This window comes from Bifidobacterium adolescentis ATCC 15703 (assembly GCF_000010425.1).
In the GTDB taxonomy this organism is placed as follows: Bacteria; Actinomycetota; Actinomycetes; order Actinomycetales; family Bifidobacteriaceae; genus Bifidobacterium; species Bifidobacterium adolescentis.
The window spans coordinates 57,672-173,014 of sequence record NC_008618.1 but is presented as its reverse complement, the minus strand read 5'-3'; the positions used below and the strand labels follow the sequence as shown (position 1 = coordinate 173,014).

The 115,343-nt window shown below is 60.4% G+C and carries 85 protein-coding genes, 3 tRNA genes, 2 pseudogenes and 1 riboswitch (2 of these 91 cut by a window edge); of the genes and pseudogenes, 27 read left to right on the top strand and 63 right to left on the bottom strand.

What is annotated here, in order from left to right; all coding sequences use genetic code 11:
- From BAD_RS00660 to BAD_RS00610, 12 genes are all read right to left on the bottom strand, one after another.
- A protein-coding gene (locus tag BAD_RS00660; RefSeq protein WP_407918980.1) for a glycerophosphodiester phosphodiesterase family protein crosses the window boundary here: on the bottom strand, positions 1–364 show its beginning. 701 nt of this gene lie to the left of the window's left edge; 364 of the gene's 1,065 nt are visible here — the first part of the coding sequence; it begins with the start codon at positions 362–364; its stop codon lies beyond the left edge, outside the window.
- A gap of 509 nt (positions 365–873) precedes the next feature.
- On the bottom strand, positions 874–1,758 hold the full coding sequence (locus BAD_RS00655) for a class C sortase (RefSeq protein WP_011742666.1): 885 nt from the start codon (positions 1,756–1,758) through the stop codon (positions 874–876).
- 39 nt (positions 1,759–1,797) lie between these two features.
- Positions 1,798–1,938, bottom strand: coding sequence for an LPXTG cell wall anchor domain-containing protein (locus BAD_RS08755; protein WP_167524178.1), 141 nt, complete (start codon positions 1,936–1,938; stop codon positions 1,798–1,800).
- The gene (locus BAD_RS00650; RefSeq protein ID WP_041777210.1) at positions 1,892–2,557 is read right to left on the bottom strand and encodes a hypothetical protein; all 666 of its coding nucleotides are present in this window, start codon (positions 2,555–2,557) and stop codon (positions 1,892–1,894) included. Before BAD_RS00650 ends, BAD_RS08755 begins: the two co-directional genes overlap by 47 nt.
- A 258-nt stretch (positions 2,558–2,815) precedes the next feature.
- Positions 2,816–4,696, bottom strand: coding sequence for an ABC1 kinase family protein (locus BAD_RS00645; protein WP_041777209.1), 1,881 nt, complete (start codon positions 4,694–4,696; stop codon positions 2,816–2,818).
- 139 nt (positions 4,697–4,835) lie between these two features.
- The gene (locus BAD_RS00640; protein WP_041777208.1) at positions 4,836–5,075 is read right to left on the bottom strand and encodes a phasin family protein; all 240 of its coding nucleotides are present in this window, start codon (positions 5,073–5,075) and stop codon (positions 4,836–4,838) included.
- Positions 5,076–5,223: 148 nt separating this feature from the next.
- Positions 5,224–5,982 carry a type 1 glutamine amidotransferase gene (locus BAD_RS00635; RefSeq protein WP_011742662.1) on the bottom strand — a complete coding sequence of 253 codons (759 nt, stop codon included), beginning with the start codon at positions 5,980–5,982 and terminating at the stop codon, positions 5,224–5,226.
- A gap of 65 nt (positions 5,983–6,047) precedes the next feature.
- The gene (locus tag BAD_RS00630; protein ID WP_011742661.1) at positions 6,048–7,631 is read right to left on the bottom strand and encodes a Mur ligase family protein; all 1,584 of its coding nucleotides are present in this window, start codon (positions 7,629–7,631) and stop codon (positions 6,048–6,050) included.
- A 1-nt stretch (position 7,632) separates the two neighbouring features.
- On the bottom strand, positions 7,633–9,012 hold the full coding sequence (gene dnaB / locus BAD_RS00625; protein WP_370866491.1) for a replicative DNA helicase: 1,380 nt from the start codon (positions 9,010–9,012) through the stop codon (positions 7,633–7,635).
- A gap of 463 nt (positions 9,013–9,475) precedes the next feature.
- Positions 9,476–11,302 (bottom strand): nucleotidyltransferase domain-containing protein, encoded by a 1,827-nt coding sequence (locus BAD_RS00620; RefSeq protein WP_011742659.1) that lies wholly within the window; start codon positions 11,300–11,302, stop codon positions 9,476–9,478.
- A 156-nt stretch (positions 11,303–11,458) separates the two neighbouring features.
- The gene (locus BAD_RS00615) at positions 11,459–11,797 is read right to left on the bottom strand and encodes a P-II family nitrogen regulator (RefSeq protein WP_003807443.1); all 339 of its coding nucleotides are present in this window, start codon (positions 11,795–11,797) and stop codon (positions 11,459–11,461) included.
- Between the two features lies 1 nt (position 11,798).
- Complete coding sequence (locus BAD_RS00610) at positions 11,799–13,094, bottom strand: ammonium transporter (RefSeq protein ID WP_011742658.1); 1,296 nt, start codon at positions 13,092–13,094, stop codon at positions 11,799–11,801.
- A 414-nt stretch (positions 13,095–13,508) separates the two neighbouring features.
- On the opposite strand from BAD_RS00610, the gene BAD_RS00605 reads away from it, so the two are divergent.
- Positions 13,509–14,699 (top strand): cation:proton antiporter, encoded by a 1,191-nt coding sequence (locus BAD_RS00605; RefSeq protein WP_011742657.1) that lies wholly within the window; start codon positions 13,509–13,511, stop codon positions 14,697–14,699.
- A gap of 86 nt (positions 14,700–14,785) precedes the next feature.
- Here the strand turns inward: BAD_RS00605 and ftsY are convergent, their stop codons facing one another.
- The 3 genes from ftsY to BAD_RS00595 all read right to left on the bottom strand — a co-directional run bounded on the left by ftsY (position 14,786) and on the right by BAD_RS00595 (position 16,657).
- The gene (gene ftsY, locus BAD_RS00600; RefSeq protein WP_011742656.1) at positions 14,786–16,048 is read right to left on the bottom strand and encodes a signal recognition particle-docking protein FtsY; all 1,263 of its coding nucleotides are present in this window, start codon (positions 16,046–16,048) and stop codon (positions 14,786–14,788) included.
- Positions 16,049–16,193: 145 nt separating this feature from the next.
- The gene (locus BAD_RS08980; protein ID WP_003824971.1) at positions 16,194–16,367 is read right to left on the bottom strand and encodes a hypothetical protein; all 174 of its coding nucleotides are present in this window, start codon (positions 16,365–16,367) and stop codon (positions 16,194–16,196) included.
- On the bottom strand, positions 16,364–16,657 hold the full coding sequence (locus BAD_RS00595; protein WP_003833742.1) for a DUF2089 family protein: 294 nt from the start codon (positions 16,655–16,657) through the stop codon (positions 16,364–16,366). The genes BAD_RS08980 and BAD_RS00595 overlap by 4 nt, the downstream gene beginning before the upstream one ends.
- Positions 16,658–16,814: 157 nt before the next feature.
- Here BAD_RS00595 and BAD_RS00590 point away from each other — a divergent pair, with 157 nt between their 5' ends.
- Both BAD_RS00590 and BAD_RS00585 read left to right on the top strand, forming a co-directional pair.
- Entirely contained in the window at positions 16,815–17,708 is an 894-nt protein-coding gene (locus BAD_RS00590; protein ID WP_011742655.1) for a TetR/AcrR family transcriptional regulator, read from the top strand.
- A 183-nt stretch (positions 17,709–17,891) separates the two neighbouring features.
- Positions 17,892–18,923: a glycosyltransferase family 2 protein gene (locus tag BAD_RS00585; protein WP_011742654.1), complete on the top strand. Its 1,032-nt coding sequence runs from the start codon at positions 17,892–17,894 to the stop codon at positions 18,921–18,923.
- Positions 18,924–19,066: 143 nt separating this feature from the next.
- On the opposite strand, the gene BAD_RS00580 is transcribed toward BAD_RS00585, so the two are convergent.
- The gene (locus BAD_RS00580; protein ID WP_011742653.1) at positions 19,067–20,572 is read right to left on the bottom strand and encodes a C69 family dipeptidase; all 1,506 of its coding nucleotides are present in this window, start codon (positions 20,570–20,572) and stop codon (positions 19,067–19,069) included.
- Between the two features lie 103 nt (positions 20,573–20,675).
- Between BAD_RS00580 and BAD_RS00575 the strand changes: the two genes are divergently transcribed.
- Both BAD_RS00575 and BAD_RS00570 read left to right on the top strand, forming a co-directional pair.
- Positions 20,676–20,748 (top strand) — tRNA-Lys (locus BAD_RS00575).
- 539 nt (positions 20,749–21,287) lie between these two features.
- Positions 21,288–21,524: a glutaredoxin family protein gene (locus tag BAD_RS00570; protein ID WP_003807419.1), complete on the top strand. Its 237-nt coding sequence runs from the start codon at positions 21,288–21,290 to the stop codon at positions 21,522–21,524.
- A 215-nt stretch (positions 21,525–21,739) separates the two neighbouring features.
- Here the strand turns inward: BAD_RS00570 and BAD_RS00565 are convergent, their stop codons facing one another.
- Entirely contained in the window at positions 21,740–23,044 is a 1,305-nt protein-coding gene (locus tag BAD_RS00565) for a putative ABC transporter permease (protein ID WP_011742652.1), read from the bottom strand.
- A 462-nt stretch (positions 23,045–23,506) separates the two neighbouring features.
- Here BAD_RS00565 and BAD_RS00560 point away from each other — a divergent pair, with 462 nt between their 5' ends.
- Genes BAD_RS00560 through BAD_RS00550 form a run of 3 tightly spaced genes read left to right on the top strand, consistent with a single transcriptional unit; the run spans position 23,507 to position 29,204 of the window.
- On the top strand, positions 23,507–26,335 hold the full coding sequence (locus tag BAD_RS00560) for a YhgE/Pip domain-containing protein (RefSeq protein ID WP_011742651.1): 2,829 nt from the start codon (positions 23,507–23,509) through the stop codon (positions 26,333–26,335).
- Positions 26,332–28,527 carry a YhgE/Pip domain-containing protein gene (locus BAD_RS00555; RefSeq protein WP_011742650.1) on the top strand — a complete coding sequence of 732 codons (2,196 nt, stop codon included), beginning with the start codon at positions 26,332–26,334 and terminating at the stop codon, positions 28,525–28,527. The genes BAD_RS00560 and BAD_RS00555 overlap by 4 nt, the downstream gene beginning before the upstream one ends.
- Positions 28,524–29,204 (top strand): TetR/AcrR family transcriptional regulator, encoded by a 681-nt coding sequence (locus tag BAD_RS00550; protein WP_050731438.1) that lies wholly within the window; start codon positions 28,524–28,526, stop codon positions 29,202–29,204. The genes BAD_RS00555 and BAD_RS00550 overlap by 4 nt, the downstream gene beginning before the upstream one ends.
- Positions 29,205–29,268: 64 nt before the next feature.
- Here the strand turns inward: BAD_RS00550 and BAD_RS00545 are convergent, their stop codons facing one another.
- The 7 genes from BAD_RS00545 to BAD_RS00515 form a co-directional block, all read right to left on the bottom strand.
- Positions 29,269–29,826 carry an FMN-binding protein gene (locus BAD_RS00545; RefSeq protein ID WP_011742648.1) on the bottom strand — a complete coding sequence of 186 codons (558 nt, stop codon included), beginning with the start codon at positions 29,824–29,826 and terminating at the stop codon, positions 29,269–29,271.
- Positions 29,823–30,698 (bottom strand): ABC transporter ATP-binding protein, encoded by an 876-nt coding sequence (locus tag BAD_RS00540; protein ID WP_011742647.1) that lies wholly within the window; start codon positions 30,696–30,698, stop codon positions 29,823–29,825. Before BAD_RS00540 ends, BAD_RS00545 begins: the two co-directional genes overlap by 4 nt.
- A gap of 17 nt (positions 30,699–30,715) precedes the next feature.
- Positions 30,716–32,020 carry an ABC transporter permease gene (locus BAD_RS00535; protein WP_011742646.1) on the bottom strand — a complete coding sequence of 435 codons (1,305 nt, stop codon included), beginning with the start codon at positions 32,018–32,020 and terminating at the stop codon, positions 30,716–30,718.
- Positions 32,021–32,050: 30 nt separating this feature from the next.
- Positions 32,051–33,550 (bottom strand): ABC transporter permease, encoded by a 1,500-nt coding sequence (locus tag BAD_RS00530; protein WP_011742645.1) that lies wholly within the window; start codon positions 33,548–33,550, stop codon positions 32,051–32,053.
- 25 nt (positions 33,551–33,575) lie between these two features.
- Complete coding sequence (locus BAD_RS00525) at positions 33,576–34,847, bottom strand: DUF2318 domain-containing protein (protein ID WP_011742644.1); 1,272 nt, start codon at positions 34,845–34,847, stop codon at positions 33,576–33,578.
- A gap of 266 nt (positions 34,848–35,113) precedes the next feature.
- On the bottom strand, positions 35,114–35,773 hold the full coding sequence (locus tag BAD_RS00520) for an iron transporter (protein WP_011742643.1): 660 nt from the start codon (positions 35,771–35,773) through the stop codon (positions 35,114–35,116).
- Positions 35,774–35,834: 61 nt separating this feature from the next.
- Positions 35,835–37,520: an FTR1 family iron permease gene (locus tag BAD_RS00515; RefSeq protein WP_231837110.1), complete on the bottom strand. Its 1,686-nt coding sequence runs from the start codon at positions 37,518–37,520 to the stop codon at positions 35,835–35,837.
- Between the two features lie 526 nt (positions 37,521–38,046).
- On the opposite strand from BAD_RS00515, the gene BAD_RS00510 reads away from it, so the two are divergent.
- A complete protein-coding gene (locus tag BAD_RS00510; protein WP_041777206.1) occupies positions 38,047–39,099 on the top strand; it encodes an FAD:protein FMN transferase in 1,053 nt (350 codons plus the stop codon).
- A gap of 84 nt (positions 39,100–39,183) precedes the next feature.
- On the opposite strand, the gene BAD_RS00505 is transcribed toward BAD_RS00510, so the two are convergent.
- The 5 genes from BAD_RS00505 to BAD_RS00485 all read right to left on the bottom strand — a co-directional run bounded on the left by BAD_RS00505 (position 39,184) and on the right by BAD_RS00485 (position 45,763).
- A complete protein-coding gene (locus BAD_RS00505; protein ID WP_011742640.1) occupies positions 39,184–40,164 on the bottom strand; it encodes an aldo/keto reductase in 981 nt (326 codons plus the stop codon).
- A gap of 170 nt (positions 40,165–40,334) precedes the next feature.
- On the bottom strand, positions 40,335–42,176 hold the full coding sequence (locus tag BAD_RS00500) for an ABC transporter ATP-binding protein (protein ID WP_011742639.1): 1,842 nt from the start codon (positions 42,174–42,176) through the stop codon (positions 40,335–40,337).
- An 11-nt stretch (positions 42,177–42,187) separates the two neighbouring features.
- Complete coding sequence (locus BAD_RS00495; RefSeq protein WP_011742638.1) at positions 42,188–43,939, bottom strand: ABC transporter ATP-binding protein; 1,752 nt, start codon at positions 43,937–43,939, stop codon at positions 42,188–42,190.
- Between the two features lie 126 nt (positions 43,940–44,065).
- Complete coding sequence (locus BAD_RS00490; protein ID WP_011742637.1) at positions 44,066–44,557, bottom strand: MarR family winged helix-turn-helix transcriptional regulator; 492 nt, start codon at positions 44,555–44,557, stop codon at positions 44,066–44,068.
- Positions 44,558–44,740: 183 nt separating this feature from the next.
- Positions 44,741–45,763, bottom strand: coding sequence for an aldo/keto reductase (locus BAD_RS00485; protein ID WP_172458537.1), 1,023 nt, complete (start codon positions 45,761–45,763; stop codon positions 44,741–44,743).
- Between the two features lie 104 nt (positions 45,764–45,867).
- Positions 45,868–45,971, top strand: a riboswitch (TPP riboswitch).
- A 228-nt stretch (positions 45,972–46,199) separates the two neighbouring features.
- Here BAD_RS00485 and thiS point away from each other — a divergent pair.
- From thiS to BAD_RS00470, 3 genes are all read left to right on the top strand, one after another.
- Complete coding sequence (gene thiS, locus BAD_RS00480; protein WP_003807372.1) at positions 46,200–46,394, top strand: sulfur carrier protein ThiS; 195 nt, start codon at positions 46,200–46,202, stop codon at positions 46,392–46,394.
- A gap of 52 nt (positions 46,395–46,446) precedes the next feature.
- Positions 46,447–47,160: a sulfur carrier protein ThiS adenylyltransferase ThiF gene (gene thiF, locus BAD_RS00475; protein WP_003807371.1), complete on the top strand. Its 714-nt coding sequence runs from the start codon at positions 46,447–46,449 to the stop codon at positions 47,158–47,160.
- 150 nt (positions 47,161–47,310) lie between these two features.
- The gene (locus BAD_RS00470) at positions 47,311–48,225 is read left to right on the top strand and encodes a thiazole synthase (RefSeq protein ID WP_011742635.1); all 915 of its coding nucleotides are present in this window, start codon (positions 47,311–47,313) and stop codon (positions 48,223–48,225) included.
- 180 nt (positions 48,226–48,405) lie between these two features.
- On the opposite strand, the gene BAD_RS00465 is transcribed toward BAD_RS00470, so the two are convergent.
- Together BAD_RS00465 and BAD_RS08680 are read right to left on the bottom strand one after the other, a co-directional pair.
- The gene (locus BAD_RS00465; protein ID WP_041777205.1) at positions 48,406–49,974 is read right to left on the bottom strand and encodes an amino acid permease; all 1,569 of its coding nucleotides are present in this window, start codon (positions 49,972–49,974) and stop codon (positions 48,406–48,408) included.
- Between the two features lie 223 nt (positions 49,975–50,197).
- Positions 50,198–50,716 (bottom strand): annotated as a pseudogene (locus BAD_RS08680) (class C sortase); the annotation flags it as partial.
- 927 nt (positions 50,717–51,643) lie between these two features.
- Between BAD_RS08680 and BAD_RS00455 the strand changes: the two are divergent.
- On the top strand, positions 51,644–53,110 hold the full coding sequence (locus BAD_RS00455; protein WP_041777204.1) for a cation:proton antiporter: 1,467 nt from the start codon (positions 51,644–51,646) through the stop codon (positions 53,108–53,110).
- A gap of 18 nt (positions 53,111–53,128) precedes the next feature.
- Here the strand turns inward: BAD_RS00455 and BAD_RS00450 are convergent, their stop codons facing one another.
- Entirely contained in the window at positions 53,129–56,125 is a 2,997-nt protein-coding gene (locus BAD_RS00450; protein WP_041777203.1) for an ABC transporter permease, read from the bottom strand.
- 352 nt (positions 56,126–56,477) lie between these two features.
- On the opposite strand from BAD_RS00450, the gene BAD_RS00445 reads away from it, so the two are divergent.
- Entirely contained in the window at positions 56,478–58,007 is a 1,530-nt protein-coding gene (locus BAD_RS00445) for an amino acid permease (protein WP_003807358.1), read from the top strand.
- Positions 58,008–58,144: 137 nt separating this feature from the next.
- Here BAD_RS00445 and BAD_RS00440 read toward each other — a convergent pair whose 3' ends face one another.
- Positions 58,145–59,995 carry a sialate O-acetylesterase gene (locus BAD_RS00440; protein WP_041777202.1) on the bottom strand — a complete coding sequence of 617 codons (1,851 nt, stop codon included), beginning with the start codon at positions 59,993–59,995 and terminating at the stop codon, positions 58,145–58,147.
- A gap of 426 nt (positions 59,996–60,421) precedes the next feature.
- Here BAD_RS00440 and ilvC (BAD_RS00435) point away from each other — a divergent pair, with 426 nt between their 5' ends.
- On the top strand, positions 60,422–61,462 hold the full coding sequence (ilvC, locus tag BAD_RS00435) for a ketol-acid reductoisomerase (RefSeq protein ID WP_011742629.1): 1,041 nt from the start codon (positions 60,422–60,424) through the stop codon (positions 61,460–61,462).
- A gap of 196 nt (positions 61,463–61,658) precedes the next feature.
- Here ilvC (BAD_RS00435) and ilvC (BAD_RS00430) read toward each other — a convergent pair whose 3' ends face one another.
- The 6 genes from ilvC (BAD_RS00430) to BAD_RS00405 all read right to left on the bottom strand — a co-directional run bounded on the left by ilvC (BAD_RS00430) (position 61,659) and on the right by BAD_RS00405 (position 69,842).
- The gene (gene ilvC, locus BAD_RS00430; RefSeq protein WP_003807354.1) at positions 61,659–62,711 is read right to left on the bottom strand and encodes a ketol-acid reductoisomerase; all 1,053 of its coding nucleotides are present in this window, start codon (positions 62,709–62,711) and stop codon (positions 61,659–61,661) included.
- A 285-nt stretch (positions 62,712–62,996) separates the two neighbouring features.
- Complete coding sequence (locus BAD_RS00425; protein ID WP_011742628.1) at positions 62,997–64,346, bottom strand: MFS transporter; 1,350 nt, start codon at positions 64,344–64,346, stop codon at positions 62,997–62,999.
- 478 nt (positions 64,347–64,824) lie between these two features.
- Positions 64,825–66,417, bottom strand: coding sequence for an MFS transporter (locus tag BAD_RS00420; RefSeq protein WP_011742627.1), 1,593 nt, complete (start codon positions 66,415–66,417; stop codon positions 64,825–64,827).
- Between the two features lie 291 nt (positions 66,418–66,708).
- A complete protein-coding gene (gene gtfA / locus BAD_RS00415) occupies positions 66,709–68,223 on the bottom strand; it encodes a sucrose phosphorylase (protein ID WP_011742626.1) in 1,515 nt (504 codons plus the stop codon).
- A 253-nt stretch (positions 68,224–68,476) separates the two neighbouring features.
- Positions 68,477–68,902, bottom strand: a complete 426-nt coding sequence (locus BAD_RS09440) for a LamB/YcsF family protein (RefSeq protein WP_231837098.1) — start codon at positions 68,900–68,902, stop codon at positions 68,477–68,479.
- A 127-nt stretch (positions 68,903–69,029) separates the two neighbouring features.
- The gene (locus tag BAD_RS00405; protein ID WP_167524177.1) at positions 69,030–69,842 is read right to left on the bottom strand and encodes a putative hydro-lyase; all 813 of its coding nucleotides are present in this window, start codon (positions 69,840–69,842) and stop codon (positions 69,030–69,032) included.
- Between the two features lie 304 nt (positions 69,843–70,146).
- Here BAD_RS00405 and BAD_RS00400 point away from each other — a divergent pair, with 304 nt between their 5' ends.
- Positions 70,147–71,100, top strand: a complete 954-nt coding sequence (locus BAD_RS00400) for an aminodeoxychorismate lyase (protein WP_011742624.1) — start codon at positions 70,147–70,149, stop codon at positions 71,098–71,100.
- A gap of 60 nt (positions 71,101–71,160) precedes the next feature.
- Here the strand turns inward: BAD_RS00400 and BAD_RS00395 are convergent, their stop codons facing one another.
- The 11 genes from BAD_RS00395 to fbaA all read right to left on the bottom strand — a co-directional run bounded on the left by BAD_RS00395 (position 71,161) and on the right by fbaA (position 84,669).
- A complete protein-coding gene (locus BAD_RS00395) occupies positions 71,161–72,246 on the bottom strand; it encodes a LacI family DNA-binding transcriptional regulator (RefSeq protein ID WP_011742623.1) in 1,086 nt (361 codons plus the stop codon).
- A gap of 381 nt (positions 72,247–72,627) precedes the next feature.
- Positions 72,628–73,920, bottom strand: a complete 1,293-nt coding sequence (locus BAD_RS00390) for an ABC transporter substrate-binding protein (RefSeq protein WP_041777201.1) — start codon at positions 73,918–73,920, stop codon at positions 72,628–72,630.
- Between the two features lie 367 nt (positions 73,921–74,287).
- Positions 74,288–75,043 (bottom strand): ABC transporter ATP-binding protein, encoded by a 756-nt coding sequence (locus BAD_RS00385; RefSeq protein ID WP_229027003.1) that lies wholly within the window; start codon positions 75,041–75,043, stop codon positions 74,288–74,290.
- Positions 75,044–75,098: 55 nt separating this feature from the next.
- Positions 75,099–76,130, bottom strand: a complete 1,032-nt coding sequence (locus tag BAD_RS00380; RefSeq protein WP_041777200.1) for an ABC transporter ATP-binding protein — start codon at positions 76,128–76,130, stop codon at positions 75,099–75,101.
- Positions 76,123–77,106 (bottom strand): branched-chain amino acid ABC transporter permease, encoded by a 984-nt coding sequence (locus BAD_RS00375; RefSeq protein ID WP_003807330.1) that lies wholly within the window; start codon positions 77,104–77,106, stop codon positions 76,123–76,125. The genes BAD_RS00380 and BAD_RS00375 overlap by 8 nt, the downstream gene beginning before the upstream one ends.
- 3 nt (positions 77,107–77,109) lie before the next feature.
- Positions 77,110–78,552: an ABC transporter permease subunit gene (locus BAD_RS00370; protein WP_041777199.1), complete on the bottom strand. Its 1,443-nt coding sequence runs from the start codon at positions 78,550–78,552 to the stop codon at positions 77,110–77,112.
- Positions 78,553–78,685: 133 nt separating this feature from the next.
- Entirely contained in the window at positions 78,686–79,072 is a 387-nt protein-coding gene (locus BAD_RS00365) for a fluoride efflux transporter FluC (protein WP_041777198.1), read from the bottom strand.
- Complete coding sequence (locus BAD_RS00360; RefSeq protein ID WP_041777197.1) at positions 79,072–80,139, bottom strand: fluoride efflux transporter FluC; 1,068 nt, start codon at positions 80,137–80,139, stop codon at positions 79,072–79,074. The genes BAD_RS00365 and BAD_RS00360 overlap by 1 nt, the downstream gene beginning before the upstream one ends.
- 215 nt (positions 80,140–80,354) lie before the next feature.
- A complete protein-coding gene (locus BAD_RS00355) occupies positions 80,355–81,866 on the bottom strand; it encodes a ClC family H(+)/Cl(-) exchange transporter (RefSeq protein WP_231837116.1) in 1,512 nt (503 codons plus the stop codon).
- 263 nt (positions 81,867–82,129) lie between these two features.
- Positions 82,130–83,416 (bottom strand): adenylosuccinate synthase, encoded by a 1,287-nt coding sequence (locus BAD_RS00350; protein WP_011742617.1) that lies wholly within the window; start codon positions 83,414–83,416, stop codon positions 82,130–82,132.
- Positions 83,417–83,601: 185 nt separating this feature from the next.
- Positions 83,602–84,669 (bottom strand): class II fructose-bisphosphate aldolase, encoded by a 1,068-nt coding sequence (fbaA, locus tag BAD_RS00345; protein ID WP_011742616.1) that lies wholly within the window; start codon positions 84,667–84,669, stop codon positions 83,602–83,604.
- A 308-nt stretch (positions 84,670–84,977) separates the two neighbouring features.
- On the opposite strand from fbaA, the gene BAD_RS00340 reads away from it, so the two are divergent.
- Both BAD_RS00340 and BAD_RS00335 read left to right on the top strand, forming a co-directional pair.
- Complete coding sequence (locus tag BAD_RS00340) at positions 84,978–87,689, top strand: YhgE/Pip domain-containing protein (RefSeq protein WP_011742615.1); 2,712 nt, start codon at positions 84,978–84,980, stop codon at positions 87,687–87,689.
- Positions 87,690–87,691: 2 nt separating this feature from the next.
- Entirely contained in the window at positions 87,692–90,016 is a 2,325-nt protein-coding gene (locus BAD_RS00335; protein ID WP_011742614.1) for a YhgE/Pip domain-containing protein, read from the top strand.
- A 339-nt stretch (positions 90,017–90,355) separates the two neighbouring features.
- Here BAD_RS00335 and yddG read toward each other — a convergent pair whose 3' ends face one another.
- The 6 genes and pseudogenes from yddG to BAD_RS00310 all read right to left on the bottom strand — a co-directional run bounded on the left by yddG (position 90,356) and on the right by BAD_RS00310 (position 96,745).
- Positions 90,356–91,324 (bottom strand): aromatic amino acid DMT transporter YddG, encoded by a 969-nt coding sequence (gene yddG / locus BAD_RS00330; RefSeq protein ID WP_003807310.1) that lies wholly within the window; start codon positions 91,322–91,324, stop codon positions 90,356–90,358.
- A 189-nt stretch (positions 91,325–91,513) separates the two neighbouring features.
- Positions 91,514–91,615 (bottom strand): annotated as a pseudogene (locus BAD_RS09435) (XRE family transcriptional regulator); the annotation flags it as partial.
- Between the two features lie 159 nt (positions 91,616–91,774).
- Positions 91,775–91,848: transfer RNA gene (locus BAD_RS00325), tRNA-Gly, on the bottom strand.
- A gap of 333 nt (positions 91,849–92,181) precedes the next feature.
- Positions 92,182–93,303, bottom strand: a complete 1,122-nt coding sequence (htpX, locus tag BAD_RS00320; protein ID WP_041777458.1) for a zinc metalloprotease HtpX — start codon at positions 93,301–93,303, stop codon at positions 92,182–92,184.
- 241 nt (positions 93,304–93,544) lie between these two features.
- Positions 93,545–94,996, bottom strand: coding sequence for an FAD-dependent oxidoreductase (locus BAD_RS00315; protein ID WP_041777194.1), 1,452 nt, complete (start codon positions 94,994–94,996; stop codon positions 93,545–93,547).
- Between the two features lie 81 nt (positions 94,997–95,077).
- On the bottom strand, positions 95,078–96,745 hold the full coding sequence (locus BAD_RS00310; protein ID WP_231837096.1) for an ABC transporter permease: 1,668 nt from the start codon (positions 96,743–96,745) through the stop codon (positions 95,078–95,080).
- 402 nt (positions 96,746–97,147) lie between these two features.
- On the opposite strand from BAD_RS00310, the gene BAD_RS00305 reads away from it, so the two are divergent.
- Positions 97,148–98,158: an asparaginase gene (locus BAD_RS00305; RefSeq protein ID WP_041777192.1), complete on the top strand. Its 1,011-nt coding sequence runs from the start codon at positions 97,148–97,150 to the stop codon at positions 98,156–98,158.
- Positions 98,159–98,208: 50 nt separating this feature from the next.
- Here BAD_RS00305 and BAD_RS00300 read toward each other — a convergent pair whose 3' ends face one another.
- Together BAD_RS00300 and BAD_RS00295 are read right to left on the bottom strand one after the other, a co-directional pair.
- Complete coding sequence (locus tag BAD_RS00300; protein ID WP_011742608.1) at positions 98,209–100,518, bottom strand: heavy metal translocating P-type ATPase; 2,310 nt, start codon at positions 100,516–100,518, stop codon at positions 98,209–98,211.
- 355 nt (positions 100,519–100,873) lie between these two features.
- Complete coding sequence (locus tag BAD_RS00295; protein WP_011742607.1) at positions 100,874–102,799, bottom strand: S1C family serine protease; 1,926 nt, start codon at positions 102,797–102,799, stop codon at positions 100,874–100,876.
- A 213-nt stretch (positions 102,800–103,012) separates the two neighbouring features.
- Here BAD_RS00295 and tgt point away from each other — a divergent pair, with 213 nt between their 5' ends.
- A complete protein-coding gene (gene tgt / locus BAD_RS00290; RefSeq protein WP_217268755.1) occupies positions 103,013–104,428 on the top strand; it encodes a tRNA guanosine(34) transglycosylase Tgt in 1,416 nt (471 codons plus the stop codon).
- A gap of 211 nt (positions 104,429–104,639) precedes the next feature.
- Here tgt and BAD_RS00285 read toward each other — a convergent pair whose 3' ends face one another.
- Both BAD_RS00285 and BAD_RS00280 read right to left on the bottom strand, forming a co-directional pair.
- Positions 104,640–105,356 carry a response regulator transcription factor gene (locus BAD_RS00285; RefSeq protein WP_080505074.1) on the bottom strand — a complete coding sequence of 239 codons (717 nt, stop codon included), beginning with the start codon at positions 105,354–105,356 and terminating at the stop codon, positions 104,640–104,642.
- A gap of 85 nt (positions 105,357–105,441) precedes the next feature.
- Positions 105,442–106,797, bottom strand: coding sequence for a hypothetical protein (locus BAD_RS00280; RefSeq protein ID WP_041777190.1), 1,356 nt, complete (start codon positions 106,795–106,797; stop codon positions 105,442–105,444).
- A 194-nt stretch (positions 106,798–106,991) separates the two neighbouring features.
- Here BAD_RS00280 and BAD_RS00275 point away from each other — a divergent pair, with 194 nt between their 5' ends.
- From BAD_RS00275 to BAD_RS00260, 4 genes are all read left to right on the top strand, one after another.
- Positions 106,992–107,477: a hypothetical protein gene (locus tag BAD_RS00275; RefSeq protein WP_011742603.1), complete on the top strand. Its 486-nt coding sequence runs from the start codon at positions 106,992–106,994 to the stop codon at positions 107,475–107,477.
- 368 nt (positions 107,478–107,845) lie between these two features.
- A complete protein-coding gene (locus BAD_RS00270) occupies positions 107,846–108,094 on the top strand; it encodes a hypothetical protein (RefSeq protein ID WP_041777189.1) in 249 nt (82 codons plus the stop codon).
- A gap of 159 nt (positions 108,095–108,253) precedes the next feature.
- Positions 108,254–108,336, top strand: a tRNA-Leu gene (locus tag BAD_RS00265).
- A gap of 573 nt (positions 108,337–108,909) precedes the next feature.
- Complete coding sequence (locus tag BAD_RS00260) at positions 108,910–109,371, top strand: Hsp20/alpha crystallin family protein (RefSeq protein WP_021913490.1); 462 nt, start codon at positions 108,910–108,912, stop codon at positions 109,369–109,371.
- Positions 109,372–109,514: 143 nt separating this feature from the next.
- Here BAD_RS00260 and BAD_RS00255 read toward each other — a convergent pair whose 3' ends face one another.
- Positions 109,515–110,363 carry a DMT family transporter gene (locus BAD_RS00255; protein WP_217268757.1) on the bottom strand — a complete coding sequence of 283 codons (849 nt, stop codon included), beginning with the start codon at positions 110,361–110,363 and terminating at the stop codon, positions 109,515–109,517.
- 127 nt (positions 110,364–110,490) lie between these two features.
- Complete coding sequence (locus BAD_RS00250; protein WP_011742599.1) at positions 110,491–111,555, bottom strand: alpha/beta fold hydrolase; 1,065 nt, start codon at positions 111,553–111,555, stop codon at positions 110,491–110,493.
- A 110-nt stretch (positions 111,556–111,665) separates the two neighbouring features.
- Here BAD_RS00250 and BAD_RS09240 point away from each other — a divergent pair, with 110 nt between their 5' ends.
- The 3 genes from BAD_RS09240 to BAD_RS00240 are packed head-to-tail and all read left to right on the top strand — an operon-like array spanning position 111,666 to position 113,789.
- On the top strand, positions 111,666–111,836 hold the full coding sequence (locus BAD_RS09240; RefSeq protein WP_172761224.1) for a hypothetical protein: 171 nt from the start codon (positions 111,666–111,668) through the stop codon (positions 111,834–111,836).
- Positions 111,833–112,510 (top strand): response regulator, encoded by a 678-nt coding sequence (locus tag BAD_RS00245; protein WP_231837093.1) that lies wholly within the window; start codon positions 111,833–111,835, stop codon positions 112,508–112,510. The genes BAD_RS09240 and BAD_RS00245 overlap by 4 nt, the downstream gene beginning before the upstream one ends.
- 49 nt (positions 112,511–112,559) lie before the next feature.
- Positions 112,560–113,789 (top strand): hypothetical protein, encoded by a 1,230-nt coding sequence (locus BAD_RS00240; RefSeq protein ID WP_050731437.1) that lies wholly within the window; start codon positions 112,560–112,562, stop codon positions 113,787–113,789.
- A gap of 225 nt (positions 113,790–114,014) precedes the next feature.
- Here BAD_RS00240 and BAD_RS00235 read toward each other — a convergent pair whose 3' ends face one another.
- Positions 114,015–115,343, bottom strand: partial view of a prolyl oligopeptidase family serine peptidase gene (locus BAD_RS00235; RefSeq protein ID WP_011742596.1) — the 3' portion only. Its footprint extends 1,182 nt past the window's final position; 1,329 of the gene's 2,511 nt are visible here — the last part of the coding sequence; its start codon lies beyond the right edge, outside the window; it ends in the stop codon at positions 114,015–114,017.

Below are 115,343 nucleotides of genomic sequence, written 5' to 3'. Positions count from 1 at the left end.
CGACCTCGCCATCGCGCGTCATCTGCAGGTCCAGTTCGATACCGTACCCGGCTTCACAGGCGGCTGCGAACGCGGCAAGCGAGTTTTCAGGGGCAATCACGCCGGGTGTATCAGGGCTGCCGTACCCGGCTTTCATGGCCATGCGGCGGGCGAGCGCCACGTATTCGCCGCTTTCGTTGGCGTATTGCGCGGTCAGGCCGGAACCGGCGTCATGCAGACCGCGGTGCGCGTACCACACATCCGGAACGGCCGGCACATAGTTGCGCCGCTTGTCGGAGAAGGAACGCGGGGCGATCGCCCACACCGCGGCTCCCGCCGCCACCGCACCACCGAGCAGCGCTTTCTTGAGAAACGACTTTGACATGGGCATCCTCCCTTGCGATTGACCCTGCTCACCGCATTTGCGCGCGCAATGAGCCACTTGTTACGAGCGTAGCCCAGTTTGCCGGTTTTCGCTCACGATTTCACCGATTATTCAGTTTCGTCGTTGCATATGGCGATTCCCACGCTCTAACGGCACCCACGTCGGCCTCGAAAGGCTTTCGCGGGACAAAATATGGAAGGGCGATTGCCGAGTCGGTGGTGGGGCCTGGCAGGTTGCGCCCTGTTGCTCACGACTTGCGATTTAGGCCGGTTTGGCACAGTCGTGAGCGAAAGAGGGTGCGGCAAAGCATGGTAGGGGGTATAAATCGCCTGTTTTTCCGTCTTTTTTGACGCACATCCCGCCAAAGATACGCAAAATCGTAAGTCGTGAGCAAAAGGGGGTATCGCCGATCGTTTCCCTTTCGCATTTTGTTACCAGGAACGGACTTTCGCGGGACAAAATACGGAAGGGCGATTACCGAGCCGGTAAGACTGGCTAATCGCCTTTTATTAGCGGACTGAGACGGTGAGGCTATGCGGCCAATCGGCGGCGTGATGCGAGGTGCGGGCCGCTGCGTTGCGGCGGAGCACGGCGATGCCGGCAAGCGCGATGGCGAGCGTGCCGTAGGTTGCGACGAAACCGTAGACGGTGAATGACGAGACCGCGGAATCCGCAGCCTCGTGTTTGGCTTGCGCCGCGTTGTATGGCACGCGATGGCCGCGCACCAGCAGCCGTTGCGTGTTCACGCCGTACGGCGTGCAGGTGACGAGCGTGACGAGGTTCTTGCCGGGCTGGACGCTGAGTTCCTTCGTTTGGTCGGGTTTGACCACGCTGATTCGATCGACCTCGTAGGCGAGCGTGCGGTTGAGCACGGTGATGTAGAAGTGGTCGCCTTTCCTCACCTTGTCAAGGTCGGTGAACAGGCGTGAGGTCGGCAGGCCGCGGTGTGCGGAGAGCACGGCGTGCGTGTTTTTGCCGCCGACGGGCAGGGCGGAGCCACGTAGATGGCCGACGCCTTTCTGCAGCGATTCCGGTGTGGTGTAGTGGCAGATCGGCAAGGTGGATTTGAGTCGGGGGATGTTGATGTATGCCATCACGCCGTTGGGGTCCTCGTTGAGGAAGCTGGCGTATTCGGCGTCCTCTTCGGGCGTGGTGACGGCGAACGCGTCGGGAACGCCTTTGCCGGGCACAGTGGCGTTGTACGCGTCGATCCGTTTGAATTCTGCGTAGTCCTCGCCGGACGGATTGACCTGCACACGTTGTGTGTAGCCGGATACGAGCATGTCGTAGCGGCGTTCGTTCCACCAGTTGCCGACAAGCGGATAGAACAGCAGAAGGGCCCCCGTTATGAAGATCGCGATGATGGCGATGCTTTGCACCGTCTTGCGATTCATACCGTGGACCCTTCCTTGCGATTCTCCGTTATCAGCCGTTTACTTGGCGGACTGGCGCTTGCTACGGGCGTACAGCCACACCGCTCCGGCCATCAGCGCGATGCCGAGCACGGCGAACAGCACCGTGCCAACGCTACCGGTGGTCGGCAGGGCGGAGGTGCGGGTGTCCTGGATGGTCACGTCGTATTGCCAATCCTTGGTCTCGTTCACGGTTTTGGACTGGCAGCTGGTCGTTGCTGGTGGCGGACGTCTTCATGGGGGCCACGTTCTGTTTCGGGCCGACCACCAGCGCCATGGCGTCCTTGCCCTGCCTGCCGCGGTGGTACAGGCCCCAATCGTATTTCGATTCAGGCACGGTGTTGACCACCTGGTACAGCGAGCTCGCCTGGTTGGAGTTCAGTTCGGCGTACTGGTCGTTGCCGTTCGACGTGGCCGGCTTGCCGAATTGGCTGCCTTCGGCCGCGGCCACTTTCTCGCCGGTGCGCATGTGCAGGGAGTCATTGTCTCCGTTGCCGTTTTTGAAGACACTGCCGATTTCGATGTTGCCTGAAGTCGTGGTGGATTTCCAATACGGAACATCGCTGGTTTCACGGTACTGGTACGCGTCCGGCTGTTCGAAACTGCCGTTCTGCAGGCTGTTTTCGGCGGAGACGGTGGCAACGTCGGAAGCGGCGGAAACCTCCGTCCCTTCGGCGGAATCCACTCCGACAAGGGGAATAAGGGGGATACCAAATCCAAGAATCAGGGCACAGGTGATCACGAGCGCGAGCACGCTTCGCTGGGATTTCCCGGCCTGCATGTCCTCTCCTCCATGGGAACCGGGTGGTGATGTCATCGTCGACATTGAGCATTATGCCACCAAAACAGTACCCCGTCAATGGGTCCATATTAGGGGGAGTGAAATCATTGACAACCTGTCTGATTATTCAGCAAAAAGCCGTGTCCTATCGAATAATCCGGGAACGCAAATGCAATCGCAAACGCAGATATGAACGCAATCACCAACACGAATGCGAGCGCGCCGCAACACAAGCCACCCGCAACGCAAGACGCCCGGCTACCGCTTCTTCGAATCGCGTCCCTTGAAGTAGATGTCGAACACAATCCAGACGGACAGGATGAACGCGATCACATAGCCGAGGAAACCGACAATCGGAATGCCGAAAATCACCGGCTTGATGCCCGCGTAATACACAATCGACGAGCCGATGAACAGGCCGACCACGATAAGCGCCATCGTAAGCCTGTTCACCATGTTGGCGAGCAGGTGGATCGGCTCCTGCGAACCGACCATCTCCATATTGACGCGCAGCTGGCCGCGCGTGAGCATGCGGGACGCCACTTTCAGCTCGTTGGCGGCGGCAAGCAGACTGTGCAGCGCCTGATGGCTTTCGAGAGCCAGCGATTTCGTCTCGTCCTTGGCGAAATCCTTCTTCGACGTGCTCGACGCGATGTGGTCGGAGATGATCTGGATCATGTTCACGTCGGGAATGAATTCGTCAAGCAATCCCTCCAACGTGACCAGCGCGCGGCCGACCGTGGTGACGGTGCTCGGCACTTCGATGCCGTGGCGTTGCGCCATCTGCGTCAGGGCCGTCAGCATGGCGGCGATGTCCAGTTCGGCCAGGTCCACTGTGCCGAATTCCTTGACGATCACGTCCAGATCGGCCAGCAATGCCGGATAATCCTCCGGATCGGCCTCAGCTCCGGCGAAACGCAGCAGACCGTCGGCAAGCTTGGGGGAATCCTGCTCGGCCACGGCGAAGATCATGTCCTTCAGCACGGAACGGGTTTTGGCGTTGAGCCGGCCAGTCATGCCCAGGTCGAGCAGCACGATCTGCCCACCGCGCACCATGATGTTGCCGGGGTGCGGGTCCGCGTGGAAGAAGCCTTCGTCGAGTACCTGCGTGGCGTAGTTGTCCACGAGTTTGGTGCCGATTTCCTTCAGGTCGTAGCCGGCTGCAAGCAGCTCGTCCGGATGGGAGACGGAGATGCCTTCCACGTAGTCCATGACCACCACGTGTTCGGTGCATAGTTCCGGGTACGGCTTCGGGCAGTCCATGTATTTGTAGCGTTCGCAGAATCGTTTGAATTCCGCCAGATTGCGCGTTTCGATGAGGAAGTCGGTTTCCGATTCGAAGGTGTCCCACAGTTCCTCGACCACGCCGGACAGGTCCACCACCTGCGCGCTGCGCATGGTTTTGGTGGCGATTCCCGCGATGGTGCGCATGATGGACACGTCCTGCGCCATGGTTTCGCGCACGCCCGGACGTTGCACTTTGATGGCCACGTCCTCGCCGGTGAGCAGTTTCGCACGATGCACCTGCGCAAGGCTGGCCGAGCCGAGCGGGGTGGGGTCGATATGGTCGAAGATCTCGTCCACGGGCCGGCCGTATTCGTCCTCAAGCACCTGCAGCACCGTGCTGTATGGCATGGGGTCGGCGCCGGCGCGCAGTTTGGACAGTTCGTCGCAGAACGATTGCGGCAGGATTTCGGAGCGCATGGACAGGATCTGTCCGACCTTGACGAACGTGGGGCCGAGCGCTTCGAGCATGAGACGCATTTTGACGGGCGTGAGTCCGTGAACCACGTCGAATTTGTTGGCGATCTGCGCGATTTGCGCAAGACGCCGGAGTTTGCCGCGGCGGGTCAGATGGTAGCGCGCGGAGAACGTGTCTTTGCGCGCTCCGAAGATGCCGATGGTTTCGGACGATTGCGCGTTGGCACCGGCCGCTTTGCCGGTATCGTCCGTTTCGCCGGCATCGTCCGCGGATTCGTGGGCAAGCTCATCCGTCAGTCCGTTTGCTTGGGAGGCGGCGTCCGGCGAAGGGTCGGCCGTGGGGTCGATGACCGCGTTGACCCTGTCGGACAGCGTGACGGGCTCCACGCTTTCGGGGCGTGCCGCGTCCGGCTTGTCGGATGGGTGTTTCAAAGACATGTCACTGCTCGCAAACAGTTGGGAAATCGGCTGGAAAGCCCGCGATGCCAGACGAACGTTTCGCCGGCGTCGCGCGGGCATAGCAAATCGCCGTCCGGGCGCTCACATGCGCGGCAGACGGCGATACGAAAGACTGGAGCTACTCGGCCTTGTCTTCGGTTTCGGCCGGGGCTGCATCCTTGGCCTCAGGGGCTTCCTTAGCCTCTTCGACCTTGTGCTTGAGTTCGGCGTTGAGGACCTTGCCCTGCTCGACGGTCAGCTCGCCCTTCTTGACGAGATCGTCAACGATTTCCTGGCTCTTCTCAACAGTGGTCGCCAAGGCACCGACGCCGGCGAGAAAGACCTTGCGCAGGCCGTCACCAAAATTAAAATCAGCCATGATGTCCTCCTTTAGGTGATGGTGGTACCACTCTATCGCATTTTCTTCACATCTGCGCCGAGCGAAACCGGTCAATCGCATAAAAAGTGGCGGATATCCGGCGTTCAGCGCAGGCGGTGCGATTGCCGGCGAACCGGCATGGCAGCCGTCAGCGCGGACGGGACATGGCCACGCGACGAGCACGGTCGGCGATTTCGTCGATGCGATGCAGGGCGGCCCGTTGCGCGTCCGTCTGTCCGGCGGCGGCCGGATCGAACGTGCCGTAACGGCGTTCGACGGCGGTGCGGATCAGGAAATCGGCGATCGCGGGATTCTTCGGCAGCAGCGAGCCGTGCATGTACGTGCCGATCACGTTGTGGACGCGCGCGCCTTCCGTATGGTCCTCGCCGTTGTTGCCGGTGCCGTCCTGTTCGACGGTGCCGAGCGGCTGCACGCCGTCACGCAGGAACGTCTGTCCGGAATGGTTTTCGTAGCCGATGATCTTGCCGAAATCGGCGGAGGTTTCCGTAAGATTGCCGATCATGCGTGTTTCCTGGCCGACCGTGTACGCGCCGATCACGCCGATGCCGTCGAGTCGGGAGCCGTCGACCGTTTCGAAATACTCGCCGAACAGCTGGTACAGGCCGCAGATCATCAGCATCGGCACGCCGTCCGCCGCGAGCGAACGCAGCAGGTCGGCGCGTTGGAAGAAGTCGTCGATGATCTTCTTCTGGCCGGTGTCCTGGCCGCCGCCACCCAGAATCATGTCCACGTGCTCGGGCCAGTCGCAGCCCTGGTTGTAGGCGTGTACGCGCGGCTCGTAGCCGTACAGCGCGAGCCGGCGCTGGATGGTGAGCACGTTGCCGGAATCGCCGTAGATGTTCATATCCTTCGGATACAGCGACACGATGTCGATGACCTGGCTCATATCGTCTCCTCGTCTTCCTTCCGCTGTTTTGCTTTGCGATTGCGCGGTTTCGTTTCGCGCGGCGCTCACTTGCCCACGCCGGCGTCGGCCACGTCGGCGATTTTGGCGAGCGCGGCACGCGTTTTCAGCATGGCCGTGTACGTGCAGTAGATGTGTTTGGGGGTGCCAGAATTCGCGTTCACGAAGTTCACGACCGATTCCTCCAGGTCGGTGCTGACCGATTCGACCGGCACCTGATCGTATTCGAGGCGCAGGGCCATGTCCCACGCGCGTACGCCGGACACGGCTTTGACGCCGGTGCCGCGCAGCGAGGTGAAGTCCACGTCCCACAGCCAGCTCATGTCGCGGCCGTCGGCGTATTCGTCGTTGATGCAGATCATGGTGTCGCAGCCTTCGGGCTTGAACGAGGCCAGCGACAGGCGGAAGCCCATGGGGTTTTTGACGAGCAGCAGTTCCACGGGGGTGTCGTTCACGGTGATGACCTCGCCTCGGCCGAATGCCGGTGTGACCTCGCCGGCGGTGTCGATCATGGCCTGCGTGGTGGCGTGCGCGAAGGCGATCATACGGGGTGAGACGCCTGCCGCGCGCAGAATCTCGTCCGCAGCGGCCTGGTCGATGGCGTCATGCGAGCCGTTGCCGTCCGTTTCGGTACCGGCATCGGGACCGTCCGCGTCGACACTGTCGGCGAGCGCGTCTTCGAACGGCAGGAACATCGCCTGCGCGTCCGCTGCGACGGCGCGCACCACGGCGAGCGCGGCGGCCGCGTTGTACAGGTTGTATACGCCTTCCAGTTTCACGGCCGTCTCATACGTTTCGCCGTCGATCGCGAAGGTGGCGCGGTGGTCGCCCACGGCGCGCAACGTCACGTCGGCGGGCAGCGCGTCGGGACCGTCCTGCGGTTGCGATGTGGCCGGCGCGGCAGCCGCAACGGCATCGGCAGTATCGCCGGCATTGCCCGAATCGCCAATATTTCCGCCATGTTCCGCACTGTCGTGCGCTTCCGCGTCAACAGTGGTGCTCATGTCGTCATCCGACGGGAAGAAGCCGCGCAACGATTCGTCAAGGCCGAAGTAGCGTACTTCCACGCCGTCTTCCGTATGCGCCACGTCAGCAAGACGGGCGATGCGCGGGTCCTCACGGTTGAGCACGACGGTACCGGTGGTGGCTTCCGCAGCTTTGGACAGCAGTCGCGCGGTGTTGTCGATCTCGCCGAAACGGTCAAGCTGGTCGCGCATCACGTTGAGCAGCAGGCAGTAGTCGGGCGGCACCTGCTTGACGAAATGCACGGCGTACGCCTCGTCGAGTTCCAGCACCGCGATGTCGGCGTCGAGTTTGCCGGAAAGCGAGACTTCCGCAAGCAGCGACGAAACCACGCCACGGGTGAAGTTCGAGCCGGTCGGGTTGGTGAACACCTTCAATCCGAGCGATTGCAGCATGCTGGCCACCATGCGTGTGGTGGTGGTTTTGCCGTTCGTGCCGGAGACGAGCACCACGCCGAGCGGCAGTTGCGCCAATGTGCGCGACAGGAATTGCGGGTCGATGCGTTCCACGATTTTGCCGGGGAACGCGCTGCCACCGCCGTGCGCCAAACGGGAGGCCGCGCGCACGGCCTTGCCGATCAACGGGGTCGCGAAGGAATTCCAAGCCATATCACACCGCCTCCTGCTGGGACTGGTAATCCTGGGGCATGTCCTTGAACTTCGAATACGCGCCAAGGAACGCAAGATTGAACGTGTCGGTCGGACCGTTACGATGCTTCGCCATGATGATGTCGGCCTCGCCCGGGCGGTCCTCCTTGTCGTAGGCGTCCGGACGGTGCACGAGGAACACCACGTCGGCGTCCTGTTCGATAGAGCCGGATTCACGCAGGTCGGACAGCTGCGGCTTCTTGTCCTGACGCATTTCGGGGCCACGGTTCAGCTGGCTCAGTGCCACCACCGGCACTTCCAGCTCCTTGGCGAGCAGCTTCAGCGCACGGGAGAAGTCGGACACTTCCTGCTGGCGGCTTTCCACGGCCTTGCCGGAGGTCATGAGCTGCAGGTAGTCGATGACGACGAGTTTCAAATCGTTCGTCTGCTTCAGTCGGCGGCATTTCGCGCGGATTTCCATCAGGCTCATGTTCGGGCTGTCGTCGATGAACAGGGGCGCGTTCTGCAGCTTGCCCTGCAACTCGTTCAGGATGGCCCAACGTTCCGGCGTGATGTCGTCCGCGCGGCGCATGGCGGCGAGCGGAATGTTGGATTCAGCGGAGATGATACGTTGCGCCAACTCGTTTTTGCTCATTTCCAAGCTGAAGATGATGGTCGTCAATCCGTGATGCAGTGCCGCGGAACGGGCGAAGTCCACACCGAGTGTGGACTTGCCCATGGCCGGTCGGCCTGCCACGACGATCATCTGGCCGGGCTGCAGGCCCTGCGTCACGTCGTCGATGTCGCGGAAGCCCGTCGGCACGCCTCGGGACACTTCGCCGCTTTGCAGACGGTCGAGCTGGTCAAGCGTATCGGCGATGACGGTACCGATCGGCGCGTAGTCCTGCCGCACTTTGCCGGTGGACATCTCATATACTTCGGCCTGCGCCAGGTTGACGACGTCTTCGGCCTGCGAGCCTTCTGCGGTGTAGCCGAGCTGTGCGATTTTGGTGCCGGCCGCGATCACATTACGCAGGATGGCGCGCTGATGCACGATGTCGGCGTAATACGTGGCGTTTGCGGCGGTCGGAACCGATGCGACCAGGCTGTGCAGATAGTCGGAGCCACCCACTTTTTCCAGATTGCCTTCGGCGAGCAGCTCGTTGGCCACCAGCACGGCGTCGACCGGCTGGGAGGCCGAGAACAGTTTGATGACCGCTTCGTACACGGTTTGGTTGCGTGGCTGGTAGAAGTCGGACACGTCAATCATCTGCGATACTTCGCCGATGGCGTCCTTGCTCATCAGCATGCCGCCCAACACCGCCATTTCGGCGGCGTCGTCATGCGGCGGCACGCGGTCGAACAGGGCGTCGCGCACGGCTTGGCCGGATCGGCCGTTCATGCCGTTCGCACCGTTTCCAGCGTTCGAAAATCCGCGGTTCTGCGCCGAACCGTTGTTCCAAGAGTCGTTCTCCGCCATGTCCCTCCAACCGCAGCAGTCAATCGAATGTGTTCAATACCGAGGAAAACCATAATACGTGCGTGCCGTCACGACCGGTGTTGCATTGAGATTATGGATGAATCTCCGCATCCACCGAACGACACGCGCGAATGGCTTTGGTGTGGATAAGAAAGTCGAAAAAAGCCGAGTTATCCACATATTGGGGATAACCATGTGGAAAACGTTTCGACTTATCCACAGAGTGGGGATAACTGAGTGGACAACTTGGGGACATCCTAAAGCATGTACCCCGATTCCCTTATTTCGATTTGCCGAAGTGAACGGAAGGTGATATGCACCCCGCTTTTCCGTAAACGACGAGAAATACGGGGGCATATCGGCTTGGCGCATGCGAGAAACCCGCTCACATGTGGTATCGGGTGGCGTTGTACATGGTGCGCACCAACGTTTCACGCCATTTGCTCCACCCGTACTGTTTGGAGATGGTCTCGCCGGACGTGGCCCCCAACGAGGAGCCGTCGGCGCGGGTCAGGTCGAACAGCATGTCGAGCAGCACGGGATTATGGTCGAGCCGGCCGGCCAGATCATCGCCGACGTTGGGATCATTGGGATTGCGGCCTGTGGCGAACTCCGACAATGTCAGATGCTCGCGTACCAGCAGCGTGACCCAGCGGACGATGTCGCGGTCGAATCCCATGCGTTCCACGACCACGGTCGCATGCCGAGCGCCTTCCGCCGCATGGTTGGCCACCCCCGGTCGTTTGCCGATGTCATGCAGGATGCCGGCGAGCAGCAGCGCCTCGTAATGCCGGTCGTCGTACCGCCCACCGCTGGGTGTTTCACGGCCGAGCCGCGTGACGACCTCCACCATGTGCCGGTCGATCGTATAGCGGTGCGCGGCGGACGCGCTTGGCCGGTTGCGCACGCCCAACCATTCGGGGATGAGCTTGCCGGGCACGTCGATGAAATCGATGTCTTCCCACACGTTGAGCAGCGCGGGGCCGGAAGCCAGCAATCGTATGAACAGTTCACGCGATTCGTCCGTCCAGTTCCGGTCGCCGATAGGGCACTTTTTGAGATTCCGCAACGTTCCCGGGGCGATCGGCAGGCCGAATTCCGCGGCCGCGACGGCCACGCGCAGCACGAGGTTCGGGTCGGCGGCCGGTTCCGCGCCCGGAGCGAGCACTATTTCCTCTTCATGCTTGGCCACGCCGGGGGCAATCACATCGAAGGTCGGTGCCTGACGTTTGCCGCCACCGCGCGGCTGGAACACTTGGAAGAAGGCGAATCGCGGCTTGTCGTGCGTCAGCGAATGCTCGGCGCGCGACGCGGTGGAATCAAGGGAGAACGCGATCTGCCGGCCGACGCGTGCCAGCAACGTTTGCAGATCGTCGATCGACTTCGCCTCACGTTCGCCATCGGGCAGCGTCGGATCGGCCAGACCGAGCATCGCCGCGACTTTGGCTTGGTAGGGCGATAGCAGCATGTTCGTATCTTTGCCGGCGACCAGATGGATGCAGTCGCGCACGTCCAGCAACCGTTCGACGGCGTCGTCATACGTGCCGTGCGGACGGTCGGCAAGCCAGGATGCGGCGAGCGCGGACACCAATACGGAGTCGCGCAGGCCACCACGTGCCTCCTTGATGTCCGGCTGGTTGATGTAGGCCATGCGGCCGAATTCGTCGAGGCGCGATTTGGCGGAGCCGAGCAGTTCCGGCAGACGTTTGCGCGCGGCCTTGCGCCATCGTTCCAATATGGATACGGCTGTGCTTTCGATAAGTCCAGTGTCCCCCGCGATCGGCACCACGTCCAACCATCCCATAGCTGCGGGCAGGTCGCGGTCGGTGACGGCCTCGCATTGCGCGACGGTACGTACCGACTGGTCGAGGTCGAGGCCGGAATCCCAAATCGGATACCACAGTTTGTTGGCGAGCTCGTTGAGCTGCTGGTCGGTCAGCGCGTGCGGCTCGTAGATGACCGCCAGATCAAGGTCGGAGCTGGGGCCCACCTGTCCACGTGCCAGCGAACCGACCGCGCCGAGACCGATGCCGGTTGCCGGAACATCGAAGGAAACCGCCTCGCAGGCTTCGTTCCACAACTGTGTGAGATTGCCCATGGCCAATTCCGTGCGGGCTTTGCGTTTCGCCGCGCCATTGCGGTAGACGCCGTCGGCGTCGGGCTGGCTCATGGCCATGAACCGTTGTTTGAAACCATCGACTGCTGAAGTCATAACGCACGTTCCTTATGAAACCTATGACGACTTATGACAATCCCCGCACGGCGCGAGGCACGTACGGGGATGTGTCGTAATTGATAACCCGAACTTCAAGCCCGGGGGTCTTTATTTCATCTTGTCCGAATCGGCCCGATCACAAGGCCGGACGGATCAGATGGCGGCGGAACCGGTTTCGCCGGTGCGCACGCGGGTCACCGAGTCAAGCGGAGCCACCCAGACCTTACCGTCGCCGATGGTGCCGGAGCCGGCGGACTTGACGATCACGCCAACCAGGGTTTCGGCATCGGCGTCGTCGGACAGCACCTCGATGCGGATCTTCGGAATGAGATCCACGGTGTATTCAGCGCCACGGTAGACCTCGGTGTGGCCGCGCTGACGGCCATAACCGTTTGCCTCGGACACGGTCAGGCCGTGCACGCCCGCGGCTGCGAGGGCTTCCTTGACATCGTCGAGTTTATGGGGCTGGATGATAGCGGTAATGAGCTTCATCTCACTTCACCTCCTTGAGGACGGAGCTGGCGGTACCAGCAAAATCGTAAGCACGTTCGCCCTGGTCGGCAAGATCGATGCCGCCGACTTCCTGGGCTTCGGTGACGCGCCAGCCGATCGTCTTCTCCAGAGCGAAGGCGATGATGCCGGTGATGACGGCGGACCAGACGATGGCCACGAGAGCGACGATGATCTGGACGACCAGCTGCCTCCAGTCGCCGCCTGCGAACAGGCCGGTGCCTTCGCCGAAGAAGCCGATGAGCACGGTGCCGGTGAAGCCGCCAACGCCGTGGACGCCGACGACGTCGAGGGAATCGTCATAGCCGAGCTTGAACTTCAGACCGCAGGCCAGGCAGGTGAGCACACCGGCGATGGCGCCGAGGACGATGGCCCACAGCGGGGAGACCACATCGGCGGCCGGGGTGATGGCGACGAGGCCCGCGACGATGCCGGAAGCGGCACCCATTGCGGTGTAGTGGCCGGTGCGGATCTTCTCAGTGAAGCCCCAGGAGAGCATTGCCGCAGCGGTTGCAGCGGACGTGGAAACCCACGCGTAGCCGGCGGTGCCGTTGGCTGCGAAGGCGGAACCGGCGTTGAAGCCAAACCAGCCGAACCACAGCAGGAAGGCGCCGAGCATGACGAACGGAACATTGTGCGGGCGGAACGGCTGCGTGCCGAAGCCCTTACGCTTGCCGATGATCAGCACGATGACCAGAGCGGCGACTGCGGCATTGATGTGGACGACCGTACCACCTGCGAAATCGTGGGCGGCTGCGCCGATCGCCTGGGAAATGGCGCCGTCAGCGGACAGCAGGCCGCCGTTCCACACCATGTGAGCGAGCGGAGCGTAATCGAACGTGATCCACAGCGCCACGAAAATCATCCACGTGGAGTACTTCACACGTTCGGCGATGGCGCCGCAGATCAACGCGACGGTGATCATGGCGAACGCGGACTGGAAGGCCACGTCGACGCTGACCGGGTAGTTGTTGCCGTTCAGTGCGGCCGATGTGAAGACGCCCTTATCGGAAACCATGGTGTCCTTCAGCAGGAAGCCGGTTGCCGGGTCGCCGAAGATGCCGCCGACCGAGGTGCCGGCGTAGGCGATCGACCAACCCCACAGCACCCACATGATCATCGTGACGGACAGTGCGGCCGCCTCCATGATCATCATATTCAGCACGGCCTTGGCGCGGACCATGCCACCATAGAAGAACGCCACACCAGGCGTCATGAGGAACACAAGGGACGCGGAAGTCAATATCCACGCGGCATTTCCAGAATCAAGCTGGCCCATGTCACCCTCCTCTTTCTTTCTCTATATTTGGTTCAACATTTCCGTCCCCATCGTGTGGGGCTGACAGAACGATATGGAACGCCGGCCGCGTTTTGAAAACGTTACGACGTGTTACGCCAACGTAACGCCATCCGCACGGAACGTCAACCTACGCCGAAAAATGGCGGAATTCCAACGAAACTGGCGGTACGGAAATACGGAAGGCATAATCGCCCGGCAATCGCAATATGAAATTGCGACGGTGGACGGAAGCGGCGGGCAACGCTGCGGACGGAGTAAGTTAGGTAGCTGAAACTTACGGAACACGCGTGGCACGCGACGGGAGAACGCCGCGTACGGCGAGCGCGTGGCATGTACACCGAACGCGCGGTGCGGCGAACGTATGGCGCGCGTAACGAGAGAGCGGCGAGGACCATGGCAACGTTCATCATTTCACTGTGCGCCATTTTGATGCTGACCACGGTTTCCGGGCTGATCTGCCGCAAAGCGCAGCTGCCGGAAGTGATCGGGCAGATCCTCGTCGGCATTCTCGTGGGCCCTTCGCTGCTGGGCGTGATGCACATGAGCGATTCGCTGTCATTGTTCAGCGACCTCGGCATCATCATCCTCATGTTTTTGGGCGGTGTCGGCTGCGACCTGCAGTTGCTGAAGAAATATTCGAAGGCGGCGGTCATCATCGCGTGCATGGGCGTGGTGTTCCCCGTGGCGGTGATGGGTGGAGTGAGCCTGCTGTTTGGCTTCAAGCCGATTCCGGCTGCGTTCATCGGCGTGGTGTTCTCCGCCACGTCCGTGTCGATTTCCGTGGCGGTGCTGAAGGAAGCCGGACTGCTTGATTCGAAGGAAGGCGTGTCGATTCTCGGCGCGGCCGTGGCTGACGATGTGATCGGCGTGATCCTGCTGTCCGTGATGTGCACGCTCGTCAACACCGGCAGCGTGGACGTGGCAGGGCTGGGTTTGATTCTGCTCAAGCAGGTGCTGTTCTTTGTGGCGGCCGCCGTGGTGGTGGTTTGGGTGGCGCCGGCGCTGATGACGCTGGCTGGCGTGCTGAAGGCGCCGTCCGGCATCGCGGTGATGGCCGTGATCATCTGCCTGGCGATGGCGTGGGCGTCGAATCTGGCCGGGTTGAGCTACGCGGTGGGCGCGTTTTTCGCCGGCATCGCGGTAAGCAACAGCGATTACGCGGAGGACGCGGACCGGTATATCGAGCCGGTTGGAGACACGTTGTTCGTGCCGGTGTTCTTCGTGGGCATCGGCCTGCAGACCACAGGCGTGGATGATACGAAGATGATTGTGTTCATTGCGATCATGACGGTTCTCGGCGTGATCACGAAGGTCGTCGGCTGCGGTTTGGGTGGCCGCATGGCCGGTTTTGGCGGCGCTTCGGCGCTGATGATCGGCGCGGGCATGGTACCGCGTGGCGAGATGGCGTTGATTACCGCGCAAATCGGCTTCAACGAGCATGTGCTCGGCAGCGAATACTATTCGACGATCATCTTCATCATTTCGCTGGTGACGCTGGTCGCGCCGCTGCTGCTGAAGCTGACGATCCGGAAGGTGCCGGGAGTGGGGGCTGCGGCTGCCGGTACGGCTGGCGCTGAGCAGTAATCGCAATACGAAAACCTCCCGCCACGTACGGAACGTGACGGGAGGTTTTCGCTACGGAAATCGCAAATCCGGAAAATATGGGAACGTCAGGCGAGGATGCCGTCGACGAAGCCTTCCGGATCGAACGGGGCAAGATCGTCCGGGCCTTCGCCGAGGCCGACGAGCTTGACGGGCACGCCAAGCTCCTTCTGCACGGAAATCACGATGCCGCCCTTTGCGGAACCGTCAAGCTTGGAGAGCACCACACCGGTAATGCCGATGGCTTCGGCGAACACCTTGGCCTGCGTCATGCCATTCTGGCCGGTGGTGGCGTCGAGCACGAGCAGCACCTCGTCGACCGGAAGATTCTTTTCGGTAACGCGGCGGATCTTGCCGAGCTCGTCCATGAGGTTCGCCTTGTTCTGCAGGCGGCCGGCGGTGTCGATGATGAGCACGTCGGCGTTCTCTTCCTTGGCCTTGGCACTGGCCTCGAATGCGACGGACGCAGGATCGGCGCCGTCCTTGTCGGAACGCACGACCGGAACGCCCACCTTCGCACCCCAAGTCTCCAACTGGTCGGCGGCCGCAGCGCGGAAGGTATCGGCAGCTCCCAACATGACCTGCTTGCCTTCGGAAACAAGCAGGCGGGAAAGCTTGCCCGCAGTGGTGGTCTTGCCCGTGCCGTTCACGCCGACCATGATGATGACGCTCGGTTTGTTCGCGCCTTCCTTATTGGCATTGAGGCGGCGATCCGTGTCAGTGCCTACGAGCTTCAGCAGCTTGTCTTTCAGCGCGGCACGCACTTCGGCCGGGTCGGACTGGCCTGCGATTCGGGCGTCGTTGCGTAGTTCCTCGACGAGCTGTTCGCTGGCTTCCGCGCCCACGTCGGCAAGCAGAAGGGTGTCTTCGACGTCCTCCCAGTCAGCTTCGGAGAGCTGATCCTTGGCGAGGATGTTGAACAGGGCCTTGCCGAACGGATTGCCGGATTTCGACAGGCGCGCCTTAAGACGCTGCATGCGCGTGCCGGCGGATTCGGGGGTTTCATGAACCGGTTCGGGCTTGGCTTCGGTGGCTGGTGCAGGAGCCGCCGTTTCGGAAGAGGAAGCTTGAGCTGAGGACTTCTGCTGACTTTCAGCCGGAGCTTTTTCAGCTGCATCAACATTGGAATCGACGGACGGCTTCACCGTGGAAGGATCAGCCGCAGCCGACTTTGCTTCCGCAGCAAGACGGGCATCAGCAGCCGCTTTCGCATCCTCAGTGGACTTGTTGACGGCGTTCTTGCGGGTCTTACCGAGACACCATCCGCCGATCACCAGAATTGCCGCAATAACGACAACAGCGACAATCGCAATAATCACATTCGTATCCATGGCTCCAGCCTAAAAAGCGCAACGGACACTCCGGCTCCGCCCTGCGGACGCACCACGAATGTCCGATCCGCCAGGGGAATAAGGTGCTCTGCCATGCAGGGCATCGATAATGCGATTTTTGACTTCGATATATCTGGTAACGTTTTTATAAATCATGAAGAGTGATTTTTTTGTCTTCCGCTGCCTGCTTTGAAGGACTGCCTCCTTTCTTTAGGGAATTTGCGTAGCGAATCAGGCTCCTCGCGATGAGGAAGACCAGAACGAATACGGCGATTACGCCTAGGATCTCAATCAACAATGCGATCCATGTCCAGCTCATGATTCATCCCTTCTCTTTCTGTACTCGTCTATGAGTATTCGAGCCGTGTCGACGTCGTATCTATCGTCGATGGCGAGACTCTTCACCAAGAGGATGAATGGATCCTCCGTCTCGTTGTCGTTCAACCGTATTTTTTCGATAAGCCTGTCAAGCCGGAGCCTCATGGTCGGGTAGGAGACTTGATACAGCTGGGACATTTGCTTCAGAGATCCTGACGATAGCACGAAGTTCTTGATGAAGGCCAAATCCTCCTCCGCAAGGTTGGCCAACCATTCTGGTAGACGGTCCACATCACCCCCTTTAATAAAATTTATTATTTATTAAATATATTAAAGCTGCAATGAAGCATTGTCAATATGACACACGTGTCCGATTCACCAGAATCGGACGATACGTGGGGGTCGGACGGTCAAGGAGCTATCCACGGGACGTGAAAAACTGGACAGCATGGCTAACACATCCAGAATGACGTCGTATCAGCGGCGCGAGCAGCTCATCGAAATTGGTCGTTCGCTGTTCGCGTCGAAGGGATTCGAAGCAGTGAGCGTGGAAGAGATCGCCTCGACCGCAAAAGTGTCGAAACCCATCGTCTACGAACATTTCGGAGGAAAGGAAGGCCTGTACGCCGTGGTGGTGGACCGCGAAATGCGCGCGCTCACCGACGTTCTCATCAACGCGCTGTCCGACCCGCAGGCGCATCCGCGCCAAATCGTGGAACGCACCGCGCTTGCGCTGCTCACCTACGTGGAGGAAAACGCCGAAGGCTTCCGCGTGCTCACGCGCGATTCGCCGAAAACCGACCCGTCCAACTCGTTCAATTCGCTGCTTGGAGACATTGCCGTACGCGTCGAGGACATTCTCACCGACGCGTTCAAACGCCAGCATCTGCCGGCCAAAAGCGTGCCGTATTACGCGCAGATGCTCATCGGCATGACCGTGTACACCTGCCAATACTGGGCCGACCAACGCAAGCTCAGCAAGGAGCAGCTCGCCGCGCATATCGTGAACCTGGCATGGTATGGGCTGAGCCGCATGGAAGCCAAGCCGGAACTGCGCTACGAAAGCGAAAAGGCCGCCCGCGAGGCGGAAAAGCAGGCCGCGCGGGAAGCGAAGGCGATCGCCAAGCAGGAGAAGCAGGGCAAGAAGGCCGCGAAATCGCAGGAGAAGGCGGTTGCTGCGGGAGATGACGCGACGGACGGGACAACCGTGACGGACGGATCGCAAGCAGTAGGCAAATCGCAAGCGGCAGACGAATCAAACGAATCAGACGAGACGAACGAATCGCAAAACCCGCAAAGCCCGCACGAATCGCAAAAACAATCAACAATTGACGAAAACTGACATACCGTCACCCGAAATGACCCTAGGGGAAATTTCAGGTGCAGATTGCGTATTTCAGGGTGCCGTTTGTGTGCAAAACCGTGCCCCGGAACCGCACATGGTGCTACGTTAGTTTCGTTATGCTTTTGGCCGGAGCGGTCGGCCAGCCGCACGGCCCGACACGAGCCCGATCCGAGGAAGAATATGCAGGAGAAGAAGACGCTCACCTTCGTGGTGCCCGCGTACAACATGACGGAATACCTGGAACGGTGCGTCGAATCGTTGATCGCGTCGAAGCGCAACGACGACATCGAAGTGCTGATCGTGGATGACGGCTCGTCCGACGGCACGCTGGAGATGGCGAAGACGTTCGAGGCGCGCAATCCGGGGATCGTCCGCGCGATCCATCAAGAGAACAAAGGCCACGGCGGCGCGGTCAACACCGGCATTGCGGCGGCGAGCGGCATGTACGTGAAGGTCGTGGACGCGGACGATTGGGTCGGTCCCGAATCGCTGGAACAGGTTCTGGCCGTGCTGCGCGACGAGGTCGGCAAGGACGACCCGCTCGACATGCTCGTCACCAACTACGTGTACGACAAGGTGGGCAAGCGCAACAAGCACGTGGTGAACTTCCGTCACGCTATGGAGCCCGGCAAACGGCTCACCTGGGACGATCTAGGGCATTTCGGACTGACCGAATACATCCTCATGCACGCGCTTGTCTACCGCACGGCCGTGGTACGCGAATCGAAGATGCAGCTGCCGGAGCACACGTTCTACGTGGACTTCATCTACGCGTATCAGCCGTTCCCGTGGGTCAAGTCGCTGCAGTATCTGGACACGCCGTTCTATCACTATTTCATCGGCCGCGACGGGCAGAGCGTGCAGACGGACGTGATGATCCGACGCGTGGACCAGCTGCGGCTCGTCAACCAATGCATGGTGCACGCCACCCCCGAACGTGGTACGGTGCCAGACGGACTGTACCGCTATATGATTCATTTTCTTGCGATTGAAAGCTCCGTGGCGAGCGTATTCATGATCCTGTCGCGCGAGCCGGAGAATTACGAGAAGAAGAAGGCCATGTGGGCGGATATCGAGGCATATTCGCCGACGATTTACAAGGACGTGCGTAAGAAGGCGATGTCGCGTGCGTTGAACCTGCGCGGTTCGGCCGGCCGATTCGTGATCCGCAAGGGGTATTTCCTGGCCGAGCACGTGGTCGGGTTCAACTGATCTTCGTGCGCGAGTTTCGAAGTTCTCGCAGGTTTTGATTCCCGTATAACGTTGAGGGGCCATCGGCACGAGTCGATAGCCCCTCAACGTTTACCGAACGCGTGTTGAACGCTTATCGAACGCTTCAGCGCGCGGAATCACGCTCAGTTCCAGCGGTCGGACATGGCGAAACTGTTGTGCATAAGGTTGCTGGACGTGTATAGCACGTCGCCGAGCAGCTTCGTATTGCGCTTCCGCAGGTAGTCCGCCATCTCGTCATTGGCCGCCGCAAGACGGGCGGTGACGGACGGGGCGTCCGTTGCGCCGGCAGTCGCAAGCGCATCATCCGTACGTTCCACCAGACGGTGGCCGAAGGAACGGACATCTTCCGAGAAGCCCTCGACCGCGTTGCTGGTCTCGTAGAAGTGCGCGTCGGCGAGCGTTGCAATCAGGCGGTTCGTCCAATACAGGCAGTCCGTGGAGACTTCCGGCGTGGTGTCGCGCAGGTAGGCGGGGGTGTCGTCGACGTTCGCATAGAACGGGGCGGACGTGGTGAACGCGCCGGAACCGTACGAAATCCACATGATCGAACGGCTTTCGACGGGCGCGTACGGGCGAATCTGCATGGCCACCATGTGTCCGGTGCGGTTGATGCCGATCGGACGGTAGCGATGGCGGCTTTCCTCAGTTCCCTGCGTGCCGTACGGGTCATACGGGGTGCCTTCGAAGTGCGAACCGAGCAGGAAGTCGACATCCTCGACGGTCACGGCATTCTCCGGTTCGAGACACCATGGAATATCGTCCGATTCAGGGGTAAGGTTTTCCGCGTCGGCCGGATCGAGATAGCGGTACATGTACCAGGCGCGTGGCGTGTTGTAGATGTGGTCCTTCGCGGTGGCGGTGCCGAATACGATACGCGGGTTGCAGTGGCCGCCGTTCATGCCGCCCTGCGTACCCGCCGCGCGCCCAAGATAGTGCGTTTCGATGAATTCCTGCAGATCGGCGCTACACATGAATTCACGTGCGTCGCTGAAGGCGTCATCAAAATCGAAATAGTCGATGCCAAGCTGGTTGGGGATGATCGCGCATTTGTCGTCCGGCACGCGGCGGGCGATCCAGTGGTGGCCGCCGATGGTTTCGACGTACCAGATTTCGTCCACGTCGGAAATGATGATGCCGTTCGATTCGTACGTTCCGTACGTTTCGAGCAGTTCGGCCAGACGTTTCACGCCTTCGCGCGCGGTGTTGACGTACGGCAGCACGAGGGTGATGATGTCTTCTTCGCCGATGCCGCCTGGGGTTTCCGGCTTACCATTGGCTTCGTCGGCCGGCTGCAGTGCGACCAGCGGGTCGGCGCCGAGCACGCGCTCGTTGACGGCGATGGTTTCGGTGGCGCTCATGGCCACGTTGCGTTCGTTGACGCCAGCTTCCGCAAGGATTCCACGATTTGGAAGCACGTTCGGTACGATGCTGTACCGGCATGGATTGTCGGGAAGGTCGATTTCAACGTGGCTCAGCACACTGCGGTAGTGCCGCGGCTGCTCCTGCGGTGCGACGACTACGAATTTCTTGGGATCGTAACGTCCCGAACCAGAGTCGTCATCTCGGGCGATGATGGTCGAACCGTCGTAACTTGCTTTTTTGCCTACAAGAATTGTGGTACATGACATGGTTTCGATTGTAGGCACACCAACACTCCGAAGGCCATTTCGACGCCCGTCCGACGCCCGTGGTGGCGATTGGTCCGAATATGCTGTATACTATGTTGCTGTTGCCCCTCTAGCTCAACGGTTAGAGCAGCGTCCTTTTAAGTCGTGGGTTGTGGGTTCGAATCCCACGGGGGGCACAGGTTCGAAGTCTTGGAAGCCGATGGTTCTCAGGACTTTTTCATTTGTTTCGGGATGAGGTCTCAGCACTTCAATACGGAACGCACCATATCGCGCACCCTCTTTCGCTCACGAATCGCAATTTCGGTCGATTATTTCGCGACGTGCGCCGAAAAGTATGGAAAATAAGGCGATTTATACCCCCTACCGCACTATGCGGCACCACCTTTCGCTCACAATCGTAAGAAAACGAGCGAAATCGCAATATGTGTTCCGAAATGAATAGCGAACAGCCCGCGGGCGATTCGCGGACGGACCATACGCATGCAACCGGCGTGGCGCAATCGAGGATAATGATAGACTCGAATATATCGAACATTTGTTCGCATAGATTCGGTATTACGGGAAATTCCCCACTATATACAGTGGGCGAACGCACGAAACGCCACTACGGGTAGTGTATACTGATGAACGGCCTGCTCAGCCGGGCAAAATCGAAAAACGTGGCCGACAAGATCTTCCGCACCAAAGGAAGCCGATTGCATAGGGAGGAAAAGTAATGACCGTGACCGTCTTCACCAATCCGAACAATCCTCAATGCGAGGCCACCGAACAAGAGCTTTCCAAACTGGGAGTGCGGTACGTGGCGGTCGATTTGACGCAGAATCCGTCCACATTCGAACAGATCAAGGACGCCGGCTTCAAGCAAATTCCGGTCGTCATCTCACCGAATTCCTCATGGAGCGGACATCGCCCCGACCTCATCCGCCAGCTGGCGCAAAGCATCGCGGCGTAGGCGCGGCAACAGCAGTCAAGCATCCAGACAGCCGGAAGGCACGAATCCCAAACGGCAATAATCCGGAAGAATCAAATCCCCCGCGGCAAAACCCGCAACAAAACCCCACTGCAATCGTCCGAAATCGTTCAAAATCAGCCACCCAAAGCAAAGCGGCCAGCCGGAACATCGCCCGACCAGCCGCTTAGCAAAACCCGCAAAACGCAAAAACCAGCCTACATACGACCGGCAGTGGACGGGTCGATCTTCATGGTCTGGAATCGGTGGGCCATGAAATCGTCATTGAAATACGTGGCGAAGAACTGCGAAACGGGCGAATTCTGCGCAACCCCAGCCATGCGGGAATACCAAGCGTCAAGCGCCATCAGCGTCATCACGCCATCGACGAAAATGAGTATGAAACAGACCAGCGTCAACGAATAGCGAATCTTCCACGGAATACGCTGGATCAATCGCAACAATCGCGGCAGAATCAACTTGACCCAAATCAAGCCGAGGATACCCCAGAAGAACATGTATTTGCCGGACGTACGCCCGTCAATCGAAAGCCATTGCCCCGTGTAATCCCATGCGCGAATACCGAACGCGGCCTGCATGAACCAGCTGGTGAAATATTCGAACGCGCCACCGATCACCGCGCTTGAGCAGAAAATCAGCAACCAATTCGACTGCCACAAATGGTTGAGCAACACGGTGACGATCACCACGCCGAAGCCGTAAATCGGCGAGAACGGCCCCCACAGGAAGCCTGCGCGATCCTGGTATTCGCCGAACAGCACGAAATGGTAGATGGTCTCGATCACCAAACCGAACACACAACCGATGGCGAACAACCAGAACAAATTGAAGAAATCCAGCGAAATATAGCCCTTGCCGGTCAAATCGCGGCCAGCCATACCCTGGGAAGCGGCGTCTTCGTATGCGCTACGGGCATCCATACGTCGCAACGCGAACTGGAGACGACGTTCCTCACGCAGCGACGGATCGGCAGTGACATGCAGGGCTATGAGCACGACAAGCTGGATAGCCGGGCCGATCAAATTCACACCAAGTCCCTGCAATGCCAGCGACAGCAAGCCTTCGGCAAGGGTGAGCGGAATCATCAGATACGTCCATTGCGCGATATGCCGACGCTTGTTCATAATAAGCATCACGCCGAACACCGCCAGACACGCGGTGACGACCAGCAGCACGGCCGCGTGAACCACCGACAGAATCGCGGTGAGGCTGAGCGCATCGAACGCCACTTTGCCGGAAAACACCGCGCGAATCGAGTACAGGCACGCCAACACAATGAACGGCAGCGTCACCACGCCTTCAATAAGCATGACGATGCCGTAAATGCGAACGATTAACGGCAGACGACGGTCAGCGGGATTGCCGACTTCGCCAGTGCCCTGCTTTCCGCCTTCTTCGATAGCCGCGATTTCGGTTTCGGCGGCAATCGCCTTGATTTCTCCATCCGTCTTGCCCGCGGCGGAATCCTCGGATCGTGATTCAGATTGTGCGGTTTCGCTCATATGCCGCTCCTTCCTTCAGCCCACGCTACCAAACGTAGGCAATATCCGCCGCAAGAAAAGCGGTTCAGGTGCGATTATTGGCGGACGCGAGCAAAAGAGGGGGACGTCAGCTGGCTGCAATCGCCATTCGCACACCACCTTTCGCTCACGTCCGCAAGAAATGGCGATGTATAGCGCATCGTGAGCGAATGGGGGTATAAATACGGACGGAAAATAGCGATTTATTACCACCTTTCGCTCACGGACATACAGAAATGGCGATTTGTCACGGACGTGAGCGGAAGGGGCTACGTCAGCCGGCGATGGTTTTGCCGAGGCTTTGCCGCAGTACTCGACCCGATTTCCGTCATCCATGAAACGCGATGGCGATTGTCCAAGAGCACGGTATACGATACGAACCGCGTAGCGCTACGGAACACGTATCGCCATATAAGGGAATTGATTCGCCAAACCGGAGAGACAATGCACAACGTACTGCAGATCCTGCGCCGTGACTTCAAACGATTGGTCACCGTACCCGCCGCGTGGGTGATTATGATCGGCCTGATTCTCATTCCCCCGCTATACGCATGGTTCAACATCTACGGGTTCTGGAATCCCTATGGCAACACGGACAGCATCAAAGTGGCCGTGGCCAACATGGACGAAGGCACAGACAACGCGCTGCTTGGCAAAGTCAATCTCGGCGATCAAATCGAAGGCACGCTGAAGAGCAACGACCAGCTCGGCTGGGAGTTCATGGGCAAAGCCAATGCGATGGAAGCGGTGGAGTCGGGCGACTGCTACGCCGCAATCGTCATCCCTTCCGACTTCAGCGAAGATCTGGCCAACGTCGTCACCAACAGCAAGCATCGCCCCACGCTCGAATATTACGTGAACGAGAAGGCGAGTCCGATTTCGCCGAAAATCACCGACCAAGGCGCGACCGTGGTCGACCGCACCGTCAACAACACCTTCGTCTCCACCGTCAGCGACGTGCTCGTCAAAGCCGTCAACTCGGCCAACGGCACCATCAGCGGCAACACCAACGCCATCGCCAACGAAACCATCGGCGAACTCGACAACACCAAGCGGAACGTAGGCACGATCCGCTCCGCAATCGCGGATTTCGACACCCAGTTAGCCAATGTGCCACAGCAGACAAAAGCAGCACGCAATGCCCTGAACGACGTGCAGCTGGCCGCGGCGAGCGCAGGCAGAGGACTAGCAGGCGCATCCACCGCCATCGGCACAGCGCAAACCCAGCTCAACACGCTTTCGTCCAACGCCAACAGCGCGCTGGAAACCGGATCCGGACTTGTTTCCCAAGCGACGGCGCAATCCACAGCCAGCATCAACCAGATCTCGTCGGCGGTATCCGCGGCAAGTGGATCGGCGCAGCAGGCGGTGACCGGCATGCAAAACATCACCGACAGCAATGCGAAACTGCTCGAGAAGCTCAAATCCGCCAGCGACAACGCGCAATACCAGCAAATCATCAGCAAACTGGAGAATACCAACAACACGGCAGCCGGAACACTCGCCGACCTCAAAACCCTGAGCGAGAACACACAGGACACAGCCGGCAGCGTATCCAAACTGTCCACCGATTTCAACATAGGCACGCAGAACTCGCTCAAAAGCGCAGGCACGGCGCGCAACGCCATCAATTCAGGCGCACTGCCGCGACTGAATTCCGCGCTGGGCTCGCTGGCTGGGACGGCCGGAACACTTGCCGGCACCGTGACCAGCCAGGACAGCGTGGTCAGGCAAACCAACATCGTGCTCGACCAACTCGACCAAGTGGCGTCAGACGCCCGCATCGGCCTTGAGCAAACCGACCAGCAGCTGGCGAAGATGGAGACGAAGCTCACCACCGTCAGCACCGACCTGAAGGCGCTGGGCACTACGGATCTGCTCGCATCGTTGACCGGCAGCGGTTCGCTTGACGCGGATAAGATCGCCTCGTTCATGGAGTCCCCGACCGTAATCGACACGAAGAACGTGTATCCCGTCAACTCCTACGGCTCCGGCATGGCTCCGCTGATGACCAATCTGGCACTGTGGGTGGGCGCGTTCGCCTTTGTGGTGATCTACAAAGTGGAGGTGGACGACGAGGGGCTTGAGGGTCTCGATCCGACCGCAACCGAAAAGTATCTGGCCCGATACCTGTTGCTCGGCACGATGGGCGTCATTCAAGGCGCGATCTGCACCGTTGGCGATCTGATACTCGGCGTACAGACGGCTTGCGCGCCACTGTTCATACTGACCGGCATGATCACATCGCTGGTATATCTGAGCATCACGTACGCGCTGTCCACCACGTTCATGCACATCGGCAAGGGCCTGTGCGTGGCGTTGGTGATCGTGCAGATTCCAGGCGCTTCCGGCCTGTATCCGATCGAGATGATGCCGAAGTTCTTCCGCATGGTCTATCCGTTCGTGCCATTCAGCTATTCGATAGACGCATTCCGCGAGACCATCGCCGGCTTCTACGACGGCCATTGGATCAAGGCGATCGGCACGCTGCTGCTGTTTGCCGCCATGGCGTTCGTCATCGGTCTGGTGGTCCGTCCTCTGTTGGTCAACCTCAACCGACTCTTCGCCCGCGAAATCAAGGAAAGCGACATGATTATCGGCGAGGAAGTGGAGCTTCCGGAACGCGGATACAACATGTCCCAAGCCATTCAGGTGCTGGCCGACAAAGGCGGTTACCGCGAGGTGATCGAGGAACGCGCAAGTCGGTTCGCGGAACTGTACCCGAAACTCAAGCGCGGAGCTCTGGTGATCGGATTCGTAGTTCCGGTAACTCTGGCGGCGGTGTTCTCGTTCACCAACGGAGAGAAAGTGGTGGTACTGGCCACGTGGGTCGTCTGGATTCTGCTCATCATGGGCTTCCTCATGGTCATCGAATACATGCGCGATAATCTGAACCGTCAAGTGGAGCTCGGCCATTTGAGCGATGAATCGATCCAATCCATGCTGGTGGAGCGCCAAGCGGCACGCATCCGTCGCAAAAAGCGGGCGCAACAGGAACGGCGGAACAGACTGCTGCGCAAAACGCGGAGACGCACCAGCGGCAAACGCACGACATCCGATAATCGCAATACCAGCGTCATCAAAGAAACGACGGAAAACGTGACGGGCGTCAACCACAATGAAGATGACGGAATCGCCATACTGGTGCAGAAAATGCAGACGACCGGTCCAAGCGCCGCCGCGAACGATGCCGCCACGGACACCACCGAGACTACCGAGACCGCCGAGACAACCGAGACAACCGAAAACACCGAGGAAAGGAGCAACGCATGAAAACCATCTGGAAACTGTTCGTCGGCGACATCCGGCGAATCACCAGCAACGTCGTCTCCATCATCATCGTCATCGGACTCGTTGTGATCCCCGGCATCTTCACATGGTTCAACGTGGCCGCCAGCTGGGACCCGTTCGCCAATACCGGCAATCTGAAATTCGCCGTAGCCAATGAGGACGACGGATACCGGTCCGACCTCATTCCAGTGAAGATCAACATCGGCGACCAAGTGGTTAACACGCTGCGTTCCAACGATCAGCTCGACTGGACCTTCACCACCAAAAAAGAAGCCATCAACGGCACCAAATCCGGCGAATATTACGCAGCTGTGGTGATTCCGAAGAACTTCAGCACCCGTATGATGACGTTCTTCGCATCCGATGGCGACCACGCCGAAATCGCCTACTACAACAATGAAAAGAAGAACGCCTTGGCTCCGAAGATCACAGGCCAAGGCGCCGATACGGTCAGCGCGCAGGTCAACGAGACGTTCTCCGAAACACTGACCAGCACCGCGCTGAGTGTGGCATCGCAACTCGCCAACCAACTCGACAAGCCAGCCGCGCAGGAACAACTCACGCAGTTCAACGGCAATATCAGCGACTTCGCGGAAACGCTCACCGACGCTTCCGGAACGCTCCGCACGTTCAGCACGCTGACACAAAGCGCACGGCATCTGCTTGAGTCCTCCGACGGTCTGATCGCCAATGTCAGCGGCAATGCGAAAAGCGCAGGAACAACACTCAAGCAAGCCGGCAGCGGCGTGGAGGATCTGACGGGCGCGTTGAAGACCGGCACCACCGCGCTGGGCACGGCTCTGACTGATTCCGCCAACAGCTTCACAGCCATGGAAGCAGATGTGGACAGCCTATTCGGCAATGCGGGCACGCAGGCCGGCAACACCGCCAACGCATTACGCAACCAGGCCACGAACATCAGCAAGCAGGCGCAAAGCTACCAGCAGATCTATGATTCGCTCGACGCGCTCAGCGCAAACGAAAAGCTGCCGGAAGCGGTGAGGAACGCCATCGACCATCTCAAAACCAACGTCGGCACCACCATCACACAGCTCAACGACCTAGCATCGGCGCTGAATGGCAGCGCCGACAACATCGACGCCAAAGTAAGCGATACCACGGCCGAACGTGCGGAGATCAAGAAACTGGCGCAGCAGGCGGCAACGTCCGTCAGTGGCATCAAAACCGACTATGAGAGCCAACTGAAACCGCAACTTGACGATATCGCCACGTCCATTACCAGCACCACCACCGCGCTCAATGCCACAGCGGCCGATCTGAAAGGCGCGCTGGGCAATCTGAACGGCACCACCAAGACCGCGGATAAGAATCTGACCGCCATCAGCAGCGTGTTGGATTCCACCGCCGATAGTCTGGCCGGCGCGGGCAAAAAACTGGGCGCATTCACAGGAACATTGACCGATGCGCTGAACAGCGGCGATATGAGCGCCGTCAAAGATGTGCTCAGCGATAATACCGACTCGTTGGCCGCCGCGCTTGCAGCCCCTGTAAAAGTGAAACGCAACGCGGTGTTCCCAGTCAAGAATTTCGGTTCGCAGATGGCACCGTTCTACACGATCCTGCCACTGTGGGTCGGTTCGCTGCTCATGGCAGTGACGCTCAAGACCACCGTCTCGCGTAAGGTGCGCAAGGAACTCGGCGACCCGAAACCGCATCAGCTGTTTCTCGGACATTACGGTGTGTTCGGCGTGATCGGACTATTGCAGAGCACGTTCTCCTTGGGAGGCAGTCTGCTGTTCCTCCATGTCCAGGCGGTGCATCCGCTGCTGTTCATGCTGTCCGGCTGGGTGAGCAGCCTAGTGTTCTCGTTCTTCACCTACACGCTCGTGGCCAGCTTCGGCAACGTCGGCAAAGCCATCGGCGTGCTGTTTCTCGTCATGCAGATCTCCGGAGCGAACGGCGCATATCCGCTGGCCGTGCTGCCGAAAATCATCAGCGGCATCAGCCCGTTCCTGCCTGCGACGCATTCAATCACAGCAATGCGCGCGGCGATCGGCGGAATCTACAGTAACGATTACTGGTTTGCGATTGGCGCGCTACTGCTGTTCATTCCGCCGCTGCTGCTGATAGGTCTGCTACTGCGCATTCCACTGGTCAAGTTCAACCATTGGTACGTAAGCAAGCTGGAAAGCACGAAAGTGATCGCGGCATGATGGGCGGAACCACGCAAGAGGGCACGCGGAAGACGGTGCAAAAAACCACGCAGGAAGACGTCGGCACAGTACGTGGCCGACGTGAGCGATTACGGGAGCAAACCGACCGCAAAATCATGAAAGCCACATTGGGGATAGTGATTTCCGATGGTATCGGAGCGGTGACCATCGAAGAGGTCGCACGACGTTCAGGGGTAGCAAAGACCACAATCTACCGACGCTACCGAAACGCCGACGATTTATTGCAACGCATCCAACCGGAAGTTGCCGGACTACCGAATTTCAACGATTTGAAGCCGTCGCGGAGCGGACTGGCCACCATGCTGCGACGCATCCAGAACTGCTTCGACAGCGAACTCGGATTGAAAGCCGTGGGCGTGGTGCTGTCTTCCGACAACGCCACGCTGAAGGCGATCGCAGCACAAGTTCTAGCGCCGGCCGAAGAACGGTTCGTGGGGTTCATGGAACGTGGCATCGCCGACGGAGTGTTTCAAAACCGTTTGGACTACACGTTCCTGTTCAGCACGGTGCTGGGTTCCATGCTGGCTTGCAAAGCGTTGGCGGGGCAGGAAGCCGGAGGGGAACGGCAATCCGGCAAGGAACGCAAGTCTGATTCCTGGGCCGAGAACATGGCCACGTTGCTCTGGCCGAACGTATGCGCCGAATCCGCACGGTAACCACAGGAAAACCGTCCGCACCGACGCAAGACGGGCATGCCGTGTCGGTTTCAGAAGGAATGGGCTATTGGATTGACGCTTCCTGACGCGCCACTTCCAACGCCTTGTTGAAGGCTTCGGAGGTCCAGCTGGCACCGGCGAGCTTGTCGACTTTAAGGTCCTTCAACGGCTTGCCGACCACCGCGTCCGGCACGGCTTTGGCGAAGTCGTTCTGATGCTTTTTGGAGATGGACGTGAACGGATGGCCGACGATGTTCACGGCCGTCACGTTCTGGTCTTTGACGGTCAGTTGCACGTCGATGGTGTCCTCGCCGACCGGCCCGTACTGGCCGTTGATCGAGTAGTCGCCATCCGCGTAGTTGCCGGTGTCCTGCTTGCTGGACGTCGTGGAATTCGCGTCATCGGCATGGTTTTTGGTGGTGGCGTCGCCGCCGGCCGTATTGTCAGCCGCCTTGCCGTCGGTTTTCGACTTATTTTCCTGCGATTGCACGCTTTCGCCGGAATTGCCGGCGTATTCGTCGTCCATCGGCGTGGCTTTCGGTTCGCCGCATGCCGACAACAGCGCGATGCTCGCCGCGGATAGCGCGATGACTTTGACTGCGTTCGATTGTGCGGTGCTCATGCCTGCTCCCCTTTCATGACGTCGGGCTCTACGTCCGTATCGTCGGCAACGCCAGCCGCAACGGCAACGTTGGCCGCGTCCGTATCTCCGGTTTTTGCGGCCTTCGTAGGGTCGGCGAACAAAATCGCAATACCCCCGTTCTGTGCGCCTTCCTCGGCGGAACCGGTGTGCGCAGGCTTGCCGCCGGCCGCTTCGTACGCGCGTTTCGCATCCTCGTCGTTCCACTGTTCGCCGACGAGCACGCCGTGGTTGAGCATGATTTCGCGTTGCGCGCAGGAGGCGACGAGCGCATCGTGCGTCACGACGATGATCGTAGTGCCCTGCTCGTGCAGCTGACGGAACAGGTCGAGCACGATCTTCTCATTCCTCTCATCGAGATTGCCGGTCGGCTCGTCGGCGAGAATCAGCTTCGGGCAGTTGATGAGCGCGCGGGCGATGCACACGCGCTGCTGCTCACCGCCGGACAGCTGGCCGGGCAGGTGATGCGCACGCTCCTTCAACCCCACTCGTTCCAGCGCTTCCATCGCCTGCTTCTCGTCGACCACGGAATGGTAGTATTGCGCCACCATCACGTTCTCCACCGCCGTCAGATGCGGCACGAGGTAAAACTTCTGGAACACGAGTCCGATCATGTTCTTGCGCACATCGGCGAGCTGGCGGGCGTTCAGATCCTCCAGCCGGCGGCCTTCGAGCATGACGGAACCCTTCGACGGCGTATCCATGCAGCCGATCATGTTCATCAGCGTGGTTTTGCCGGAACCGGACGAGCCGACAATCGCCAGCCATTGCCCTTGCGGAACGGTCAGACTCAGGTCGTCGACGGCGTGCAGATCGCCGTAAATCTTGGAAATGTGGTCGAGTTCCAGCAGCATATGTTCGTTGTCCATGATTATTCCTCCCTCAAAACGATGGTGGGGTCGATACGGGTGGCGCGGCGGACCGGCGGAATGGAGGCGATGACGGCGATCGCCACGCTCAGCAGCAGCGATCCGGCGCCGAGCAGCCAGTCGAAGCCGATCGCGCGACCGAAGACGGTGGCGCACAGCACACGCGCCAGCACATAGCCGATAGCAGTGCCGAGCAGACCGCCGATCAAGCCGTAGATGCCGGATTCCACGTAGAATTCGACGCCGATGGCGCGTGAATCGGCGCCGAGGGCTTTGCGCAGGCCGATTTCGTTGCGACGCTGGCTCACGATGGAGCTGATGGTGGTGCCCACTCCGACGAGCGTCAGCACGAGCACGACGAGCGAGACAATCCAGAACAGGGTCTGCAGCATGGCGATGATGCGGGTGTCGGACGAGGTGATTTTGGTGACGGTCTGCGCTTTGACGGCAGTGTTTGTATTTTTGTTGATTCTGTTGACGATGGCGTTCAGCTCATCCCCCATGGCGTTCACCGAGTATTCGACCACGTCGGCGCCGCGCTCGTGGCCCGCAAGTTTGGACACGTCCGCGGTAGTGGCGTAGATGATGGAATCCTCGTTGCCGCCGGTATCGACGATGCCAGCGATACGGAATTCGGTGCCGTTGTTATCCATGATGTCGGACGAGACGCGGCCGTTTTCCGTGGCTTGCGTGGTCTGTTCGCCTTGCGTAGTTTGCGTACTCTGCGTGCCCTGCGCGGACGATTCTGCCGTTTCAGTTGATTCGTCCGAATCGGATTTTGCGGACGCGGAAGAAGACGCTGAAGCAGACGCGTCGGCGGCGCGGTAGCCGATGGTGACGCGGCTGCCGACCTTCACGCCGAGCGCGTCGGCAACGTCGCGGCCGACCATCACGTTGCCCGAGCCGGGCCAGTCGCCCGTCACGTTCCAATGGCGATTGAGCGCGCGGACGGCTTTCACGTCCACGCCGGCGATGGTGTACGGCGCGGAATTGATGCGCACGCTCTCATACCGGTATGCGGCTGATTTCACGCTGTGTCCGGCGCCGATGAGCGCCGTCACGTTGCGTACGGTTGCGGTATCGATGCCTTGCGATTTGCCCGTTGCGGACGCGGGCGTGACGATCAGGTTCGCGCCGTACGCGCGCATTTCCTCGTTCATCTGCTGCGGCACCGCGACGCACACGGATGCAAGGCAGAACAGCGTGGCCGCGCCGACGAGCGACGCAATCACGGCCATCATCGCACGGGAGCGACGGCGGAACACCGCGCCCCACAGCATAGTGAAGAACATCTTGCGATTCGTCATCGCACACCCCCTACGAAAGCCAAGCACAACTCACCTACCATGCAGCACCTCCGCCGGACGCAAGCCCAGAATCGCCCGAATCGACGAAAGCGAGGCCACGAGCACAGTGACCGCCAGCAACACGAAAACCAACACGAACACCATCGGACGCATGGTGATGCCCGAGCCGAACACCACGTGCCCCACGATCTGTGCAACGCCCGAGCCAAGCAGCGCGCCGGCAATCGCACCAACCAGCGAAATCACCGCCGTTTCGGCGAGCATAAGGCGCGAAACCGCGCCGTCCGTGGCACCGATCGCCTTCAACAGCGCCAATTCCGAACCGCGTTCGCCAATCGACGCGGCCATCAGGTTCGCCACGGCGATCGCGGCGGCAACCAGCAACAGCACGGTCATCAGCACCATCACCGCCTGCGTCTTGTTCAGCACATCGCCCTGCAGCGCGGCCACCTGGCGCACCTGCTTGGCCACCGCGCCCGGCAGCACCTCTTCGATCTGGTACGCGATCGACGACGGATACGCGGTGCAATACCACGTCTCCCACTCGTCCTGCGTGAGCGCGTTCGGATTCTTCGACGCCTTGCGCGCGAGGTCGTTGTCGGGCGTGGTGAGCGCCTTGACTTCAATCTTGTCGATGGAATTCGGCAGATTCGCAAGCGTTTGCGTGGCGATGGACGGCATATAAATGGCGCTGTTGTCGGAATCGCCCGAATCGAAGATGCCGACGATTTTCACTTTCACGCGATTGCGTTCGGTGGAGGATTTGCCGGTTTTCCCGGTACCTCCGTTCGTATTGTCGTCCGCACCGACGGCGATCGTCTTGTCGAGCGTAACGCTGTCACCGACGTTCACGCCCAGTTTCGCGGCGAGCGCGCTGCCGACCATCGCCTGCTCGCTGTCGTCTTTCGGCCAGGTTCCGTTGATTTTCCACCATGAGCGCATGCCGTTCATGCCGGCCACGGTGGACTCGCCGGAGTCCATGTGCAGGGTTTTCGCGAACCACGTGCCCACGATCGGCACGTTGGTCGCCTTGCATTTCGCCGCGGAAGCAGCCGCACCTGACGCACCAGCCGTTCCAGCAGAGCCAGCCGAACTAGCCCCCGAACCGACACACCCCGCATCCGCGTGGATGTTCAATTCCGGCGCGAAATTGGTGATGTTGAACGCCCAGAAGATGGTCTTGATCTTCTGCGCGTCCGACTCCTTCAGAAACGCGGTCGGGTCGGCACTGTCCGCCGCAGCCGAGCCGTCGGAAGTGGAACCCCCGTCCGAACCGGACGAACTACCCGAAGCCGAGCCAGCAGAATCGCCGGTATTGTACAAATCGCTCACCACAGCGTCGGACTTCGGCTGCACGACGATATTCGAACCATACGTGCTCAGCTCCGCGTTGAGCTTGTCGCCCACGTCGAACACCACGCCGAGCATGGCCACGCTGACGGTGGCGGACAGGCACACGGTGACGGCGATGAGCAGACGGCGTTTGAACTGCCGGCTGAACGAGCGAGAGATCATTTTCAGGAAGAACATGGCACCCCCTTACCTTTCTCGGCGCTCACTGGAAATGGCTCGACAGCGCGTCGAGCGTGGACGTTTGGATGACGATTTTGCCTGGCTTGACCTGGTAGTCGAACGGTATCGGGTTGCAGCCGCCTTTGAAGCCGATGGTGGCGAGGTTGATGGCCACATCGCACTTCTTGCAGATGATTTTGCCGTCCTTCTCGTAGTAGCCGGCGTCGCCGCAGTTGTCGCACGCGTCGAGGCCGACGCCGTACGCGCCGCCGTTCTTCTTGATGATGATGAATCGCATGGAGGTGCCGTCCTTCGCGCGGTATTCGAAGCGGTGCAGATGGCCGTCGGAAATCTGGCTGAATTTGATGGTGGCCACGCCGTCGGCGAGCGAGTAGTCTTCCGGCGGCGACAGCGTGACGACTTTCTGCGTTTGCGCGACGCCGTACGTCAGGGCCACGGTGACGCAGATCATGGCGACCAGGCTGAACGCGCCGGCCGCTTTCGCGCGGCGGCGGAATGCGATATGCGTGCGTGCGATCGCCTCGTTGGCGCCGGTCGGCTTGACTTTGAAGCCCATGACGATGCTGGCGATTGCCGGAATGGCGAAGACGAGCGCCATTGCGATGGTCAGGCTGCGCTGATGGTTGATGCCCCACACGAGCGCGAGGAAGGCGGCGGTCGGGAAGCTGACGATGCGTTTGGATTGGAGGATCTGCGCAAGGTCGGTGAAATGCTGTGCGAACAACAGCGCGACCAACAGCAGCACCGCCGTCGTGAACGACCAGCGGACGGCGGTGGAACGCATCGTGCGGAAGATAAGCGCGGCGATGATTGCGACGGCCGCGCCCAAAGCGAAGCCGAGCGCGCGCAACAGCATGTCGGAAGTGAAGATGGGATCGCCCGGCTCGACGAAGATCGTCAGTCGCAGAATCACGTCGGGCAGCGCACGAAAGGTGGTGGCCGCGATCGCAAGCGCCGCAACGAGATTCGCGATGTCGAGCAGCGCGCGGTGGTTGTGCCAGTCGGCGGTGATGCGGCAGGCGAACAGGACGATGACGAACACGGCCACGTCGAGGATCACGCAGCACCACAGGGTCGGATAGTTGACGAACGTGCGTTGCGTGATGACGGCGGTGGCGCGCAGCGCGGCGAATACGACTGCGCCGGCGAATCCAACAACGAAACCGGCCAGCCGCCAGTACGCGCTCAGAGGCTTGTCACGCCCCTCACCGACGGTGAGCATGACGCTCAACGCCATGACGAGCAGCGCCGGCGCCAACACCCCCTGCAACACCGTCACAAACTGCAGCAGCATCCCAAAATCCTTTCATCCAAAAACCCAACTCAAAGAGCCCAACGATTCCCATTCCGCCCCATCCCAAAGAGTCCCACCCCTCTCATCCCTCCCCTAAAATGCGAGGATTTCCCGGACCCCCCCCCCCACAATCGCAGAGGTGAATCCATCCCCCTAAACGCGAGAGAGCGGTTTCGGTATGCATCGCCCGACCGTAAGCTTGACCGAACGGCCTTGAGTGTGTCGGGTAATGCATACCGAAACCGCGAACGGGCTACGCTAGGAGATCACCACTCCTGCGGCGTATAGTTCCAGTCCGGGAAGGTGACCTCGATCGGTTCCGTCCAGAAGCGTCCCTTCACACCCGTCTCCGGATCGACGTGCAGCATCCAGCCCTTCTTCTCCGGGGATTCGATCTTCAGCACGAGCTTGTACGCGCCGGCCTTGTCGAGCTTGACGTTGGCGCCGTAGTGCGGGCCGTCGGAGGCGTTCATCTGCATGAAGGTTCCGGAGGCGACGGACGCGTTGGAGGTCTTGTCGATGATGTCGTAGTTGACGGTCAGGTCCGGCACGAAATCGCCCTTGCCGTAGCCGAGTTCGGTGCCCTTCTGGTTGGCATGGATGTCGGCTTCGAGGTGGAAGCTCGCATCGGCGGCCTTGAGGCCCATGCCGGACGGTTCCATGTCGATCGGCTGGAAGTAGACGGCGTTGACGGTCAGCGGGCCGCATTCCTGGTCGGAGTGCTTCTCATCGACCTGGATCTCTTCGAAACCGGCGGAATCGCTGGAATCGTCCTTGCTGGAGTCGTCGGCCTTCGAAGCCGACGCGGAGGCGCTGGACTTGTCCGAAGCGGCGGAATCGCTGGAATTGCCGCATGCGGACAGGGAGAAGGCCATGGAGCCGGCCAGCAGGATGCCGAGCAGAGCGGCGATCTTCTTGTTCTTCATTTCTCTTTCCTTTGTTGTTGGATGTGGAAAAAATATCGGTAAATCTCGGAAAATTTGCGTATTACTTGCGATTGTCAGGCGTGCGCAACTTGCGTTTGCGTGCGAAGCCGACGGCGAACAGCGCGAGTACGGCAATCGCCGCGATCGCTTGTGCCGCAAGGCATTCGACGTACGGATACAGGCCGATCCAGTCGTTTGTGGGCACGCTGGACAGGTAGTGGCCGTCGATCAGGTCACCTTCGATGAGCGCGTGGATGCCACCGCCGGCGAAGATAACGACCAGCACGGCCATCAGGATCGACGTAACGAGGAAGAACGGGCCAATCGGAATCTTTACGGAGGTGAAGCGCAGCACGAGGAAGATGACGAGCAGCACCACACCCGCGGCGATGCCGCCGATCCACATGCCTTGCGCGTCGCGACTCATCGAGTAGATCGATTCGTAGAAGATGACGGTTTCGGCGCCTTCACGGAACACGGCTAGGAAGCTCAGCATGGCGAGCGAAACGACCATACCCAGGCCCACGCCTTCGCCGGCGGCGACTTTGTTTTGCGCGTCGGCCACGGCGGACTCGGTTTTGGTGCGGATGTAACGGTTCCACGCTTCCACGGAACTTTTGTTGAGCATCCAATTGCTGGTCCACAGCAGCATGAGCATGGCGATCAGCGCGCACACGCCTTCGGAGATTTCCTGAATCGGGCCGGAGCCGCCGAACAGGAACGTGAAGAGCACGGCGATCAGGCCGGAACCGGCGAGACCGGCGAGCACGCCCAGGTAGATCCACTTGGTGAAGCGCCGGTTGCCGGATTTGACGAGGTAGGCCACCACGGCGGCCACCACCAGCAGCGCTTCGAGACCCTCGCGGATCAGGATGAGGAACGCCTGTCCGGCGGAGCTGGTGATGGCTTTGGTGAAGGCGTTGACGTTGCCGGCCGCGCCACCGTCGAGGGTGGCCGCGTCTTCGACGAGCCAGCTTTTCAGGTCGTCGACGAGCTTCTTGATTTCCTTGTCTGAACTGCCGTCGCGCATGGTTTTGCGGGTCATTTTGAACTGGTATTCGACCTGCGAGACGCGGTCGCCGGAGATGGCGTTCATGACGTTCTTTTCGAAGCCGAGCTTTTCGTAGTACTGGTAGTACGCGTCGTTGACGAGGCTGGAGCCTTCCGCGCCCTTGCCGGAGATGGCGGCCTTGTATGCCTTGTCGAGGATGACGTTCATTTCGCTGGCGACTTCGCCCCACGTGCGGTCGCCTTTGCCTTTGGAGGAGTTCTTTTTGGCCGCGTCGAGCTTCTTACGTTCGGCTGCGGTCTGTTCGGCGCGCTGCTTCGCGTAGGTTTTGGGGTCGGCGAGGTTCGCGTTGCCATCGAGCGTCTGCGCGGTGGCGGTGAGGTCCGCGTTCAGCGCATCGATTTTGCCGGCGATCGCGCCGCCCTGGCCCTGCTGGTAGGCGAGGCCTTCCAAGTCGGTGAACTGTGTGAGCAACGCCTGCTGCTTGTCGGCGGAAATGGTGTCGTTGACGGCCTTCGAGAAGTTGGAGGCGTCGTAGCCGATCCAATGCGCGGTCTGGAAGCCGGTGCCGGCCTGGCCGTAATCGCCGTCGTTGTAGTCTTTTTCGGCGGTGGCGAGCTGCTTGGCGATGTTCTGCGCAGCGGCGGTCCAGGAATCGAAATTCGTTTGGCTGTCGTCGGCGGCGGACGCCTGCTGCGGCATCGCGGTGCCGGCGAACAGCGTGGCGAGCGCGATCATCAGCGCGGCGACGAGCGCGGCAAGACGGCCGGAAGCCGAGACGCGCGAATCGCACGAATCGTAGGAACCGGCTGCATGGCGCTGCGCGACGCGAGATGACATGGGTCGAACCTTCCTTCCGCAAATCTTTTCGGCGCGCTTTCCCCGACGTACCCGACGTACGAAGCGCGCATCGGAAGCCAAGATAGAACGAAACTTTTTTGAATAACAGTCTTGATTTTTAATTGGTCTTGTTGTATCGCGCATGGAAAAACGTTGGAATTCCGCCGTTTTTATTTTTCCCGTTTTCCGCGTGTCGTCTCACATTGTGACGCTCACCGCCGTTCCGCAACACCCCCGTCCGCCCGAAAACGTGAAGCGAACTCCATGCCAAAGCGTCGGTCTGTATAATCACGATTAGTATAATCGTAACTATACAAAGCTACGGGGGTATCAAAATAAGGCGATGCCTCATGCCACATATAGCGCATATCAGGTTGCCCAGGCACGAACTCCGCCAAGCCGGGCACGCGCTAGCATCGTGGGTATGGATTCCCTCGCACCGCTCGCGCATCGCATGCCGTACACCGCCGCTTTCCCCAAGGCGCTCGGCACGGGGTTGCTGATTTCGACGCCTCGCCCGATCACTGCGGAATTGCGCGGCGAGATGGAACGGTTCATCGATGAATACGAGCATGCGCTTTCGCGGTTTCGCGCTGATTCGCTGGTTGCGCACATCGGCAATGCGAAGCATGGCGGGCATTTCGATTTTCCCGATTGGGCCGGCCCGCTATTCGATTTGTACGACGCGCTGCACGCCGCCACGCGCGGTGCGATCGACCCGTGCGTGGGCGAGGACCTGATCCGTCTCGGTTACGATCCCGCGCTGAGTTTCACCGTTGAAGCCGACGCCGGCGAGCGCCTGGGCGCGCTGCACGGACGGGCCGTATGGGGTCGTGATGTGGTTCGTTCGAGTGGTACGACATTGGTTACACGCAGTCCGGTTCATGTGGATTTCGGCGCGTGCGGCAAGGGTTATCTGGTGGATTCGCTGGGCGGATTGCTCACCGATTCAGAACTTTCGCGCACATCGCATGTCAAGTCAGCCGAAACGACCAACCCGACATGCCAATCTTCCATCTCAGACAGCAAACGCGAAAGCGCTGCCCCGGAATTTGTGATTGATGCGGGCGGCGATCTGCTGGCGCGCACGAACAAGCCGATCCGTGTGGCGCTTGAGGATCCGGATGATCCGTCCTGCGCGGTCGGCGTCGCACTGATCGGCGATGGCGCGTTCTGTGCGAGCGCGCCCAGCCGTCGCCATTGGGAGGTGGCGGTGAACGAACAGACGCATCTGGCGATTCACCACCTGCTCAACGCCATCGACGGCCTGCCCGTGCAACAAACGGAAGCCGCCTGGGTTGCAGTGCAATCCGCGTCATTTGGCGACTATCCGACTGCGGTGGCGGACGGGTTGGCTACGGCGCTGTTCGTTGCGGACCCGAATGAACTGCGCAGCGTTTTTGTTTTCGATTGCGCCACGTTGGACGCCGACCGTCACGCCACCATCAGCGCCGGTTTCCCCGGCCGTTTCTTCTGATTGCCGACCGGTCACTGATTGCCAGGTTGGCCGGTTGGCGGCCCGCCAATCGCAGACCGCAAACCGGCCAATCGCAAGCAAAACTCACGGAATGAGGTTGCCGGCGGCCACGTACAGGTCCCACCAATCCTGCTTGTCGAGGTCGATGTCCGCGCCGTCGAGCATTTCGCCCAGCCGGGTGGGGTTCATCGAGCCGAGCACGATCTGGATCTTCGCCGGATGCCTGAGCACCCATGCGGTGGCGATGGCGTTGGCGCTCACACCGTACTTGGCGGCCTTTTCGTCCAGCGCCTTGTTCAACTCCGGGAAGTGCTCGTTGCCTACGAACGGGCCGTATTCCGTGCCGGACTGGAACGGGCTCCACGCCTGGATGGTCATGTGGCGCAGTCGCGAGTAGGACAGCAGGCCGTCCGAATGGTTGGCCACGACCATGCCTTCGGCGCCGGAGTTGGTCATCAGCTCGTCGCTGACCATCTGCGCGTGCATCAGGCCGAACTGCAGCTGGCTCGCCTCGAGCCTCATGGCCGGGTCGTCGCCGAGCCAGGACTGCAGCAGTTCCGCCTGCCACGGGTTCACGTTGCTCACGCCGAAGTGGCGCACTTTGCCCGCCTTGTGCAGGGTGGTGAACGCTTCGACGATTTCTTCGGCCTCCATCAGGGTGTCGGGCCTGTGCAGGAGCGCGAAGTCCACGTAGTCAGTGCCGAGCGCTTCCAGTTCCTCGTCGAGTCGCGTGATGAGGTGCTTCGCGGAGAAGTCGTAGCGGGTGGCGTGCACGTTGTTCGGGTCGCTGAAGTCGATGTTGATACCGAACTTCGTCTGCAGGAAGATGTCCTCGCGCTTGAGCCCGGCGTCCTTCCACGCGCGGCCGAGCACACGCGAGCTGGCATGGTCGCGGTTGACGTTGAATCCGTAGATGTCCGCCGTGTCGAAGAAGTTGACTCCATGCTCGGCGGCCGTACGCACGACTTCTGCCGCAGCATCCGCATCCAGCGCGTCCATGCGCATCACGCCGAGCGCCGCCTGCGATGCGACCACTGCCGATTTGCCGATTTCGATGCTTTTCATGACTGCCCACTTTCTTTGTGATTTTCAAATACGTCAATCGATTGACGTCAGTCACCTCAATGGTAAATCCGCCGTCCCGTCAGCGCAACACAATAAAAATGCCGAAGCCAAAACGCAAAAATCCGGAGGGGTGGTCCCTCCGGATTTTTTAGCGAGTCAGCACACCAACCTCACTCGGCCAGCGTGAACTGGCTGTTGTAGATGTCGGCGTAGAAGCCGCCCTTGGCGAGCAGTTCCTCGTGCGTGCCGCGTTCCACGATGTCGCCGCCGTTCATCACCAGGATCATGTCGGCGTCGCGGATGGTGGACAGGCGGTGCGCGATCACGAAGCTCGTGCGGCCCACGGTCAGCGCGTCCATCGCCTTCTGGATCAGCTCCTCGGTGCGTGTATCGACCGAGGAGGTGGCCTCGTCGAGGATCAGGATCGGCGCGTCCTCCACCATCGCGCGGGCGATCGTCAGCAGCTGGCGCTGGCCCTGGGAAAGCGACGCCTTGTCGTCGAGCACGGTGTCGTAGCCGTTCGGCAACGACATGATGTAGTGGTGCAGGCCGACGGCCTTGCATGCGGCCACGATCTGCTCGTCGGTGACGTCCTTCTTCGAATACGCGATGTTTTCACGCACTGTTCCACGGAACACCCACGTGTCCTGCAGCACCATGGAGAACTGGTCGTGCACGTTCCAACGCGGCACGGACTTGGTGTCGATGCCGTCGATCGAAATCGTGCCACCGGAAATCTCGTAGAAGCGCATCAGCAGGTTCACCATCGTGGTCTTGCCGGCGCCGGTCGGGCCGACGATGGCCACCTTCTGGCCGGCCTTCACGGACGCGGAGAAGTCGTTGATGATGGTCTTGTCCGCATCGTAGCCGAAGCGCACGTGGCTGAATTCCACGTCGCCGCGCACCGGCTGCGGCTTGCCGTCCGCACCGACGCCGAGCAGCGCCTGCTTGCCGGTTTCGTCGGACAGTTCCGGCTCCTCAAGGAAGCCGAAGACGCGTTCGGATGCGGCCGCGCAGCGCTGCAGGTTCTGGAACGCCTGCGCGAACTGGGACAGCGGCTGCGTGAACAGGCGGATATACATCATGAACGCCACGATCACGCCGAATTCGATATTGCCGTCCATGGCGAGCGCCGCGCCGACCACGCACACCACCACGTAGCCGAAGTTGCCGACGAAGTTCATAATCGGCATCATCAGGCCGGACAGGAACTGGCTTTTCCAGCCGGACACGTACAGGTCGTTGTTGTACTTCTCGAACTGCTCGATGGAGCGTTCCTCGCCGCAGAACGCCTTGACCACGGTGTGGCCGGTGTACATTTCCTCGACGTGGCCGTTGACGTCGCCGAGCGCCACCTGCTGGCGGGTGAAGTACTTCTGCGACACCTTCATGATCACGCCCATGATGATCAGGCCGAGCAGCGCGGAGCCGATGGCGCACAGCGTCATGGTCACGTTGTTGTAGAACATCATGATGAGCGCGCCGAAGAACAGCGTGATCGAAGTGATCAGCGAGCCGACCGACTGGCCGAGCGTCTGTCCGATCGCGTCGACGTCGTTGGTGATGCGGCTCAGCACGTCGCCGTAGCTGACTTTGTCGAAATATTTCAGCGGCAGGCGATTGATTTTCTGGCTGATCGCCTCACGCAGCTGCTGTGCCGTGCGTTGCGTGACGTTGGCCATCAGCCAGCTTTGCAGGTAGCTCAGCAGCGCGTACCCGACGTACAGCGCGACGAGCAGCCATGCGATGCGCGACACCGCGTCCATATCGATCGAATTCATGACGGGCTTGCCGTGCACCATGGCCGGCAGACCCTTCGTGATCTCGTTGGTCATGTCCTTGAGCTTGTCCGGGCCGATGATCTGGCACACCGTGCCGGCAGCGCCCAGAACCAGCGCGAGAATCATCACCGGAATGTACCGGCTGCAGAATTTCACGAGCTTCTTCATCACTCCGCCGAAGTCCTTCGGCTTTTCCACGGCCCCACGGCCGCGTCCCATTCCTCTTGGCATGTCTCCCCCTTTCAGCGCTTCAGTTCGTCTTCGCTCAACTGCGATTCGGCGATCTGCCGATACACTTCGCACGTGTCGAGCAGTTCCTCGTGCGTGCCCTGGCCGACCACTTTGCCGTCGTCGAGCACGATGATGCGGTCGGCATTCATGATGGTGCCGATGCGCTGCGCGACGATGAGTTTCGTGGAATCCTTCGCTTCCTTTTCGAGCGCGTCACGTACGGCACGGTCGGTTTTGAAGTCGAGCGCGGAGAAGGAATCGTCGAAGATCAGGATTTCCGGATGACGGTAGACGGCGCGTGCGATCGACAGACGCTGCTTCTGCCCGCCCGAAACGTTGGAACCGCCCTGCGAAATGCCGGAATCGTACTTCTTCTGCTTTTTGTCGATGAATTCCGTCGCCTGCGCGACGTCGCATGCGCGGCGCACGGTGTCGTCGTCGCGGTCCGTATCTCCGTACGCGACGTTGCTGGCGATCGTTCCCTTGAACAGGAACGACTGCTGCGGCACGTAGCCGATCTTGTCGCGCAACGCCTTCAGCTTGTAGTCGCGCACGTTGACGCCGTCGACGAGCACCTCGCCTTGCGTGGCGTCGTAGAAACGCGGCACGAGGTTGATGAGGGACGATTTGCCGGAGCCGGTCGAGCCGATGAACGCCACCGTCTGACCCTTCTTCGCCTTGAAATTGACGCCTTCGAGCATGGCGTGACGCGAGTCGGGGTAGGCGAAGCTCACATTGCGGAATTCGATTTCGCCTTCCTCGCCCGGCTTGCCCGCGTCCTGCGTGCCGTCGGTGACCATCGGCTCGGTGTCGATGACTTCGAGCACGCGCTGCGCGGACACGTCGGCGCGCGGCCAGAGCACGAACACCATGCTCAGCAGCAGGAAGCTCATGATGACCTGGATGGAGTAGCTGGAGAACACCACCATGTCGGAGAAGGTGGTGAGCTTGTCGACGGCTTCGGCAGCGTCGATGAGGTACGCGCCGATCCAGTAGACGGCGAGCATCAGGCCGTTCATGATGGTGTTCATCAACGGCATCATGATGGCCATGGCACGGTTGGTGAACAGCTGGGTTTCGGTGAGTTCCTTGTTGGCTTCGGTGAACTTGGCTTCCTGATAGTCCTCGGCGTTGTACGCGCGCACCACGCGCAGGCCGGTGAGGTTCTCGCGCGCCACGAGGTTGATGTTGTCGGTCAGGCGCTGCATGGCCTTGAACTTCGGCATGACGAAGTGCATGAGCACGGCGATGACCACCAGCAGGATGGCCACGGCGATGCCGGTTGCGAGCGTCCAATCGAAGCCCTTTCCTGCGATCTTGCACACGGCCCACACGGCCATGATCGGCGCTTTGACGATCATCATGAGGCCCATGGTGATGAACATCTGGATCTGCGTGATGTCGTTCGTGGAGCGGGTGATGAGCGACGCGGTGGAGAAACGGTTCATTTCCGCCGGTCCGAAGCTTTCCACCTTGTTGAATTCAAGCGAACGCAGGCGCTGGCTGAACGAGGCGCCCACGCGCGCGGCGATGAAGCCGGTGACGACGGCGCAGGCCGCCGATCCGAGCGAGACGAGCAGCATTTTGCCGCCGGCCACCCAGATGTCGTGCATTTCGCTGCCGGGGGTTTCGACGAGCTGCGTGATGTCGGCCATGTAGTCCGGCAGGGTCAGGTCAAGCCAGATCTGACCGACGATGCTGACCAGCGCGACGAGCATCTGACCGATCTCCGCTTTGGAGAGGTATCGTACGATGCGAAGCATGCTTGGTTCCTTCTCTTGTTTTGTGTTTTGCTTGTTTTCTTACGATTAGTTTTTGCGATTTTTCGCGGTTTTTGCGATTACTGGATTGCGATTACTTACACTGTGAATTATTTACAGCGTAAGATACTACGCGTCTTCCTGTGCGTTTCCTGAGAACGCGGCTTTGACCTCGTCCGCCGTGGGGCGCGGTTTGCCGGGCATGCACAGCGACATGTACGTGGTGAATTCCTCGGTGAGCTCAACGAATTCGCGCGCGCGTCGCTCCCCCATTTGCGAGAAGATCCAGCAGATCGCCTCGCGCATGCTTTCGCGCTGACGTTCGGCGCGCTCCCTGCCGGCTTCGGTAAGGTTCACGTGCACCACACGGCGATCGTCAGGGTCGGATTCGCGCGTGATCTGGCCTTTTTTCTCCAGTGCGGACAACAGTGCAGACACGCGTCCGGTGGTGGTTTTCATTGAAGAGGCGAGCTGCGATGGCGTCAGCGGGCCTTTCCTATAGAGTTCCTGCACGGCGAAGGGTTCGCCCTTCGCGCCTTTCACCATCTCCTGCTGCATGCGCGAGCGTTTGTCCCATGTGTTGGTCGCCAATTCGTGGAACAGTTCCTCTTCAAAGCCCACGCGGCACCTCCTTCCGTCGCAATCGCCGTCATAATATCTTACAGTGTAAACATTTTACAGTGTAAGTTATTCCCAGGGCGATTTTGCAGCGAGCAAGCTACAGAAGGCACGAAAAAGGCCGCGGCCCGAATCGCGATTATTGTGCGGAATCGGGCGCGGCCAATCGTACGTATTGCGCGGAATTCAGCCGCGACGGGCGTCGACGGAGGCGTTCAGCATCGCCAGCTCATCCTGCGTGAGCGTCAGTTCGGTGGCGGCGAAGGAATCGTTGATTTCCTGCGGATTGCGGGCGCTGGGGATGGTGAACAACCGCTCGTAGCGGCTCAGTTCCCAGGCGAGCACCACGCGCTGGTAGGAGCAGCCGTGGTTGCCGGCGACCGTGCGGAACGGGTCGTACGCGCGCTGGTCGAACGCGTCGAGGAAGCCGCCGAGGGGGCTCCAGCACACGAACGCGAGTCCAAGTTCCGCGCAGTGCTCCATCGTATGCTCAGGGTCGGGGTGCGAGGGCGAGAACTGGTTCTGCACGGCGATCAGCTTGTCGCCGAGAATCTCGCGGGCGATGTCGATCTGCGCGTTGTCCACGCGGGAAATGCCCGCGTACCGGATCACGCCCTCGTTAAGCAGCTGCTTCAGCGCGCCGACCTGGTCCTCATAAGCCACTTCCGGGTCCGGTCCGTGCGAATACAACAGGTCGAGCGTATCGACGCCCAAGTGCAGCGCGGATTCCTTGGCGTCACGAATCATGGTTTCGGGGCGCGAATCCGCCATCCACCCGTATTGACTGCCCGCCGCCTGCAAATGCTGGCGTTCCCCGCCAGGCCGACGACTGCAGCCCTCGGAATCCCGCCCCTGAGTGTCCGATTCTGGCGAATCGGACACAGGAGCAACAAAAGCGGGGATCTCCATGGTGCGTCGATAGCCAGTTTTCGTGGCGACCAGCACTTCATCTCGGGGGCCATTCCACGAAGCGAGCGCATCACGCACCAACTTTTCGCCGTACCCCAAATCTTTCGCAGTGCCAGTGCCAGGCTCGCTCGGCAGATAATACGACCAAGCCGTATCCAAATAGCGAACACCCGCGTCCAAACCGGCATGAATCGTACGAATCGCAGTATCGCGATCCGGACGCCCCTCAATCGCCAAAGCCATCGTTCCCATGCCGAGCCGAGGAATCGTAAATCCTGCCAACTCACCGTTCATCATCATCTTCCCCTTCCTTGCAAGCACGCAGCCGATTCGCACATGTTCACATCAAGACTAACCCAACGTGAACCGGCGCACGCTTGTCGGGCGCCTGCGCGAAGATAAAGGCACAACCGAACGGGAGCCGAAAGGCTGAGAGGGAGCTCATACAGCTTCGACCGAGGACTTGATGCGGGTAATGCCGCCGTAAGGAGACGGGTTGTTCGCGCCGCAAGGCGTATCTCATCTTCCGTTCGCGATAACCGAATATCGCGTGATTAGGGTCACGGAGGGGCGCACCACCTCATAGGGTACGGTTCCTTCGGCGACCCTTTTTTCGTACCAACCGTGAATGTCCGATTCACCGGAAGCAGACGCTCGGAAGCCCACAAAGCAGTTCTGAACGTCCGTTTCGGCGGGAACGGCACTCGTGGGGCCTGACATACAGAAGGGAACCGAAATGATCATCAACGGCAAGGAAGAGGACGTCGCCACGCCGATCACCGTGGCCGAACTAGTGGAGCAGCGCGGTCTGCGCGCCGACCGCGTGGCCGTGGAGCTCAACGGCGAGATCGTGCCGCGCGCCCAGCGTGCGCAGACGCAGCTCAAGGGCACCGACACGTTGGAAATCGTCACGTTCGTGCAGGGCGGCTGAGCACAGCAGCGAAACAAACCATACGAACGGAAACGAGAATACGAGAACAACCATGACTTTTGAACCATCCGCATCGCAGGCGCAGATCGACGCCCGCCAGCACGCTTTCGACAACCAGCCCGACCCGGCCACCTTGGTCAGCCGCGAGGAGATCCGCGCAGCCCTGCTCGACCGTCACACGGCCGCCACACAGGACAAGCTCGACGCGGCGCACGTGGCCATCTGCGGCTGCGGCGGCCTCGGCTCCACCATCGCGGTGGCGCTGACCCGCATCGGCGTCGGCCACCTGCACTTGATCGACTTCGACCGCGTGGATATGACGAACCTGAATCGCCAGCAGTATTTCCTGAAGGACCTCGGCCAGTACAAGACGGAGGCGCTGCGCAGCAATCTGCGCCAAATCAACCCGTTCACGGACATCACCATCGACACCGTCAAGGTGACCGACGAGAACGTGCCGACGCTGTTCGAAAACGAGGACATCATCTGCGAGGCGTTCGACGTGCCGGAAAACAAGACGATGCTCGTCAACGCGGTGCTGGAGAATCTGCCGGGCAAGAAGCTCGTCAGCGCGTCCGGCATGGCCGGCTTCCGCAGCTCCAACCTGGTGAGCACGCGTCGCGTTTCGAAGAACTTCTACTTCTGTGGCGATGGCGAGACGGCTCCGGTACCGGGTGCCGGCCTGATGGCGCCGCGCGTGGGCGTGGTCGCCTGCCACGAAGCGAACATGATCACGCGACTGATCCTCGGCGAGGAAGACGCCTGACGCACTGCTACGTTACTCCACTGCCGTAATCGAAATTTTTATTGCGATTACAAACGCACGTTGCACACAACACAACAGCGACGCAACGGCAACACAACAGCAGCACAGCAATCGCAACAACAACAAACACCCCAACGAAAGGAACCGACGATGAGCACCGAAAACACCATCACCACCGCAGCCGCCGACGTCGCGGCCGCACCGAACGCCACGCTCGACGAGCTGGTCGGCACCACCACGAACACGGCGATCCTGCCGGAGCCGGACGCTCATGCGTACGACGAGATCGCCACCGGCGACGCCGACCCGCTGATCCTCGGCGGGCACAAGTTCACGAGCCGTTTCATCCTCGGTTCCGGCCGTTACGACCTGAACCTCATCAAGGCGACCATCGAGAACGCGGGCACGCAGATCGTCACCATGGCGCTGCGCCGCTGCCGCACCACCGAAAACAACCTGCTCGACTACATTCCGAAGGGCATCACCATGCTGCCGAACACGTCCGGCGCACGCAATGCAGAGGAAGCGGTGCGTATTGCCCGTCTCGCGCGCGAAGTGTGCCAGACGGACTTCGTGAAGGTGGAGATCGAGCATGAGGCGAAGTATCTGCTGCCCGACAATGAGGAAACCATCAAAGCCACGAAACAGCTGGCAAAAGAAGGCTTCGTGGTCATGCCGTACATGTTCCCCGATCCGATTGCGGCGAAGCGTCTTGAAGACGCAGGTGCGGCTTGCGTGATGCCGCTTGGCGCGATGATCGGCTCGAATAAGGGTCTGCGTGCACGCGATTTCATTGAAGTGATTATCAAGAATTCCAATGTTCCGGTGATTATCGACGCTGGTATTGGCCGTCCGAGCCAGGCTGCGGAAGCCATGGAAATGGGCGCGGACGCGGTGATGGCATACACGGCCATCGCTTCCGCCGGCAATATTCCGCTGATGGCACGCGCGTTCAAGAAGGCGATCGAAGCTGGTCGTGAAGCGTATTTGTCTGGCTTGGGCAAGGTTACGGAAGATCATGCCGTGCCGTCCAGCCCAACGAACGAGGCCGACTACATCGGCTGATTCGCGTCGGTTTCGTACGATTCGTGCACTAACGTTTCGCACTGTTTTATTGCGATTACACGACGAGGGTCGGTGGAGACGCACATTTTCGCAAGGTTTCCACCGACCCTCTTTCGTCAGATGCGCGGCACGTAGCGCAACACGCGCATGCCACGCATACCGCAGCGACAGGCAATACGTCTACTTCCCTAGAGCCGCCTTCAGGTCGCGGTTCTGGAACCGCTCGTGCAGCAGGCAGTAGCCACCGAACACGACAAACCAGACCAGGCCGGCGACTGCGGAACCGAGCGTGTCGGAAGACAGGAACAACGTGACATACACGACCACGTAGAACGCGACCGCAATCCAATCGCACACCTGCCAGGCCGGCATCACGAAGCCGTCCGGCAGAAAGTCGGCGCTTTGACGGTAGCGGCGGTGAGCAAGCATCGTCAGAATGTAAATGAAGATCACGACGGCGCTGGCGGCCGAGGCGAACAGCACGAACGCGCCGGAAACGCCCGGAATCGCGTTGATCAGCGGGGAGAACAGGATCATGCAGCCGGACACGATAATCGCCTTCGCCGGAACCTTGCGGTCCGACACTTCGCCGAGACGCTGCATGGCGGGCGATTCGGAATCCTGCGCGAGCTGGTACAGATGGCGTCCAGCCGAGTAGATCAGCGAGTTAAGCGCTGACGCGGCTGCGGTGATCACCACGAAGAACACGAGCGCGGCAGCCCAGTCGAGGCCCGCGTACTTAAACACCATGATGAACGGGGAGCCGAACGAGCCGTCCGCGTTCTGGTGGAAGTTGCGCCACGGCACGATCGCCATGATGGCCACGAGCGCGCCCACGTAGAAGATGAGGATGCGCATGATCAGCTCGTTGACGGCTTTCGGCAGCACTTTGCGCGGGTTCTGGGTTTCGGACACGGTCACACCCACGAATTCGATGAGCTGGTAGGCGAAGAACACCATCTGGAAGCTCATGAAGAAGTTCATCCAGCCGTTCGGCGCGAGCTGGAAGCCGTCGGCAATGTTCGTAAGGCTCACAGTGGCACCGGAAACCGTGCCGTCCACGCCTTCGATATGCGTGGCCGGGTAGCTGAAACCGAGGAACAGCATCACCACGGCGGTGACAATCAGACCCACAATCAGCGTGATTTTGATCATGGAGAACCAGAATTCCGCCTCGCCGAACACTTTCACGGCAATGAGATTGATGCCGGTGAGCGCCACAAGGAAGCACAGTTCGATAAGCCATTTCCACGCGTTGAGGTCAATGCCGAACGTGCCGAAGAACGTGACGAAATAGGTGCTGACGGCCGTGATTTCGGTCATGCCGGTCAGGATGAGCACAATCCAGTACGTCCAGCCGGCGAATTTGCCCCACGCGCGGCCGAGGTAGCGGGTGATGAAGTTGATGAAGGTGTGCTGGCTTGGGTCGCTGTACATCATTTCGCCGATGGCGCGCATGAGCAGGAACATGATGAGGCCCACGCCGATGTACACGAAGATGATGCTTGGTCCGGTCAGCGCAATCGATTTGCCGGAGCCGAGGAACAGGCCAGTGCCGATGGTTCCGCCGATGGCGATGAATTGGACATGGCGATTTTTCAGGCCGCGTTCCATGTCGTTGTCTTTGTCGAGGCTTTCGACGGATTTGATATGCGATTGTGTGCTTTGCGCGTTCTGCGTTGCGTCAGACGCGTCGGCAGCTTGCGTGTTTGTGCCGGCCTTCCCGGTATTCGTATTCCCTAAAGTCATAATGGTCACACCCTACCGCGGGAACCGCCCAATGCGCCCGCTTTTGTCTGACAGATGACGCTTGCCGGCTCTGTTGGGAGGAACAGAAGCCGGCATGATGAAGAATGAGCGGGCTAGGCGGTCAGCTCGTCGAGTTTGGCGCGGAGGTCTTCGTTTTCGCGCTGCACCTCGTCGATGCGGCGGGCCTGCTGTCCGATGATGCTGATGGCGGTTTCGGAGTCGAGCCCACCGGCAGGCTACTGCCGTACAGGTGACCCGCGCCGGACGCAAGCGTCAGCTCGGACGTGCCGTGGTAAACCGGCAGGTTCACGGAAATCTTCGGAATACGGATGGCCCCCATCACGCCATCGCCGGAGTCGAGCAGGCTTTGATATTCCGTGTCTTTGGCGCTGGCGGAGTCGCTGGAGTTGTCTGAGCCGTCGGCGCTGGCGTTGTTGGCTGCATTCTGCGGATCGTCATACAGTTCGGCGAGCGGATCCTTCGCCTCGCCAATCACCGGCTGCCCCGACTTGGCAAGTCGCTTGTTGTACTCCCTGGCCGCGGCGAACGCCTCATCGGCCTGCGGGTATGGCCAGCCCGCCACGCGCTTTTCGGAACGCGCCGACGTGCTCGCCAGCTCGCGCGCCGAACGGTATTGCAACACTCTCGGAAACATGCCAATGCCGAGCGCGGTAAGAATCAGCACCGCCGCAAGCACGCGCATGGCAATGGACTTGTTGCGATCCGCGCGACGCTCGCGCATCGCTTCGGACGCGTCGGTCGCCTCCGCGAAAGTCGGGAGGGTGTAGGTGCAGGTGTTGCGCGTGGTGTCGTGCGGACCGCGCGAGCCGTCGTTGCCATCGTGCGAATCGCCATAAAAATCGTCGGCGCGTAAGTCCTTAATTTGCTGCGGACCGTCGCTTCTCGACCCGCCGCGCGCTCCCATGCGGAAAAACTGCCATCAGTCTTGCCCCCTTGAACTGCCAGCCATAGGGAACATTATATTGCACTCCGCCCGCGTGCCTTCTTCCCTGACGATTCCGATAATGTCGGTCGAACTTGGACGGTCTCCGGCCACAGCTCTGAGCGAACCACGTTTTACGCAAATCATGGGTTAGGACTTACGCAAATCGTGGGTTAGGTTTTATGCAAATCGCGGGTTAGCCCCAGCAAAACCCTTGCAGGAGGCCGAAATTGGCATTTTTGCCAAGAGCATCTCTAACCGAGTCTATCCATGGTCAAACTGATGGGTCTATCTGGCTTATAGATGGCGGATTTGGGGCTTTGCGGAAAGGTATTTCGCTTATAGATGGCGGGCGCTAGACGAGAATAGGCGGTTCGGGGGTATGATTTATACCCCCGAACTGGCAAATGGGGCGAACCACCCGTCATCTATAAGCTAGATAGCATTTGGCGGGCGGGCGGTGCGCGCGGCGGACGAGAACCGGGGGTTGGCCGCCTCGCAAACGCGACCGACCCCCTTAATGTCGTGAAACGTGCTATATGTGGCAGATTCGCCCTTCACAAGAAAACGATTTGCGTTATGTGTGGCAGGTCCCTTGAGCAAATCCAGACCTAGGGGGGGTAGGAATCATGCCCCCTAGGTCGGTTTCCCCGAAGAAACCTGCCACAGATAGCGGAAATCACATTCTTCAACCTCCGGTCACAATGGCTCACTAGGCTCGACGGTATGACGCAAGAGCTTGTTTCCCTGACTATCATCATGGCGGTGGCGGCCGTCAGCCCGATTGTGGCGCAGCTGATTCCGGGAAGATTCATTCCACAAACCGTACTGCTGCTCGCCGCCGGAGCCACGCTCGGCCCGTACGGACTAGGCATAATCGAAGTGAACGACGCCGTGAAACTCTTGAACGAGCTCGGCATGGCGTTCCTGTTCCTGCTCGCCGGCTACGAAATCGACCCCAAACGACTCGCCGGACATCAAGGCAAAGTCGGACTGCTTACATGGGGAATCACGCTAGGCCTCGCCTGGCTGGTCGTGACATTCCTTCCGTTCTTCACCAAGCAAGGCATCAACGGCATCGCCACGGTAATCGCACTTACCACCACCGCTCTCGGCACGCTCATGCCGATTCTCAAGGAACGCAACCTCGAAGGCACCCCCATCGGCGACGCCATCATCTCGTACGGAACGTGGGGCGAACTCGGCCCAATCCTCGCCATGGCCATCCTGCTATCCACCCGAACCGGCTGGCAGACCATGCTCGTGCTCGGCGCGTTCCTCGCCATCTGCCTACTGTGCGCGATGCTACCTACGAAAGCACTGAAAACCGGCCATCGCCTGTACCGTTTCCTTACGGAAAACGCGAACACGTCATCGCAAACGCTCATGCGACTGACCACATTCCTGCTCATCTTCCTTGTCACCATTTCCGCACTGTTCGAACTTGACGCGGTGCTCGGCGCGTTCGCCGCAGGCTTCATCCTGCGTTACATCATCCCCGACGGCAGCAAGTCGCTGGAAATGAAACTGGAAGGCGTCGGCTACGGCTTCCTTATTCCTGTGTTCTTCGTGGTGTCAGGCGCCGCGATCAACGTGCGCGCCGTGGCAGGACGGCCCGCACTGCTCGTCGCGTTCATCGTCATGCTCATGCTGATTCGCGCGGTGCCCGTATATCTTGCGCTATCGCTCGACAAACGCAAGAATCCGCTGTCATCGCATCACCGCGTCACCGTAGCCCTGTATTGCACGACCGCGCTGCCGATCATCGTCGCCGTCACGTCGCTGGCGGTGAAGGTCGGCACCATGCAAAGCGACACCGCGTCGACACTGGTCGCAGCCGGCGCGATCACGGTGTTCCTGATGCCGCTGCTCGGCTCGATCACATATCAGGTGGCCGACGTACATCCGGTCACCGCGGTTCGGGAGATCGCGCACACGCCATCCGATTGGCGGACGATCGTACGCGAACATGCGCAGGTACGCGCGCTGCTGCACCATCAGGACCGGCTCAAGCGTATGGCGGAGACGTTGGAATCGCTGGAAAAGCAGGAGGGGCTGAACGGTTTGGACAGCCGTCGCGCCGAACTTGTGGAACGTGCGCGCCTCGAAATCGACCGCCAACTCAAGGAACTCGGCCTGAACCCGCAGCTCACCACCCAACTCCCCCACAACTACCGCTACCCGAAGAACTGAGAGGGCTTCGGAGGAGCGCTACTCCACGGACTTGAGGGAGCTGATGGGGTCGATGCGGTCGAGGACGGGGTTGACGAACAGCTGCACGAGCAGCGCGAAGGCCATGGTCGCCACGGCCGCGATCACGTAGCTCAGCGGCTTGACCTCCACCTCGAAATACAACGAGGGCATGTTGAGCGCCATCGTCAGCATGCCGCCGACGAGCCGGCCGAGCGGCAGACCCAGTATCACGCCCATGACGGTGAGGATCATCATCTCACGGTTCACGTAATGGTGCACTTCGCGGTCGAAGAAGCCAAGCACCTTGAGCGTGGCCATCTCGCGCACGCGTTCTGACACGTTCGTGTTGGCGAGCGTGAACAGCACCACAAGCGCCAGACCGCCGGCGAGCGCCACGATCAGCGCCACCACCGCGCCCATGAGGTCGAATTTGAAGCTGTCGGCCATATGCGCGCAACTTACGGCCTTCATCACCGAACTGTCCTCTTCGAGCGATTCCGCATAGTCGGTTTGCGAAGTGTCGGAGCCGGAAAGCTTGGCGAGCATGGCGTTCCACGTCAGAGCCTCGGAATCCTCGGAACTCTTGGAATTCTTGGTGTTCTTCGCGTCTTTCGAGTCGAAAAGCTTGGCGTAGTAGGTTTCGCTTACATACACATCCGAGCCGATGAGGTTGCGATTCACCGCGCTCACCTTCGCCGTCGCCTGCACGCCGTCACCGTTGGTCAGTCGCACCTTGGAACCGGCCTTGACGCCCAGCGCGCTTGCCGCCGATTGCGCGACGATCACGCCATCGTCATCGAGTTTCAGCGAACCGGTTTTGCCGACGCCGGACGTGCCCAGTATGCCGGACGAGACCGGCTGCAACGTGACCATTTCGCCCAAATCGGACAGATGCTTTTCCGGCACCGCGACCAGCTGGATGCTTTCGCTGCCGCTGCTGCCGGCCTTGCCGCTGTCACCGTCGCCACTGCCCGCAACCGTCAAATCGCCCGACTCTATGCGCACGTCAAGCGATGACGTGACGCGCCCGTCTGACGCGACTTTCGTGCGCATCGCCGACGCGCCCGAATCGTCGGAAACCACCATCAGGTCGTACTGGTAGATGTCGCGGTATTGCTTGATGCCGAGGTCTGCGACGGTGTCGTTGATGGCCAGGCCGCAGACGATCAGCGCGGTGCAGCCGGCCACACCGCCGACCGTCATGATGAGGCGCGACTTGAAGCGGAAGATGTTGCGCGCGGTCACTTTGCCGAGGAAGCCCATGCGATTCCAGACCGGCCGAATCCGTTCCAGCAGAATGCGCGAGCCGGCGCGCGGCGCTTTCGGACGCAGCAGCGAGGCGGGCGTCTGCCTCATTTCCTGCACGCACGCGTAGATGGTGGCGGCGAGCACGCCGACCACGAACAGCGCGATGCCGAGCGAGCCGTACAGCCAGTCGTATTCCAATCGCAGACCGGGCATCACATACATGCCTTGCAATACGACCAGCAGGAACGCAGGAATGCCAAGGAAGCCGGCGATCAGGCCGAGGCCGCCGCCGATGAGGCAGGCGAGCAACGCGAACAGCAGGTAGCGCAACGCGACCGCCAGCCGCCCGTAGCCGAGCCCCACGTACGTGCCGATGAGCGAGCGGTCCTCTTCGACCATGCGCGCCATGGCGGTCAGGCTCATCATCACGGCCACCAGCAGGAACACAATCGGGAACGCGTTGCCGAGCGACTGGATGGAGTCGAGGTCGGATTTGAGCGCGCTGAACCCGCCGAGCGACTGCCGGTCCTGCACATACCAGCGCACTTGCGGAATGCTGGTTTTCAGCTCGTTTTCCTTGGTTTTCAGCGTATGTTCGGTACTTGCCTTCTGCTCGTTCAATTGCGATTGCGCCTGGTCGAGCTGCTGCTTGGCTTGCGTCAGTTCGGGACTAGCGGCGATGATGGTTTCACGCATTGTTTCACGCGTGGTTTCGTCAAGTTGGGGGGTAGTTGCACCTGCGGCCGCCGCCGCACCTGCGTTCGCGCCGTTTGCCGCAGCTCCCGCAGCTGCCGCGCCCGCCTGCATGCTGACAATCTGGTCGACCTGCTGGTTGAATTGCTGCCGATTCGCGTCGATTTGCGACTGCGCGTCCGCGAACTTCTTGTCGGCTTCCGCACGCGCGTCGGCGATCTTCTTGTTGCCCGCGTCGAGCAGTTCCTGCCGACGGGCCTTCTGGCGGTCGGTTTTCACGGTGCCGTCGATGCGGTCGGTCACCTGCTTGACGGTGTTTTCGTACGATTCGTCGAACGTGCTTTCGGCGGCCGCACCCTTGACGAGCAGCGTGGCGGACGTGTAGAGGGTGCCGGTCACGCCATCGGACGGCGCGAAGAACGTGTAGTCGGTGGTGGCGGTGGAACGGAACGAGGTCATGGCGGAGTAGCCGTCCGGGTTGCTCAGGTTCTGCGGATCGAGCACCACGCCCACGATGGTGAGCTTGGTCGGGAAGCTCGGCGCCTCGTCCGTGCCGTTCGTTTCATTCGTGCCGTCCGCACCGTTCGTATCGTTCGTATCGGAAGTATCGGAGGAAGCCGATTCGGGGGTTACGGTGAGGCGGCTGCCGATACGCTTGCCCGAATCGCGAATAAATTTCCTGGTTACCGCGATTTCGCCGGCTTTCTTCGGCATGCGCCCTTCCTGCAAGTATGGCTGGTCAATGCCGTTCGTGCCGATTTCCTGCATGGTCGCCGACTTGCGGCCGTCCAAATCGAACGTCACTTCCTGCGACCGTTCCGCCTGCACTTTCGCAACACCGTTCACCTTGCGCAACGCGGCGATATCGCCGTTCGACAGGCCCGCAGTGGACAGCACCTGGACGTCGTGCAGGCCCTGCGCGTCGAAAAAGCGATCGGTGCTGCGGAACGCGTCACGGCAGCCCGCGTAAATGCCGGTGAGCACGGCCACACCGAGCAACGTGATCATGGCGATGGAAATGAATCTTTTCCACGAATGCGCCCACATTCGCAGCATGTCCTTGACGAATGCCATGTCGACCTCCGTTCGTAGCCCCTCATTCCATTGAACACCATGAAGCTTGGAAAGACGCGCCAAACCGCACATCCGCAACACGTGTCCAAATCGCGCGTTCGAATCGCACAGCAATCGCGCGAATCGAACTTCTAAACCAAACAACCCGTTAAGCAAACCAGACATTCCGGAACGAACAAACCAACACTTTGCCCGCCGCTTCCCGCTACAATCGGAAACGTTCCCTCACAAAGGGCGAATCGCAAAAAAGCAAGCAAAACAAGCACATGCAAGCGTGCAACAGCACGCAACGCAAGCAGCGAGCGCAACGCACAACGCGCAATCGCAAGGAAACAGAGAAGAGGAAATCTCCATGAGCGACGTCACCGCCGCAAAGAAGCCGCGTGGAACCGACGACGTGCCGGTTCCGCCGACGCTCCGTAAATCGTTGAAAAACCGCCATATCCAGCTCATCGCGCTGGGTGGCGCCATCGGCACCGGCCTGTTCTACGGCTCCAGCGAATCCATCCAGCTGGCCGGCCCGTCCATTCTGCTCGCCTACCTCGTCGGCGGTCTCGCGATCTTCATGATCGTGCGCGCTCTGAGCGAGATGGCGGTCGAGGATCCGAAGGCTGGCGCGTTCAGCTACTACGCGACGCGCTACTGGTCACGGCGAGCGGGCTTCATTTCCGGCTGGAACTACTGGTTCAACTACGTGCTGGTGGCCATGGTGGAGCTTGCCGTGGTCGGCTCGTTCGTGAACTACTGGTTCCCGAACATTCCGAAGTGGGTGTCGGCGGCGGTGTTCCTCGTGGCCATCGCGGCGCTGAATCTCATGGGCGTGAACAAGTTCGGCGAATTCGAATTCTGGTTCGCCATCATCAAGATCGTGGCCGTGCTGGCCATGATTCTCGGCGGCCTGTATGTCGTGATCGCCAACGTGCCGACCGCTTCGGGCATTCGCGCGAGCTTCGCCAACTGGTTCACCGTGGACGGCGGATTCCTGCCGCACGGCCTGATGACCCGCAACGCCGACGGCACGTGGACCGGCCTGCTGATGGCGCTCGTCGTGGTGATGTTCAGCTTCGGCGGCACCGAACTCATCGGCATCACCGCCGGCGAAACCGAGAATCCGCGCACCACCATTCCGAAGGCCACGAACGGCATCATCTGGCGTATTCTCGTCTTCTACATCTGCGCGCTCGGCGTGATCATGGCGGTGATTCCGTGGAGCAAAATCGACGGCGATTCCAGCCCGTTCGTGCAGATCTTCGATTCCGTCGGCGTGCACGCGGCCGCCGGCATCCTCAATTTCGTGTGCCTGACCGCCGTGATGAGCGTCTACAATTCCGGCCTGTACGCCAACTCCCGCATGCTGTATTCGCTGGCAAAGCAGGGCAACGCGCCGGCTTACCTGGGTAAGCTCAGCAAGAAAGGCGTGCCGGTCGGGGGTGTTATCACTTCCGCGATAATTATTGCGATTGCCGTTGTCGTCGTGTTCGTATGGCCGGAATTCGCGTTCAATTATCTGATGTCGATCGCCACTATCGCGGCTGCGATCAACTGGATCATGATTATGATTACGGAGATTAAGTTCCGTCGCATGGTTGCGGCTGGCGATGGCCCGGCCGAACTTAAGGGGCTGAAGGGCAAGGAAGCGCTCGACAAGATCGCGTTCAAGCTGCCGTTCGCCAATGTGACGCCGTATGTGGTAATCGCGTTCATGCTGCTGGTTGTGGTGCTCATGTGCTTCTCCGCAAGCTATCGCATCGCCGTGATCGCCGGCGTCATCTGGCTGGCGGTGCTGTTCGCCGCCGCCCAGCTTGCGCTTGGCAAGTCCGGCAGCGAGCGTGGCGAGGACGCGGCGGTGATTGTCGACGCGGCTGCTGCAACCGCTGAGTAATCGCAAGAAACACAAAACGGCCTCCTCTTCCGGCTTTTGTTACCCGAATCGGCTGGTTACGGTAACAAAAGCCGGATGGGAATGCCGTTTTTGCGATTAGACGGGGCGATTAGACCGGCGCGACCAGACCGACGGCCTCAGTCAGCGGTGCCGTCGGGGGTGACGGGCTCGGCGGACTCGACGGGGGAGGTATGGTCGGTCAGGTCCAGACGGAACGGCTGCGCGGGCAGGCCGTCGTCGTTGAACAGCGGAGCCGGACCCCAACTGCGCCAGGCGTATCGCATCGCCACCGGCTCCGGCACATCCGGAGTCGCCAGCGTAATCGTGCCGATGCTGCGGCTGTTAATCGGAATGCCGAATTCCGTAGCGTTGTAATCGACCACGTTCACTCTGGAATTGACGAGATCATCGATGTCGCAATCCACGAAAATCGCGGCGGTCGCCGGGTGGAACATACCGTCGGAACCGGCCAGTTCGAAGCCGGAATGTTCCGGCACGCGCACCAAAGTCGGCAGCTGGCCATCGAAATCATCGTCGTCGCCGCCGCCGGGCGTGGTGCCTTCGAAATGCAAACCGTGCGCATAGCGGAAGAACAGGCGTACGCGGCCGTTCGGGTCGCATCGGAAGCCCAGCACCGTCGGGCCGTGCACCGGAACGCGATCCATGCCGTAGATTTGCCGCAGCGCGCAATTGGCAAGGCGTTCGCCGGGCGTGCGCTTGTCCAGCGGGTGGATGTTGTCGTATTCGCCGCAGTCGATCGTGCAGATGGCGTACACGTTGTCTATGGACTGCGCGGCGTCCCATTGGGCCTCACGCAGCACCGGCCAGCGCATCGGATCGTTGCCGTCCGCAGCCGTCTTGCCGTTGATCCATTGCGGCAACTGCACGATGAGGAACGGCAGATTTTCGCTCCACAGCGCACGCCATTCGCCGATCATCATGCCGAGCAGCTCGCGGTAGGAACCGCTGTATTGCTCGTCTTCCTCACCCTGATACCACAGGAAACCGGCCAGCGAGTAGGGCATGATACGTTCCAGCATGGCGTGGAAGGGGCCACACGGACGCCATTGCGATGTAGGGGTGAGCGGCGGCGGCCACGGGCAGGTGCCGCACTGTTCGCTCAACTCGCTGCTCGTTGCGTTCGGATTGGTCTGACGCACCGTTTCCACAGCCGCGTTCCATGCGTCCATCTGCGACTGCCATTCGCTGGTTTCCAGCTCGAACTGCTGTTGCGTCTTGCCTGCGATCGCACGCTGGTAGCGCGTCAGATAGTCGCGGCCGGCATCGCTGGAATTGAGTGCGTCCTCGCTCATCCAGCAGCTGATCGACGTGCCGCCGATATAGCAGTCGACAATGCCGACCGGCAGATCGGGGTCGAGTTCGGAGCGCAGCTTGCGTGCGAAATAGTAGGCGACGGCACTCATCACGCCACTGTTTTCCGGCGATGATTCCTGCCAACTCGACGTATTTTCCGCATTGCGATTGATGACACCGGTTTTGGGCACATTGTAGAAACGCAGCAGCGGATCGGCGCAATCCTCAAGTGCTTCGTCGGCATGCTCGCTGTTACGCAACTCAAGTTCCATATTGCTTTGGCCGCCGGCGAGCCACACTTCGCCGATAAGCACGTCGTCGAATTCGATGGCATCATTGCCCGCGACGATACGAAGCGTGTACGGACCGCCTTCCGGTTGCGCGGGCAGCATCACGCGCCACTGCGAAAAGCCGTTGACCACGTTCTGCGAAGAATAAGCATGTTCCTGCGCAATCAGGGAGCCGTCAAAGTCGTGTATTTCCGCCACAACCTCCATACCGGCGCAATCGGCAGCCAATGCGCCGAACACCGCAATGGGCTTGTTGCGTTGCAATACCATGTGCGAGGCGAAAATCGAGGCGATATGCAGCACGCCCGAGACATTACGCTCCTCCACCTGCTCCATCTGCGCCGTCATTTCGGAACCAGGCGCAATCCCCGTCGCAGTGACCATTGCTTCAGCTTCCTCATCAAACAATCCTACGTGCCTATCCTAAGCCACTTTCCTACCAAAATGCATGAAGCGTCACCTAAATAAGCACATGCTTGCCCACACAAACGTCATTTTCAGCGATTGAAACGTCGCTTCGGTAGGGGCTTAATCGCAATTCCCAACGGAAACAACATTCCAACGGCCCGAAACGTCGCTTCCTTAGGGGTTTCGCAGGAAAGGTATCACGATTGCGCCGCGACGAATTTTTTACGATTTCGCGGCTCACTTTGTGGACTGGATACGTACCAAAACGGCCGCTCCGGTAGGATGGACCCCAGTTTGCAGGACAAAATCCATGCACGAAACCACGAATTTCATCTGCGAATGGTAGAAACCCGAACGCTTTCCAAGCGTTCACCCCACTACACAAAAGGAGTGCCAAGTACAATGGCTGCACAAATTTGGTATGAGAACGATGGAGATCTCTCGGTCCTCGAAGGCAAGAAGGTTGCCATCATCGGTTACGGTTCCCAGGGCCACGCCCATGCGCTGAACCTGCGCGATTCCGGCGTCGACGTCGTCGTCGGCCTGCGCCCGACCTCCAAGTCCGTCGAGCACGCCAAGGAGCAGGGTCTGGAAGTCAAGTCCGTTCCGGAAGCCGCCGCCGAGGCCGACATCATCATGATTCTGGCTCCCGATCAGTACCAGCGCACCATCTGGGCCAACGACATCGAACCGAACATCAAGCCGGGCGCCGCCGTCGCCTTCGCTCATGGCTTCAACATCCACTACGGCTACATCAAGCCGACCGAGGACCACCCGGTCTTCATGGTCGCCCCGAAGGGCCCGGGCCACATCGTGCGTCGTGAGTACGCCAACGGCCGTGGCGTCCCGGTCGTCGTGGCCGTCGAACAGGATCCGCGCGGCGACGCTTGGGACATCACCCTGGCTTACGCCAAGGCTCTGGGCGCCCTGCGCGCAGGCGCCATCAAGACCACCTTCACCGAAGAGACCGAGACCGATCTGTTCGGCGAGCAGAACGTGCTCATGGGCGGCGTGAACAAGCTCGTTGAAATGGGCTTCGAGGTCCTCACTGACGCTGGCTACCAGCCGGAGATCGCTTACTTCGAGGTCTGCCACGAGCTGAAGATGCTCGTCGACCTCATGAACGAGGGTGGCCTGAACAAGGCTCGTTGGTCCTGCTCCGACACCGCCCAGTACGGCGACTACACCAACACCTGCATCGACGAGCACGTGCGTGAGCGCATGCAGTACCACCTGAAGCGCATCCAGGACGGCTCCTTCGCCAAGGAGTTCATCGACGATCAGGACGCTGGCGCTCCGAAGTTCAAGCAGCTGCAGGAAGAATACGGCAACGTGCGTATCGAGAGCGTTGGCCCGAAGCTGCGCGCCATGTTCTCTTGGAACAACGGCAAGGATGACGACGCTGACATGGCCACTTTCACCGGCAAGATCGCCCGTGGCTGAGTAACGTCTCGCATTCATTGCGATTAATCGCATTAACTGCGATTAAAGGCCGCCGCCCAAGTTGGGTGGCGGCCTTTCGTTATGCCGGAACGTACGCAACCGTCGCACGCACGACGATATGCAAAAAGCGCCGTCCGCACGAAGCGGGCGACGCTTTCTAATTCGCTAAATAGCTTATGCAGCTAGCGAAGCAATCTCACTGAACCTGAGTACGAGCGATCTTGCCGTTGAAGGACTCGGCCATATCGGCGTCGGCGTCCACCTGGTTGTTCCAGGAGAACATGGCGCGCAGCTTCGGGCCAACGGTCTCCAGGTGCGGGTGGCTGTACTCTTCCTGCAGCTTCTTGAACTTCGGAGCGCCAGCGGCCTGGTCATCCATGAACTCCTTGGCGAAGGAGCCGTCCTGGATGCGCTTGAGCTGGTACTGCATGCGCTTCTTGGTCTCCTCGGTGATGACCGTGGAGGTGTAGTCGCCGTACTGGGCGGTGTCGGAGCAGGACCAACGGGCCTTGTTCAGACCACCCTCGTTGGCCAGGTCGACCAGCATCTTCAGCTCGTGGAACACCTCGAAGTAGGCGATCTCCGGCTGGTAGCCAGCCTCGGTCAGCACATCGAAGCCCATATCGCACAGGTGGTTGATGCCACCCATGAGGACGTCCTGCTCGCCGAACAGATCGGTCTCGGTCTCCTCGGTGAAGGTGGTCTTGATGGCGCCTGCACGCAGCGCGCCCAGAGCCTTGGCGTAAGCCAGGCACAGCGGCCAGGTCTTGCCATCCGGATCCTGCTCGACGGCCACGACGACCGGGACGCCACGGCCAGCGGCGTACTCACGACGCACGATGTGGCCCGGGCCCTTCGGGGCGACCATGAAGACCGGATGGTCCTCGGACGGCTTGATGTAGCCGTAGTGGATGTTGAAGCCGTGAGCGAAGGCCAGAGCAGCGCCCGGCTTCAGGTTCGGCTCGACGTCCTTCTTGTACACGGCGGCCTGGTACTGGTCAGGCAGCAGGATCATCACCACGTCGGCTTCGGCAACGGCCTCGGCAACAGGCTTGACCTCAAGGCCCTGCTCCTTGGCATACTCCACGGACTTGGAGGTAGGACGCAGGCCGACGACGACGTCGACGCCGGAATCGCGCAGGTTCAGCGCATGGGCGTGGCCCTGGGAACCGTAACCGAGGATGGCCACCTTCTTGCCATCGAACACGGACAGATCGGCGTCCTTTTCGTACCAGATAGTTGCTGCCATAATTGGCGCTCCTTTATTGTTTTTTGCGATTCGGAACTTGCTTTTTCCGAACAAACTCGCTATTTTCTATTCTTTTTTCGGTTGTTATCACGGCGAGTGATTCCTAGGATGTTGCTCCCCCCGGATTGTGTCCGAGGAACCACTCCGCCTCTCCTGCGGAACTGTTCTAGTACCGCTTTCTTTATGATGTCTGTTGGCGTTCACATAGTGGCTATATTCACGTCAAACGTTTTTTCTAAGGCTCCGAGCCACCCCAAGCGAAGCAGCCCGGCAAGCCGGTCGGCGTCACTTGGTGAAGTCGACGTTCTTCGTTTCCTTGCAGCTCAACACCGCGATGAGGCAGCACAGGGCCATCACACCGAGGTACAGGCCCACGGAATGCACGCCCCAATGATGGGACAGCCAAGTGGCGATGGTCGGCACGAAGGCCGCGCCGACGATGGCAGCCAGGTTGTAGCCGATGCCGGAGCCGGAGTAACGCACGTTGGCGTCGAACAGTTCCGGCAGGAAGGCGCCGATCGGACCGAACGCGGTACCCATCAGAGCGAAGCCGATGCACAGGAACAGCAGGTTGGTGGCGAAGTTGCGCTGACCGACGACCGCCGGATCAAGCAGGAACGGGAACAGCAGGGCGAACGCGATGAGGCAGCAGGAGGAGATGATGATCACGCGCTTGCGGCCGAACTTGTCGGCGTTCACGCAGGAGATCACGATGAACGCGGCGAACACGCAGACGGCGATCATCAGCATCAGCAGATACTCCTGGTTGGTGAAGCCCAGGTTGCCGCCACCCTGCTCGACGGTCTTGGTGCCCCAAGCGAGGGACCAGGTTGCCAGCGTGTAGAACAGCGTGTAGGTGACGGCCACCAGGAACGTGGCCTGGATGACTTCCTTCCAGCTCTTCTTGAACACTTCGGTAAGCGGGGACTTGACGACCTTCTTCTGCTCCTGGGCCATACGGAAGATCGGGGTCTCCTCCATCTGGACGCGGACGACGAGGCCGACGATCACGAGGATGGAGGACAGCAGGAACGGCACGCGCCAGCCCCAGGCAAGCATCGCGTCATTGTCGTTGAAGGTCTCCAGCAGGAAGTAGGTGCCGTTCGACAGGAAGAAGCCGATCGGGGCGCCCAGCTCCGGGAAGGAGCCGTACAGCGCGCGCTTGTCTTCCGGAGCGTTCTCGGTGGCCACCAACGCGGCGCCGGACCATTCGCCGCCAAGGCCGATGCCCTGCACGAAGCGGCATAGGCACAGCACGGCGACGGCCGCGACACCCCATTGGTTGTAGGTCGGCAGGCAGCCGATCAGGAAGGTGGCAATGCCCATGGTGAGCAGGGAGACCACCAGCGTGGTCTTGCGGCCCATACGGTCGCCGAAGTGGCCGAACACCAACGAGCCCAGCGGACGGGCGATGAACGCGATGGCGAAGGTCAGCAGGCTGGCCAGCAGCGCGACGGTCGGATTGGTGGTGTCTCCGAAGAACACCTTCGGGAAATAATTCGCAGCGGCGGTGCCGTATGCGTAAAAGTCGTAGAACTCGATGGCGGTGCCGACCATGGATGCTGCGATCACGGTTTTGACCGAATCGCGGACCATCGCCTGCGCTTTGCCAGCGGCCGCTTCGACTGTACTCATTGATGTACTCCCTGTACGTCCTGTTACCGGTTCCCAACTTCCGCCGATAACGATGTTGTTTGTAGTTTTTCTGTTTTCTGTTGTGCGCTATGCCGGCCGGCTTCAAAAGGTTTTCGCTGCGTCTGCCTTGTGGGCTGCAACAAAAATGGCCCCGCATTATGCAGGGCCATCAACGTGTGTGTTACGCGCGCCTCAAACCCTGCCTTCGTTGGCGAGGGATTGAAGCCGCAATGCTCGAATCAGTCCGCCAACGAAAGCGGAATAATAATTCGTGCGGACAGCAGTACGTGTGCGACCATTCCGTTCATCGTGGCGAACCTCCTTTCGCAAAGTCATTTCCCCGGGCGGGATTTCCGCTCGAACTAAGCCGTAAACATAGGCGCGTCCATCTCCCCTATCCACTAAAGGTTCACTATGTGGACGCGCCGTTTCGCTTTATTTTCCAATCATTGGCGATCTAGCACCGTCATAGTCGCCGTCATTGTTGCGATTTCAACCGCAATGTCAGCAGACCCGCCAACAGCATCGAAACAGTGGCGACAGCGAAGATCAGCACGGTGGCACCGGTCGCCACAATCACCGCGGCGCAGGCAGCGACGCCCAGTATCGTGCCGAACGTATTGGCCAGACTATAAGCGGCAAGCGATCGGCCCACGGAACGCACATCCGGCAGCATCGCAAGATCCAAGCTTTGGCTGGCGCCATCGAACACCACGTATGCGAAGCCGGCAAGCAGGGCGTACAGCGCAACCGCCAGGAAACCGTCGTCCATCAGCAACGGCAGCAGCGCAGCGACCATGAACAACACGGCGGACGCGACGGCCGGAATACGCAGATCGCCAAACAGGCTGACGACGCGGCCAAGCAGCAACGCCGCAATCAAAGCACCGACAAACGTGCAGATGGCCATGACCACAACCACCGATCCGGCACCGGCAATGCCGAACAAACCGGCCTCATCGGTATTGCCGACGATATTCGGCGCCAGATACCACTGATATACGGCGATTCCGGCTGTGGCCGCAACGGCGAACATGCGGGCCGCGAATGCCACAGAAAACTTCGGCGCGTTCTGCGGCGGACGGTATTGCGAGAAGAAATCGCCTTTCTCAACATCCCTACGCGGCAGGTAGCTGCTGGCCCCTTCGAACGGCAATATCAACAGCGTAACGACGGCCGCGACGACAAGCCAACCCGCGAATACCAGCATCGCGAAACCCGTAGTGCCATCCCAACCTTCGCCACCGGCATGCGGCGTCAGCGCAACAGCCACGGCGACGCCGACCAGCTGGCCAAGCGCCAGCCCCTTGCCGTGCCAGGAATCGGCGCGGTCGCGGAACTTGTCAGGCACACGTTCGCCGAACGCGGCGGCGAACGGTATGGCCGCCATCGCATACGCGGCCTGCGTGGCCAGCCAGAAGAACACGGCCCACGGGAGAAAATCGCATGCGGAAAGAATCGCCATGCAGATAGCCGCCAATACGCTGCCGCTGGCGATCCATGGCGTACGGCGCCCGAACCGGCAGTAGGAATGGTCGGAACCGACGGCGATGCATGCATTCAGCAGGAACGTCATGATGGCACCTGCGATGACGAGCATCGCCAAATCCGTGACGCGGTTGATTCCCGACAAACGGCTGACGGTTTGCGGAATGAGCACCGTGTTGAACGCCGCCATCGGAGCGGACAGCAGCATTGAGCCAAGCGCAAAACCCGCAACGAGCCGGTTGGCCTGCATTGCGGTCGGCTTGGTGCCGTCCGGAGCGGTCATCGGGTCGCGCAGGTCGAGGAAGGACGATTCGAGGTTCGGCACAGCCACGTCAAGATGCGCGGCCGCGGTTAGGGGCGCTCCACCTTCCGATGCGATGCGCGCGGCCTGGGTTTCCGGACGCTCGTTGGACGCTTCCGGAATACGCGGATGCTGCTGCACCGACAGCCGGCGCATGGCCGCCTTCGCTTCGGGAGTCAGGGTCTTCTCATAATCGGGGCGATCGTCGATGCCCGGGCGGATGAACACCTGGCCGGGCAGCGGCTGCGGTTTGAATTCGTTATTCTGATTGTCTTCGGTCATATCTGCTGTTTTCTTGGCTTATCGCGTTTTCTGCTTGTCGCGTTTCATGTGCTTCGATACTCCACGCATGCGCCCGCCCGCTACGAGCGACACATACGAAAATCGCCCGGACGCATTGCTTCAGCGCATTCGGGCGATTCTTCAACGCAACTTACGATACCAACACGTGCGGCCACTGCCGTCCGCCCGACGGACCGGGTGCGACGGACCGGGTGCGCGACCGCAAGGTGGAACGCAATCGCAAGGCCGTACGTAATCGCAAGAAAATACGTAATCGCAAGAAATTTTCCGTCAGGCGACGACAGGCGGATTGGCGATCAGATCATCCGAACGGTGGTCTCCCGCGGAATCCTCCCATTCCAACATGGCGACCGGCGTAGTGTTGTCCACACCGAGACCGCGCTTCGGCTCGAACGTCAGCGTGGCCTGGCTGGTTTCGCCGCGCCAGGTGAAGCTGATGGACGTGTCGTCATCGGTGGTGTACGAGAACGTGCCGTCGAACGCGTCGAGCTCGTTGCGGAACTTGGCGAGCGCGTTCAGGGCCTTGACGACCGGACGCTTGAGGTTCTCGTCGATTTCCGCGGTGGAGTAGTAATGGCGATTGATGTCGCGGCCGTTATTCGTCTTACGCAGCAGCTCCATGTCGTTCTTGCCGGCGAGCGCGCCGACGTAGTAGACTTGCGGCACGCCCGGCAGGAAGAACTGCACCGCGCGGGCGGCGATGTAGTGCTGGTCGTTGCACCCGAGCGCCGAATAGTAGGTGCTGTTGACCTGGTAGAGGTCGAGATTGGATGCGGCGGCGCCAGTGGCTGCCTGGGATTCGCCGTGGGTGTTGGCGTGGATGGTGTTGACGAGGTTGTCCACGTCCTCATCCGGCACGAGACCCTTGAGCGAGCGGTCGAGCTGGTCGGAGCCGATGTCGATCACGCCGATGCCGTCGTGCGTATCGAGCACGGTGACGGCGTTGTTCGGGCGTATGTCGGTCCAGTGGGCGACGGGCTCGACGTGGCCGGTGCTCAGCGCGTGCAGCAGCAGCGGAGGCAGGGCGAAGTCGTAGACGCGGTCCACCTTGGATGCGATTTCGACCTGCTTCTTGTAGTAGGAGTGCACTTCGATGAGGATTTCCAGACCGCGCTTGACGCCTTCCTCACGCAGACGGGAGATCAGCTTGAAGGTCTTCGGGGTCATGAAGCAGCTGGTGCCGGCTTCCTTGGCGCCATAGCCGACGGCGTCGAGGCGGATGTAGCTGACGTGAGAGGCGGCCATCTGGTCGAAAATCGACATGAGGTATTCCCAACCCTTGTCGGAATCGGTGTCGATGTCCACCTGCTGCGGGGTGAAGCTGACCCACACGAGGCGGGTCTTGCCGGCGAACTTGTAGTGGGTGAACGGCAGGCCCGGACGCGGACGGTAGATGCCGGCCAGGTCCTCTTCGGTGGCGCCGTTCGGGAACACGGAGCTCATGGTGAGGAACATCGGATAGTATTCGGACTCCTCGCCCTTGGCCAGCACGTCCTGGAACTGCTTGGATTCCCAACTCATGTGGTTGACGATGGCGTCGACCATGATGTTGTGGGTCTTGGAGAGTTCGGCGACGTCGTCCCAGCTGCCGAGACGTTCGTCGACCTTGGTGTGGTCGATCGGGTCGAAGCCTGCGTCGGCGCCGTCGAACGGGGTGAAGAACGGCAGGATGTGAACGCCGTCGTACACGCCGTCGAAGCGGGTGCGCAGAATGTCGGTCATCGACTTGATGGTGCCGTCGCCAAGGCGGTCGGCGTAAGTGATGAGCTGCACCTTGTTTTTCATGGAGCCTCCTTCGGTTCCAAAAAGTCGTTGCGAGATTCTTTGCGGGAGTCCTTACGGCCATTCCCACGGTTGTGTCGAACCGGTTCGATATTACCGCAAAATGGGGCTCGACACCAAAACCGCAACCGGTGTTCGGGCGTGTCGAACCGGCTTTCGGCCGAATCGCGGCGCATGTCTCCGGCGCCCGATTCGAAAGCGACGGACATGCGGGGGCAGCCGCGAGCGCAGGGCTCTCAGCCTTGGGCACAGGACTTCAGCTGCGGGCGCAGTCCGTAAGCTGGCCGACCTGCTTAAAGTAACGGTCGGGTTCGAGGCCGTCGACGGTCGCCACGTTCGTCATATGCACGCCGTCGAGGCCGCCGTATTCGACGATCTGGTACATCACGTCCGCCTTGAGTTCGTCGGGGGACTCGTCCACATAGCGGCGCCCGAATCCGGCCAGGTCGCGGTACGCCACATGCGCCCCGACCATTACCCCCCGCGACGCCGCGTATGACAACGTTCTCAGCATGACGGACGGGTCGCCCGCATGGAAGCCGCACGCCACGTTCGCGCTGGAAACCACGTCGAGCAGCGCCTCGTCGTCGCTGAGCGTCCAACGACCGAAGCTTTCGCCCATATCGCTGTTCATATCGATTCGCATAGCCGTCTGCTTTCCGTCTGTTTCCTGCACAGCCATCGTTTCCATTCCTTCCGTCGCCTTTCCGTCGTTCTACCGTCGCAGCGTTCTTCAGCCGCGACGTCCCTTCTGCCGCAGTCGCCGCAGCACGCATCTCATGCCGCGCCCCGCAACCTGCCGCTCGGCCTCACACCATGTATTCCAAATCGCGTTTGCTGGTGATGAACATGTGCCCCGGCGCGTGCGTGATCGCGAATTCCGGTTTGGACGCCATCACCGCGGCCTGCGGGGTCACGCCGCACGCCCAGAACACCGGCACATCGCCCGGCTCCAACACGGGGGCATCGCCATAGTCGGGATGCATGATGTCGTCGATGCCGATCGCGGACGGGTCGCCCACACATACGGGGGCACCGTGCACGGACGGGTAATAGCCGGAAATCCGGCATGCGTCGGCCACCTGCGTAGACGGAATGCCACGCATCGACACGACCATCGTCGAATGGAACGCGCCGGCCGAACGGCACTCGATCGACGTGTCGTACATCGGCACGTTGCGGCCTGCCGTGATGTGCCGCACCGGCACGCCCGCCTCCATCAGCGGAAACTCGAATGTGAAACTGCAGCCAATCACAAACGTGACCAAATCGGATCGCCAATACTCGCGAATATCGGGCACTTCAGCTACCAGTTCGCCACGCTTCCACACGCGGTACAACGGCACGTCGGTACGGATGTCGGCGCCCGGCGCGGTGACGGGTGCGGTGACGCCCGGCTCCATCACTTCCAGCAGCGGACAAGGTTTGTGATTGCGCTGCGCGAACAGCAGAAAATCGAATGCCTGCTCCTTGGGCAGAATCATCAGATTCGCCTGCGCGTAGCCTTGCGCAATGCCGCAGGTCGGGCGGACCAGGCCGTCACGGAACGCGGCGCGCGCCTGTTCGGGCGTGCTCGCCGCGCCAAGTTCGGTTGTTCCCATATCGGACATCCCATCCACCATTGCGCTTACCTTTCCCGTCGGCCGCCGTCCGGCCTTTTCCGAACGAACTGCCGACGAACTCCGAAATCCGATTCCGCAGAAACGGACGTTCAGAGTCGCTTTCCCTCACCTTGGTCGCCGAACGTTACGGGAGCCGCGCGATTCATGACGCGTATGTTTCCGCATTGCAAATTGGCGGTGCCAAGTGGAAACAAACCATGGTTAGGTTGGACGCCGAAGACGCACGCGAACGCTGACGCAACACAACAGCGCAACAGCAATAAAGCGGCAATCAAAAGACGCGGAGCGCGGAAGAGAGGTTCCCATGAGTTCGATCGTTCTGGCAGTCGGTAACGGCAAGACGCTATTCGGAGGCTCAGGCGTGGCGCCCGACGCGGATCTGGTTCGTTTCGTCGATCCGGAAAGTCCCATCATCAACGCGTTCGATTTGTGCGCGCTGCGCGGCGACGGCATTTTCGAAGCGACCACGGTATGGAGGGGTTTCCCGGTCTCGCTGGAGAACCATCTGAAGCGTCTTGCGAATTCGGCCCGTCTGGTGGATATGCCGGAACCGAACATTCCAGCGCTCACCCGCGCGGTCCAGCTGGTCATCGACCAGTATGACGATCCGGAACCCGGTCCGATGCTGCGCATCATCGTCTCCCGTGGTCTCGATCCGGACACCGGCGTGGGCAAGGCGGCCGACCGCACGCCGACCGTCTACATCTTCCTTGACGCGAAGGGCACGCTGCATTCGCTGGAGCCGATCACCATGGCTTCGATGACGCGCGGCTACCCGTCGGACATCACCGCACGCGCCCCGTGGCTGCTCAACGGCGCGAAGACGCTGAGCTACGCGTTCAACTGCGCCGTGCACCGCGAATGCGCCCGCCGTGGCGTCGGCGACGCGATTCTGTTCACGGAGGACGGCTACACGATGGAATGCCCGAATTCGTCGATTGTGGCACGCTATGGCGATACGTTCGTCACGCCCGACCCGCGCATCGGTATTCTGAATGGCACATCACAGCGCGAAATGTTCGCCTGGGCGCTTGAAGAAGGCAAAAAGGCGGAGTACAGGAAGCTGCCGATCGCCGAACTACGCGAAGCGGACAGCCTGTACATGACGCACGGCGGATGGTCGATTCCGATCAGCGCGATCGACGGGCGCGCACTTGCCGTGGATGCAGCGGAGATCCAGGCGATCAACGATGCGATCCATTCGGGCCGCACGCACGAGGACGCGTTGAAAATCGGTCCGACCGGCGATTACGAATAAGGCGAAACGACCCGCTTAGCAGGTAAAACGGCCCGTCCAATGATGGGCGATACGGCCCGCTTAGCGGGTGGTATCGCCCAGTTTGAGCGTCACGGGAATCAGCACGTCCGGCTCGTACGGCTTGCGTCCCGTGGCGCTTGTCGTATCTGCCTTGGCATCCCCTTCCTTGGCGATCGCACGAACGATATTGCCGACCGCGACCTGCGCGATTTTGTCGAAATTCTGCGCCACCGCGGTCATTTTCATACCGGCCAGGTCGGTCAGATACGTGCCGTCGTAGGCGATGATCTGCAGGTCGCGCGGAATCGAAATATGCCTCCGCATCGCTTCGCGCACGCAAAGCGCGGCACCGATATCGGAGCTGACCACGGCATCGACGCCGTCCACCGGCATACTGTTGAGCACAGCATTCACCGCGTTCTTATACCCTTGGAAATCCTCCACATTGCCGGCTTCGACGTACTCGTACCGCACGCCGGCCGCTTTCAGCTCCTGCTCCAGCGCAAGGTAGTAGCGGACGGTCGGGAACGTTGTCTTGTGCAGGTCGAAATCGTCCGGGCTGTCTCCATTGCGCGCCGCCAAATCGAAGAACTGGTCGCGCGGGCCGCCGATCATCACCACGTGGTGCGCGCCGGTGTTGACCAGCATGTGCGCCATGAGCCGGCCGCCCTGCTCATGGTCGGAGCCGATCGACGCGATGCCGCCGCCCAGCACACGGTCGAAGGCGACGATCGGGCGGTGGATGGACGTCCAGTAATCGTTCGGATGGGTGGTGTGCGAGCAGACGATGATGCCGTCCATCATGTGACGGCGCAGCATGTCCACGTATTCAACCTCGCCGTTTTCCGCGTCGGCGGTGGAGCACAGCATGGTGCGCAGTCCTTGCGCGGCCAGCTCGCGTTGCAGATGCGCGGTAAGGGTGGCAAAGAAGGGGTGGCGGATGGTCGGCACGATCACGCCGACCAGGTTCGTGCGGTTCTTGTACAGGTTGCGTGCCAGCTCGTTGGGCACGTAATTGAGCTCTTTCATGGCGGCTTCGACGCGCGCGCGCATGTCGTCGGACACGTAGCCCGTCTTGTTGACCACTAGCGAAACCGTGCTCAGCGAAACCCCGGCCTCTTTCGCCACGTCACGCATGCCGACCATTGCCCAACACCTCTCCCCCGCATCGTCGGGATGTTTCCTTACAAATCGCGATATTATGTGTTATTTTACATGCATCTGTAACGTTTCTTTGCAATCGTTCGCACAATATGAACTATCAATTGACGAAAGACGCCCTCCCCCTCTTCAATTCCCCCGAAAAATCCACTTTTTCACCCGTGAACGACGTATGTTTCACGACGCGTTCCACGCATCTTCCACGCACGCTCCGCATGTACTCCACACGCGTTCCGCCCGCAAAAGGGGCGGTGAGACACTTGCGATCATCTCGCTTGCGTCGCACCGCCCCTTGCGTTGCGTGGCTTGGCCGTCAGCCGTCACGTCCGGCCATCACGTCAGTCCGCACCACGGACGAACCGACCGTCATGCCTTCGGTACGGAACCTTCCTGGGAGTGGTCGAAGACCGGCTTGTTGTCGGCGTCGTACTTATAGACGCCGATGGAAGCCGAGCTCGGATCATGCGCGTCGTTGAACGCGCCGATGGAGGTCTGGCCCTTGTACTGAATCTCCTTGCCGTCCTTCAGCAGGGCAACGCAGGCCTTGTAGGAATCGCACTTCTCGCCCTTGGTGGATCCGGAGACGGCCGCCATATTGGCCTGGATGGTCTTGCCATCGGCACTGCCGCCCTTCTGTGCGGCGAGCGCGGCGAGGATGATGCCATCGTAGGTTTCAGCGCCGTAGGTGGTGGTGTTTTTCAGGTCGACGCCGGTGGATTCGAGGCGCTTGACGAAGTCGTCGGACGGATTGATACCCGGGATGGTGCCCTTCGAGCCTTCCAGCAGGCCCGCGTCGAGTTCGCTGGAATAGTCGGAGGTGTTGCCGTCCACGAAGTACAGCTTCTTGGTGTTGACTCCGGCGGAAGCGAGCGCCTTCAGCAGCGGTTTGGTCTGATCGAAGGCGATGACGAGCGTCGCGTCGGGGTTGGATGCCTTGATGGCGGTGGCGATGGATGAGAAGTTCGTTTCGGTCGGGTCGAACGTGTCCTTTTCGCCATAGATGATGTCGACGCCTGCCGCGGATGCGGTTTTGACGATGGTGTCGCGCAGGCCGGTACCGTATTCGTCGTTGAAGACCGCGATGGCGAGCTTCTGCACGCCGTCCTGGGCAATCAGGTTGCCCATGACCGCGCCCTGCACGGTATCGGGGGCGACGGTGCGGAAGAAGTAGTCGGAAAGGCCGGAGAAGCTGGCCGAGGTGGCGCCCATCGACAGCATCGGAATGTTTTGCGAGGTGATGGACTTGTAGGTGTTCTTGACCACGGAGCTGGAGGCCGGGCCGATGATGAACGACGGGTTCTTGCTGAGGACGGATTGGGCGGCGGAGGTGTTCTGGTCGGCGTGGTCCGCGTCGGAGGTGTCGGCGTCGACGGTGGTGATTTTGTTGCCGAGCACGCCACCAGCGTCGTTGATGTCTTTGACGGCAAGTTTTTCGGCGGCCAGTTCCGGCGGGGCCAGGTAGGCCAGTGAGCCGGTTTCCGGCCATAGGCCACCAAGCACGAACTTACTGGTTTTGGTGCCGGAGGTGCTTGCCGAACTGCTGGATGAACTGGACGAGTTGGATGAACCGCAGCCGGCGAGCGCCATGACTGCGGCGGCCACCATGGCGGTGGCTGTGATGGACAGTTTCCTCATGCCCTTCATGTTGATCTTCTTCATTTGAATCACCGTTTCCTCTCTTGGCTCCGCTGATTGCCGAACCCTTGGTGACGATTATCGAGATGTGTTGCTCGACCATCTTGAATCGCACTATAAGTGCCGAGGAAACCGAATGTGTATGCGTGAAGTTAACCGAAGGTGAAGCCCGAAAACTGTTGGAAACACAAGGTTTTGAGCTTGTTTTCAGGCATGCCGAAGCCACTGTCGGGCAGTGCCCCAACAGCGGTAATCGGAATTGAGAATTTTGAATCATAGGGGGAAATCGCGGAACGCGTGCGGAGACCGCCGTCCGAGCCCGAAGGCGTACGAACGTACGTCGAGCGGCAAGGAAAGGCGGTATACGCTCCGTTCCGCGATTTCCTGGGTCCTACCTTCCTTCCTCTTGAACCTCTTCTTCCAGGTTGCCCAGGTAGAGGGAGACGACTTTCGGATCGTTCATCAGGTCGCGGCCCTTGCCGGAGTAGGCGTTGCGGCCTTGGTCGAGGACGTAGCCGCGGTCGCAGATCTGCAGGCAGCGGCGGGCGTTCTGTTCGACGATGACCACGGATACGCCGGCTTTGTTGACTTGGCGCACGCGGATGAAGGTTTCGTCCTGAAGCATTGGGGACAGGCCTGCGGAGGGCTCGTCGAGCAGGAGGACGGATGGTTTCATCATGAGGGCGCGGGCCATGGCCACCATCTGACGTTCGCCGCCGGAGAGTTGGCCTGCGAGCTGGTTTTTGCGCTGGCCGAGTTTGGGGAAGATGGAGCACACGTAGTCGAAGCGTTCGTTGAACAGTTTCGGTGCTTGGAACGCGCCCATGTGCAGGTTTTCCGCGATGGTCAGGCTGGGGAAGACGTTTTCGGTCTGCGGCACGAAGCCGACGCCACGGGAGACGAGTTTGTCGGCGCGCAGGTTGGTGATGTCCTCGCCTTTCAGCAGCAGCTTGCCGGAGTGGATGTGCACCAGGCCGAACAATGATTTGAGCAGGGTTGATTTGCCTGCGCCGTTCGGGCCGATGATACCAACGATCTCGCCTTCATGCAGGGTCAGGGATGCGCCGTTCAGGATGTTCACGCCGGGAATGTATCCGGCCACCAAATCGACCGCGTCGAGCAACGGTTCGCCTTCGGGCTCGCCCATGTGGATCTGCGCGCGGGTCAGCGGCTCGTCGGCCACGCTTGCGATGTCGCTCATTTCAGGCCTCCTTCAGGTCTTCCAGCACGGAATCGTCGCCCAGGTCCACGTTCGCGTGGGCGCCCAGATATGCGTCGATCACGGCCGGATCGTTCATCACGCTCTTCGGTTGGCCTTCGGCCACGATCTTGCCTTCCGCCATCACGGTGACCCAGTCGGCGATGTGTCTCACCATGTTGATGTCGTGTTCGACGAACAGCACTGTGGTGCCTTCCTCGCGCAACGCCATGATGTGGTCGAGCAGCGACTGTTTCAGCGCGGGATTCACGCCGGCCATCGGCTCGTCCAGCATGACCAGTTTCGGGTCGGACATCAGCGCTCGTGCCATTTCCAGCAGCTTGCGTTGGCCGCCGGAAAGCGCGCCGGCGTAATCGTCCTTCTTTTTGATCAGCAGGAAGCGTTCCAGCAGCGCCTCGGCTTTTTCGATGTTCGCCTGCTCCTGCTTCCTCCACATGCCGGGGAACAGCGCGCGGAACATGCCTTCGCCCGGCTGCACGGGGGCACCGAGGAGCATGTTGTCGAGCACGGTCAGACGGCTCATCACCTTGGTTAGCTGGAAGGTGCGGACCATGCCCATGCGCGCCACTTTTTCGGGCTGCACGTGGGCCATGTCCTTGCCGTCGAACTGCCAGGTGCCGGTGTTCGGCGTATCGAAGCCGGTCATCAGGTTGAAGAACGTGGTTTTGCCGGCGCCGTTCGGTCCGATCAGCGCGGTGATGCCGTGCCGTTCGATTTCGAAGTGGCTCACGTCCACGGCGGTCATGCCGCCGAATTTGCGGGTCACGTTGTCGGCCACGAGGATCGGGTCGGGCTTGTGCACGCCCGGCTTGTTTTCGACGAATTTCAGATCGTCGGTGACTTTGTCACGATAGGCGGTGGAGATGAGGGTCTCGCCTTCCGGAGCTTTGGTGGCCCATTTGGTGAGGTCCTGGAATGGTACGCCGGGCTGCACACCGGATACGGGTTGCACGCCGGTTGCGGGTTCCGTGGCCGGCTGCACGCCAGTGGTCGGAGAATTCGTTGTATCAGGCATGGAAAGCCAACTCCTTTCGGTCGCCCAACAGGCCTTGTGGTCTGAAGATCACCAGGCACATCAGCGCGACGCCGACGATCACCCAGCCGAGGGCTTCGATCTGGTTGGAAGAGATGAGGGTTTCGGGAACGGTGTTGCGCATGACCTCCTTGACGAAGGTGAGCAGCACCCACAGCACGCAGGAGCCAAGCACCGGGCCGAGAATCGTGGCCGCGCCGCCCAGCAGCAGAATCGTCCACACGTAGAAGGTGACGGTGCGGCCGAGCGAATCGGGCTGTACGGAACGCGGCAGGACGAAGATGATGCCGGCGATCGCGCCGAACAGGCCGCCCAGAATCAGCGATTCCATCTTGTATCGCGTCACCGGCTTGCCGAGCGAACGGATCGCGTTCTCGTCCTCGCGGATGCCTTTGAGCATGCGGCCCCACGGCGAGTGGAACCAGCGCCAGCACAGCAGCGCCGCGATCACCACCAAAACCCATGCCACGATGCGCAGCCACCAGGAGTTGGCGATGTTGTTGCTGTACGTCCACAGCAGGAACGTGGTCGAACCGTCCGGCAGCGGCGAAAGCGATTCGAATTTCTCGGTGAAGTCCTGCGGCGAGATGCCCGCGGAACCGCCGGTGAAGTTCGTCATGGCCGTCGATCTGCCGATGATGCGGATGATTTCCGCGGCGGCCAATGTGACCATGGCCAGATAGTCGGGTCCGAGTTTCAGCGTCGGAATGCCCAGCAGCAGCGCGTAGATGACCGCGAGCGCGAGCGCCGCGCATACGGAGGCGAACAGGTTGCAGCCCATCGACTGCGTGATGGCGAATCCGTAAGCGCCGAGGAGCATGAAACCGGCCTGGCCCATGTTCATCAGGCCCGTCATGCCGAAGTGAATGTTCAAACCGATGGCGGCGAGTACGTACGCCGCCGTGGTCGGGGCGATCAGTTCGCCCGCCGCGTTGGAGATGATTGTCATGATGTCCATGGATCAGCCCACCCTTTGCTGCTTGCCGAAGATGCCCTGCGGGCGCACCAGCAGAACGATGATGAGGATTGCCAGCGCGCTGGCGTAACGCATATCGTTGGGGATGACGAGCGAGCTCATGTCCGCCACGATGCCGATGACCAGCGAGCCGATCAACGCGCCATTGGCGGTGCCGAGGCCGCCGAGCGTCACCGCGGCGAACATCAGCAGAATCAGGGTCGCGCCGGTGTTCCAGGAGATGCCGTTCAGGTAGACGCCGAGCAGCACGCCGGACAGGGCTGCCATCGCGCACGAGAGGATCCAGACCACGCGGACCACCTGATCCACGTTGATACCGGATGCTGCGGCGAGCGCCGCGTTGTCGGACACGGCTCGTGTGGCGCGGCCGAGTCGCGTCTTGTAGAGGAACAGGGTGACGCCGACGATCACGCAGATGGCGATGAGCGCGGAGACCAGCGTCGGCATGTCGGTGGTGATCGGTCCGAGCTGGAAGCTGTCCGGCACCGATTTGACGATGCCTTTGATGTCGCCACCGAAGAAGAACTGGAACGTGTACTGCAACGCCATGGACAGGCCGATGGTGACGATCATCTGCTGCATGGTGCCGACGTGGCGTCTGCGTAGCGGCCCCCAGACGATTTCGTTTTGGATGAAGCCGGTCAGCGCGCCGATGACGATGGCGAAGATGGCGGAGGCGATGAGCGGCATGTGCAGCATCTGCGTGCCGACGTATGCCATGAGGCCGCCGAGCGTCACCTGTTCGCCGTGTGAGAACGACTGCAGGCCAGTGGTGCCGTAGACGAGGTTCATGCCGACGGACATGAGGCCCAGCATCAGGCCGAAGATAATGCCGGAATACAGTTGCTGCCAGATGCGTTTGCCGACATTGGAGCCGCCTTTTTTGACTGGCGATTGCGTGGCCGCCGTCGATCCGGATGTGCCGGTCGCGCCTTTCGTGCCGTTTGCCGAGCCGGACGATCCAGATGTGCCGGACGTGCCGCTGCCGGTGGAATCGCCAGCTTGGTCGAAACGGACGACTCCGCGCTGCTTGTCGAAGCTGGCTTTCCTGATCGTCACCGTTGCGCTGCTTGCCTTCAGACCGTGCTCTTTCGCAACGGATGCGTCGATGGTGACGGTGTAATCGCCGTCATCGGCAACGGAAAACGCCCACTTGCCGTCGGCAGCGGTTTTGGTTTCCGCCGTTGCCTTGCCGGACAGCGTGATGGTGACGTCGGCGATCGGCTTCTTGTCGGCGTCCTGCAGGATGCCATTGACGCAGCCGTTGCTGGCGGTCGGATTGCATTCATCGACGGCCTGCGCGCCGGAATCGGCTGCGGACGCGATGGCGGGAGGGAGTACGAAAAGCATCGAGAGAACGGCGACAATCGAACAGAGTATGACGATTCCCGGTCGACGATGCCGTGTGAGATACGTTACGGCTGTCATAGGTTTTTCCTCTCTTGTTGTTTTCACAACGTAGGAGAGGAAACAGCTCGCGCGGTTGCGCTCAGATTTCCTGAACGTTACCCGATGACCGCCCGTGTAACGTGAAAATTACGCGCGGCCAAGCCGGTGACAGCTATGCGTGGCCGCCCAGCATGGCGATGCCGAATCCGAGCGCCACGCAGGCGAGCGGCACCGCGACCGTGGCAGCGCCATAGCCCAGGGCCATGGCGAAACGGCGTTTGCGAATCAGCGACAGCACCTCGTTGATCGCCGACGAGAATGTTGAGAATCCGCCGAGGAACCCCACAACGAACGTCATTACCGTGCCCATATCAACCGACTGCGCATAGTACGACATCATGGCGATGCCGGCGCACAGGGAGGCGACGCCGTTGATGACGAGCGTGGCCAGGGGGAAGCTGTGGTTGCCGTTACGGTTCCAGCTGCGTTGGATCGACACGTCAAGCACATAACGGGCCATGGCGCCGATGCCGCCGAACAGGCAGATCATCCAGGTCATCAGCGCACCTCCCCTGTGGTCGGGTCGGCGACGAGCGGGATTTCCGCGGTGACCGGCTTGGGTTCGAAGCTGGGCAGAGGTGCGACGGGTTGCGATGACTGCGGCTGCGATTCGATTTTCGGCACCTGCCCGGTCTGCGCGACCTGCTGGGCGACCTGGGCCGCCTGCTGTGCCGCCTGCGCGGCCTCCAACGCGGCCTGCGCGGCCGAATGCGCCGCATCCGCCACCTTCACGTGGCGCACGCCCTGCGCGTCCGGCACGTTGTTCTGCACATTTTGCGCGGCCGGCACGTCCGATTCGCCCGAATCGGCCATGGGGACCGTCTGCGTAACACTCTGCGTAGCCGATACTGCAGTGTCGGTCATCTGGACGTCCTGCACGATGCCGTACGCGTCCGAATCGCCCGAATCGGACATTGAGGATACGGAAGCCGTGGAGGCATCGGCGATCGCGTTACGGACCCGCTTGCGTGTGCCGCGCGCCAGCAACGCCTGCATCAGCGCCACGCCAACCGCGGCCGCGATCAGACCGCCAGCGAAACTTCCCGCAAGATAGCCGAGCGCGCTGCCGAAACGCTGCTCGCGCATGCCTTCCATGGTTTCCAACATCACGCCGGACATCGTCGACAGTCCGCCAAGCAAACCAAGCCCGACGCCACGGCTGACGACCTGCCGCACCCTGCGGCGCAGCCACGACGCGGTCGCCATGTATTCGGTCAGCATCGCAAACAGGAAGCAGGCGAGCATATTCGACACGAACGTGCCCACCACGAACGGCGAACCGTTCACCGACGGCAGCAGCAGGTCCGTGGCACGACGGAACCCGACGCCGACGAAGCCGCCGACGAACACCACGAGATACATCAGACCATCGGCAAGAGGGTTGAATCGCGCCTGCATGCGTTTCATCGGCGCGAGCGGAATCTGCGGCGGATGCTTGGATGCGGCGGCACCGGACGGGCGCACATCCGCGCGCGCCACTTCGGCGACGTCGATCGACTGTGTGGCGGGATTCGGCTCATCACCCGCGTTTGGCGAGTCTGCCGCCCGTTGTTCTTGCGATTCCATCACATTCCCCTTGTACTTGGCTTTCCGCGGACAGCGTCGTTCCGCCCCAGCCATACGGCAACGAGCTGGCCGCAGGTGCCGTCTTCCTAACCTTGTACGAGTCTACACGTGCGTTGCAACCAAACATCGAACATGTCCGATTCGGTGGATAACTATGGATAACTTCGGGTGGCCCTAGACGTCTACGAATGGTTATGGAAGACGGTAAGACCGCGTCAGACGGACACGTCGCACAGCCGCCGCATCGCATGCCGTGCGTCGCTTTCGTCCTCGCCGCTGAACAGCACGACCAGATAGTCGCCGGCACGCAGCCGCGTATCGCCATGCGGCACGATCTGCCGTTCGCCGCGACGCAGGCCAATCACCAGACAGCCGTACGGCCAGCGCACGTCACGCATCAGCTTGCCGTCCGCGGTCGCGCCCATTTCCACAGGCAGTTCCATGATGCCGTTGTCGATGCGATTGGCGATTGCCGTCGTGCCGCCTTGCGCGCGCATGTACCGTTCCAGCAGCTCGCCGTAGATCGGTTTCGTACGCAGCAGGTCGGAGACGAGCAATGCGATGAACGCGACGGCGGCGACCGGCAGCATGTGCGTCAATGTGCCGGACATTTCCACGGCCAGCAGAATCGACGTGATCGGTGTTTTCACGGACGCGGCCAGCGTGCCCGTCATCACGCATACCGAGAAAATCGCCACGGAATCGGACGGCAGGTTGCCGAACTGGTGCAACGTCTCGCCGCAGATACCGCCGGCGAGTGAGCCAACCGCGAGAATCGGCATGAAAATGCCGCCGGGAGCGCCTGAACCGAAGCTGGTGGAGGTGAACAGCACTTTCGCCACGAACAGCACGCACAGCATGCCCAAGCCGACGCGCGCATGCTCGGCCATGGCGATCAGGTTCGAGCCGCCGCCGAGCACGTCAGGCAGCCAAATGCCGATTGGCAGCGCGAGTGCGATCGCGATCAAAGGGCGGCTCCATGCGGGAAGCTTGCCGTACAGCGTTTGGAAGCCGAGCAGCGAACGGTTCATCAGCGAACCAACCAAACCGGCCACCAATCCCAGCGGAATCAGCCACCCGTATTCGCCGAGCGGCAGTTGGCCGATGGTGCCGAAGTCAAGCACCGGACGCAGGCCGAAACAGTATTTCGATACGAAATCGGCGGTCAGGGACGCGGCGGTGGCGCCCATCAGAATCGCGGGCGAAAAACTGCGATGCACCCCTTCCAAAGCGAACATCATGCCGGACAGCGGTGCGCTGAACGCGGCGGACAGGCCGGCCGCGGCACCGGCGGTGACCAGATAATGCTCCTGCATGTCCTCACGTTTCTTGCCGCGCAGCCGGTGCGATAGGAACTGCGCGCCCGATGCGCCGATTTGGATGGACGGTCCTTCGCGGCCGAGCGAGAGGCCGAAGAGCGATCCGAGCAGGCCTCCGATGAAGCGAACCGGCAGAATCGTCTGCCATCGCATTTTCAGGCCGCAGATCACCACGCCGTTGGTTTGCGGAATGCCGCTGCCGCCGGCCATCGGCTCTTTTTTGACCATCCATGCGATGGCGAGCGCGGCTGTGATTGCGGCGACCGCCCACGGTGCGACCAGCCACGGGGTTTCGCGGATGCGCGCGTAGATCCAGCGCGCGGTGTCGGTGCCGTATTCGATGCCGAGACGGTAGAGGACGACGAGGAAGCCGGAAATCAGGCCGACGAGAATGCCGGCAGCGGCCATCTTCCATTTCAGGTGGTCGAATCGCGGGACCAGTTTGCTGAACCTGTCAAACCTGTCGAACCTGTCGTTAGGCGGCATTGCAGTCATCGCACTCCCCTTTTCCGTTCCTCCGCCGCGCACCCCGTCGGTGTGTATGCGGTGTGCGTCATACGCGCACGCCATCGCACGCACCATACGCAAAGTGCCGGCAGGCACAGGCCCACCGGCACTTGTCATTGACGTTCGTTACCGACGTTCATATCGACGAATCAGCCGAATCAGCTTCAGTCGATCAGCGAGTTGATCTGGATGATGTGGTCGCGCTGCGGGCCGGTGCCGATCACGGAAATGCGGCAGCCGGACAGTTCCTCAAGACGCTTGACGTAATCCTGGCAGGTCTTCGGCAGATCGTTGAAGTCATGGACCTGGGAAATGTCCTCGTCCCAACCCGGCATGGACTCGTAAATCGGCTTCGCGGCGGCGAACTCGGCCTGGTCGGTCGGCATATCGTCGCGACGCTCGCCGTTGACGTCGTACGCCACGCACAGCGGGATTTCCTTGAGGCCGGTGAGCACGTCGAGCTTGGTGAGCACGATGTCGGTCAGGCCGTTGACCTGGGCCGCGTAACGGTTGACGACCGCGTCGAACCAACCGCAGCGACGCGGGCGACCGGTGGTCACGCCGTACTCGTGGCCTTGGGCGCGCAGCCATTCGCCTTCCTCGCCGAACAGTTCGGTCGGGAACGGGCCTTCGCCCACGCGGGTCACATACGCCTTGGAGACGCCGACCACGCGGGTGATCTTGGTCGGGCCAACGCCGGTGCCGGTGCAGGCGCCGCCGGCGGTCGGGTTGGAGGAAGTCACGAACGGGTAGGTGCCGTGGTCCACGTCGAGCATGGTGGCCTGGCCGCCTTCGAACAGCACGGTCTTACCCTCGTCGAGCGCCTTGTTGAGCACCAGGGAGGTGTTGGCCACGTACGGCTTCAGGCGTTCGCCGAGCTTGAGCAGCTCGTCGGTGGTCTCGTCCACGTCGATCGGGCGACGGTTGTACAGCTTGACGAGCATCTGGTTCTTCTGATGCAGGCTGGCCTCGACCTTGTCATGCAGGTGCTCCGCGTTGAACAGGTCGTGCACGCGGATGCCCACGCGGTTGATCTTGTCGGCGTATGCCGGGCCGATGCCACGGCCGGTGGTGCCGATCTTGTGCTTGCCGAGGAAGCGTTCGGTCACCTTGTCGAGCACGCGGTGATACGGGGCGATGATGTGCGCGCTTTCGCTCACCAGCAGTCGGGAGCAGTCCACGCCACGGCTTTCAAGGCCGTCGATCTCCTGGAACAGCACTTCCGGATCGACGACGACGCCGTTGCCGATGACAGGGGTGGTGTTGGGGCTGATGATGCCGGACGGCAGCAGATGCAGCGCATACGATTCGTCGCCGACCACCACAGTATGGCCAGCGTTATTGCCGCCGTTGAAGCGGGCCACGTAGTCGACCTTCGTGCCGATCAGATCCGTTGCCTTGCCTTTGCCCTCGTCTCCCCACTGGGCACCGATCAAAACAATTCCAGGCATGTTGTTGCACCTCCGTGCGTACGCGATTCTGCCTTAAGCCTTGCGCCTAAAGCCTTACAAAGGTTACTCTTCACCCTCTACCGGGTCTGAGGGATGCTCACGGCTCCGGACCGACCGTAATCGGATTGCAACCGGTCCGAAAAACAGACCAGAAAACGCCCGAAAACAGTTCGAAAGACCGTTGGCTAGTTCAGCGCGCGCCCGGCACTGCCGAGCTGCTTGCATGCTTCGACCACACGCGCGGCCATCGCGGATTCAGCTTCACGACCCCAGGATCGCGGATCGTACAGCTTCTTGTTGCCCACCTCACCGTCGATTTTGAGCACCGAATCATAGTTGGAGAACATGTGACCGGCCACCGCACGGCTGAATGCGTACTGCGTATCGGTGTCGATGTTCATCTTCACCACGCCGTAGCTCACGGCCTGCGCGATCTCCTCCGGCGCGGAGCCGGAACCGCCGTGGAACACCAGGGCGAACGGCTTACCGGGAGCGACATCCAGCGAGTGCGCGGGGTCGGGCATTTCGCCGGCCTTGATCGCGAGCGCGACCGTGGTCTGGATTTCGTCGAGCAGTTCGGGGCGCAGTTTCACCACGCCCGGTTTGTATGCGCCGTGCACGTTGCCGAAGGTGAAGGCGGCCATGTAGCGTCCGCGCTCGCCGAGGCCGAGTCGTTGCGCGACGGTGATGCCTTGCGCGGGCGTGGAATACAGTTTGTCATTGATTTCGGCGCTGTGCCCGTCTTCTTCGCCACCGACCGCGCCGATTTCGATTTCCAGCACGGTGTGCGCGGCTTGGGATTTGTCGAGCAGTTCTTCTGCGATGTCGAGGTTTTCATCCAGCGGCACTGTGGAACCGTCCCACATGTGTGACTGGAAGGTCGGTTCCTGACCGTGCTTCACCTGTTCGACTTCATGGTCGAGCAAGAGGCGCACCCATTCGTCCAAATACTGTTTGGCGCAGTGGTCGGTGTGCAGGGCGATGGTGATGTTGGGGTATTTCGCCGCGACTTCGTGCGCGAAGGCTGCGAAGGCAAGCGAGCCGGTGACGCGGTCGTTGACGCGTTGCCCGGAGAAGTAGGCGGCGCCGCCTACGGAGACTTGGATGATGCCATCGGATTCCGCCTCGGCGAAACCCTGGAGTGCGGCGTTCAGGGTCTGCGTGCTGGTCACATTGATCGCGGGATAGGCGTAACCGCCGCGGCGTGCGGCGTCCAGCATTTGCGCATAACGTTCCGGCGTTGCAATAGTCATGCCTCCATTATCGCCCAACCCTATCCCACTTGTCATGTGACAACATTCGCCATCTTTCCTTTCCGTTTTCCCGACCGTCCGCTCCATATCCAGGTCGCCCGCCCCACTAGAGCCATATGCCGAGCGTTTTCGTCTCATATCCCGACACTTGCGGGACCGACCAATAAACATGGCGAAACCATTGCGATCGTTCCATCGGAAGTCATAGAATGTCCACCGGATCGCGCGACGAAGAGCCCAACCGGGTGTTCCCGCACGGGCATGCCGCCGCACGTAGATGTTGCGACCAATACCCGCGAGGAGGCTTGATGCACCAGGTTTTCGCCATCTTCCTTCGAGACGTGAAACGCATTCTGAAGAACCCCGTGGCGCTCGTCGTCACGCTGGGTGTGGCCATCATCCCATCACTGTACGCATGGTGCAATATCCTCGCCAACTGGGACCCGTACGCGAACACGGGCAACATCCAAGTCGCTGTGGCGAACGAGGACAAGGGCACAACCTCCACGCTGGTCGGCCATCTCGACGCTGGCCAGCAGACCGTCAACCAGCTTAAGAAGAACCATCAGCTCGGCTGGCGTTTCGTTCCCAAGCAGCAAGCCATCGAAGGCGTGGAATCCGGCAAATACTATGCGGCGATCGTACTGCCGGAAGACTTCAGCTCCAGACTAATCGGCACCGTCACCGGTAAAGGCGACCGACCGTCGATCACGTACTACATCAACGAAAAGCTGAACGCGATCGCGCCGAAAATCACCGATACGGGCGCGACCACGATCGACGAGCAGATCAACACCACTTTCGTTTCCAGCGTGGCCGACGCCGTGGCAAAGGAAGTGAAGGAGGCAGCGGGAGAAACCACCGGCAGCGTGAAAAGCGCGCAAAGCGACGTCATCAACGATCTGACCGACACCATCAACCAGCTCGAAACCGTCCAACAGCAGCTGCGCGACACCCGCTCCACGCTCGACAAGGCCCTCACCACCATCGATTCGGCCAAACAGTCCAACATCGCGCTCACCTCGGAAATCACCAACTCGCTTGACACCGTCGGCAAGGCGTCCGACTTGCTGAGCGAGACGCGCACACAAACCGAACGATTCTCGAACACGCTGGTCGGAGCGCTCGACAACGGCAGCACGCAACTGTCCGGCCTGCAGGTCAACGTGAGCAATGCCACCGGCACCGTGCTCAGCGGACTGAACACCACGCAGGACGCGCTCGACCAAGTGTCCAGCACCATGCATCACGTCAACACCACCACCGGCAATGTGCTCGACGACGTGGAGAAGGCGTTGCAGGCCAGCCAGCTGGATCCGAACAGCCAAACGTATAAGGATCTTTCCGCGCAGCTCGCCGAAGCCCGCAAACAGCTGACGTTCCAGCAGCAGCGCATCGACGCCTTCGATCAGGACACCACGGCTGCGATCAACGCGGGGAAGAACACCGCGAACGGGTTCAACGACGATGTCACCACGCTGGCGAAGAACGGCACGGCGTCGATGGCGAGCGCACGCACGACCATCACCGGCACGGTCATGCCGAATCTCAACACCGGGCTCGATACACTCAGCCTGGCCAATGGGTCGCTGTCCGGCACGCTTACCACGCTGCAAAGCACGCTGGAACAGGGCAACGGGCTGCTCGACCAGTTGTCGCGCACCGTGACCCAAACGAACACCACCATTGCTGGCACGCAGACACAGCTCGCCAATCTCGCCAAACAGCTCAACACCACGCGCACCGATGTGGCCGCGTTGAGCAGTTCGGCGATGTTCCAGCAGCTTTCCCAAGCGCTCGGACTTGACGCGAGCGAGGTCGGCTCGTTCGTGGGCGAGCCGGTGCATTTGGACGAACAGGTCCTCTACCCGGTCAAAAACTATGGTTCCGCGGTCACGCCGTTCTACACGAATCTTGCGCTGTGGGTCGGCGGATTCGTGCTCGTCGCGATCTACAAGCTTGAAGTGGACCGCGATGAGAAGATCCGCATGTACACGCCACGCCAAGGCTATATGGGCCGTTGGCTGCTGTTCGTCACGGTCGGATTCCTGCAGGCGATCATCGCCACGATCGGCGATCTCGCGCTGGGCATCCAATGCGAGCATCCGTTCCTGTTCATCCTCGCCGGCATTTTCGCCTCGTTCGTCTACGTGAACATCATTTACGCGCTCGCCGTGGCGTTCCGGCATATCGGCAAGGCCGTCGCCGTGATTCTGGTGATCATCCAGATTCCGGGCGCGGCAGGCCTCTACCCCATCGAGATGATGCCGGAATTCTTCCGCCGTCTGAAACCGTTCCTACCGTTCACCTACGGCATCAACGCGATGCGCGGGCCGATCGGCGGCATGTATGCCAACCATTATTGGATCGACATGCTCTCGCTGTTCTGGTATCTGCCTGTGGCGCTGTTCATCGGCTTGGTGGTCCGCAAGCTGGCGTTAAACCTCAACCGCCTGTTCGACAACCGTCTGGCGGACACTGATCTGATGATCACCGAACATAACGAAGGCACGGTGGAACCGTTGCGGCTCACCGAGACCGCGCAGCAGATCGCCGAGGAGTTCCCCGAACTCGTCCGCAGACGGGCGATTCATTTCTTCCGCCTGTACCCGCGCCTGGTGCGTTGGGGATTCCTCGCGCTGGCGGTACTGCCGTTCGTGTTCCTGCTATTGCTATTCATCACGCGCATGAAGCTCGCCATGCTGCTCGGTTGGATCATTTCGATCATCGCCATCGACACGTATCTCATCGTGGTGGAGTATCTGCGCGAACGGTATGCGAATTATCTGGGCGAGGAAGCGATGAGTGCGGAAGAGTTCCGCAGCGCGATCCTGCACGAGAACCTGCTGTTCCGGCCGGGCATGCATTACAAGCCGATGCATGCCGTACGTACGAGGCTGTATGAGGCTGCGCATGGTGGTTCGGCCGGACATGCGCCTGAACATGCGGCTGAGTATGCGGCTGGAAACACGGACGGAAATGCTGGCAGGAGTCTGCGTGAGGAGGGGAACGAACAGTGAAAATGATCTGGGGCATCTTCAAGCGGGACATGTGCCATGCCACCCGCAACGTGATCGCCGTGATCGTCTCGATGGGCCTGGTGGTGGTGCCGGCGCTGTACGCCTGGTTCAACATCGCGGCCAGCTGGGACCCCTACGGCAACACCAAGGCATTGAAGGTCGCCGTGGCCAATAACGACAAGGGTTACAAGTCGGATCTCATACCGGTGCGCGTCAACGTGGGCGAAACCATCATCAGCACACTGCACGCCAACGACCAGCTGGACTGGCAGTTCGTGAAAAGCGACAAGGCAATCGACGGGGTGAAATCCGGCGAATACTATGCGGCGATCGTAATTCCGAAAGGTTTCAGCGCCGACATGATGACGCTGTTCTCCCCCGACATCAAACACGCGCAGCTCAAGTACTATCTGAACGAGAAAATCAACCCGATCGCCCCGCATATCACCGATCAGGGCGCGACAACCGTGGTCAACACGATCGACAAAACCTTCGCCAAAACGATTGCGCAAGTCGGACTCGACCTGGCCTCAAGCATCCTACACTATTCGCAAAGCCCGCAAATGGCCGAATACATGCGCAACCTCAACGGCAATCTCACCACCACGGCGGATACGCTGAGCGGCGCATCGCAGCAGGTGACGTCGTATTCGCAGCTGCTCGGCTCGGCGAACGACATCGTGGATTCCACGGGCAAACTGCTCGCCTCGGCGACCAAGGCGGGCAAACAGGCCCAGAACGCGTTGAAGCAAGGCAAATCAGGTGCCACGTCACTCACTTCTGCAGGTGCGAACGTCACCTCCTCGGTGAACACCGCGCTCGACCAGGTGTCAGGCGCGTTCGACCAAGTAGCTGCCAAGGTGAACAAGGCGTTCGACGCGATCGGCAAGGACTCAGACACCGCAGCCAGCCAGTTGGCAACGTTGAGCGAACAAATCTCCAGCGGCGAATCGCTGTACGACACGTACATCACAAGCCTCAACCACATGCGCGAATCGGTGGAACAACTACCGGACAGCGATTCCGCGAAACAGGCGCTGCTGGAAGCCATCGACCGGGAGATCACGCTGCTGGAAGCCGCCAAAGGCGATTCGCAGAAGCTCGCGCAGCAGCTGAAAGACGCTTCCACGCAGGTCACGCAGGATACCGCAGCCGCGGAACGCTCCCGCAAGGAGATCCTGAACCGCATCACCTCCGCGAAGCAGTCGATCAGCAATGTGCGCGACGATTACGCCACGAACGTCAAGCCGAAAATCGACGCGCTCGCCTCCACAGTCAGCACGCTGATCTCCCAAACCGACAGCATAATCACCCAGCTGAGCGGCACCGCCGACGATCTGGACGATGTGACGGGCGATGTGGGGACGAATGTGACGTCCATCCGTTCCACGCTCGGCGCGATCGCGAAGAAACTCGACTCGTCGGCAGCGACGGTGAAGGAGCTGATCACGAAGCTGGAGACGGGCGGGAACGCCGGTGACGGCAACAGCGATGGTGGCAATGGTGGCAACGACGCCAGTTCGTCCGATTCGGGTGAATCGGACGAACTACGTGCACTGGCCACCGCCAACGCGTCCACACTGTCCACGCTGATTTCCGCGCCTGTCGCACTGCATCGCGTCTCGGTGTACCCGATCGCGAACTACGGTTCGGCCATGGCGCCGTTCTATACGATCCTGTCAATCTGGGTGGGTGCGATCATCCTGTGCGCCATGCTGAAAGTGACGATTTCGGACCGCGAGAAGGCGCATGTGCTGGGCTTGGGCGACACGCTGCCGCGCGTCGCCGGCCCGTCCGGCCCGGGGAACGCCTCACGTTGGGGACTGCGTCTCGACCACGAGTATTTCGGACGGTACGCGATCTTCGCACTGCTCGCGTTGCTGCAGGGCACACTGGTTTGCCTGGGTGACATGTATTTCCTTGGCGTGCAGGCGAATCATGCGCTGCAGTTCCTTGCCGTGGGGTGGCTTGCCGCGCTCGTGTTCTCGAATATCGTGTATACGCTGACCGTGTCGTTCGGCGATATCGGCAAGGCCGTGGCCGTGGTGCTGCTGGTGATGCAGGTCGCCGGTTCGGGCGGTACGTTCCCTATCGAGACGCTGCCGAAGTTCTTCCAAATGCTCTACCCGTTCCTACCATTCCCGCACGCCATCGATGCCATGCACGCCGCGATGGCCGGATCGTACGGCAATGAGTACCTGCTTGATATGGTGTATCTCGCCTTGTTCCTGATTCCTTCGCTGCTGCTGGGATTGGTGTTGCGCAAGCCGGTGATCCGGTTGAACAACTGGGTGAGCCGCAATCTGGAGTCCACCAAGGTGATGTGACGAGGCGGATTTGAACGGGCTGGTTTGAGCCGGTTTAGATCGGTTTCGGCTGGTACACGTGAACGCGCTGCCCGCCATCATCGACGACCTGAAAACCCAAAGCCACGAATTCGTCACCATCGACCAGCCGGCAAAAACCTAAGCTAGCGTGGAGGCGTAGGGCATTGTCCTGCCCAGTCACTTCCCTTACGTACCGCTGCGCCATCCCGGCGCTCCTCTGCGCCGCCACTACCCCACATGTCGCCTCCTCACGCACCAACAAGTGTCCGATTCCCCCGAATCAGCCACCCACGCGTCATCCGGTCACCCCAGGTTGTCCGATTCGGGAGAAACGGACACTCAGGGGCACCGTGCAAACCACACGTTGATCAGAGAACCGGCAACCACCAGCACAACACCGATCCAGAACGGCATGCCCAGCGCCACGCCCAACAGAAGCGTGCTAGAAGCCGTGGAAAACAGCGGAGTCGCGTACGAACCAATCGCAAGCGTTTCCATACTGCCGTGCAACATGCCGTATCCCCAGCACGCGTAGCCGCCCGAAATCGAAGCGGCGCACGCAATCAGCGCAGCATATCCACCGATGCCGGGCGCCGTGTCCGGCAAACCGTCTCCCGAAACGAAATGGATGGTCCACAGTACAACGGCCACACAGCAGAAGAAAATCGTCGTGCCGTCGTAACCGCCGGACAACGACGGCGTAAAAGTCGCATAAATCGCCCAAATAAAGGCGCCAACAAACGCGAGCACATACGGTAGGGGGTTACTGGCGATATTGTGGACCGCTTCCTGCATATCAAGGCTTTCTCCGCCAACCGCCATCGCCACACCGATGGTTGCGATCACCGCGCCAGGAATCGCTTTGGCGACCGCACCACGTTTGTGCGATACCGCTGCGGTCATCAGCACCAGCAGCGTCGGCCACAAGTAGTTGACAAGGCTGACTTCCACGGATTGCGCGTTCGTTGTGGCCAGGCCGATCGACAGCGAGATTGACGCCTCGTATGCGATGAACATGAGTCCGCCTGCGATGAGGTACTTGCATGGCGCTTCGCGGATTGGTTTCGGACGGCGCACAATGAACAGCATGACACCACCGACGGTGTAGATGAGCGCCGAACCGAGCGTGGCGCCGAACGATTCGGAGACCAGTCGCACGAGGCCGGCCATGAAGCCCCACAGGACGATTGCGAACAGGCCGATGAGTGTCGCCGCGTGTGATGTGGCATGGCCGAGTAGCGGATTGCAGGAGTTGCCGGTGGGGTGGTTTGCGCCGGAATCGGAGGGGGACTTCTGGTTCGTGTTCACGGGCTCCAGCCTACCCATCGCCCTCCACGAGTGTCCGATTCTGCAGAATCGGACACTCCTGCAACCTGCGATGCCGCGAACCCGATTACCCCCGGAACCGCACCAACAGCAGAGTCAACCACCCCATCCGACGCTGCCACACCAGCCGTATCGGCAGCCAAGTCCATGCGTCCCGCATCCACACAGCCCCACGCGTCCCGCACCTCCACGGCCCGCCGACGCGCACACGTCGCCCATGACCAAATCATCCAACGTCACACCGAACATGTCGCAAAGCATCAGCAGCTTGTCACAAACGTCGCGTTCCACGCCACCATCTTGCGGTTGCATTGCGATTCGCAACCAAATTTTGCGACGCAACCGACAGTTGCGCGACGCGAAGTTGGCTTCACGGGTCTTTTACGACAATAGAAAAACCCTTGAAATTCCAACGATTCCAAGGGTTTTGAGTGGAGCGGATGACGGGAGTCGAACCCGCCTTTAAAGCTTGGGAAGCTTTCGTTCTACCGATGAACTACATCCGCAAGGTGTGCCTTTTGGGCACGAGCCATTAGTCTAGCACGCCATTCCCGCTATATGTGGCAGATTGTCCGGTTCCGCAAAATCGATTTGCGCTATATGTGGCAGTTCTCCGCGGGCAAGAGCTGTTAGAGGGTACGAAATCGAAGGTATGGGGGCATCTTCGCGAAGGAAAGTGCCACATATAGCGGAAATCACTTTCTCGGCAGTCTCTTATCTGCCACATATAGCGATTTTGGGAGTCGTCAGCACAGCAAGTATGCGTCCGCAGCAACATCAGTACCGGAAAAGGCTGAAAGTCGGGGCAGGAACCAGCGGCGCGGGAGGCTGTGGGGGCGTCAGCGCGACCCTCTTCTGCGCATGGGGCGTTGCGAATAGTCGCGCGAATATCCACCGGTCGAACCCGCCGAACCCGCCGGACCCGAACCGTACGAATCGTAAGCGGAACCATACTGCGAGCCGAACTGCGGCCCGTCATAACCGCCCTGTCGAATGTCGATCGCGGCAACGCCGGTCGTTGCGTATCCGCCGGCCAGGTAGCCCGACTGCGCGCCCTGCTGCCGCATCTCCTGACCCATCTGCATGAGCCGCGCAATGCGGTCCTGAATCGGCGGATGCGTGGAAAACAGGCGCGAGAAGCCCTCCGCGGAGAACGGACTGGCGATCATCATCGCAGCCACCGACTGCGTTCCCGCGGTCTTCTCCATCGGCATCGCGGCCGCGCCGCCGGAAATCTTGTTCAACGCGGAAGCGAGCGCCTCCGGATCCTCCGTCAGCTTGGAACCATCCTCGTCGGCATCGTATTCGCGCGTGCGGGAAATCGCCATCTGAATCAGCGACGCCGCAATCGGAGCAAGAATCGTGCTCAACAGCACACCCAGCAATCCCAAGCCGCCGGATGCCGAATTGTCGCGATCATCACGGGACCGTCCACCTCCGAAATACATGAGCGAATATCCGAGGTACGAGATGACGGTGGCCATGGCGGACGCAATCGCGGATGTCAAGATGTCGCGATTGTAGACGTGCATGAGCTCGTGGCCGAGCACGGCGCGGATTTCGCGCTCGTTAAGCATCTGCAGAATACCTTGCGTGCAACAGACCGCCGCGTGACGTTCGTTACGTCCCGTTGCGAACGCGTTGGGGCTCATGGTCGGTGCGATGTAGATACGCGGCATCGGCTTGCCAGCCTTCGCCGACAGTTCGCGTACGATCTTGTACAGTACGGGCGCCTCCTGCTCGCTTACCGGCTGCGCGTGCATGCTGGCGATCGCGAGTTTGTCGGAAAACCAATAGGAGACGAACGTCGAGCCAATACCGATGCAAAGGTAGATTCCAAGCGTGCTTTGACTGGCACCGGCCGCCCACCAAATGAGCATGATGATGCCCCACATCAACGCGAATAACAGCGTTGTCTTCAAGCCATTGCAATGGCCGTGCACCTGCAGTTTGCCGTTCATGATCACCAGCGTAGAAACAGAGTCTGAGTTTTTGCTGGATATGCGCTGGAGACTGGGCCGCGGGAAGGACTAGGGGCAGTTGCGGAAGTTCGCACGCTCAGCTTCTCCCGGATGTCCGATTCACCAGAAGCGGACAAGTACAGGATAAAAAACGTCTTGGGTGTCCGATTCTCCAGAATCGGACACCCAAGACGCATGAAAGAAGCCTGAAACCTATCAGACTGGGTTTCAAACACCCACCTCACGCATGAGCCAGCGCGCGCATCTGCTCCGGGTCGATGACCTTCTTGTGCTCGCGGCCTTCCTTCGCGCCTTCGGCACGTTCGAACGCATCGACCTTCTTCCAGCCGGCGAAGTCGATCGGCTTGACACCGCGGGAGGCCAGCAGACGGTCGATGGATTCCGGATCGCGGTCAGCGGCCACGCGACCGCCTTCGGCGGCCTTGGACAGGTCCTCCAGCATGTTGGTGACGATGAGCAGCGCGTCGGACTTGGTGGAGCCGATCAGGCCGACCGGACCACGCTTGGCCCAACCGGTGGCGTACAGACGCTCACGCACCTGCGCGCCCTCACCGGAGGCCTCCGTGGTGATGCGGCCGTCGCCGTTCGCGTTGGCCAGGTGCGCGCGACGCTCGTCGTACGCGATGCCCGGCGCGGTGGCCGGCTTGTAGCCGATTGCGTGATACACGGCCTGCACCGGGTACTCTTCGAATTCGCCGGTGCGAGTCATCTTGCCGTCCGCGGAAGTCGTCGTCTTCTCCACGCGAATCGCCTTGACCTTGCCGTCCTTGCCCAGCACTTCGACCGGAGCGGAATTGAAGTGGATGTAGTACTTGCGATCCGCCGGGTTGCCTTCGAAATCGGTGTCGCCGTCGTCTTCCATGTCCTCGGCCATCTCGCGGATGGTGAACAGCTCCTCGACCATCTGACGGGTTAGCTTGTCCTTGCCAGCCTCCTCGATGGTATCGTCGTCCAAATCGAAATCGTCCTCGTTGATGATCAGCTGCACGCCCGGCAGCTTCTCCATTTCGCGCAGCTCCTGCACGGAGAACTTGGCCTGAGCCACGCCACGGCGGATGAACAGGTGCAGGGTCTTGGCCTTGTTGGCCTTGATGCCTTCGTACACGTTGTCCGGAATGTCGGTGCGTTCCTTCAGGTCGTCGGCGTTGCGCATCAGCTCGCGCGCCACGTCCATGGCCACGTTACCACCGCCGATCACGGCGACTTCCTCGGCTTCGAGCGGCCATTCGCGAGCGCCGGTCGGATAACCGTCATACCATTCCACGAACTTGGCCGCGCCATACACGCCGTCCAAATCAGCACCCGGCAGACCGAGCGGCTTGTCTTCCACAGCACCGGTGGCGAACAGCACGGCATCGTAACGTTCCAGCAGCTCGTCGAGTGTCACGTCCTTGCCGAATTCCACGTCGCAGTACAGGTGGATGTCCGGATTGTCGAGCGTCTTCTCAAGCGCGGATGCGATGAATTTGATGGACGGATGGTCGGGGGCCACGCCGTAGCGCACCAGACCGAACGGCACCGGCAGCTTTTCGAACAGGTCGATGCGGGCCTTGGTGCCCAGTCCCAGCTCTTCGCCGAGCTTGCCCAGCTGGCGCAGGAAAATATCGGAAGAGTAGACGCCTGCGGGGCCGGCGCCGATTACAGCAATACGAAGTTCGTTGGTTTCGCTCATATGTTCCAGCCTAATATATTCCCTGCATTTCCAACAGGGGGCATTACGATTCCGCCGTATTGCGGCTCTTCCATATTGAGGTCACGCGTGCGGCAGCGTGCGGTACACGTCCGACCGCACGTACACGGCGATGTCGGAAGACGTGACCCATGTTTTCCACGGCACGTGCTGGCTGGCGACGACGATTTGCCGGTAATCGCCCCTCTTCAATCCGAGCCGATGGAAGAAATATTGCGGAAAATCGGTGTCACCGATAAGGAATTCCGGTGCGCCTTTGGCGGCACAGCTTGCGATTTCGCGGTTCATCTGCGCCCGCGACGGCACCTGGTTCGGCACGAACGTGCGGCCCTCGTACGTGCAGTCCAGCAGATTGCGCGCGAAGTACGGATTTGCCGCGATCGCCGGCCAGCTGTAGCGGTACGTGTCTTCCATGCGATTCGTGTGCGTGCCGTCGGGCCAGGTCGTGTCGGGAAGATACCGCCAGAACGACACCCAACGGTTGTGTTCGAGGTTGTTGTTGCGCACGAACGTGGCCAGCGCGCGACCGGCTGAATAGTCGTAGCGAATGTCGCATGCGATCGCGGCGGCGGTCCACACCAGACTTGGCAGCAGCGCCACGACGATTGCGATACGGGCGATGTGCGCGACGCGGACGGCGTGCGTGGCACAGGCGGCGCGCAGCGAACGCGAAAGAGGCGTCGGCAGTGGAATATCGGCGATTCCGAGGGCCTTGTCTTGCACGTTGATCCACAGTTGCACGACGAACAGCGCGAAGATGATGCCGATGTGGTGCATGCTGAAGTATTTCGTCGCGCACAGGCTCAGCAGAACATACGTGACCAACAGCAGATCGAGGTTCTTGCGGCGCAACGCGACCCGTGCCAGCACGCTCCAAATCGCCAGTGACAGCGCCACGCACAACGCAATCGCAAGAACGCCCATGTGCAGACCATGCAGGGAAACATCGCCCGCAAAAGCGGTGAACATGCTTTCGGCGGGCAGCACCGTCCAGAACAGCGCGAATTGCGCGATCGGCGGATTACCGCCGGGATCCTGCACCGCGCCGAACGTGTCGGAGCGCGGCAGGACGCACGCCGTCAATACAAGACCGACGGCCAGCAATACCATCCAAGCCGCGAACCGGGCGGGATTGCCGAAAAGCCCGTCACGTACGGCAGGACGGCCTGTTGCGCCCCGAATCGCACGCACCATCCAAACCAATGCGAACGCGCATGCCAGCGCAATGCCGTAACTGCTGGTGCAGCACAGCAGCACGAACGCGGCCGTCAATCGCCATGGGTGTTCATCGCGCGATTTCCAGCAGGCCGCGATGACGAACAACGCGCAGCACATCAACGCGTAGGGCCGCGAGGTGACGCCGTATTGGTAGCACAGAAAGTAGGTGAACGGCAGCAGCGCAACGGCCAGCCGGGGCAGTGGCGCGCGGAAAACCAACAATCCGCACATTAATGCCGAACAGACCAGCTCAACCCCTTTCAACCCCCATTCATATGGCACGCCCAGCTTCGCCGGAATCGACAGCAACAGCCACCACAGCGGCGGATGGCCTTCGTAATGCGGGCGGACGAGCAGCAGGTCTCGATAAGGGCAATCCCTTGCAATAAGCCACGATTGCGCCTCGTCGAACCACGGCTCGTGGAACGCCATCGTGACGATGACCACCGCAAGATACACGGCGAACACCACCACACGGTAATGCCGTTGCAGGCAGTCAGCAACCGTATTCATAGATAACCCCATCCTCCGCGCCCCACGCGTTGAATATCCCCCATCAGTAAGCCATAAGCATAATAACGCACATGCGACCACGGTACGGCACTGTGATGCGCCTCTCAAACATCCCACGGGGAACCTTCGGCAAACCTATGATGAACCTTCGGAAACCCGCCTGTCTCACCGCCCCATCGCAGTCACGCTCTCGGCGTCCGATGCTTTCAGAATCGGACGCACGCGGCACGTACAATCGCAACTGGTTTTCGAAAAACCGCGGCGACGACAGACAAAACCGCAATCGCGGCAACGGCACACGGCGAGTACGATGACATCCGGCTTCCGCGCACAAGGACAAGCATGCAGAGACACGCACATAGAGATACGCGCCGGCAGATAACACGCAGCAGAAAGGCAACCATGCGCATTCACATCACGTATACCGGCGGCACCATCGGTATGGTCGAGTCACCGAACGGTCTGGTTCCGGGCGCCGATATGCGCGGCTGGCTGCGCCGGCTGATTGAGGACGCGCATCTGGACCCGAGCTTGTTCTCGTTCACCGAGCTGGACCCGCTGATCGATTCGTCGAACGCGACGCCCGACAATTGGCAGACGATGGCGGACGACCTGCGCGCGCACCGCGATGACGCCGACGCATTTGTGGTGTTGCACGGCACCGATACGATGAGCTATTCGAGCGCCGCGCTGTCTTACGCGCTGACCGGTTTCGGCAAGCCTGTGATTTTCACGGGGTCGCAGCATCCGCTCGGCAAAATCGAATCGGACGCCACCGCGAACGTCACGGGTGCGCTGAACGCCGCGATGAGCGGACGTTTTCATGGCGTCGGCCTGTTCTTCGGCCATCATCTGTTCGCCGGCAACCGTGTGAGCAAATCGTCAAGCTGGGCGTTCGAAGGGTTTTCGGCGCCGTCCACCGGCCCGCTGGCACGTACCGGCACGCCGTGGCATTGGTATGCGGGCGATTCGGCCGGCTCCGGTTGCGGTTGGGCGTCGCCGCTGCCCTACTCCCGTCACGATGTGGCCGTGATCGACATGGCTCCCGGCATTTCCGCCGCGCGATTGGCCGCGATGCTCGACCCTCGTCCGGAAGCGGTGCTGTTGCGCGCGTACGGCGTTGGCAATGTGCCGAGCGACGAGCCAGGACTGACCGACGTGATCGCCGACGTGCTGCATGACGGCGTGCCGGTCGTCATCGCATCGCAATGTCAGCAGGCGGAAGTGCTGCTCGGCCATTACGAGACGGGCGACGCGATCGCCCGCGCCGGTGCGATCGGATCGGGCGACATGACGCTGGAAGCCGCATACGCGAAGATCATGTTCCTGCTGTCGCAGGGCGTGGACGCGGCCGATTTCGGCACGTGGATGCGCCGGAACATCGCTGGCGAAATCTCGCCCAGCTCGATGTAGCACGGCGCAACGCGGTTCAGCCTCCGCACGGCTCGTCGCCGCAACCGGCGCTACTCGCGGTCGAGCAGGGCGGTGAGCGCCCACAGGATGCTGACCACGTCGATCGCTTCCTGCATGAACGCGCCGACGACCACCGGAATGAGGTTGAACGCGGCCGCGACCATGCCGATAATCGCCAATCCAAGGCCGACCAGCACCGCCTGCAGCATCACTTTCTTCGTGCGGCGGGCGATGGCGATGGCGCGCGGCACGGAGGCGATGTCGTCGTTCATGATGACCACCTGCGCCGATTCGGACGCGGCGGTGGACGTGCCGTCGGTCATGGCCATACCGATGTCCGCAACCGCCAGTACAGGGGCATCGTTCACGCCGTCGCCGACCATCATCGTCACCTGTCGGGTCATGGATTCGCCGACCACGCGCTGTACGACCTTGTCCCACGCCGGCTGGTTTTGGTGCGCGTCTTCCGTGGCGTTCTTGACGGCCGCGACCTTGCCTTCGGGGAAGAGTTCGGATTGCACGTCGTCGATGCCGACCTCGCCCGCGATGATGCGTGCGGAAGCCTCCTTGTCGCCGGTGAGCATGGACAGTTTCTTCACGCCGAGCCGGTGCAGTTTTTCAAGGGACGATTTCGCGTTTTCGCGCGGCACGTCACGCAGCACGATGCGCGCGGCGAGCTTGCCGTCGATCGCCACGTACGCGGCCATTTCGTCCGGCTCGAGCGGGGCGAACAGCGAATTCACCTCCGGCTTCTTGGAAGCGCCGGCAGCGGTACCGGTCGCCGAATCGCCAACCGCGCTATCGGCCACAGCACCAGCCGCAATACCGGCCGCCGCACCTGCGCCCAGCACATGCGTGAAGCCGGCCTCGTCGGCCGTCACGTACGCGAAACGACCCACGCGCACGGCATGCCCGTTCACCTCGCCGGACACACCCTTGCCCGACTGTTCCTCGATGTTCTTCACCACGGGGTAATCGCGTCCATGCCCCGGCAGATCGCGTTCGGCGCACAGCCGCTGCCCGTTCTCATAGCGCGCGTACAGTTCCTGCATGGCCTTCTGCCCGGCCGCCGCGATGCCCTTCGACAGAATGTGCACCGAGTAGCCTTCCACCACGCCGGCCATCATCAGAATGTGGTTCTCGTCGTACGGCGAGCTGTTTTCGAACGGCTTCTCGACGCGCACGACCTGCGGCTGCTTGACGGTAAGCGTGCCGGTTTTGTCGAAGAAGATATGCGATACGCGGCCCAAGTTTTCCAGCACGTCCTGCGCTTTGATAAGAATGCCCGCCTTGGCAAGGCGACCGGTGCCGGCCACGTACGCGACGGGAGCGGCGATCAGCAGCGGGCAGGGCGTGGCCAAAACCAGCACCTGCGCGAATCGCAATGGCGTGCCTGCGACGGCCCACGCAATGCCGGCGATCGCCAGCGAAAGAATGGTGAACGGCACCGCCAGCACATCGGCGGTTTTGACGACGGTCGGGCGCGATTCCTGCGCCGACGACACCAGTTCGAGGATCTTCTGATACTGCGAATCCTGCGCCAATTGCGTGGCACGCATCGTCAGCGCGGTCGATCCGTTGACCGCACCCGACAGCACGCGCGCGCCCGCATACACTTCGCGCGGCACCGGCTCGCCGTTGATATTGCTCAGATCCAACGTGGCGACGCCCGACAGCAGTTCGCCGTCGACCGGCACCGTTTCGCCCGGCAGCACGAGGATCACGTCGCCAAGCTTGACCTGGTCGACCGGAACGGTTTCGAAATGCTCGCCGGCCGCGTCGTAAGGCTTGGTTTGGGTGGTGGACTTATTCGTTTCCGCAGCGTTAGGCACATCCACACTGGCGACCTTGCGAAAGCCGTCCGCCGTCATGTCGCCCTCAGCATCACCGGCAGTACCGTCGGCCCCAGCAGCCGCCGCACGTGCACCCACGCCCGGCAACGTCACCACGTGCGCGGTCCGCGGCGCCGCATCAACCAGCGCCGTCAGGTTGCCTTCCGCCTTCGACTGTGCGAATTCCTCAATCGCCTCGCCGGAGGAAATCATCAGCACCACGGCCCACGCAGCCCAGTATTCCTGCACCGCCACCGTCGACGCGATCGCAATAACCGCAAGCAAATCCACACCGACGTGACCGTGCCGCAAATCGTCAATCATGCCGATCACAGTCACCACAATCGTGTACACGACCAGCGCGATCACGATCCACTGCCCGACACCCGGATTGAACGGTCCGAAAGTCAGCGAGACGCCCGCAGCCTCCCACGGACGCCACGAACCCAGCAATGCCAACGGAATCGCGGCAATGATGGCGATCGGCAGCAGCGGAACTTCTTTGCAAATGGAAATGATTCTACGCATGAGAATCTCCTTACGCTCGTATCGGACGCCTTGTTAACCCATCGGCGCCCCGCCTGCGCGGACCATCGATACACGGCGTAAAAAGATATTTCCAGCATAACAGAGCATTGCGATTGCCGCGGTCGTTTGCGTGTGCTTCCGTTCGTCGCGCGCGTTCCGCGCATACGAAAAGGGCCGTGCGATTGCTCGCACAGCCCTTGTTTTCCGCCGTTTTTCGGCTTGTTCAGCGTTTTCCGCGATTACGCGGATTGCGGTTGCGACTTCGCCGTCAGCCTATCGGGTGGCAGCCACCCGTATCGCTGTCGGCATGAACGCCGCACACCGTACGTTGCCGTACGATGCCGTGCATCCGGCTTTACCACAGACCGAACGGATCGAACAGGCCACCGCCGTCGCCGTTGTTGCCGTTACCGCCATTCTGGCCGTTCTGGCTGCCGCCATTCTGGCCGTTGCCGTTATCGTCGTTGCCGTTGTTCTGCTGACGCTGTTCCTGCTTGTTGGAGGAGTTCGTCTTGGTCTCTTCCTGGTCGAGCGTCACTTCGAGATCCATGGTGTTGCCGCCGCGCACAACGGTCAGCTTCACCTTGTCTCCCATGGCGGAGGCGCGCACGTAACCGAGCAGCGAGTAGTTGTTGTTCACTGCCTTTCCGTTGAACGCCACGATGGAGTCGCCGGCCTTCACGCCGGCCTTGGACGCCGGGCCACCGTCGGTCACGGCCTGCACCTGGGCGCAGCCGCGGGTCACACCGTCCGCTTCCACCGAGGAGCTCTTGATGGTGATGCCAAGCACCACATGCTTCACGGAACCGTTGTCGATGATCTCGTTGGTCACGCGCTTGACGAGGTTCGCCGGAATGGCGAAGCCGATGCCGATGGAACCTGCCGTGCCGGACGAGCTTGCGGTGGAGGCGATGGACGAGTTGATGCCGATCACCTGGCCGGCCGCATTAAAGGTCGGGCCGCCGGAGTTGCCCGGGTTGATGGCCGCGTCGATCTGTACGGCGTTGGTGACGATAGCGTTGTTGTCGTCATCGGTCACGGTCACCGGGCGGTTGAGCGCGGACACGATGCCGGTGGTGGCGGTGTCGTCGTAGCCGAGCGGATTGCCGATCGCCATGACGGCCTCGCCGACGGCGAGATTGTCGGAATCGGCGAATTCCGCGACTTTCAGATCGCTCGGCGGATTGTCGAGCTTGATCACGGCCAAATCGGTGGTGGTGTCGGTGCCGACCACCTTCGCGGAATAGACGGCGCCGCTGGCGAGCGTCACCTGAATCTGCTGCGCGCCGGAAATCACGTGGTTATTGGTGGCGATATAGCCCTTGTCGCTGATCACCACGCCGGAGCCCTTGGCTTCGCCGTCGCTGGTCGCCACGTCGATGGCCACCACGGAATCGGACACTTCCTTGGCCACCGCGGTCCAATCGACCGCCGTACCGGACTTCGCCTTGGCGGAACCGGAACCGGACGTGTTGGACTTGACGTCGGACAGCGAGCTGGAGGACGGCACATGCACCCAACCGTTGGTGATCGCGGTGAAGCCGACGCCGAGGCACAGCGCGCCGGACACCAGTGCGGCCACAACGGCGGTGACCACATGGCTGGTCATGCCGGACTTCTGCTTGGTGACGACCGGCGTCTGGTTCGGCTGGTTCGGGAAGCCCTGCCCCGGAGCGCCGAACGGATTGCGGTTGCCCGGTCCCGCAGGGGGCATGTTCGCGCCGTACTGCGGCTGCTGCTGATTGTTCTGCTGCGCGCCGTTCTGCGCGGACGAGCCGCCAAACGGATTGCCGAACGGATTGCCATTGTTCCGCTGATTGCCGGTCGTATACGGGTTGCCGAAAGCGCCGAAGAACGACGGACGGTTGTCCTGCGGCTGGCGCTGGCCCTGCTGCTGCGCGCCGTACTGCGGTTGCTGGACGGTCTGGCCGCTGGCATCGCCAGCCGGCGGCGTCGGCACCGGACCGTACGCGCCGTATTCGGGCGCCGGACGGTACTGTTCGGTCGGCGCATCCTGCGTCGCGTTGTTGATCACCGTGCGTTCACCGGCAGCGGAAGCATAATCCGGCGTATCGTCAGCGGTATTGCCTGCCGTGCCATCCGCCGCGTCCACGGTAGGAAGGGCGGTGGTGGGCTGCTCGCCCGCGTTCGGCACTGCAATCGGTTCGGTAACGGAAGTCTGTGCTTCGTCGGCGACGTTCTCGCTCGGCGTCTGCGGCGCGGTCTGCTGCGTGCCATCCTGCGGCTGGGCGATGTTCTGATCGCTATTATCTTCAGCCATTGTTGCTCCTTATTCGTCTCGCGGCATTCAACATGGTCAGCAATCGTGCCGCTCGAACTGCTATCTAAGAGTAAAGATACCTGCTCTGGAAGTTTCCTGAATGTTTGTTGAAAGTAGCAATCGAATCGCTTGGCAGTTTACTCCATACGATGCCACCGTCGACCGCCGATGGCGCCACCGCGGCAATCGGCGCTATCGCATACAGTTGAGAGCATGACAAGCTTGAACGAACCACAGACCGGCGCGGTGGCGCACGAGACCTCAGCGGCCAACGCGGCAGCCGGCGCAACGCACGACGCAGCAGGCAACACGACCAGCGCGGCATCGACCGAAAACCTTATTGAGCATCCCCGCGGCGCGGAACCCGGCAAGCCCGGCCGCCGCGACGCGTTCTACTTCGAGCAGAAAACCCGCCTGCCAGATGCGGCCGATGGCAAGGGCCGCGGCGGCGCGCGATACGGACGCACCGGCATCATCCACACCCCCCACGGCGACATCCACACCCCGGCGTTCGTGCCGGTGGCCACGCAGGCCGCGATGAAGGCCGTGCTGCCCGAAACCATGAAGGATCTTGGCGCGCAATGCCTGCTGTCCAACGCGTTCCACCTGTATGAACGCCCCGGGGAACAGGTGCTCGACGAAGCCGGCGGACTCGCCAAATTCATGAACTGGAACGGTCCGACCTTCACCGATTCCGGCGGATTCCAGGTGCTGTCACTCGGCGCGGGCTTCAAGAAGACGCTCGCCATGGACGTCACCGGCATGAAATCGGACGACGTGATCGCGGAAGGCAAGGAGCGGCTCGCGTTCGTGGACGAGGACGGTGTGACGTTCAAGTCGCCGCTCAACGGCTCGCTGCACCGGTTCTCCGCCGAAATCTCCATGGGCATCCAGCACAAGATCGGCGCCGACATCATGTTCGCTTTCGACGAGCTGACCACGCTGATGAACACCCGCGGCTACCAGGAACGTTCCGTGGAACGCACCTACCGCTGGGCGCAACGTTGCGTGGCCGAGCACAGGCGGCTTACCGAGGAACGTCTCGGCAAGCCGTATCAGGCGCTGTATGGTGTGGTGCAGGGCGCGAATTACGAGGATCTGCGCAGGCATGCCGCCGAACAGATCGCTTCGCTCGATTTCGACGGCGTCGGCATCGGCGGCGCGATCGAGAAGCGCATCATCGGCGACACCTGCGCCTGGATCTGTGACGCGATGCCGGAAAGCCGTCCGCGCCATGTGCTCGGCATCGCCGCGGTGGACGACATCTTCGCCTGCGTGGAGAACGGCGGCGACACCTTCGACTGCGTGGCCCCCGCGCGTTGCGGCCGCAATGGTGCGATCTTCACGCGCCACGGCCGCTACAACATCAAGCGCGCGCAATTCAAGCATGATTTTGGCCCGCTTGAAGAGGGCTGCGATTGCTACACGTGCACGCATTATTCGCGTGCTTACGTGGATCATGCGTTGCGCGCCCGCGAATTCAACGGTTTCACATTGGCCACGATCCACAACGAGCATTTCTTCGTGAAGCTGCTGGACGACATTCGCGCGTCGATCGACGGCGGATATTTCGAGAAGTTCCGCGACGAGACGCTCGCGCACTTCTACGAAAACGGCTCCAAGGGCTGAGGCAAAGCCACTCCGGATTAAGTATCCTGAAAACAGCTCAAGCGCCGATGAACCCCCGTCGGCGCTTTTTCATGCCTCCCCGTATCCCGTCCCATGTGTCCGATTCGGGAGAATAAGGACACCCAAGCCCTTTCCTAAACCCAACGAGTGTCCGATTCTCCAGAATCGGTCACAGCACATATACGTTTATCAGAGATAAAAGCTGCCTAAATCACACACCATGCGTCATGGTTTGCATCAGCCAGAGGGCTATTGCCTGACCTCGCGTTTTCGCCCCAAGCTTCGCCATGGCACGCTTGGTATAAGTCTTGACAGTGTTCTCCGATAATCCTAAGCACTCCCCCACTTGAAGTGTGGTCTGCCCTCGCGCATACCTGACTATAATCGCCGTTTCCCGATCGGACAAAACTGGTTTCACGGCCTGCCCGCCAAGAGTCTCTGCATCGATCCTACGATGCGCCTGTACTGGCAACTCAAAATGCAGATCCGGCATGGTTTCCGCTAACTCATCCGGCAGATAAACGTGTCCAGATACAACGCATTCGAGAGCAGCGGCAATAGTGCGCAAATTTCGTTTCGCGACAATGCCTTGCACTCCAGCCTGAGCCACCGCAGCAGCATATCGGCGCAACGGAAAAGAAGTAATCGCCAAAATCGGCATATCGTCAACAGTACGCCGAATCTCCTGGCAAATCTGCACGCCATCGGCATCAGATAATGACATATCCATGAGTAATATCTGGGGACGTGTTTGCGAATTACTACATAATTCCGCAGCTTTTTTACCAAGCGTGCATCGCCATAAAATTTTCTCGTCTCCAAATTGTTGAGCCAAATAGCTAGACAACGCACCCAACGTCAACACATCATTGTCGACTATTCCTATATGTTCAACTGATTTGTCAATTCTTTCCACATTAGTTTCCATTACATTAACTACCAAATTACTTGCGATATTTTATAAAGCTTCAGCATGAATAATTATCAAATATCTACACCAAAACCTATTGTTTTCACAACGGTATGACCACATGCAGCGTCCAAGTATCACCCTCTTCACAAGTAGTAATCGACCCGCTCATCGCGTCAAGCATCCTCCGATGAAACGCAAGTCCCCTTCCTGAAACCTTCTTCTTATAGCCGCTCTGCGCATCGTGCGGGCACGCTATAGCGTTTACCTGCGTGATGCGGAGGCATCCGTTCTCGCTACTGACAAAAACAGCGTATGGCTGACTCGTATCAGCGTGACAAGAAATATTGGTGTATAACTCATCAATCAGACTTGTACACTCATCAATCAGATCCGCACAAACACTTTCACCAGTATCATCAGCATCCGCAACATCCAGCTGAATCTCACTTGTTCCAACAAACCCGAGCGTCTTAAGCCGAGAATCCCCCTCATCACAATGCTCGCGAATAATTCTCTCCAATGAAGAAACATCTGGCATCTGTATTTCTTGCGATTCGCAATCAAACCCTTCGCCGCCAACGGGATTTGCGGGGTCGATATCTCGTCCAAGAATATCAATAACTTCATGAACATTGTCCATCGTACGTTGAGCCGCATCATCGATATGTTTCCACGCAACCCGTTCCTCGTCCGATAAGGTTTTACCCTCCAGCTGCTGCTGCGCAATAAAGGCAATATACGACAGACCACCGGTAACCGTATCATGCGTCCTGCTGGCCAATTTTGCATCTCGGCGCATAACCGTCATGCGATAACCCGCCTGTTCCAATCTCCTATCGCGATCCGCAAGCACTGCGATAAGCGCCCGATGCGCGGCAACAAATGCATATATCAGCCAATACAGCGCATATACAACGCACAAGACTCCCCCGACTAATGCCAACCATAACCAGTGCGACGCGTCATAAGCAATCATTGTCGCAGTGCCCAGCAACGGAACACCATATCCGCCGATATACGCATACAGCGTATCGTTATCAACGAATTTTTCCAAGGCTTTTGCCAGCCCGCCCGCAACCGACGAATGTATCGTGCCACGGTATTTCATACATCTCACACGCCGTTTACCGAAAATATTTTCCCCACGGAACAGGCGCACGATGTACACGCCTCGATTGACGATGAAATACACAGTATAGGAAACAGCAAAAATCGCGCTGACACACGCATAGAATCCGTTTCCATCACGAGAATAGAGCCATCCTGCAGCCATCGCTACAACCAGCAATGGCAAGGAACGCACGTCAAAGCGGCGCTCATAGTCGATATCATCCTTATCAAGAAAGACCTCGCGGAAAAAATCTTTCAAGCCATATGTAAGGTCATGCATGCCGGCCGTCACGCGCTCAGTATGTACGCCACCGTTCGAGTCGCATGCATTTTGCTTCCGTCGCATATTCACACCTTTCACCGGGGGACACATTCCGTCATCATGTAAATCACGCAATGCGGTTCCGTACAACAGCAATGTCACCCGTTTGAATATTTAATGCGACACGTCCCCCTAACAGGTGACAGCACTCTATCACAATTGCGAACACGCTTCTACTCTCGACTGATGTCACGTCAACTTGACGAAAAGACATATATATGAAAAAGAACACGTTACGTGTTATTGCGACTATTTTGGCTTGTGCGACACTTGCATCGGGGAGCGCGACAGCAATGGCAGATGAAGCTTCGCTTCCCAGCATGGATGAGGTGCCGAACAGCGCAGCAATCGAACACGAAGCACATAGCCTCTCCGTCCAGCCCACAGCCGACAAACAATATGCTTACCCGGCAGAGGCGGAGGCTTCCGGAATATTCCCCACTAAAAATGCAAACGCCTTGCAACCATTGAATGACACGGATGACGTGCCACAGAGTCGTGGAGCCGTAGGAAATGTAGCCAAAGCGCTTAAAGTAGCGGCAAAAATTTTCAGTGGAGCAAAATGGCTCGGCGATCTCTCCGGCTTTCTGCAAAAACCTGAGAATTGGGCAGCTGGCAAAATCGAGCAATTCCTCCGTCAGCATGGCGTAAACGCAAGCACTGCACATTGCGTAGCGCAAATTCTGGCGAATATTTTAATTTAATTCCAATATCAGTTATCGCAGGACATTAAATTATGCTGAAAACTATTCTAACAATTACCTTCGCTTGTATATTATCAACAGTTCAGGGAATGCCCCCATGCGCCATCAGTAATCCATCAGTAAGCAATGCAGCTGCAGTCACAGTCTCCTCAAAAGCAACGTGTGATCACGAATATAAACTTTTAGGGAAAACATGCAAACGCCTACACGGTGCTGCGGCCGCAGTATGCTGGGCCGGGGCAGCCGCAGCCTATGCCGCCTGCCTAGCGGGGAAAAGTTCCAATGCGACAAATAGCCAAACACTATCTTCCAACCCGAAGAGCGAACAACCCGCAATCGAAGATACGCGCATTTGATGGGAGACGAGCATGCAGCGACAATTCCAATACGAGGGTGGAGATCGGGTGTTGTCGGTTTCCGAACCGCAAATCGACGAGGACACCTGGAGTGTAGACGTTCGTCTGGAAGACGCTTCTGGGCAGACCGTCTGGGAGCATGTCATTTACGGCATCGACGAGGTGCAAGCCACGCTCTTGGGCTTACATTTTGCGAAAACCCGATTGATGGATGACGGCGGCTACCGTTTTCTCGGCGGCACCGATTTGATGCTGCCTTGATTCACGCCCGTTCACAGCCGCGTATTCGCATGTCTATTTGTCCGATTCTCCAGAATCGGACAAGCTGCGTCGCGCCGCTTGAATTTTCCTACGGAAAATGGCGGCACGACACGCCGATTTGAGGTTGCGTGGGTTTTGGTGTAAATTAATTCACTGTCTGCGAGCGTGGCGGAATGGTAGACGCGCTGTCTTCAGGTGGCAGTGAGTGTATGCTCGTGGGGGTTCAACTCCCCCCGCTCGCACGGGCCGAAAAGGGCTGGAATCCAACGATTCCAGCCCTTTTGCTTTATCCAAAACGTATGAAATGTGACAAAAAAGTACTAAAAATGCGCCGAAAGCCCAGCTATCTCAGCAGAAACAGACAAACGGACATCCAAACCCAAAACCAGCACCACAAATGTCCGATTCTCCAGAAAACACAATCCGAATAACCAATTCGGCAGAATCGAACACATAGCCACCCAAAACCACACTTCACGTGACCGGTTGGAAAAACAGATACGTAACGCATTGCAGACCAATCCCATGCGTCCGATTCTGAAGAAAAACGAAATTCGCCGTACGACTTTTCCGCGCACGCAATCGCAAGCATTTCCCGGTATTTCACTGTGAGCATAATCGCGGAATGAGCAGGACACGGAAGAGTTGGGTGAAGTGAAAGGTCAAGGTCAGGAGCCCGGGAGGGTTCCGGATGCGGCAACGAACCCGGTCGCCGGTCTCGCTGGATGGTGACGCCGCAGCGATAATCGCACGGCCGGCTGCCAAGCCGCATTACTCCGCGCACAGAACGCGCATTTGCTTAAGGAGTACCGATTATGGCAATGTTTCCGGCTTTGATGAATGACACGATGTTCTCCGATCTGTTCGACGATCCGTTCTTCGAGGGTTGGCGCAACATGGACCGCGCAGCCGCATGCGATCCGAACATGTCCGCAGGCATGATGAGCACCGATGTGCGTGAGACCGACAAGGGCTACATGGTCGACATCGACATGCCTGGCTTCAAGAAGGACGACATTTCGCTGGACCTGCAGAACGGCTATCTGACCGTTTCCGCGCATCGCAACAGCTCGCACGAGGACAAGGACGACAACGGCCGCTGGCTGCGTCGCGAACGCTACGCCGGCTCTTGCTCTCGTAGCTTCTACGTTGGCGAGGACGTGAAGGATTCCGACATTCACGCCAGCTACAAGGACGGCACCCTGTGCCTGGAAATGCCGAAGCCCGAAGCGCAGCAGCAGGTTGAGACCAAGCATCAGATTGCGATTGAAGGCTGATTTCCAGCTGCCGTACGTCATATTCGCACGTCGTAAGTCACGGTAATCGCTAAGCAAAGCGAAGCCGGACGCCCGTAAGTGGGTGTCCGGCTTTTTTGTTTGTCCGCACGCCGCCGCCCGAAAAGCAACGCCCGTCACGGCACTTAACGTACCAAAAACACCATGATGAGAATCATCACGAATCCAACCAAATCGGTCGGTTCGAACACCGCGTCCGTCCATGCCACCGCGGAAATCGTGGCCATCACCGGTTCGCTGGTGCCGAGCATGGTGGCACGCATCGAACCGACGCGCACCACGCCGGCCATGTACAGCCAGAACGCGCCGAATGTGCCGCCGATCACGGTGAACGTCATCAGCCCCACACCCAGCCAATCCAACTGCGGCGCCGTAGCCCACGGCCGCACGAACGGCAGCAGCACAAGCCCGGAAATCAGGAACGCGATGCCATTGACGGTGAAGTTGCCCCAACGTTCGATGAGCTTGACCGGAAGAAACACCATGGCCGCCGTGGACGCCGCGTTGATAGCGCCCCAAATCAGGCCGACCAACGGCAGTTTCAGCGTGGTGAAATCGCCGCCGGTCGCAATCAGCACGGTTCCCGCGAAGGCGAGCGCCACGCCGATGCCTTCCCGTACGCCGGGCAGTCGCCGCCCGCGCAGGCATACGACCCCCAAGACGAACAGCAGGTTCAGGCTTTGCAGCACGGTCGCGGTGCCGGAGTTGGTCCAGTTGATCGATTCGAGGTAGGCGACCTGCACCAGCAGCACGCATATGATGGCGGTGGCCAGCAGCCGCGGATATGATTTGCGATCGCGTAGCGCGCCGGTAAGCAGTTTCGGCGTCATGATGGCCGAGCAGGTGAGGAAAAGCACGCCGGCTGCCAGTTCGCGCACGCATGCGATCCACAGCGGCGAGGCGTGGTACGTGCCCATGAGGATTTTGGAGACGGTGGCGTTGACGCCCCACAGCACGCCGCCGCACAGGGTCATCGCAATGCCGATAATCAGGTCTTTCGGCGTGCGTTCGAACGTTTTTTCCGCCACTGCGGCTCCTTCCCCTTCACTGTTCGCTCATCGCACACCGTACACGCCGCATGTGTCTTGCAGTGGCAGCCGCTCACAGACTGTCCGCGGGCGCGCTGAAGAAGTCGAGAATCTTGTTCACATACGGTCCGACCACCGTGTTCGGCATGGAGAAGATCTCGTGCAACGACTTGCCGTACCGTATTTTTTCGATTAATCCGCCGCCTTCGCGCACGCGTTCCACGAAATCGTCCTGCGGACCGTTCAGGACCCAGACGTCACGGCCCGCTTGGAACAGCAGCGTCGGAGTTTCGATCGCACCGCACATGTCCGGTTTGAGTACGGCTCGAGACAATGCCATCGCCTGATGCGCCCATTCGAAGGTGGCCGCGTTGGTCTGGCATGCCACGTCGTCGACGCGCTGCTTGTGGAACCAGCGAACGCGCGCCTCGGACGCGCCCTTATGCTCGTCGAGATCGAGTTCGGGGGAAAAATCGGTGTGACCGAATACGCGCGCTTTGCCGAATCCCAAGCCGCACAACGCGCCTGTAGCGATGCGTGCGATCCATGTCGGCATACCGACGACGGGGGCGATCATGGGTGCGGACAACACGGCCTTGTCGAACAGGCTCGGATAGTGTTCCATCACGGCCGCGCCGATGCCGCCGCCCATCGAATGGCAGTACAGGTTCAGTGGCTCGCCGCACGCGTATTCGCGGCCCACAGTGTCGGCGAAGGCTGCGAAATCGGACACATACCGGCGCCAATCGTCGATCCACACCAGGCTGGGATTGTCCACGTCATGCACGGAATGACCGTGCCCGCGATGCTCGAGGATGCATACGGAATAGCCGGCCAGCAGGAAATACCATGCCATCTCGCTGTATTTTCGCGCGAATTCGGTGAATCCGTGCGAAATGACGATCGCACCGCGGAACACGCCCGAAGCGCCGTCCTCACGCAGCACGTCGAATTTGGCCGCGTCGTAACAGCAATAGTGCAACCGGCCGGGTTCGTCCAGTTTGGGCAGCGCGTCGCCGTTCCAGTCAACGGTGGCTGGATCCATCCATCCTTCCGTCATGCAGGCGTCCAGCGCGGGCAGCACCTTGCTTTCCATTTCGGCGTCGTAATTCGCCTCGTCGAGCAGCCTAAGAGTCATGCTTTCATCATACGAATCCCACATGAACAGCCTTCAGAGCCCCACGCTTCGGCTCCACGGATCGAACGCGCCTCCTCACTCGTGGACGCGCTCCCCCGTACAATGTCGGTATGAAAATCATGTCATTGTGTGTGGCATTCGTCATGCTCTGCACCATGCAGCCAGCCGGAACGATGACCCCTTCCAACGGGAAGGCTGCCATCTTCGCCGACGCGGCGAGAGGAACCGCATCCGCCATCATCGACTGCCCGCCGCCGCTTTACTGGCTGTGTGGAAAGTGAGCCATGCGATGAATCCCGCGAAATCCGCAGCTCCCATACCAAAAATCCACCGTGTAGCGCTGGTCGACAACGATCCTCGCGCGTTGGAATCGCTGAGCCTTCTCATCGAAGCGAAGGTCCCCACGGCCTACGTGGTGTGGACGGCCACTTCCGGCGACGAAGCGATCGAACGTTGCCAGAGGAACGACGACAATCTCAACCTGCTTGTATTGGACATGTCCATGGAGGGCTTGCAGGGGCCGGCCATCTGCCATCGGATCCGTCTCATGGACAGGCATCTGCCGATTCTGGGCATCACCAGCTTCTCCATCAACAGCTACCGTAGCAGGCTGATGGAAGCCGGAGCGCAGGGACTGATCGGCAAGGAGGATTCCGATCAGCTGGCGAAGGCCATCGAGCGGCTCTGTGGAGGCAACGTTATGGAGGGATTCGAACCTCCCGCCCTGGCCAACGTGCGCATCAGACGCGAGGAGGAGACCTCACCGCGGCTCACCGTGCGCGAGGAGCAAATCATCTCCCTGTGCGCCGACGGCATGCTGGACAGGGAGATCGCCGAACGACTGGACATCTCCGAAAGCACCGTGCGCAAGCATATGCAGGGCATTCTCAAGAAGCTGAACTGCAAGACGGCACGCCAGGCAGTGGCATTGTGGGTGAGATCGCATGCACGCTGAACCCACAAAACCCAGACCCGTAAGCGCCTTCCGCTCCTGGCACAACCATATGCGTGCCGACCATCCGAAACTCTGGCATCCGATCCGCATAACCATCGTGGTCATCACCGTATGGTGGATCCTGTTCTGCCTGGTGCTCGCCCCGACCGACAATCCCGCGGCGATCGTCTGGACCATCATCGAAATCGCGGTGCTGCTGCTGTCACCGTTCTTTCCGAAATCGATGTCGCTGCTGTTTCTGATCATGAGCCAGTCGGGACCTTGGCTCATACCCGGAGCCGACGTCAACTCGCTGCCGGGAATCCTTTACACGTTCGGCATGCTCGCCTACGAAACCAACAATCTCGTGGCGCTGCTGCTGCTCGCTTATTCCATAGGCGACCAGCTGTTCCGTCAACTGGTCCTTGGCACGAGCCGCAGCAATCCCGTGGCCATCATCGCCATGGTCAGCCTGGTACTGATGCTCGGATGCGGTTTGCGATGGAACCAGGCCGTAGCCGGCAGCCGCGCCGAGGCGGAGCAGGCGAAAGCGCGATTACGGGAGATGGAAAGCCGCAGTCACATCGCGGAAGCCATACACGACGCCGTGACGGGAGATCTGTCCGCCGCGGCTTTCGTCGCGCAACGTCGCATCGATGCATTGTCCGGCGGAGGCGATGGCGATGGCAGCGCCTCGACGGATGGTGACGACGGCAAGAACGCGGACGAAAGACGCGATGAGCTCGACAAATGGACGCAGGTCAACGATTACATCCTGTCCGCCCTGACCAACGTGCATCGCGTCATCGACGAACTGGATATGGACGTCACCGTCCTTGAGGAGGATGCGGACGGCAAGGCCTTCTCCGACCTGCTCAAAGCCACGATGGCCGGCGGCGACCGGCGTCTACGCGCGCTCGGCTTCGACATCACCTCGATCCTCCATGTGGCGGGCGGTGCGCCAAGCGCCTCCCCGAGCCTGGCCGGAATCGCCAATGATCTGCTTCGCGAGACCTACGCCAACATCGCGCGTCACGCCCAGTCCGGCAGCAAAGCCGACCTGTCGGTGATACTCAAGCCGAACGCCGTCGAAATCACGCAGATCAACCAGGCGAGGACCACCGAAACGGATCGCACGCAGCCGGGAGGCCACGGCCTCGCGTATTTCAGCAAACAGCTCGAATCGCATGGCGGCAAACTCGAGACAACGCTGCGCGACGGCGAATGGACGCTGTTCGCCTATCTGCCGATTCCGGTGCCCGAAACCCTGCCACCCCTTGCCGGACACCCCGAATCGTGACTGGCTCCGACGGTCGCGAGAAACGAAAGGGTACTACAAAAGGTGCTACACAGATGTGGTACACCCTTACTTGCAGGGGTGTTCACGCCATCCTATCTTCCCTATTGAGAAGGGTTACGCGTCTCCCTGTGACCCGACGGATACTTGGCAGTCCGTCGAATCGCAGGGGGACGCGTTCTTTTTTTTCTTCGGTTGTATCGGAACGTCAGTTCCGCCGGAACACCGTCAGACCAGCGCGTCGGCGAGGAAGTCGCGCTGCAGCAGCAACAGGTTGCGCGCCACCGTCTCGTCGTTGGTCATGTGCGTGATGCCGTTGAGCGGCAGGAACGTGTGCTTCCTGCCGGCCGCCATCAGCGCCTGGCTCAATCGCAGGCTATTGGCGATCGTCACATTGTCGTCGGCGAAACCGTGGATGAGCATAAGCGGGCGACTGAGTTTCGGCGCGTCCGCGACGATGCTGTTACGTTCGTACGTGGTCGGATCGAGTCCCAGGTAGCGCTCGGTGTAATGCGTGTCGTACAGCGTCCAGTCGGTCGGCGGAGCGCCCGCGCAGGCCGCGGCGAAGGTGTCGGGCGCGTCCAGCACGGCGAGCGCGGACAGGAAGCCGCCGTAGGACCAGCCGATCATCGCCACGCGGCCGAGGTCGGGTTTCGGCACGGCAACGCCGGTTTTGGTGGCGATCGAGGCAAGCGCGTCGGGCAGCGCGTACACGGCGTCGACCTGGTCCTCAAGCGTCACGGCTTTCATGTTTTCGTAGATCGCGCGATCCCACTTCGGTCCGCGGCCGGTGGTGCCGCGACCGTCGGCGGTGACCACGATGTAGCCTTGGTCGGCCCACCACTGCGCGTCCCAGTAGAACGACTGGCTTTCCACGACCTGCTGGAAACCGGGGCCGCCGTAAGGCTTCATGAGGACCGGCAACTGGTCGGCATGCGCGTATGCGCTGTCCGCCGACGGCAGGATGACCGCCGCGTACAGGGCGCGTTCGCCGAGGCGGACGAATCGCACGTTCGGCATGAAACCGGGGGTTTCGGCGTGGTTTTCGATCGGCGAAACCACCATCGACATCATGTCGGCGGCGTCGACGCCATCACCATCACCGTCCGTCGTGCGCACGTTCATGCAATGCTGCATCTGCATCGCGGCATCGTCCATGCCACGGCCGGTCACCACGCAACCGTCGCCGGCGCGGCTCATCGTCCACTGTCCGGGAACGTAGGTGAGCGGCTCCCAGTCGCCGTCGTAACGGATCGAGACCACGTCGAAGCTGCGGGCGTCGTGATCGTCCGCGTTGGACTGCCACAGGAACGGCAGATCGGCGGCCGGCAGCAGTTCCGGCGTGCGCTGCACCACGCACAGCACGTCGTCGTCGGTCACGTCGAGCACTTCGCGCACCTGCAGGCCCTTGGGTGTGAATGGCGTGCCGTCCACGGTCAGACGGTTCGTGTCGGCGTCCATGTCGTTCATCGCGCACACGAGACGGCCGTCAGGCGTGTATGCGGGGGTGCCGGCGATCAGGTCGAGCCAGCAGTCGTTGCTATGTTCCTCAAGCAC

Excerpts from the sequence above, each read along its gene's own strand:
- BAD_RS00655 (WP_011742666.1), bottom strand. The coding sequence starts at position 1,758 with ATGAATCGCAAGACGGTGCAAAGCATCGCCATCATCGCGATCTTCATA.
- BAD_RS00650 (WP_041777210.1), bottom strand. The coding sequence starts at position 2,557 with ATGCAGGCCGGGAAATCCCAGCGAAGCGTGCTCGCGCTCGTGATCACC.
- BAD_RS00645 (WP_041777209.1), bottom strand. The coding sequence starts at position 4,696 with ATGTCTTTGAAACACCCATCCGACAAGCCGGACGCGGCACGCCCCGAA.
- BAD_RS00640 (WP_041777208.1), bottom strand. The coding sequence starts at position 5,075 with ATGGCTGATTTTAATTTTGGTGACGGCCTGCGCAAGGTCTTTCTCGCC.
- BAD_RS00635 (WP_011742662.1), bottom strand. The coding sequence starts at position 5,982 with ATGAGCCAGGTCATCGACATCGTGTCGCTGTATCCGAAGGATATGAAC.
- BAD_RS00630 (WP_011742661.1), bottom strand. The coding sequence starts at position 7,631 with ATGGCTTGGAATTCCTTCGCGACCCCGTTGATCGGCAAGGCCGTGCGC.
- dnaB (WP_370866491.1), bottom strand. The coding sequence starts at position 9,012 with ATGAACGGCCGATCCGGCCAAGCCGTGCGCGACGCCCTGTTCGACCGC.
- BAD_RS00620 (WP_011742659.1), bottom strand. The coding sequence starts at position 11,302 with ATGACTTCAGCAGTCGATGGTTTCAAACAACGGTTCATGGCCATGAGC.
- BAD_RS00615 (WP_003807443.1), bottom strand. The coding sequence starts at position 11,797 with ATGAAGCTCATTACCGCTATCATCCAGCCCCATAAACTCGACGATGTC.
- BAD_RS00610 (WP_011742658.1), bottom strand. The coding sequence starts at position 13,094 with ATGGGCCAGCTTGATTCTGGAAATGCCGCGTGGATATTGACTTCCGCG.
- BAD_RS00605 (WP_011742657.1), top strand. The coding sequence starts at position 13,509 with ATGGCAACGTTCATCATTTCACTGTGCGCCATTTTGATGCTGACCACG.
- ftsY (WP_011742656.1), bottom strand. The coding sequence starts at position 16,048 with ATGGATACGAATGTGATTATTGCGATTGTCGCTGTTGTCGTTATTGCG.
- BAD_RS08980 (WP_003824971.1), bottom strand. The coding sequence starts at position 16,367 with ATGAGCTGGACATGGATCGCATTGTTGATTGAGATCCTAGGCGTAATC.
- BAD_RS00590 (WP_011742655.1), top strand. The coding sequence starts at position 16,815 with ATGGCTAACACATCCAGAATGACGTCGTATCAGCGGCGCGAGCAGCTC.
- BAD_RS00585 (WP_011742654.1), top strand. The coding sequence starts at position 17,892 with ATGCAGGAGAAGAAGACGCTCACCTTCGTGGTGCCCGCGTACAACATG.
- BAD_RS00580 (WP_011742653.1), bottom strand. The coding sequence starts at position 20,572 with ATGTCATGTACCACAATTCTTGTAGGCAAAAAAGCAAGTTACGACGGT.
- BAD_RS00570 (WP_003807419.1), top strand. The coding sequence starts at position 21,288 with ATGACCGTGACCGTCTTCACCAATCCGAACAATCCTCAATGCGAGGCC.
- BAD_RS00565 (WP_011742652.1), bottom strand. The coding sequence starts at position 23,044 with ATGAGCGAAACCGCACAATCTGAATCACGATCCGAGGATTCCGCCGCG.
- BAD_RS00560 (WP_011742651.1), top strand. The coding sequence starts at position 23,507 with ATGCACAACGTACTGCAGATCCTGCGCCGTGACTTCAAACGATTGGTC.
- BAD_RS00555 (WP_011742650.1), top strand. The coding sequence starts at position 26,332 with ATGAAAACCATCTGGAAACTGTTCGTCGGCGACATCCGGCGAATCACC.
- BAD_RS00550 (WP_050731438.1), top strand. The coding sequence starts at position 28,524 with ATGATGGGCGGAACCACGCAAGAGGGCACGCGGAAGACGGTGCAAAAA.
- BAD_RS00545 (WP_011742648.1), bottom strand. The coding sequence starts at position 29,826 with ATGAGCACCGCACAATCGAACGCAGTCAAAGTCATCGCGCTATCCGCG.
- BAD_RS00540 (WP_011742647.1), bottom strand. The coding sequence starts at position 30,698 with ATGCTGCTGGAACTCGACCACATTTCCAAGATTTACGGCGATCTGCAC.
- BAD_RS00535 (WP_011742646.1), bottom strand. The coding sequence starts at position 32,020 with ATGACGAATCGCAAGATGTTCTTCACTATGCTGTGGGGCGCGGTGTTC.
- BAD_RS00530 (WP_011742645.1), bottom strand. The coding sequence starts at position 33,550 with ATGTTCTTCCTGAAAATGATCTCTCGCTCGTTCAGCCGGCAGTTCAAA.
- BAD_RS00525 (WP_011742644.1), bottom strand. The coding sequence starts at position 34,847 with ATGCTGCTGCAGTTTGTGACGGTGTTGCAGGGGGTGTTGGCGCCGGCG.
- BAD_RS00520 (WP_011742643.1), bottom strand. The coding sequence starts at position 35,773 with ATGAAGAACAAGAAGATCGCCGCTCTGCTCGGCATCCTGCTGGCCGGC.
- BAD_RS00515 (WP_231837110.1), bottom strand. The coding sequence starts at position 37,520 with ATGATCGCGCTCGCCACGCTGTTCGCCGGCACCGCGATGCCGCAGCAG.
- BAD_RS00510 (WP_041777206.1), top strand. The coding sequence starts at position 38,047 with ATGGATTCCCTCGCACCGCTCGCGCATCGCATGCCGTACACCGCCGCT.
- BAD_RS00505 (WP_011742640.1), bottom strand. The coding sequence starts at position 40,164 with ATGAAAAGCATCGAAATCGGCAAATCGGCAGTGGTCGCATCGCAGGCG.
- BAD_RS00500 (WP_011742639.1), bottom strand. The coding sequence starts at position 42,176 with ATGCCAAGAGGAATGGGACGCGGCCGTGGGGCCGTGGAAAAGCCGAAG.
- BAD_RS00495 (WP_011742638.1), bottom strand. The coding sequence starts at position 43,939 with ATGCTTCGCATCGTACGATACCTCTCCAAAGCGGAGATCGGTCAGATG.
- BAD_RS00485 (WP_172458537.1), bottom strand. The coding sequence starts at position 45,763 with ATGATGATGAACGGTGAGTTGGCAGGATTTACGATTCCTCGGCTCGGC.
- thiS (WP_003807372.1), top strand. The coding sequence starts at position 46,200 with ATGATCATCAACGGCAAGGAAGAGGACGTCGCCACGCCGATCACCGTG.
- thiF (WP_003807371.1), top strand. The coding sequence starts at position 46,447 with ATGACTTTTGAACCATCCGCATCGCAGGCGCAGATCGACGCCCGCCAG.
- BAD_RS00470 (WP_011742635.1), top strand. The coding sequence starts at position 47,311 with ATGAGCACCGAAAACACCATCACCACCGCAGCCGCCGACGTCGCGGCC.
- BAD_RS00465 (WP_041777205.1), bottom strand. The coding sequence starts at position 49,974 with ATGACTTTAGGGAATACGAATACCGGGAAGGCCGGCACAAACACGCAA.
- BAD_RS00455 (WP_041777204.1), top strand. The coding sequence starts at position 51,644 with ATGACGCAAGAGCTTGTTTCCCTGACTATCATCATGGCGGTGGCGGCC.
- BAD_RS00450 (WP_041777203.1), bottom strand. The coding sequence starts at position 56,125 with ATGGCATTCGTCAAGGACATGCTGCGAATGTGGGCGCATTCGTGGAAA.
- BAD_RS00445 (WP_003807358.1), top strand. The coding sequence starts at position 56,478 with ATGAGCGACGTCACCGCCGCAAAGAAGCCGCGTGGAACCGACGACGTG.
- BAD_RS00440 (WP_041777202.1), bottom strand. The coding sequence starts at position 59,995 with ATGGTCACTGCGACGGGGATTGCGCCTGGTTCCGAAATGACGGCGCAG.
- ilvC (WP_011742629.1), top strand. The coding sequence starts at position 60,422 with ATGGCTGCACAAATTTGGTATGAGAACGATGGAGATCTCTCGGTCCTC.
- ilvC (WP_003807354.1), bottom strand. The coding sequence starts at position 62,711 with ATGGCAGCAACTATCTGGTACGAAAAGGACGCCGATCTGTCCGTGTTC.
- BAD_RS00425 (WP_011742628.1), bottom strand. The coding sequence starts at position 64,346 with ATGAGTACAGTCGAAGCGGCCGCTGGCAAAGCGCAGGCGATGGTCCGC.
- BAD_RS00420 (WP_011742627.1), bottom strand. The coding sequence starts at position 66,417 with ATGACCGAAGACAATCAGAATAACGAATTCAAACCGCAGCCGCTGCCC.
- gtfA (WP_011742626.1), bottom strand. The coding sequence starts at position 68,223 with ATGAAAAACAAGGTGCAGCTCATCACTTACGCCGACCGCCTTGGCGAC.
- BAD_RS09440 (WP_231837098.1), bottom strand. The coding sequence starts at position 68,902 with ATGGCTGTGCAGGAAACAGACGGAAAGCAGACGGCTATGCGAATCGAT.
- BAD_RS00405 (WP_167524177.1), bottom strand. The coding sequence starts at position 69,842 with ATGGTGGATGGGATGTCCGATATGGGAACAACCGAACTTGGCGCGGCG.
- BAD_RS00400 (WP_011742624.1), top strand. The coding sequence starts at position 70,147 with ATGAGTTCGATCGTTCTGGCAGTCGGTAACGGCAAGACGCTATTCGGA.
- BAD_RS00395 (WP_011742623.1), bottom strand. The coding sequence starts at position 72,246 with ATGGTCGGCATGCGTGACGTGGCGAAAGAGGCCGGGGTTTCGCTGAGC.
- BAD_RS00390 (WP_041777201.1), bottom strand. The coding sequence starts at position 73,920 with ATGAAGAAGATCAACATGAAGGGCATGAGGAAACTGTCCATCACAGCC.
- BAD_RS00385 (WP_229027003.1), bottom strand. The coding sequence starts at position 75,043 with ATGGGCGAGCCCGAAGGCGAACCGTTGCTCGACGCGGTCGATTTGGTG.
- BAD_RS00380 (WP_041777200.1), bottom strand. The coding sequence starts at position 76,130 with ATGCCTGATACAACGAATTCTCCGACCACTGGCGTGCAGCCGGCCACG.
- BAD_RS00375 (WP_003807330.1), bottom strand. The coding sequence starts at position 77,106 with ATGGACATCATGACAATCATCTCCAACGCGGCGGGCGAACTGATCGCC.
- BAD_RS00370 (WP_041777199.1), bottom strand. The coding sequence starts at position 78,552 with ATGACAGCCGTAACGTATCTCACACGGCATCGTCGACCGGGAATCGTC.
- BAD_RS00365 (WP_041777198.1), bottom strand. The coding sequence starts at position 79,072 with ATGACCTGGATGATCTGCCTGTTCGGCGGCATCGGCGCCATGGCCCGT.
- BAD_RS00360 (WP_041777197.1), bottom strand. The coding sequence starts at position 80,139 with ATGGAATCGCAAGAACAACGGGCGGCAGACTCGCCAAACGCGGGTGAT.
- BAD_RS00355 (WP_231837116.1), bottom strand. The coding sequence starts at position 81,866 with ATGGCCGCTGCCGGCATTCTCGTCGGCCTGATTTCCGGCTTCCTCGTC.
- BAD_RS00350 (WP_011742617.1), bottom strand. The coding sequence starts at position 83,416 with ATGCCTGGAATTGTTTTGATCGGTGCCCAGTGGGGAGACGAGGGCAAA.
- fbaA (WP_011742616.1), bottom strand. The coding sequence starts at position 84,669 with ATGACTATTGCAACGCCGGAACGTTATGCGCAAATGCTGGACGCCGCA.
- BAD_RS00340 (WP_011742615.1), top strand. The coding sequence starts at position 84,978 with ATGCACCAGGTTTTCGCCATCTTCCTTCGAGACGTGAAACGCATTCTG.
- BAD_RS00335 (WP_011742614.1), top strand. The coding sequence starts at position 87,692 with ATGATCTGGGGCATCTTCAAGCGGGACATGTGCCATGCCACCCGCAAC.
- htpX (WP_041777458.1), bottom strand. The coding sequence starts at position 93,303 with ATGAACGGCAAACTGCAGGTGCACGGCCATTGCAATGGCTTGAAGACA.
- BAD_RS00315 (WP_041777194.1), bottom strand. The coding sequence starts at position 94,996 with ATGAGCGAAACCAACGAACTTCGTATTGCTGTAATCGGCGCCGGCCCC.
- BAD_RS00310 (WP_231837096.1), bottom strand. The coding sequence starts at position 96,745 with ATGAATACGGTTGCTGACTGCCTGCAACGGCATTACCGTGTGGTGGTG.
- BAD_RS00305 (WP_041777192.1), top strand. The coding sequence starts at position 97,148 with ATGCGCATTCACATCACGTATACCGGCGGCACCATCGGTATGGTCGAG.
- BAD_RS00300 (WP_011742608.1), bottom strand. The coding sequence starts at position 100,518 with ATGCGTAGAATCATTTCCATTTGCAAAGAAGTTCCGCTGCTGCCGATC.
- BAD_RS00295 (WP_011742607.1), bottom strand. The coding sequence starts at position 102,799 with ATGGCTGAAGATAATAGCGATCAGAACATCGCCCAGCCGCAGGATGGC.
- tgt (WP_217268755.1), top strand. The coding sequence starts at position 103,013 with ATGACAAGCTTGAACGAACCACAGACCGGCGCGGTGGCGCACGAGACC.
- BAD_RS00285 (WP_080505074.1), bottom strand. The coding sequence starts at position 105,356 with ATGGAAACTAATGTGGAAAGAATTGACAAATCAGTTGAACATATAGGA.
- BAD_RS00280 (WP_041777190.1), bottom strand. The coding sequence starts at position 106,797 with ATGCGACGGAAGCAAAATGCATGCGACTCGAACGGTGGCGTACATACT.
- BAD_RS00275 (WP_011742603.1), top strand. The coding sequence starts at position 106,992 with ATGAAAAAGAACACGTTACGTGTTATTGCGACTATTTTGGCTTGTGCG.
- BAD_RS00270 (WP_041777189.1), top strand. The coding sequence starts at position 107,846 with ATGCAGCGACAATTCCAATACGAGGGTGGAGATCGGGTGTTGTCGGTT.
- BAD_RS00260 (WP_021913490.1), top strand. The coding sequence starts at position 108,910 with ATGGCAATGTTTCCGGCTTTGATGAATGACACGATGTTCTCCGATCTG.
- BAD_RS00255 (WP_217268757.1), bottom strand. The coding sequence starts at position 110,363 with ATGACCCTGTGCGGCGGCGTGCTGTGGGGCGTCAACGCCACCGTCTCC.
- BAD_RS00250 (WP_011742599.1), bottom strand. The coding sequence starts at position 111,555 with ATGACTCTTAGGCTGCTCGACGAGGCGAATTACGACGCCGAAATGGAA.
- BAD_RS09240 (WP_172761224.1), top strand. The coding sequence starts at position 111,666 with ATGAAAATCATGTCATTGTGTGTGGCATTCGTCATGCTCTGCACCATG.
- BAD_RS00240 (WP_050731437.1), top strand. The coding sequence starts at position 112,560 with ATGCGTGCCGACCATCCGAAACTCTGGCATCCGATCCGCATAACCATC.